At 40.6% G+C, this 104,073-nt stretch carries 95 protein-coding genes, 2 pseudogenes and 1 riboswitch; of the genes and pseudogenes, 66 read left to right on the top strand and 31 right to left on the bottom strand.

Annotation, left to right across the window (positions count from 1 at the left end):
• Positions 1 to 609: 609 nt before the first annotated feature.
• Positions 610 to 1,533, top strand: a complete 924-nt coding sequence (glsB, locus tag B4F91_RS02275) for a glutaminase B (protein WP_004588579.1) — start codon at positions 610 to 612, stop codon at positions 1,531 to 1,533.
• A 34-nt stretch (positions 1,534 to 1,567) separates the two neighbouring features.
• On the opposite strand, the gene B4F91_RS02270 is transcribed toward glsB, so the two are convergent.
• Entirely contained in the window at positions 1,568 to 2,872 is a 1,305-nt protein-coding gene (locus B4F91_RS02270; RefSeq protein ID WP_004588578.1) for an inosine/guanosine kinase, read from the bottom strand.
• A 178-nt stretch (positions 2,873 to 3,050) separates the two neighbouring features.
• On the opposite strand from B4F91_RS02270, the gene tadA reads away from it, so the two are divergent.
• A complete protein-coding gene (gene tadA / locus B4F91_RS02265) occupies positions 3,051 to 3,554 on the top strand; it encodes a tRNA adenosine(34) deaminase TadA (protein ID WP_004588577.1) in 504 nt (167 codons plus the stop codon).
• Here the strand turns inward: tadA and B4F91_RS02260 are convergent.
• Together B4F91_RS02260 and mltF are read right to left on the bottom strand one after the other, a co-directional pair.
• Complete coding sequence (locus tag B4F91_RS02260; protein WP_004588576.1) at positions 3,551 to 3,715, bottom strand: hypothetical protein; 165 nt, start codon at positions 3,713 to 3,715, stop codon at positions 3,551 to 3,553. The two genes, tadA and B4F91_RS02260, sit on opposite strands and share 4 nt — an antisense overlap.
• A 246-nt stretch (positions 3,716 to 3,961) precedes the next feature.
• On the bottom strand, positions 3,962 to 5,470 hold the full coding sequence (gene mltF, locus B4F91_RS02255; protein ID WP_286938663.1) for a membrane-bound lytic murein transglycosylase MltF: 1,509 nt from the start codon (positions 5,468 to 5,470) through the stop codon (positions 3,962 to 3,964).
• Positions 5,471 to 5,681: 211 nt separating this feature from the next.
• Between mltF and purL the strand changes: the two genes are divergently transcribed.
• From purL to B4F91_RS02235, 4 genes are all read left to right on the top strand, one after another.
• A complete protein-coding gene (purL, locus tag B4F91_RS02250) occupies positions 5,682 to 9,572 on the top strand; it encodes a phosphoribosylformylglycinamidine synthase (protein WP_288635352.1) in 3,891 nt (1,296 codons plus the stop codon).
• 133 nt (positions 9,573 to 9,705) lie between these two features.
• Complete coding sequence (locus B4F91_RS02245; RefSeq protein ID WP_288635351.1) at positions 9,706 to 12,186, top strand: YdbH domain-containing protein; 2,481 nt, start codon at positions 9,706 to 9,708, stop codon at positions 12,184 to 12,186.
• On the top strand, positions 12,164 to 12,361 hold the full coding sequence (locus tag B4F91_RS02240; RefSeq protein ID WP_004588572.1) for a YnbE family lipoprotein: 198 nt from the start codon (positions 12,164 to 12,166) through the stop codon (positions 12,359 to 12,361). Before B4F91_RS02245 ends, B4F91_RS02240 begins: the two co-directional genes overlap by 23 nt.
• A 10-nt stretch (positions 12,362 to 12,371) precedes the next feature.
• Positions 12,372 to 12,701: a YdbL family protein gene (locus tag B4F91_RS02235; RefSeq protein ID WP_286937864.1), complete on the top strand. Its 330-nt coding sequence runs from the start codon at positions 12,372 to 12,374 to the stop codon at positions 12,699 to 12,701.
• A gap of 35 nt (positions 12,702 to 12,736) precedes the next feature.
• Here B4F91_RS02235 and B4F91_RS02230 read toward each other — a convergent pair whose 3' ends face one another.
• Complete coding sequence (locus B4F91_RS02230) at positions 12,737 to 13,285, bottom strand: DUF1415 domain-containing protein (RefSeq protein WP_064386926.1); 549 nt, start codon at positions 13,283 to 13,285, stop codon at positions 12,737 to 12,739.
• On the bottom strand, positions 13,282 to 14,565 hold the full coding sequence (gene waaA, locus B4F91_RS02225; protein ID WP_286937861.1) for a lipid IV(A) 3-deoxy-D-manno-octulosonic acid transferase: 1,284 nt from the start codon (positions 14,563 to 14,565) through the stop codon (positions 13,282 to 13,284). The genes B4F91_RS02230 and waaA overlap by 4 nt, the downstream gene beginning before the upstream one ends.
• A gap of 182 nt (positions 14,566 to 14,747) precedes the next feature.
• Between waaA and B4F91_RS02220 the strand changes: the two genes are divergently transcribed.
• Both B4F91_RS02220 and hldE read left to right on the top strand, forming a co-directional pair.
• Complete coding sequence (locus B4F91_RS02220) at positions 14,748 to 15,338, top strand: D-sedoheptulose-7-phosphate isomerase (RefSeq protein WP_004588568.1); 591 nt, start codon at positions 14,748 to 14,750, stop codon at positions 15,336 to 15,338.
• On the top strand, positions 15,338 to 16,777 hold the full coding sequence (gene hldE, locus B4F91_RS02215) for a bifunctional D-glycero-beta-D-manno-heptose-7-phosphate kinase/D-glycero-beta-D-manno-heptose 1-phosphate adenylyltransferase HldE (RefSeq protein ID WP_096042155.1): 1,440 nt from the start codon (positions 15,338 to 15,340) through the stop codon (positions 16,775 to 16,777). Before B4F91_RS02220 ends, hldE begins: the two co-directional genes overlap by 1 nt.
• 97 nt (positions 16,778 to 16,874) lie before the next feature.
• On the opposite strand, the gene B4F91_RS02210 is transcribed toward hldE, so the two are convergent.
• Positions 16,875 to 18,380: a capsule assembly Wzi family protein gene (locus B4F91_RS02210; protein WP_096042154.1), complete on the bottom strand. Its 1,506-nt coding sequence runs from the start codon at positions 18,378 to 18,380 to the stop codon at positions 16,875 to 16,877.
• Between the two features lie 211 nt (positions 18,381 to 18,591).
• Here B4F91_RS02210 and B4F91_RS02205 point away from each other — a divergent pair, with 211 nt between their 5' ends.
• Entirely contained in the window at positions 18,592 to 19,665 is a 1,074-nt protein-coding gene (locus tag B4F91_RS02205) for a hypothetical protein (protein WP_029773564.1), read from the top strand.
• Positions 19,662 to 20,738 carry a glycosyltransferase gene (locus B4F91_RS02200; RefSeq protein WP_096042153.1) on the top strand — a complete coding sequence of 359 codons (1,077 nt, stop codon included), beginning with the start codon at positions 19,662 to 19,664 and terminating at the stop codon, positions 20,736 to 20,738. Before B4F91_RS02205 ends, B4F91_RS02200 begins: the two co-directional genes overlap by 4 nt.
• On the opposite strand, the gene B4F91_RS02195 is transcribed toward B4F91_RS02200, so the two are convergent.
• Positions 20,727 to 21,455, bottom strand: coding sequence for a 3-deoxy-D-manno-octulosonic acid kinase (locus tag B4F91_RS02195; RefSeq protein ID WP_055252916.1), 729 nt, complete (start codon positions 21,453 to 21,455; stop codon positions 20,727 to 20,729). The genes B4F91_RS02200 and B4F91_RS02195 overlap by 12 nt on opposite strands.
• A gap of 124 nt (positions 21,456 to 21,579) precedes the next feature.
• Between B4F91_RS02195 and B4F91_RS02190 the strand changes: the two genes are divergently transcribed.
• The 6 genes from B4F91_RS02190 to glpG all read left to right on the top strand — a co-directional run bounded on the left by B4F91_RS02190 (position 21,580) and on the right by glpG (position 26,841).
• On the top strand, positions 21,580 to 22,641 hold the full coding sequence (locus tag B4F91_RS02190) for a glycosyltransferase family 9 protein (RefSeq protein ID WP_096042580.1): 1,062 nt from the start codon (positions 21,580 to 21,582) through the stop codon (positions 22,639 to 22,641).
• Entirely contained in the window at positions 22,638 to 23,201 is a 564-nt protein-coding gene (gmhB, locus tag B4F91_RS02185; protein WP_055252917.1) for a D-glycero-beta-D-manno-heptose 1,7-bisphosphate 7-phosphatase, read from the top strand. Before B4F91_RS02190 ends, gmhB begins: the two co-directional genes overlap by 4 nt.
• 168 nt (positions 23,202 to 23,369) lie before the next feature.
• A complete protein-coding gene (locus B4F91_RS02180) occupies positions 23,370 to 24,566 on the top strand; it encodes a glycine C-acetyltransferase (RefSeq protein WP_096042151.1) in 1,197 nt (398 codons plus the stop codon).
• A gap of 49 nt (positions 24,567 to 24,615) precedes the next feature.
• Positions 24,616 to 25,641 carry an L-threonine 3-dehydrogenase gene (gene tdh / locus B4F91_RS02175; RefSeq protein WP_004588559.1) on the top strand — a complete coding sequence of 342 codons (1,026 nt, stop codon included), beginning with the start codon at positions 24,616 to 24,618 and terminating at the stop codon, positions 25,639 to 25,641.
• Positions 25,642 to 25,705: 64 nt separating this feature from the next.
• Positions 25,706 to 26,023, top strand: coding sequence for a thiosulfate sulfurtransferase GlpE (glpE, locus tag B4F91_RS02170; RefSeq protein WP_004588558.1), 318 nt, complete (start codon positions 25,706 to 25,708; stop codon positions 26,021 to 26,023).
• Positions 26,020 to 26,841: a rhomboid family intramembrane serine protease GlpG gene (gene glpG / locus B4F91_RS02165; protein WP_096042150.1), complete on the top strand. Its 822-nt coding sequence runs from the start codon at positions 26,020 to 26,022 to the stop codon at positions 26,839 to 26,841. Before glpE ends, glpG begins: the two co-directional genes overlap by 4 nt.
• Positions 26,842 to 26,843: 2 nt before the next feature.
• Here glpG and B4F91_RS02160 read toward each other — a convergent pair whose 3' ends face one another.
• Positions 26,844 to 27,242 (bottom strand): flagellar basal body-associated protein FliL, encoded by a 399-nt coding sequence (locus tag B4F91_RS02160; protein ID WP_024034357.1) that lies wholly within the window; start codon positions 27,240 to 27,242, stop codon positions 26,844 to 26,846.
• Between the two features lie 154 nt (positions 27,243 to 27,396).
• On the opposite strand from B4F91_RS02160, the gene B4F91_RS02155 reads away from it, so the two are divergent.
• Positions 27,397 to 27,936 (top strand): chorismate--pyruvate lyase family protein, encoded by a 540-nt coding sequence (locus B4F91_RS02155; RefSeq protein WP_004588555.1) that lies wholly within the window; start codon positions 27,397 to 27,399, stop codon positions 27,934 to 27,936.
• Positions 27,933 to 28,811 carry a 4-hydroxybenzoate octaprenyltransferase gene (ubiA, locus tag B4F91_RS02150; RefSeq protein ID WP_286937853.1) on the top strand — a complete coding sequence of 293 codons (879 nt, stop codon included), beginning with the start codon at positions 27,933 to 27,935 and terminating at the stop codon, positions 28,809 to 28,811. The genes B4F91_RS02155 and ubiA overlap by 4 nt, the downstream gene beginning before the upstream one ends.
• Positions 28,812 to 28,874: 63 nt before the next feature.
• Here ubiA and B4F91_RS02145 read toward each other — a convergent pair whose 3' ends face one another.
• From B4F91_RS02145 to B4F91_RS02135, 3 genes are all read right to left on the bottom strand, one after another.
• Positions 28,875 to 29,495, bottom strand: coding sequence for a 2OG-Fe(II) oxygenase (locus tag B4F91_RS02145; RefSeq protein WP_055252920.1), 621 nt, complete (start codon positions 29,493 to 29,495; stop codon positions 28,875 to 28,877).
• 245 nt (positions 29,496 to 29,740) lie between these two features.
• Positions 29,741 to 30,625, bottom strand: coding sequence for a LysR family transcriptional regulator (locus B4F91_RS02140; RefSeq protein WP_004588552.1), 885 nt, complete (start codon positions 30,623 to 30,625; stop codon positions 29,741 to 29,743).
• A gap of 446 nt (positions 30,626 to 31,071) precedes the next feature.
• The gene (locus tag B4F91_RS02135) at positions 31,072 to 31,509 is read right to left on the bottom strand and encodes a DUF2721 domain-containing protein (protein ID WP_029773572.1); all 438 of its coding nucleotides are present in this window, start codon (positions 31,507 to 31,509) and stop codon (positions 31,072 to 31,074) included.
• 83 nt (positions 31,510 to 31,592) lie between these two features.
• Here B4F91_RS02135 and B4F91_RS02130 point away from each other — a divergent pair, with 83 nt between their 5' ends.
• From B4F91_RS02130 to tsaD, 3 genes are all read left to right on the top strand, one after another.
• Entirely contained in the window at positions 31,593 to 31,952 is a 360-nt protein-coding gene (locus B4F91_RS02130) for a DUF2007 domain-containing protein (RefSeq protein WP_096042147.1), read from the top strand.
• Entirely contained in the window at positions 31,936 to 32,526 is a 591-nt protein-coding gene (locus tag B4F91_RS02125; RefSeq protein ID WP_286937849.1) for a YjaG family protein, read from the top strand. Before B4F91_RS02130 ends, B4F91_RS02125 begins: the two co-directional genes overlap by 17 nt.
• Positions 32,527 to 32,696: 170 nt before the next feature.
• The gene (tsaD, locus tag B4F91_RS02120; RefSeq protein ID WP_054983164.1) at positions 32,697 to 33,710 is read left to right on the top strand and encodes a tRNA (adenosine(37)-N6)-threonylcarbamoyltransferase complex transferase subunit TsaD; all 1,014 of its coding nucleotides are present in this window, start codon (positions 32,697 to 32,699) and stop codon (positions 33,708 to 33,710) included.
• Positions 33,711 to 33,719: 9 nt separating this feature from the next.
• Here tsaD and plsY read toward each other — a convergent pair whose 3' ends face one another.
• Positions 33,720 to 34,328, bottom strand: coding sequence for a glycerol-3-phosphate 1-O-acyltransferase PlsY (gene plsY, locus B4F91_RS02115; protein ID WP_024034349.1), 609 nt, complete (start codon positions 34,326 to 34,328; stop codon positions 33,720 to 33,722).
• A 230-nt stretch (positions 34,329 to 34,558) separates the two neighbouring features.
• On the opposite strand from plsY, the gene folB reads away from it, so the two are divergent.
• The 8 genes from folB (at position 34,559) to trmB (ending at position 40,719) form a co-directional block, all read left to right on the top strand.
• Positions 34,559 to 34,918, top strand: coding sequence for a dihydroneopterin aldolase (folB, locus tag B4F91_RS02110; protein ID WP_004588546.1), 360 nt, complete (start codon positions 34,559 to 34,561; stop codon positions 34,916 to 34,918).
• Positions 34,919 to 35,407, top strand: coding sequence for a 2-amino-4-hydroxy-6-hydroxymethyldihydropteridine diphosphokinase (folK, locus tag B4F91_RS02105; RefSeq protein ID WP_004588545.1), 489 nt, complete (start codon positions 34,919 to 34,921; stop codon positions 35,405 to 35,407).
• Complete coding sequence (locus tag B4F91_RS02100) at positions 35,404 to 36,204, top strand: undecaprenyl-diphosphate phosphatase (RefSeq protein WP_004588544.1); 801 nt, start codon at positions 35,404 to 35,406, stop codon at positions 36,202 to 36,204. Before folK ends, B4F91_RS02100 begins: the two co-directional genes overlap by 4 nt.
• Before the next feature lie 175 nt (positions 36,205 to 36,379).
• Positions 36,380 to 37,735 (top strand): UDP-N-acetylmuramate:L-alanyl-gamma-D-glutamyl-meso-diaminopimelate ligase, encoded by a 1,356-nt coding sequence (gene mpl, locus B4F91_RS02095; RefSeq protein WP_288635350.1) that lies wholly within the window; start codon positions 36,380 to 36,382, stop codon positions 37,733 to 37,735.
• Position 37,736: 1 nt separating this feature from the next.
• Entirely contained in the window at positions 37,737 to 38,357 is a 621-nt protein-coding gene (locus B4F91_RS02090) for a flavin prenyltransferase UbiX (protein ID WP_286937607.1), read from the top strand.
• Positions 38,357 to 39,286, top strand: a complete 930-nt coding sequence (locus tag B4F91_RS02085) for an ABC transporter ATP-binding protein (RefSeq protein WP_004588541.1) — start codon at positions 38,357 to 38,359, stop codon at positions 39,284 to 39,286. The genes B4F91_RS02090 and B4F91_RS02085 overlap by 1 nt, the downstream gene beginning before the upstream one ends.
• Positions 39,287 to 40,054: an ABC transporter permease gene (locus B4F91_RS02080; RefSeq protein WP_004588540.1), complete on the top strand. Its 768-nt coding sequence runs from the start codon at positions 39,287 to 39,289 to the stop codon at positions 40,052 to 40,054. It abuts the gene before it with no gap.
• On the top strand, positions 40,054 to 40,719 hold the full coding sequence (gene trmB, locus B4F91_RS02075; RefSeq protein ID WP_054983169.1) for a tRNA (guanine(46)-N(7))-methyltransferase TrmB: 666 nt from the start codon (positions 40,054 to 40,056) through the stop codon (positions 40,717 to 40,719). Before B4F91_RS02080 ends, trmB begins: the two co-directional genes overlap by 1 nt.
• On the opposite strand, the pseudogene B4F91_RS02070 reads toward trmB, so the two are convergent.
• A pseudogene (locus tag B4F91_RS02070) lies at positions 40,716 to 42,596 on the bottom strand (EAL domain-containing protein). The gene trmB and the pseudogene B4F91_RS02070 sit on opposite strands and share 4 nt — an antisense overlap.
• Positions 42,597 to 42,872: 276 nt before the next feature.
• Here B4F91_RS02070 and panP point away from each other — a divergent pair.
• Positions 42,873 to 44,501, top strand: coding sequence for a pyridoxal-dependent aspartate 1-decarboxylase PanP (panP, locus tag B4F91_RS02065; protein WP_004588537.1), 1,629 nt, complete (start codon positions 42,873 to 42,875; stop codon positions 44,499 to 44,501).
• A gap of 80 nt (positions 44,502 to 44,581) precedes the next feature.
• Here panP and argE read toward each other — a convergent pair whose 3' ends face one another.
• Positions 44,582 to 45,733 (bottom strand): acetylornithine deacetylase, encoded by a 1,152-nt coding sequence (argE, locus tag B4F91_RS02060; RefSeq protein ID WP_286938752.1) that lies wholly within the window; start codon positions 45,731 to 45,733, stop codon positions 44,582 to 44,584.
• Positions 45,734 to 45,951: 218 nt separating this feature from the next.
• Between argE and argC the strand changes: the two genes are divergently transcribed.
• The 15 genes from argC (at position 45,952) to B4F91_RS01985 (ending at position 57,302) form a co-directional block, all read left to right on the top strand.
• A complete protein-coding gene (gene argC / locus B4F91_RS02055) occupies positions 45,952 to 46,962 on the top strand; it encodes an N-acetyl-gamma-glutamyl-phosphate reductase (RefSeq protein ID WP_286938753.1) in 1,011 nt (336 codons plus the stop codon).
• Positions 46,962 to 47,729 carry an acetylglutamate kinase gene (gene argB / locus B4F91_RS02050; protein WP_286938754.1) on the top strand — a complete coding sequence of 256 codons (768 nt, stop codon included), beginning with the start codon at positions 46,962 to 46,964 and terminating at the stop codon, positions 47,727 to 47,729. Before argC ends, argB begins: the two co-directional genes overlap by 1 nt.
• A gap of 7 nt (positions 47,730 to 47,736) precedes the next feature.
• Positions 47,737 to 48,669, top strand: a complete 933-nt coding sequence (locus B4F91_RS02045) for an ornithine carbamoyltransferase (RefSeq protein ID WP_288635349.1) — start codon at positions 47,737 to 47,739, stop codon at positions 48,667 to 48,669.
• The gene (locus tag B4F91_RS02040) at positions 48,666 to 49,868 is read left to right on the top strand and encodes an argininosuccinate synthase (protein WP_004588532.1); all 1,203 of its coding nucleotides are present in this window, start codon (positions 48,666 to 48,668) and stop codon (positions 49,866 to 49,868) included. Before B4F91_RS02045 ends, B4F91_RS02040 begins: the two co-directional genes overlap by 4 nt.
• A gap of 51 nt (positions 49,869 to 49,919) precedes the next feature.
• Positions 49,920 to 51,785 carry an argininosuccinate lyase gene (argH, locus tag B4F91_RS02035; protein ID WP_096042141.1) on the top strand — a complete coding sequence of 622 codons (1,866 nt, stop codon included), beginning with the start codon at positions 49,920 to 49,922 and terminating at the stop codon, positions 51,783 to 51,785.
• A 315-nt stretch (positions 51,786 to 52,100) separates the two neighbouring features.
• Positions 52,101 to 52,298 carry a hypothetical protein gene (locus B4F91_RS02030; RefSeq protein ID WP_096042140.1) on the top strand — a complete coding sequence of 66 codons (198 nt, stop codon included), beginning with the start codon at positions 52,101 to 52,103 and terminating at the stop codon, positions 52,296 to 52,298.
• Between the two features lie 16 nt (positions 52,299 to 52,314).
• A complete protein-coding gene (locus B4F91_RS02025) occupies positions 52,315 to 52,848 on the top strand; it encodes a hypothetical protein (protein WP_029773587.1) in 534 nt (177 codons plus the stop codon).
• Between the two features lie 5 nt (positions 52,849 to 52,853).
• Positions 52,854 to 53,324, top strand: coding sequence for a hypothetical protein (locus B4F91_RS02020; protein ID WP_096042139.1), 471 nt, complete (start codon positions 52,854 to 52,856; stop codon positions 53,322 to 53,324).
• Positions 53,325 to 53,554: 230 nt separating this feature from the next.
• Positions 53,555 to 53,986 carry a hypothetical protein gene (locus tag B4F91_RS02015; RefSeq protein WP_096042579.1) on the top strand — a complete coding sequence of 144 codons (432 nt, stop codon included), beginning with the start codon at positions 53,555 to 53,557 and terminating at the stop codon, positions 53,984 to 53,986.
• Between the two features lie 204 nt (positions 53,987 to 54,190).
• Entirely contained in the window at positions 54,191 to 54,634 is a 444-nt protein-coding gene (locus B4F91_RS02010) for a hypothetical protein (RefSeq protein ID WP_096042138.1), read from the top strand.
• Positions 54,634 to 55,146, top strand: coding sequence for a hypothetical protein (locus B4F91_RS02005; protein WP_174694613.1), 513 nt, complete (start codon positions 54,634 to 54,636; stop codon positions 55,144 to 55,146). The genes B4F91_RS02010 and B4F91_RS02005 overlap by 1 nt, the downstream gene beginning before the upstream one ends.
• Positions 55,139 to 55,657 (top strand): hypothetical protein, encoded by a 519-nt coding sequence (locus B4F91_RS02000; RefSeq protein WP_096042136.1) that lies wholly within the window; start codon positions 55,139 to 55,141, stop codon positions 55,655 to 55,657. The genes B4F91_RS02005 and B4F91_RS02000 overlap by 8 nt, the downstream gene beginning before the upstream one ends.
• An 88-nt stretch (positions 55,658 to 55,745) precedes the next feature.
• Positions 55,746 to 56,255 (top strand): hypothetical protein, encoded by a 510-nt coding sequence (locus B4F91_RS01995; RefSeq protein WP_096042135.1) that lies wholly within the window; start codon positions 55,746 to 55,748, stop codon positions 56,253 to 56,255.
• Complete coding sequence (locus B4F91_RS01990; RefSeq protein WP_096042134.1) at positions 56,248 to 56,760, top strand: hypothetical protein; 513 nt, start codon at positions 56,248 to 56,250, stop codon at positions 56,758 to 56,760. Before B4F91_RS01995 ends, B4F91_RS01990 begins: the two co-directional genes overlap by 8 nt.
• Positions 56,760 to 57,302: a hypothetical protein gene (locus B4F91_RS01985; RefSeq protein WP_096042133.1), complete on the top strand. Its 543-nt coding sequence runs from the start codon at positions 56,760 to 56,762 to the stop codon at positions 57,300 to 57,302. Before B4F91_RS01990 ends, B4F91_RS01985 begins: the two co-directional genes overlap by 1 nt.
• A 42-nt stretch (positions 57,303 to 57,344) precedes the next feature.
• Here the strand turns inward: B4F91_RS01985 and coaD are convergent, their stop codons facing one another.
• The gene (coaD, locus tag B4F91_RS01980) at positions 57,345 to 57,836 is read right to left on the bottom strand and encodes a pantetheine-phosphate adenylyltransferase (RefSeq protein WP_004588523.1); all 492 of its coding nucleotides are present in this window, start codon (positions 57,834 to 57,836) and stop codon (positions 57,345 to 57,347) included.
• Positions 57,837 to 58,161: 325 nt separating this feature from the next.
• On the opposite strand from coaD, the gene B4F91_RS01975 reads away from it, so the two are divergent.
• Positions 58,162 to 58,815 (top strand): TetR/AcrR family transcriptional regulator, encoded by a 654-nt coding sequence (locus B4F91_RS01975; protein ID WP_004588522.1) that lies wholly within the window; start codon positions 58,162 to 58,164, stop codon positions 58,813 to 58,815.
• A gap of 97 nt (positions 58,816 to 58,912) precedes the next feature.
• A complete protein-coding gene (gene thiI / locus B4F91_RS01970; RefSeq protein WP_096042132.1) occupies positions 58,913 to 60,370 on the top strand; it encodes a tRNA uracil 4-sulfurtransferase ThiI in 1,458 nt (485 codons plus the stop codon).
• Between the two features lie 26 nt (positions 60,371 to 60,396).
• On the opposite strand, the gene B4F91_RS01965 is transcribed toward thiI, so the two are convergent.
• Both B4F91_RS01965 and B4F91_RS01960 read right to left on the bottom strand, forming a co-directional pair.
• Positions 60,397 to 61,299 (bottom strand): ketopantoate reductase family protein, encoded by a 903-nt coding sequence (locus B4F91_RS01965; RefSeq protein WP_138578340.1) that lies wholly within the window; start codon positions 61,297 to 61,299, stop codon positions 60,397 to 60,399.
• Positions 61,292 to 61,645 carry a VanZ family protein gene (locus B4F91_RS01960; protein WP_004588519.1) on the bottom strand — a complete coding sequence of 118 codons (354 nt, stop codon included), beginning with the start codon at positions 61,643 to 61,645 and terminating at the stop codon, positions 61,292 to 61,294. The genes B4F91_RS01965 and B4F91_RS01960 overlap by 8 nt, the downstream gene beginning before the upstream one ends.
• A gap of 150 nt (positions 61,646 to 61,795) precedes the next feature.
• Between B4F91_RS01960 and B4F91_RS01955 the strand changes: the two genes are divergently transcribed.
• The 3 genes from B4F91_RS01955 (at position 61,796) to B4F91_RS01945 (ending at position 65,444) form a co-directional block, all read left to right on the top strand.
• Positions 61,796 to 62,278 carry a YajQ family cyclic di-GMP-binding protein gene (locus B4F91_RS01955; RefSeq protein ID WP_004588518.1) on the top strand — a complete coding sequence of 161 codons (483 nt, stop codon included), beginning with the start codon at positions 61,796 to 61,798 and terminating at the stop codon, positions 62,276 to 62,278.
• Positions 62,279 to 62,545: 267 nt separating this feature from the next.
• Entirely contained in the window at positions 62,546 to 63,328 is a 783-nt protein-coding gene (locus tag B4F91_RS01950; protein ID WP_286938983.1) for an ABC transporter substrate-binding protein, read from the top strand.
• A gap of 67 nt (positions 63,329 to 63,395) precedes the next feature.
• Positions 63,396 to 63,565: riboswitch (cobalamin riboswitch) on the top strand.
• A 49-nt stretch (positions 63,566 to 63,614) separates the two neighbouring features.
• Positions 63,615 to 65,444, top strand: coding sequence for a TonB-dependent receptor domain-containing protein (locus B4F91_RS01945; RefSeq protein ID WP_286938981.1), 1,830 nt, complete (start codon positions 63,615 to 63,617; stop codon positions 65,442 to 65,444).
• Positions 65,445 to 65,689: 245 nt separating this feature from the next.
• Here the strand turns inward: B4F91_RS01945 and msrA are convergent, their stop codons facing one another.
• From msrA to B4F91_RS01930, 3 genes are all read right to left on the bottom strand, one after another.
• Entirely contained in the window at positions 65,690 to 66,226 is a 537-nt protein-coding gene (gene msrA / locus B4F91_RS01940) for a peptide-methionine (S)-S-oxide reductase MsrA (protein ID WP_055252937.1), read from the bottom strand.
• 89 nt (positions 66,227 to 66,315) lie between these two features.
• Positions 66,316 to 69,423, bottom strand: a complete 3,108-nt coding sequence (locus B4F91_RS01935; RefSeq protein WP_286938980.1) for an efflux RND transporter permease subunit — start codon at positions 69,421 to 69,423, stop codon at positions 66,316 to 66,318.
• 3 nt (positions 69,424 to 69,426) lie between these two features.
• Positions 69,427 to 70,479: an efflux RND transporter periplasmic adaptor subunit gene (locus tag B4F91_RS01930; protein ID WP_004587178.1), complete on the bottom strand. Its 1,053-nt coding sequence runs from the start codon at positions 70,477 to 70,479 to the stop codon at positions 69,427 to 69,429.
• 246 nt (positions 70,480 to 70,725) lie between these two features.
• Between B4F91_RS01930 and B4F91_RS01925 the strand changes: the two genes are divergently transcribed.
• The 6 genes from B4F91_RS01925 to B4F91_RS01900 all read left to right on the top strand — a co-directional run bounded on the left by B4F91_RS01925 (position 70,726) and on the right by B4F91_RS01900 (position 76,371).
• Positions 70,726 to 71,430, top strand: coding sequence for a DUF2982 domain-containing protein (locus B4F91_RS01925; protein ID WP_029773870.1), 705 nt, complete (start codon positions 70,726 to 70,728; stop codon positions 71,428 to 71,430).
• A gap of 20 nt (positions 71,431 to 71,450) precedes the next feature.
• Positions 71,451 to 71,783 carry a hypothetical protein gene (locus B4F91_RS01920; protein WP_024034321.1) on the top strand — a complete coding sequence of 111 codons (333 nt, stop codon included), beginning with the start codon at positions 71,451 to 71,453 and terminating at the stop codon, positions 71,781 to 71,783.
• A 217-nt stretch (positions 71,784 to 72,000) separates the two neighbouring features.
• A complete protein-coding gene (locus tag B4F91_RS01915; protein WP_286938977.1) occupies positions 72,001 to 73,656 on the top strand; it encodes a DUF1566 domain-containing protein in 1,656 nt (551 codons plus the stop codon).
• Between the two features lie 9 nt (positions 73,657 to 73,665).
• A complete protein-coding gene (locus B4F91_RS01910; RefSeq protein ID WP_273589274.1) occupies positions 73,666 to 74,184 on the top strand; it encodes a DUF1566 domain-containing protein in 519 nt (172 codons plus the stop codon).
• A 175-nt stretch (positions 74,185 to 74,359) separates the two neighbouring features.
• Entirely contained in the window at positions 74,360 to 75,277 is a 918-nt protein-coding gene (locus tag B4F91_RS01905; RefSeq protein ID WP_024034318.1) for an ExeA family protein, read from the top strand.
• Positions 75,278 to 75,288: 11 nt separating this feature from the next.
• Positions 75,289 to 76,371, top strand: coding sequence for a general secretion pathway protein GspB (locus tag B4F91_RS01900; RefSeq protein ID WP_248462633.1), 1,083 nt, complete (start codon positions 75,289 to 75,291; stop codon positions 76,369 to 76,371).
• A gap of 49 nt (positions 76,372 to 76,420) precedes the next feature.
• Here the strand turns inward: B4F91_RS01900 and B4F91_RS01895 are convergent, their stop codons facing one another.
• A complete protein-coding gene (locus tag B4F91_RS01895; RefSeq protein ID WP_286938975.1) occupies positions 76,421 to 77,614 on the bottom strand; it encodes an HD-GYP domain-containing protein in 1,194 nt (397 codons plus the stop codon).
• A 119-nt stretch (positions 77,615 to 77,733) separates the two neighbouring features.
• Positions 77,734 to 81,537 carry a bifunctional proline dehydrogenase/L-glutamate gamma-semialdehyde dehydrogenase PutA gene (putA, locus tag B4F91_RS01890; protein ID WP_024034315.1) on the bottom strand — a complete coding sequence of 1,268 codons (3,804 nt, stop codon included), beginning with the start codon at positions 81,535 to 81,537 and terminating at the stop codon, positions 77,734 to 77,736.
• A 207-nt stretch (positions 81,538 to 81,744) separates the two neighbouring features.
• On the opposite strand from putA, the gene B4F91_RS01885 reads away from it, so the two are divergent.
• Positions 81,745 to 82,227 carry a winged helix-turn-helix transcriptional regulator gene (locus B4F91_RS01885; RefSeq protein ID WP_004587169.1) on the top strand — a complete coding sequence of 161 codons (483 nt, stop codon included), beginning with the start codon at positions 81,745 to 81,747 and terminating at the stop codon, positions 82,225 to 82,227.
• A gap of 111 nt (positions 82,228 to 82,338) precedes the next feature.
• Here B4F91_RS01885 and B4F91_RS01880 read toward each other — a convergent pair whose 3' ends face one another.
• Positions 82,339 to 82,944, bottom strand: a complete 606-nt coding sequence (locus B4F91_RS01880) for a TIGR04211 family SH3 domain-containing protein (protein WP_054983196.1) — start codon at positions 82,942 to 82,944, stop codon at positions 82,339 to 82,341.
• 215 nt (positions 82,945 to 83,159) lie between these two features.
• Between B4F91_RS01880 and B4F91_RS01875 the strand changes: the two genes are divergently transcribed.
• The 3 genes from B4F91_RS01875 to B4F91_RS01865 all read left to right on the top strand — a co-directional run bounded on the left by B4F91_RS01875 (position 83,160) and on the right by B4F91_RS01865 (position 87,881).
• Positions 83,160 to 84,680, top strand: coding sequence for a CYTH and CHAD domain-containing protein (locus tag B4F91_RS01875; protein WP_004587167.1), 1,521 nt, complete (start codon positions 83,160 to 83,162; stop codon positions 84,678 to 84,680).
• 158 nt (positions 84,681 to 84,838) lie between these two features.
• The gene (locus B4F91_RS01870; RefSeq protein WP_286938973.1) at positions 84,839 to 85,648 is read left to right on the top strand and encodes a phosphate/phosphite/phosphonate ABC transporter substrate-binding protein; all 810 of its coding nucleotides are present in this window, start codon (positions 84,839 to 84,841) and stop codon (positions 85,646 to 85,648) included.
• Complete coding sequence (locus B4F91_RS01865) at positions 85,635 to 87,881, top strand: ATP-binding protein (RefSeq protein ID WP_286938971.1); 2,247 nt, start codon at positions 85,635 to 85,637, stop codon at positions 87,879 to 87,881. Before B4F91_RS01870 ends, B4F91_RS01865 begins: the two co-directional genes overlap by 14 nt.
• A gap of 24 nt (positions 87,882 to 87,905) precedes the next feature.
• Here B4F91_RS01865 and B4F91_RS01860 read toward each other — a convergent pair whose 3' ends face one another.
• Positions 87,906 to 89,423 (bottom strand): S10 family peptidase, encoded by a 1,518-nt coding sequence (locus B4F91_RS01860; RefSeq protein ID WP_248462625.1) that lies wholly within the window; start codon positions 89,421 to 89,423, stop codon positions 87,906 to 87,908.
• A 337-nt stretch (positions 89,424 to 89,760) separates the two neighbouring features.
• On the opposite strand from B4F91_RS01860, the gene B4F91_RS01855 reads away from it, so the two are divergent.
• The 4 genes from B4F91_RS01855 (at position 89,761) to mrcB (ending at position 95,275) form a co-directional block, all read left to right on the top strand.
• Entirely contained in the window at positions 89,761 to 90,981 is a 1,221-nt protein-coding gene (locus B4F91_RS01855) for a GGDEF domain-containing response regulator (RefSeq protein WP_029773860.1), read from the top strand.
• A gap of 221 nt (positions 90,982 to 91,202) precedes the next feature.
• On the top strand, positions 91,203 to 91,541 hold the full coding sequence (locus B4F91_RS01850) for a P-II family nitrogen regulator (protein WP_004587162.1): 339 nt from the start codon (positions 91,203 to 91,205) through the stop codon (positions 91,539 to 91,541).
• 12 nt (positions 91,542 to 91,553) lie between these two features.
• Complete coding sequence (locus B4F91_RS01845) at positions 91,554 to 92,783, top strand: ammonium transporter (protein WP_004587161.1); 1,230 nt, start codon at positions 91,554 to 91,556, stop codon at positions 92,781 to 92,783.
• A 149-nt stretch (positions 92,784 to 92,932) separates the two neighbouring features.
• The gene (gene mrcB / locus B4F91_RS01840; protein WP_004587160.1) at positions 92,933 to 95,275 is read left to right on the top strand and encodes a penicillin-binding protein 1B; all 2,343 of its coding nucleotides are present in this window, start codon (positions 92,933 to 92,935) and stop codon (positions 95,273 to 95,275) included.
• Positions 95,276 to 95,337: 62 nt separating this feature from the next.
• Here mrcB and B4F91_RS01835 read toward each other — a convergent pair whose 3' ends face one another.
• The 5 genes from B4F91_RS01835 to B4F91_RS01815 all read right to left on the bottom strand — a co-directional run bounded on the left by B4F91_RS01835 (position 95,338) and on the right by B4F91_RS01815 (position 101,910).
• Complete coding sequence (locus B4F91_RS01835) at positions 95,338 to 97,179, bottom strand: methyl-accepting chemotaxis protein (RefSeq protein ID WP_288635348.1); 1,842 nt, start codon at positions 97,177 to 97,179, stop codon at positions 95,338 to 95,340.
• Positions 97,180 to 97,336: 157 nt separating this feature from the next.
• A complete protein-coding gene (hemL, locus tag B4F91_RS01830) occupies positions 97,337 to 98,617 on the bottom strand; it encodes a glutamate-1-semialdehyde 2,1-aminomutase (protein WP_004587157.1) in 1,281 nt (426 codons plus the stop codon).
• Between the two features lie 35 nt (positions 98,618 to 98,652).
• Entirely contained in the window at positions 98,653 to 99,669 is a 1,017-nt protein-coding gene (locus tag B4F91_RS01825) for an aspartate carbamoyltransferase (RefSeq protein ID WP_004587156.1), read from the bottom strand.
• Positions 99,670 to 99,785: 116 nt separating this feature from the next.
• Positions 99,786 to 100,220, bottom strand: coding sequence for a CopD family protein (locus B4F91_RS01820; protein WP_055252947.1), 435 nt, complete (start codon positions 100,218 to 100,220; stop codon positions 99,786 to 99,788).
• A gap of 7 nt (positions 100,221 to 100,227) precedes the next feature.
• Positions 100,228 to 101,910, bottom strand: a complete 1,683-nt coding sequence (locus tag B4F91_RS01815; protein WP_055252948.1) for a chloride channel protein — start codon at positions 101,908 to 101,910, stop codon at positions 100,228 to 100,230.
• Positions 101,911 to 102,158: 248 nt separating this feature from the next.
• Between B4F91_RS01815 and erpA the strand changes: the two genes are divergently transcribed.
• Entirely contained in the window at positions 102,159 to 102,497 is a 339-nt protein-coding gene (gene erpA, locus B4F91_RS01810; protein ID WP_002958911.1) for an iron-sulfur cluster insertion protein ErpA, read from the top strand.
• A 48-nt stretch (positions 102,498 to 102,545) separates the two neighbouring features.
• On the opposite strand, the gene B4F91_RS01805 is transcribed toward erpA, so the two are convergent.
• Positions 102,546 to 102,734, bottom strand: coding sequence for a hypothetical protein (locus B4F91_RS01805; RefSeq protein ID WP_004587152.1), 189 nt, complete (start codon positions 102,732 to 102,734; stop codon positions 102,546 to 102,548).
• A gap of 499 nt (positions 102,735 to 103,233) precedes the next feature.
• On the opposite strand from B4F91_RS01805, the gene B4F91_RS01800 reads away from it, so the two are divergent.
• The gene (locus tag B4F91_RS01800) at positions 103,234 to 103,473 is read left to right on the top strand and encodes a helix-turn-helix domain-containing protein (protein ID WP_004587151.1); all 240 of its coding nucleotides are present in this window, start codon (positions 103,234 to 103,236) and stop codon (positions 103,471 to 103,473) included.
• 71 nt (positions 103,474 to 103,544) lie between these two features.
• Here the strand turns inward: B4F91_RS01800 and B4F91_RS01795 are convergent.
• A pseudogene (locus B4F91_RS01795) lies at positions 103,545 to 104,073 on the bottom strand (MFS transporter); the annotation flags it as partial.

The raw sequence follows: 104,073 nt of genomic DNA, 5'->3' as shown, positions 1-104,073 counted from the left end.
ATGTGAAAGTAGGACATTGCCAGGATTCAAATACGAGAAAGCCCGACTCGAAAGAGCCGGGCTTTTTTACGTCTGAAGAAAAGTTAAATACGTACAATTAATACACACTAATCTACTTCTAGAATGTAGGTCGGGCGAGCGTAGCGACTCCCGACGCAATGATAATATTCCATTTGCTATTTGACTCTCCACCGCTGTGGGCACTACGACATTACCAGGATTCAAATTAAAGAAACCCGTTACAGCGATGTAACGGGTTTTTTGCTGTCTGGAGTTTAATAAAAAGCCAAGATCTCATGCTAACTCAGTCTTTGTAATGCCCGCCCTTGTAAATCCTTTGAGCCATAACATTCATATCCTTATAGAAAGCTAAGCCATTATAGGCAAAGTCAAGGCGCACATCGTGCTCAGTGTAATCAGTTTTTATAGCCCCGCAAAATGATTAAGGCTTATTGCGGATTAGTATTGCTTTGATATAGAAAATATCACTTTGAAAATAAACATTAAGTTCATGCTTATCTGCTATTTTATTCATGTAACATAGCTAGGCGTGCAGAAGTTGTGCGTGTTAAAATCAAATTTTTATAAATGCCAAAATAGAGGTGTCAATTGCCCACTGCTGACTACCAAACTGTACTAGATGAAATAGCACACGAAGTGCGCCCTTTGTTATCACAAGGTAAAGTTGCGGATTATATACCTGCACTTGCTGAGGTTTCTAGCGAGCAGTTTTCTATTGCTATTTATACCACTGATGGCGAAACCATTTGTGCGGGTGATTGCTCAAAACGTTTTACTATTCAGTCAGTTTCTAAAGTAATGACGCTTACAATGGCGCTACAGCGCTATGGCGACGAGCTATGGCATCGGGTAGGCAAAGAGCCGTCAGGAACCGCGTTTAATTCTCTTACGCAGTTAGAGTTCGAAAAAGGCGTGCCACGTAATCCTTTCATTAATGCTGGCGCGATTGTGACGTGCGATGCTTTGTACAGTCGATTATCCGCACCTCGCCACTCAATGCTTGAAACGTTTAGGTTACTTGCAGGTAATAGTGCAATAGTGATTGATAAAAAAGTGGCCAATTCTGAGTATGAGTTTAGGCATAGAAATGCAGCAATGGCGCATTTAATGAAGTCGTTTGGTAATTTTGAGAATGACGTCGATGATGTACTTTGGTCTTACTTCAATTTTTGTGCGATTGAGCTTAACTGTATTGAGTTAGCTAGAGCGTATAACTTTTTAGCGAATAAAGGGGTTGATTACAGCTCGGGTAAGCGCGTTTTGAGTAGTCGCCAGAATAAACAATTAAATTCGATTTTATTCACCAGCGGCTTATATGATGCGGCAGGAGACTTTGGCTACAGAGTGGGAATGCCGGGTAAATCGGGTGTGTCTGGCACTATATTAGCGGTATTACCGGGTAAGTTTACAGTGGCAGTATATTCACCAGGGCTTAATGAATTTGGTAACTCGGTGGCGGGGATAGCAGCATTAGAGCTGCTATCTAAAAAGCTCGATATTTCGATTTTCTAAAATACCGCAATATGGAGCACGCACAGCTCCCTATTTATTGATCCCAGTACACTTGCTCTAGGCAGTCTTCGCGCTCTGGCAACCCACGTGATAAACGTGGAGAGTGCTGCACTAATACCTCGTAACTTGCACGGTTAGCGTACTTACTAATTTGTGCAAGAGAAGAGTAGGTAATGGCCTTTTGTTCGTGTTTTGCTGAGTTAGCAACATTTAACTTATGGTAAACGTTTGCTGATAAATCGTGTAACACGGCAGCCAACGCACAATCGCCAGCACCATTGGTGTTTTTGATTGAATCAGGCCCACCCATGAATGGTGCCGTATGGCTATACGCTTTTATCGGGTTTTCGCAATCGGATTTTTTCATTGCACGAGAAAACTCATAGCGATTAAAATCGGCAATGGCACCTGGTAATAGTGGGTACTCGGTTGCACGTTTAAAGCTCTCATCAACGTAACCTGCCATAAATAAGCCTTTTTCGCCAGCGGTACAAATAACTAAGTCTACCCAGTCAAGTGCTTTGTCTGCGGCTAATAACGGGTCTTCAAAGCCAGTAATTGCTAGCCCTTCTTCTTCGTTCATGGCAAGTATATCGACATGCTCGTTTACAAAGTTAGCCCACCAAGTTGGATCTTGCTCAATTAAAAACTTAGTGCCGAGTGTTAAAACTACCGGTACACCTGCATCGTTAGCGTATTTAACTGCTTGCATGGTTGCTTCAGTCATTGTTTCATCACCCTGTGTACGCATTAGGTAGGCGCTGATCACAAGTGCTGATGACTGCTCAATTAAGTGTTTATCGATAGACTCAGGCTTTAAGTGATTCATTAAACCGGCGCTAATTGCGAATGTACGCTCGCCTGTTTCATCAATTAAGGTAAAACAACGGCCAATAGGGCCATCTACAGGTTGTAAATAGTCTAAATCAACGCGGCTTGATGTGTTACATAAAAAGCGGTAGGCATAGCTGCCAATTTTTATGTTTTCACTCATAACACCGAGCAATACTGAACGGTCATCTGCTAGTACAGAGTAGTTATGCATTGTGTTACCAATGGTGCCACCGGCAAATTCGTAATCAACCATGTCGTTTAGTTTTAAACGGTCGTAAAGTGCGTTAGTAATATCGCTATCAATAACTTGCGACATTCCTCGGCGAAGTTGAAACTCGTCTAAAAAAGCCTGATCGACTTTGGCCTCAATATCAACAACGATCTGATCGATACCCGTAATGTAGCTACGTTGTAATCGCTCAGTTGCGTTTAGCTGATTAGTAAGTGGATCTTTAGCTTCCACTGGAAAATAATGTTTATGTCTGCGGCGTCCAGGAAATTTCATTTGCTACCTGTGTTGTGAGCTAAATAAAAAAAGCGTGAGATTATAGCGTAAATCACACTCTATGAGCCACGATAAACCACATTATTTTGTTTTATTTTTGCAATAATTTAATCAATTACGCATTTTAAACAGGCAAGTTGATATAATACCGAAAGAAAATTTATTTAAAGTAAGCACTATGAACGATCTTAAAAGCGATGAGTATTGGATGGAGCAGGCATTAGTTTATGCCAATAAGGCGCAGCAATTGGGCGAAATTCCGGTAGGAGCTGTCCTTGTTAAAGATAACACGCTTATTGCAGCGGGTTATAATCGTTCAATTACTGATAACGACCCCTCTGCGCACGCCGAAATGATTGCAGTGCGTGAAGGAGGGAGAGCTTTAAATAATTACCGTTTAATTGATTGCACTTTGTACGTTACGTTAGAGCCATGCTCTATGTGTGCCGGGCTGTTAGTGCATAGCAGAATAAAGCGCCTCGTGTACGGTGCGCCTGATGCTAAAACAGGCTCGGCTGGGTCGATTATGAACTTATTGCAAGAGCCGAGGCTGAACCATCAGGTAGAGGTGTTAGGTGGGGTGCTTGGTCAAACCTGTGGTAGTACTATTTCGGCGTTTTTTAAACAACGCCGAGAACAAATTAAAGCGGCTAAAAAAGCAGCTCGTCAAATTAGTGACTAGTTAGCCTTATCTGAATCTACTTCTATCATTTGCTGCATCGCAAACATGCGACGACGCCAAATAATTTTTTTATGTAAGTTACGTAGCATAATACGACGTCTGGTGGCTGTTGAATGAATAATATTGCGTTTTAGTTTTTGCGTGCGTCTACGTTTTAGCATGTGTTCTCCTAATGCGTGAGAGTGAGAAAGGCACAAGATATATATTAAAAATCAGGTAAATATACTATAAACACACATTAGTGATCATTTCATGACAAGTAAACAGATTTTTAATTTAGTTACTAGAGTGGTTAGGCCTGAAGGGGAAATTAGCGCCTGTTAAAACGAGGAAAGAATCGTTTAATGCCCACATTTTAATGCTTCACAGGCCTGAATAGCCCATTTAAAAACGTAAATATAAACGCTTTACTGAGACTGCTGCGTGTTATTTTCACCTTGCTTACTTTTTTCTTCAGGTGAAAGCGAAGGGGTAGGTTCGGTTTTATCGTTGTTTATACGCTCTTTGCTTGGTTGAGCTGCTTTTTCAACTTCAGGTGCTTCAGGTTCTGATTCAGGTTCTGGCTCTAGGGCATTATTTTCATCAAGCCATACAAGTGCATCGTAATACCTGCGAATGTTATCAACATATTTTACCGCAACATCGCCACGCGCATAGCCGTAACGGGTTTTACGGTAATAACGTTTTTTGATTAAAAGTGGTAATCGCTTTTTAACATCGGCCCATTTATCAGGGCTCGCCCCTTGTTGTTCGGTAATAATGCGCGCGTCGTTAACGTGCCCCCAACCTACATTATAGGCTGCCAGTGCAAGCCAAGTTCTATCGGGCTGCGGGATTCTATCGGGGATGCGTTTAACGAGCTTAGCTAAGTATTTAGCTCCGCCACGGATGTTTTGCTCTGGCTCTAACCTATTTGTTACGCCCACTTGTTTAGCGGTACTGCGTGTCAGCATCATAATGCCTCTTACACCTGTAGGCGATTTAGCGCGAGGGTTCCACATAGATTCTTGGTAGCTAAGCGCAGCAAGTAAGCGCCAGTCAAGGCTACCTGCATATTGCTCAAACCAAGGCCTGTAAGTGGGGAGTGTTTCTTTTATAGCTTCTATGTATGCAAGCGTATTAACGTAGTTAAACTGGCGTACGTGCCCAAAGTACTTTTCTTCGAGCACATACAGCTGGTTACTTTGTTTTACGTCACCAAAAAAGGGCACTAGCAGTGCATAAAGCGAATCATCTTTTGATTTATTAAGGATCCAAGCTATGGGGTCATTTCGGGTAACTGAAAAGCCAATACTTAAATTTGGGTGGTAACGTCGAAACAGCGAAAGCGTGTGTGAGTCGGCGAGGGTGTAATCTATTTCGCCATCGATAACGGCTTGTAAAAGCTCCTCTTCATCGAGTTCTTCGGTTTCTTGCCAGGTTAAATCTGGGTTACTCTTTTTTATTTTTTGTAAGGTTAAAGAGTGGCTACTTTTGGCTATAACGGTAAAGTTTCCATCAAGGTCGTCAAATTCACGTGGGCGAACTCGACCTTGTTTATAAACCAACTTTTGGCTAATTGTTCTGTAAGTGGGGCCATAGCGGTATTGCTGTGCACGCACTTTGTTGTAGGTAAGTCCTGAGGCTATTAAGTCTAAATCACCACTTTCAAGGCGCTCAAACATATCGGATAAATTAAAAAACGGCACTATTTCTAGTTCAACACCTAGGTAGTCGGCAAAAGCTTGAGATAGCTCGTATTCAAAACCTTGCTCGCCTTGCACGGCTTGGTAGTAATTGCTGGCACTGGCAAGGGTACCTACACGTATTTTGTTTTGTGCTTTAATTTGGGCAAGTTGAGTTTGTTGCTCCTGCATATTACACGCACACAACAATATAACTAAAGTGATGATAATTATTAGCTTTTCTTTCAACATTAACCGCCCCATAAAGCTCATACCCCGTTATACCAAAACTTCACTATGGCGTCACTTAGCGTTTAGCTTTTATTGGTAATTTTGCTGCTGTTTATATAAATAAAAAGTTAATTTTCTGAAAAGCGCAATTTGGAGTTAAAACTCGGTGCTACATAGACTATAATGCCCGCCTAAAATATCGTTCAATCCCTAACCCCGGATGAAATTATCTATGTTGATCCTTCGTGGTGCACCAGCACTTTCAGAGTTCAGAGTTAATAAAATTTTAGCGCGTTGCAAACTATCGCAACTTCCAGTCACCAATGTATATGCCGAGTATGCACATTTTGCCGATTTAACCTCGCCTTTGAGTGTTGATGAGCAAACTAAGCTTGAAAAACTACTTACTTACGGTCCAACTATTGCCGAGCATACCCCAGCTGGCACACTTATTTTAGTTACCCCTCGCCCTGGCACCATTTCACCATGGGCATCTAAAGCAACCGACATAGCGCATAACTGTGGCCTTAAACAGGTTCACCGTGTTGAGCGTGGTATTGCTTATTACGTAGAAGGTGAACTAAGTGCAGAGCAGCTTGCTCAAGTAACGGCGTTATTACACGACCGTATGACTGAGGCAACGCATAGCGAACTTGCTTCTGCAGCGCAGTTATTCCGCAATGATTCGCCTCGCGAAATGTCATCAGTTGACATTTTAGGTGGCGGGCGCGAAGCATTGGCTGCGGCAAACGTTGAACAAGGTTTTGCGCTTGCTGATGACGAGATAGACTACTTAGTAGAAAACTTTAAAAAGTTAGGCCGTAACCCTAACGACATAGAGTTATTTATGTTTGCGCAAGCAAACTCAGAGCATTGCCGTCATAAAATATTTAATGCTGATTGGACAATTGATGGTATTGAGCAGCCTAAATCACTGTTTAAAATGATCAAAAATACATTTGAGCACAATCCTGAAAATGTGCTGTCGGCGTACAAAGATAACGCAGCAGTAATGAAGGGCTCAAAAGCGGGTCGTTTCTTCCCGAATGCGCAAGGTGAATATGCGTATCATCAAGAAGACATAGAAATTTTAATGAAGGTAGAAACCCATAACCACCCAACAGCTATAGCACCATTTTCAGGTGCGGCTACAGGCTCAGGTGGTGAAATTCGCGATGAAGGCGCAACAGGCCGCGGCTCTAAGCCAAAAGCGGGTTTAGTTGGTTTTACTGTTTCTAACTTACGTATTCCGGGTTACGAGCAACCGTGGGAAAGCGACTTTGGCAAACCTAATCGTATCGTAAATGCGCTTGATATTATGATGGACGGCCCTTTAGGTGGCGCGGCATTTAATAATGAGTTTGGACGTCCTAACTTATTAGGTTACTTCCGTACTTACGAAGAAAAAGTAACAAGTCACAATGGTGAAGAGGTGCGTGGTTACCACAAGCCTATTATGCTTGCCGGTGGTTTAGGTAATATTCGTGCTGATCATGTTCAAAAAGGGGATATTCCAGTCGGTGCAAAACTTATTGCACTAGGTGGCCCTGCAATGAACATTGGTTTAGGCGGCGGTGCAGCGTCAAGCATGGCATCGGGCCAATCAAACGAAGATTTAGATTTTGCTTCTGTACAGCGTGAAAACCCAGAAATGGAACGCCGTTGCCAAGAAGTGATCGATAAGTGTTGGCAACTAGGGGATGAAAACCCAATTGCGTTTATACACGATGTAGGCGCCGGTGGTTTATCTAATGCGTTTCCTGAGCTTGTAGATGATGGTGGCCGTGGTGGTAAATTCCAACTACGTGATATTCCTAACGATGAGCCGGGCATGGCCCCACACGAAATTTGGTGTAACGAATCACAAGAACGTTATGTACTGGCTGTTGCTGTTGAAGACTTTGATCGTTTTGAAGCCATTTGTAAGCGCGAACGTGCGCAGTACGCAGTAATAGGTGAAGCCACAGAAGAGCGCCACTTAACTGTTGCCGACAGCCACTTTGATAACAGCCCTGTTGATTTGCCGCTTGATGTATTATTAGGTAAAGCACCTAAAATGCATCGCGATGTAACTTCAAAGCAAGTTACCGGCAAGGCAATTGATGCAGAGTCGATTGATATAGCCGAGGCTGCTCAGCGTTTACTGCGCTTACCTACCATTGCAGAAAAAACATTCTTAATTACCATTGGCGATCGCTCGGTTACCGGTTTAGTAGCACGAGATCAAATGGTGGGCCCTTGGCAAGTACCTGTGGCTAACTGTGCAGTTACCGCAGCAACGTACGACACTTATCACGGTGAAGCTATGTCACTGGGTGAGCGCACGCCGGCAGCACTATTAAATTACGGTGCATCGGCGCGTTTAGCTGTGGCAGAGTCACTAACCAATATTGCCTGTGCAAATATTGGTAGCCTAGAGAACATTAAGCTATCGGCTAACTGGATGGCTGCAGCAGGTCACCCTGGTGAAGATGCCGGCCTTTACGAAGCTGTAAAAGCGGTAGGCGAAGAGCTTTGTCCTGCGCTTGGTTTAACTATCCCTGTAGGTAAGGATTCTATGTCGATGAAAACGACATGGAAAAACGAGGATGATAGTGCTGAGCAATCAGTTACTTCTCCGTTATCTCTTATTATTACTGCCTTTGGCCGTGTTGACGACGTGCGTAAAACAGTGACTCCGCAGTTACGTACTGATAAAGGCGATACATCACTTATTTTAGTTGACTTAGGTGCGGGTAAAAACCGACTGGGCGCATCAAGCCTTGCACAGGTTTACAAGCAGCTTGGTGATGTTACTCCAGATGTTGACAGCCCTGAGTTACTTAAAGGCTTTTACAATGCCATGCAAGCACTTGTCGCTGATAGCAAGCTACTTGCTTATCATGACCGCTCAGACGGTGGTTTATTTACTACTGTAACTGAAATGGCATTTGCTGGGCACAACGGTGTGACAGTTGATTTAGCTGGTTTAACCGGGACAGACCTAGAAGCACTTTATAACGAAGAGCTTGGCGCGGTAATTCAAGTTGCTAACAGCGATTTAGATGCCGTAAATGCTGTATTTGAACAACACGGTGTTGCTGCAATTAGCCACGTGATTGGCTCGCTTAATAGCGACGATAGCATTGTATTTAACCGCGGTGAGCAAACAGTACTTAATCATACTCGTACTGAATTACGTACTATTTGGGCCGAAACAACGTACCAAATGCAAGCACGTCGTGATAACCCTGATTGTGCTAAGCAAGAGTTTGATGCCAAGTTTGATGCAAAAGATCCAGGCTTAAACGTAAAACTTAACTTTGACTTAAACGAAGATATAGCCGCACCGTACATCGCAACGGGCGCTAAGCCGCAAATGGCTATTTTACGTGAGCAAGGCGTTAACTCGCATTTAGAAATGGCTGCTGCGTTTAACCGTGCTGGTTTTGCCGCTGTTGATGTACACATGAGCGATATCCTCGAAGGGCGTTTAACCCTTGAGCAATTTAAAGGCTTAGTGGCATGTGGTGGTTTCTCTTATGGTGACGTATTAGGCGCCGGTGAAGGCTGGGCTAAGTCTATATTGTTTAACGATATGGCACGCGATCAGTTCCACAACTTCTTCCACCGTGAAGACACCTTTAGCTTAGGTGTGTGTAATGGTTGTCAAATGTTATCAACATTGAAAGAGTTAATTCCGGGTACTGAGCATTGGCCACGTTTTGTAACAAATAAGTCAGAGCGTTTTGAAGCACGCTTTAGCTTAGTTGAAATACAAGAAAACCCGTCTGTATTCTTTAATGGAATGGCTGGGTCGCGTATGCCAATTGCTGTATCTCATGGTGAAGGCCATGCAGAATTTGCAAACGATGCTGCCACTAAAGCTGCGCTTGAAAGCGGCACTGTTGCGGTTAAATTTGTAGATAACTACGGTAATCCAACAACGCAATACCCGGCTAACCCAAATGGTTCACCAGAGGGTATTACCGGTATTACCTCTACTGATGGCCGTGCCACTGTAATGATGCCGCACCCTGAGCGTGTGTTCCGCGCTGTTGCTAACTCGTGGCACCCAGATGAGTGGAAAGAGGATAGCCCATGGATGCGTATGTTCCGCAACGCACGTAAAAATGTAGGTTAAAAACGACATATACAAGTTAGATTCATAATCTAGCTGTAAAATAAAAAAGGCTGCACTGTGCAGCCTTTTTTGATTGCGTAGATTTAAAATTACGATAGTTTGTAAGGTATGAATAAAAGCTTATAAGGATAGTATGTTAAAGCGCATTGGTTTAATTATGGGTGCTGTGTTGCTAAGTATAGTTTTGCTTGGCTATGTATTTCGTTTGCCACTATTACAATGGGCTGTAGCGCCTGAGCTTGAAAAAGCAGGTGTTACTTTAAACTGCTTAGATTTTTCGCTTACGAGTAAGTTAAATGTGCACGTACAAAAAGCCTGTCTAAGTTACCAAAATCAAGAGCTTGCTCTTACAGGTATTACTGCTAATACTAAGCATGTTAAAGTTAAACACGCAGTACTTAATGTAAATCCATTTCCTCAAAGTAGTAAAACAAGCACTGCTGCCACAATTTTAGATTTAGCGCTTCCTGAAAAAAGGCCAACAATTACAGTTGAGCATTTAACTATACACAGTGCGCTTTTAAAGCGCCCGCTAATGCTAAATATCACCGAGCCCACGCTTAACCAGTTTGTAGTCAATGGTGATTTAAACGCAAGCGCAACGCTTTACAATAATAAGGTACAAGGGCAGCTTAAAGTTAATGATGGATTATTGAAGCTGCTACTTAAAACAGATAATGAGTTATTAAGTGGACTTAGCTTTAATGCAGCGCAGGCATTTAGCTTTAACGGAGTAGAGGCAAGCCTTACTGGTGATTTACAAGCCCAGTATGACTATAAAATACAAAGCTGCGATATAACAAACAGCTCCAAAGGTGTGCTAAGTGCTACCTATAATTTAAATAGCCAAAACCTTGAGCTTGACCCAAGCAAGCTTAAAAACAATGTAAAACTTAGTAATAACTGCCAATCTCTTATTCCTGAAAGTGCCTACAAGTCATTTGCTGTAAAGCAGCTTCCACTTAATTGGCAATGGGCTTTAGTTAAACCAATTAATTTTGCACATAACAACCTTACCTTACCGTTAATAACGCTCAAAAGCGCAGAGCAAGCCAAGCAAAATATAGATATAACGTTTACAGATACGTTTTTAAATACTGCAGCACCGTTACAAAGTGCACGCACACAGCTAAAAGTACAACTACATACAGATGAAATAGACGCTATAACGCTAAGTACGCAGCTTAAAAACGCTCAATTAAGCGGTAATTACGATATTGCGCTTACCTCTTTGCCTGAATTTTTACCGGCTGAGGCTAACAATATTAAAGCTAAAGGGGACTTTGCAGTTACTCAACTTATTGACTTTAAGCCAGAAGGTAGCGCACGTATTGAGTTAAGCGTTGATAGCGCAGCTGCTTATGGCAGCGCTCTTAACGGCTACACAGGTAACCTTGAAGCAAGTATGAATGAAAAGCTCGATGCAAAAGTAACGCTTAAAAGTAAGCTTAAAAGCGTGCAATACAACGAGTATAAACTCAGTGGTATTAATAACACCCTTAGTGCAAGGGCAAGCTTAGGTGTGGGAGAGTTATTTGCTCACTTAAATGCAAGCACCCAAATAAATACACTGACTAGGCCAAATGTCGATTTAAATACAATAAACGTAACGTCAACTGGGCTGCAAAGTCGCGCGCTTAAAGCGTCTCATCATGTATTTGTAAATGGTGTTGAGCTGGTGGCCAATCACCATGTTTCAAAGGTAGCGCATCCGTTTGAAGTGATTATACCAGAGCAAAGTGTGCTTTCGTTAAATTCAATCGTTAGCCAATTTGAACCGTTAGCTCAGCTAACCCAAGGAAAATTGGGTGGGCGTATAAGTGGTGATGTGAATTTACAAAAAGCAAATTTTACTTTAACGATGACTGATACCAGTGCACTGTATAACGACTACTTAGCTAATCAATTTAGTATGCAGCTAGGTGGGCAGTACGATTCAGGGCAGCTTAATGTTGCCCCTACTACCTTTAATCTTAATGAATTACGTGCAGGCGCTGTAGTTAAAAGTATCACGGGTAATATTAAAGTGATTAATAATAGCGCGCAGGCCATTGATATTGAAGGCGATATTTTTGGTGGTAAATTTTCTTTAGATAAATACACGCTTTTAAAGCAACAGCAAACAGCTAATGTTACGTTTGAAAATGTTGATGCCAGTAAATTAATAACGCTTGACGATAAGTCGGGTATTACCCTAACAGGTAGGCTAAAAGGGTCGTTGCCATTTTATTTTGATGAAACAGGGGTTGTGGTAAAAAATGGCAGCCTAGCCAATCAAGGCCAAGGGAAGCTTATTATTAGTAATAACGAAGCATTTGACGCTGTTATGCGCCAGCAACAAGAGTTACAACCTGTGCTTGGGTTGCTCAAAAACCTTGATATACAAAAACTTAATAGTACAGTAGCGCTTAAAAGTGATGGCTGGTTAAACTTAGGTGTTAACTTACAAGGCTTTAATGAGCCAGAGCAGCAACAAGTTAACTTTAATTATAATCACGAAGAAAACGTGTTTACGTTGCTAAGAGCGCTTAGACTGAGCGACGAAATAACGCAAAAAGTTGAGCAGCAATACTCTAAAAAGGAAACTAATGATGAAAAATTTGTTGAGCATTAAGGCCGTTATTGCACTTGCTGCTATTAGCGCTTTAAGCGCATGTACCCACAGAGTAGAGGTGGCAGCGAAAGAGCCGATAACGATCAATCTAAATGTAAAAGTAGATCACGAAATTCGAGTAAAAGTAGATAAAGAACTCGATAACTTATTCAGTGACGACAGTGAATTATTTTAGGAGCTAAATGATGACTATAAAAAATAAATTAAGTATTGCTACTCTAGTAAGTGCAGTATGTTTGTCGTTTTCGGCGTGGGCTATTAGTCTAGATGATGCTAAAAACCAAGGCTTAGTGGGTGAAGATAGCTCAGGTTACTTAGGGCTTGTGGTACAAAACAGCGAGGCAAAAGCCGTGGTTGAAGAAATTAACGCTAAACGTAAAGCACAGTATTTAAAGCTGGCTAAAAAGAACGATTTATCGCTGGCACAAGTAGAAGCACTCGCAGCAGCTAAAACAATCGAAAAGACCAAAAGTGGCCACTATATTGAAGTGAATGGTAACTGGATTAAAAAGTAATACAGCAGCTAAACATATTACTTAAAACCGAGCGTTTAGGCGCTCGGTTTTTTTATATTTGCTAAAAGTTGCTGCCAAAAGTCGAATCCTTTGCGCCTTGCAAGCTTTATATTGTGCTCTGGTATAGATTCAGGCTCGTTATAGTTATCAAGCGCTTCGCTCATACTCAGTTCGCGAATTAAATGCAGTGTAGGGTAGGGGGCTCGGTTAGTGTAATTTGCCGCATCATCTTCATCGCTGTCGGCAAACACGTAATCGGGATGAAAATTAGCAATTTGGTATTTACCTTCAAACCCTTGTGCTACCAGTAAGGCATTGGCTAAATCGACTAAATCTAAAAAGTCTTCAAAATCGCTAAAGCCGTTATCAAACAGTATTAATGTGGTTTCGCGCTCTGGATTTTGATCAAGCTGCACACACTGCTCTAGCATGTCCATTACAGCGTCATCAATTTTTGTTGCAGGGCTAAGCACATAATGAATACAGTTATTTTCTACTTCTTTACGGGCAAATGGGCAAAAGTTATATTTTACAATAACGGATGATACCCACTCGCGGGTTTGGGCAATTGCTTGATGAGTCATGCTTTTAGCTCTAAATACTGATTTATAATGGTTAATGTTTTTTCAATGGCGCCTTGGTTTTTAACTACACATTGCTGCGCTTTAATACCCAAGCTTTGGCACGCTTTGGTGTTTTGGCTTAAATTAATTAATTGTTTAGCAAGCTCATCGGTATTTTCAACAACGACAGCCCCTTTAAGTTTAATTAGCTCAGGGTAGATATGATCAAAATTATACGTATGTGGGCCTGTAATAACACCAACCGAAAAAGCAGCAGCTTCAAGTGGGTTGTGCCCACCTCGGTGAATTAAACTGCCGCCTATGTAACTTACATTCGCTGCGCCATATAAACACTGTAGTTCGCCCAGTGTATCAGCTAATAGTACCTGCTCGTTTTGATAGTTATTGTTGCTGCGACGACTAAAGCTAAGTGGGCTTTGAGTTATCGTATCGGCTACTTTATCAAATTGCTCTGGGTGGCGCGGTGCTATAACTAAAAGTGCATTAGGGTATTTTTTTAATAGCTGCTGATGGGCGTTTAATATCATTTCGTGTTCAAGCGGGTGAGTGGAGCCTGCCACCCATACAAAACGTTCTTTGGTTTTATATTCGGCTTTAAGATTTGCAACTTTAGTTAGTTGCTCATTGCTTGGCGTAATGTCGAACTTTATTGAGCCTGTAACATGGCTTTTTGAAGGGGGTAAACCAAGTTCAATAAAGCGCTTAGCATCATTTTTATTATGACTTGCAAGCACTGAAATTGAACGCATAATTATATGCGTTAACCCTGCCACCTTTTGATACCCCTGTTGCGATTTTTCGCTTAGGCGAGCATTAAGCACTAATACCGGAATATTCTTTTTATGGCTTATTGCCATTAAATTAGGCCACAGCTCAGTTTCTAAAATACACAGTGCCTGTGGATTTACGCGCTTTAAAAATCGAGCGCTCGAACCTGCAAAGTCTATAGGTAAATAACAACACGCCACGGTATTTTTAAATTGTTCACTAATTTGCGCACGCCCGGTAGGAGTATTGCAGGTAATAAGTATATTAAGCTGCGGGTGTTGTTTTTGCAGAGCTTTAATCAGTGGCGCTGCAGCAAGGACCTCACCTACAGAAGCGCAGTGGAACACAACCGGTTTAGCGCTATTATTAAATAAGTGTTTGCTAATAAAACCAAAGCGCTCTTTAAAGTGCGCGCGGTAGCCTTTATTTTTTTTACCTCTTAGTACATACAAGTAAAATACAATCAGTGGGCTAATTAAAATTAAAGCGAGTGAGTAAAAAATGCGTGCCATACTGAACTTTTATTAAGGTAAGTGGCGCTAGTTTAACGCGAAAGTGATAATTTCTGAACATGTGAAGCACTAAATTATAATTCAGTTCAGCTATATTCCCATAAAATACACACAACTAAATAAAACTATGGAATAATGGATTTAATTTTTTCCTGCCATTTCAGTTCCTAGAGGAATTTTTCATGTCAATTATCGATTCTGTGGCAACAAGCTACGTTGAAAGTTTAAACCGTCATCAAGCCTTATTTGAAACGATGGAGGCTTATCATCAAGAGTCTATGCAATTATTAGAAGCGTGCCACAGTGCATTGCAAGCTGGTGGTAAGGTTATTTGGTTTGGCAACGGCGGAAGTGCTGCCGATGCACAGCATTTAGCTGCCGAATTTGTCGTGCGTTATAAGTTAGAGCGTGGCCCTCTTGCCTCAATGGCGCTGACCACAGATACCTCAATATTAACTGCGCACAGTAACGACTACCACTTTGATACGGTATTTGAACGCCAAGTTCAGGCTTTATGTAAACCAGAAGATTTAGTGATTGGTTTAACAACCTCAGGTACCAGCGCCAATATTAATTTAGCACTGGAAGCAGCTAACAAAATTGGCGCGTTTACGGTTGCCTTAACCGGTCGCGAGGGCGGTAAAGTAAAAGACATTGCTAAGTTGCCCATTATTATAAAAAATGATGAAACAGCTCGTATCCAAGAGGCACATATGTTTATTGGCCACTGGCTATGTGAAGCTATCGATATGGTTGTTGCGGAGCAGCAGTAATGGATTTATCGCTATTAAAAAACTTATCTAAAGCGCGTATTTTAGTTGTGGGCGATGTCATGCTAGACCGATACTGGTACGGCGATACAGGGCGTATTTCGCCTGAGGCCCCAGTACCCGTTGTTAAAGTAAGCAAGTTTGAAGATAAAGCGGGTGGTGCTGCAAATGTTGCAAAAAACATTGCTAGGCTTGATGCCAAAGTGGGCTTACTTGGTTTAATTGGTGAAGATGAAAGCGGGCAAATCTTAGAAACCATTTTAAAGGGTGAAAAAATACATTCACAGCTTGTTAGTGTATGCGATTTGCCCACTATTTCTAAAATGCGTGTAATTAGCCGCCATCAACAACTTGTGCGCCTAGATTTAGAAGAGACCTTTAGCGAGCAGCATAGCCAGTTGTTATTAAACCGTTTAGAGCTGGTGCTTGATGATTACGACTTTGTGGTATTTTCTGATTACAGCAAAGGCTCGCTGAGCTTAATTAAAGAAATGGTTAGCGTTGCTAAAGCGGCGGGTAAAACCGTGCTTATAGATCCTAAATCGCCCGATTTACACTTATACGAAGGCGCAGACTACATTACCCCTAATTTACATGAATTTAATTTGGCTGGGGGGAAAACAGGCTCTGAAGAAATATTAGCACAAAGCGCGCGTGAGCTAATTAGTAAAAATGGTATTAAAGCCATGCTACTTACACGCTCTGAGCAAGGTATGTCATTAATTAACGCCGATGAAAAACACGACTTTGCAGCGCAGCAGCTAGAAGTAAGTGATGTAACTGGCGCAGGCGATACTGTTATAGCTACGCTTGCGGTGATGCTCGGGGCAGGTATGGAGCCTAAAGATTCGGTAGAAATTGCTAATTTAGCCGCAGGCATTGTAGTAAGTAAGTTGGGGGCGGCAACGGTTTCACCAGAAGAGCTTAGCCAAAAGCTTGGCCAATACTTACACACCAATGGCGAGCACTACCAAACTCCGTTTGACGATGTGCTGCAACACATTGAGTTTGCTAAGCAAAATGGCGAAACGATAGTGTTTACCAATGGCTGTTTTGATATTTTACACGCAGGCCACGTACGCTATTTAGCCCAAGCCAAAGCGCGTGGAGATAGACTCGTTGTTGGTTTAAATAATGATGATTCAATTACGCGTTTAAAAGGCCCTGAGCGCCCTATAAATCCACTTGATGAGCGCGCAATGGTATTAAGTGCACTCGCCTCTGTAGATTGGGTAATTCCCTTTGGCAGCGCGGACGAAAACGACACTCCCGCTAAATTAATCGAGCAAATAAGCCCCGATATTTTAGTTAAAGGTGGTGATTACACCGTAGAGCAAATAGCTGGCGCCGATCATGTGCTACGCCATGGTGGCAAAGTAGAAGTGCTGACATTTTTAGATGGTTGTTCAACCTCTAAGGTGATTAGCAAAATAAAGCAGTAATATTTGCTGATTAAATAAAAAGGGTTGAAAACGCAGTTTTCAACCCTTTTTTTGTTATAAATAGCTGGCTTTAAAATGCTATTTTTAAATATACGGTTTAAAAATTATATTCGTACTTAGCAAACGCTGATGTGTCGTTTTCTGCGCCATCGTTGTTTGATGCAAAAGCGCCGAGCGTTAAGCGCCCACCCATAGCCAGCTGCCTGTAGCGTAGCTCAACTTGTTTTGAGTTATAACCGGTTTTGGTAATTGTATTACCTAAATCGGGGTTACTAGGGTAACGGTCGAGATTATCGCTGTTGTAATCCACACTACGTAGTTTTACTTGCCAGTCATCGCCATTTGAAAGCTGACCTAAAAGTGTTAATACCACTGACTGTGCATCATTATCAAAGGTTGAGCCAATAGTGCGGCCGTGGTAACGATAGCCCGATTTATAATCGGAGTGTTCGTAGTAGCAGTTTTCACTGGTTGATTCGGCCGAGCACGATACACCTGTATCTATGTATTCAACGTTAACGAGTACATTTTGATTGTAAATGCGCTGCGTAGTTTGTACGCCAAATAAGTACGCTCTGTCGGCAGGTTTGAATTGCGAGCTGGCATCTTCGCCAATTGTACTTGCGTAGATTGCATAGGGGTGACTAAATAAAGTGTCAGACCAACGCACATCTATGCCAGCAAGCTGATTACCAATTTTAGTCTCTAGTGAGCTATCACAACTTTCATTGCCATCAATACAATTAGTTTGCCCAGTAATAACATCAATAAAATCACCTGCTGAGCTTGGTTGGCCTTCACCGGCCCACTGCGCAGACCAACTTAAAGCAATTTCAAGCTGTTGCATCGGGCGAAAGTTAACACGGCTGCTCCAAAGCAGCGCATCAGGAATAACACGGGTCGATTCTAACTTTGCCATTTGCGCGGTAAAGCTCCATTGCCCAAGCCAACTTAACCAAGGCGTTTCAAACGCTGTGCTTTGTTCACGGGTTACACTTAGTGCCGGCAGTGGCTTTGCATTACCCGACATAATTAAACTGTTATCAACACCTGGGCCCCAAAACTGCTCTACGGCACCGGCTCTAAAAATCCAATTGCCCAAGCGGTAGGCTAAGTAGCTATCGTCAAATGAGGTATCGTTACAATCTTCAAGTGCTTGTTCGTTAGTGGCTATATCATCGGTTGTTTTGCCATCAACTAAGCATTGCTTACCATCGTTACGGTAATTAATGGCTACCTTCGCCGCAAAGTTATCGCCAAGGTAGGCGTAGGCCGCAGAAAGCTCAGATTCTTGTGTGTTGGTTGCCCCAAAGCTGGTGGCTATAATTGGGTCTGATGCGGCAAACGCTGAGAGTTGTACACTGTGCGAGCTGCTGTTTTCTGACTTATAACGATGTTTTACACGAAGCAGTGCATCTTGCAGGCTGGGAGATAAAAGTTCAAGCTTGCTCGATTCTAGCTCGCCAATAAAGCTTTTCCACATTAGCGGGTAGGTGGTTACAGGCGCTAAAATAACACCGGCATCAGCCAGTTGTTGAATGTCGGCACGTAGACTGTAATCGTCTGGCTTTACCCAGGGCTCTGCAGTTACTGATGCGCTCATAGCGCAAAAAAGAGAAGAAAGTAGAAAGATTCTGTTTCGCAAAGTTCAGATCCTTGTGATTAAGATTGCGGCTAAGTTTACCAATATAACATGGCTATTGCAGTAAATAATCTATTTTATGGCGTTAAATTTGTGTATAAAAATGTAACCTAGCTATCGTAAAAACAATGGGATTGATATACTGCTGCGCAAATAGGAAATAGAGAATGCAATGAGCAACAAACGACTTTTATTTATACCCGTATCATCGCCACAAGGAATAGGTGAATACATGCGCTCGTTGCTGCTAGCCCAAAGCCTTGAAAGTGAATGTCTAGATTCACTGACCATCCATTTTGTTTTAAATAAGCACGCGAACTACGCTAAAAACTGCCCATATGATACCACCTTGCTTGAGCGCTCTGCGACTAAAGAGCGCGATAAAGTGTGTGAAGTTATAGCCGATTTTAAACCTGACATTGTAATATTTGATTGTGCAGGGCGCGCTGCTCACATGAAAGCTGCAAAAAAAGTGGGTGCCAAAGTGGTATTTATTTCTCAGCATGCGAAAAAGCGAGCGAAAGGTTTAAAACTTAACCGTATCAACCTAATTGATAGCCATTGGGTGGTACAGCCCGATTACTGCATTGAACCGCTGAGCTGGGCTGAAAAAGCTAAAATAGATATGTTTTCTTTGGCTATGCCTAAAAATGTGGGCCCTTACATAGCGTTTTCATCAGCGTGCGATACCAAACAGGTATTAAAAAAGTATCAGCTTGATGAACAAGGCTACTTTATTGTGAGTGCAGGCTCTGGCGGTCATGTACTAGATAATCAAAACTGTGCAGATGTATTTTTTGCTGCCGCAGAGCAAATTTCATTGCAAACAGGGTTAAAGGCGGTGGTGGTATTTGGCCCTAATTATAATAAAGCGTTGCCAGTATCAAATACGGTTATAAATTTGGATACGTTAGAAAATAGTGAGTTTTTGTCGCTTATGGAGCAAGCTAAATTTGCGTTGTTAAGTGCTGGCGACACGCTATTGCAGGCGGTTGCTGTTAAAACGCCTGCTGTGGCATGTGCTATTTCAAAAGATCAAATACAGCGCCTAGCAAGTTGCGCCACAACTGGCGTGGTAATTAAAGCAAACTTTGAGATTGAAGACATAGTAAATAAAGCCAGCGCTTTACTAATAGAGCCGCATTTTAACCAGCTACTAGAAAAATATTCTTTGCTTGAAAGCGCACATAGCTATGAAGAAATAACGCAAGGGGTTAAAAGCATGCTGATGGTTGCCGATAGATGAATATAGTGATTGTAATAGACTCGTTAGCGGGTGGCGGCGCCGAAAAAGTGATGCTAACCCTTGCTCAGCAGCTAGTAAAAACGCATAGCGTTACTATTTTATCGTTGGCTAATAAATATGAGTACACGATCCCTGCGAATATAAAGGTTGAAAGTTTATTCAGTGATAAAGCCACTAAAGTGGATCGCTTTTGGAAAATAAACAAAAGTGTAGCAAAACTAGAGGCGTGGTTTAATAACAAACAAAAACAAACTGGCCCCATAGATTTAGTACTTAGCAATTTAGATAGAAGCAATAACTTATTGGCTAAAAGCCAGATTAAAAATGTTCACTTTGTTATGCATAACTCTGTTAATGCAGAGCTAGCTAGGCAAAAAAAGCTAGGCCCGTTTTCTTATTACTATCTTAAAAAGTCAAAGCAAAACTTAAACGGAAAATCCTTGGTGTGCGTGTCTAAAGGGGTAGAGCAAGAAATTACCCAAGGGCATTTAATTAGCCCAAGCGCCATCACAACTATTTATAATCCCTTTAATTTAGCAGATATAAAGCGGCTCTCAAATGAGGTTAATACGCGAATTCCACAATCGCCGTATGTTATTCATGTAGGGCGGTTAGCTAAACAAAAGCGCCACGATATTTTATTTGCGGCATTTGCAAAGCTTGATAAAAAATACAAATTAGTCCTTTTATGCAATAAGCCTAGCAAAGCATTTAAGCTTGCAAAAACGTATGGCATTGAGGGACAACTTATAGTGCCAGGGTTTGAACAAAATCCGTATAACTGGATTAAGCAGGCTGAGGCATTAGTATTAAGCTCTGATTTTGAAGGGCTCCCTACAGTGTTAATTGAAGCATTAGCTGTTGGGACGCCTGTAGTAAGTACTAACTGTACGTTTGGACCGAGCGAAATTTTAACAAACAACTTGGCTAAATATTTAGCGCCTGTAGGGCATAGCGATGAGCTAGCGGCTAAAATTGAGCTGGTTTTAAACACTAAGCCTAATGTAGATAATGCCGACATTTTACAAAAGGTAACGGCTGAACAGGTTGCTAAGCAATACCTAGCTTTGTGATGTTAATTGCCCTTTATAAATAGCCAATAAAGTTTGCCAGTCATTACTTTGCCAATAAAAAGCGTTGTTACGTCCTTGCTCTTTTAAAAATGAGCGCTCTAAACGTGCCATATTACTTTGTTGCCATTGCTTGTTAGGTGGTTTTATTTCGCCGCGATCAAAGTCGATAATATAAACCTCGCCCGTTTCATTAAATAAAATATTATTTATATTCAAATCAGCGTGGTACACACCTTTTGAGTGAAATAGCGCAACAGTATTGGCAATGCGCTTGAGCTCATCTTCTGTTAGTGGGCGTTCAATTAAAATATCAAGCAGGCTTTTAGCCCCTTTTACAGCCTCTGTAATTATATCGCCACGATAAATTAAGCCAGCGGTTGTTACCTTGGCGGCAATGGGTTTTGGCACATTTAAGCCAAGCTCAATAAGCCTTATCATTAAGCTGAACTCTTTATACACACGGGTGTTTTTAAGCCCAGGGTAGAGGTACTGATCGCTTAACAACTTGCCAACTAAACCGCCACGCCAATAGTGCCTAAGTACAGCGGTTAAATCATCGTGTTTAAAAAACCAGGCTGTGGCGCGGCCTTTTTTAGCACCGACTATTTTATTTTGCTGTTGCCAATAATCTGCATCAAACCAGTTTAAATCAACCTCGTTAAAATAATCTGGGTGGCTTAAAATAGTGTGCTTACCTTGCGTTAGTGTTTTAAACATAGCTCGTTAAAATAATTCAATAATGCGTGTATATTAACGTGTTTTATAGCGCAGCATAAGTGCTTGCATTAGTGCGAGTATAATTTAAGATCGCAGTCTATTATTTAAAGCCAAAGTGGAACGCGTGACTCAAGTGCCTAATTACTCCTCAATTTGTATTTTAAGACTCTCTGCCATTGGTGATGTGTGTCATGCCGTTAGTGCTGTACAAGCCATTCAAAAAGCACACCCCAATGCAAAAATAACGTGGGTAATGGGTAAAATAGAAGCCATGTTACTTGCCGATTTACCTGGGGTTGAGCTGGTGGTTTTTGATAAAAAACAAGGTAAGGATGCACTTAAAAAGTTAACACATTCTTTTAAAGGGCAGCAGTTTGATGTGCTGCTTAATATGCAAGTCGCATTAAGAGCTGGCTTTGTTGCGCGCTGTATTCCGGCTAAAGTAAAAATAGGCTTTGATTGGGCACGTTCAAAAGAATTACATAGCTTGTTTATAAATAAACGAATAGCCCCACAAAAAGAAGCGCATGTGCTAGAGGGATTTAAAGGCTTTGCGGGCGCCATTGGAGTTAAAGACTATTCACCTACCTGGGATATGCCTTATACCTTAGCGGATGAGAACAAAGCAGATGCATTATTAGGGCCTGCATATTTGGCAAATAAGTTATTGGTAATATCTCCTGCGGCCAGTAAAGCACAGCGAAACTGGTTGCCAGAGCGCTACGCTGCCCTTGCTGATTACGCGCATGAGCAAGGCTTTAACGTGGTACTAACGGGCGGCCCAACTGAGCTTGAGATTAATTTAGCTAATCAAATTATAAAACACAGTCACTGCACTATTTTAAACTTAGTCGGTAAAACAAAACTTAAAGAGCTGCTATGTGTACTTAAGCGCGCTGATTTAGTTTTAGCCCCCGATACCGGCCCTGCACATATGGCGGTAACGGTAGGTACGCCGGTTATTGGTTTATATGCGCATTCTAATCCTGCACGTACAGGGCCTTATTTATATCAAGACTACGTAGTTGAGGTGTATCATCAAAATCTGCTAAAGCAAACGGGTAAAACAGCTCAACAATTGCCTTGGGGTACGCGCGTTAAGGGAGATGACCTTATGAGCCAAATAAGCTTAGACAGTGTTAAAGCTATGTTTGATCATGTGGTACAAAAAGAGTCTATAAAATGAGTGTAACAGAAAAAACCAAAGCACTTTTTTTAGACCGAGATGGCGTGGTAAATATTGATCATGGCTATGTGTATCAAAGTGAAAAATTTGAATTTATAGACGGTGTGTTTAGTACCTGTAAAACATTTTATGATGCAGGTTATAAAATTATCATAGTAACTAATCAATCGGGAATAGGGCGAGGTTACTACACTGAAGATGACTTTTTAGCTTTAACTCAGTGGATGAAAACACAATTTAGTAAGCACAATATTAAAATTACAGATGTGTATTTTTGCCCGCACCATCCCAAAAAAGCGATAGCGCAATATTTAAAACAGTGCCAGTGTAGAAAGCCAGCTCCAGGTATGCTGTTACAAGCTATGCAAGAGCATAATATTGACCCTTCGAGCAGTGTTATGGTGGGTGATAAACTTAGCGATATGCAAGCAGCACAAAAAGCGGCTATTAGCACGCGAGTGCTAGTTCGCTCTGGCCAACAATTTGACGAAACCGCTAAACAATACGCCGATTTAGTGATTGACTCTATTAACGATTTACCAGCACACTACTTGGCATAAAGTGCGTTTATATTTTCGCAACTAAAGTGTTAAGTATTGCTGCCATTACCTGTATTAGCGACGAGCTGCAAACAGTGCATTTTACTTGTTAAACTTTTACAATACACCCCAACATAAACAGTGGCTTTAATGTTGTTGTTTACCCGTTCATTTAATTGGAGACTACAGATGAGAGCATCTGCTTTTTTTAGCCAACTACAAGAGCAAATTGAAGACGTTAAAGCGCAAGGTTTGTATAAAAGTGAGCGTATTATTACCTCGCAGCAACAAGCTCAAATAGAAGTTGCATCTGGCGATAAAGTTATTAATTTTTGTGCTAACAATTACTTAGGCTTAGCAAATAGCCCTGAGCTAATTAAAGCAGCGCAAGGTGGTTTAGATGACCATGGCTTTGGTGTTGCCTCAGTGCGTTTTATTTGTGGCACGCAAGATATTCATAAAACACTTGAGCAAAAAATTAGTGCGTTTTTAGAAACCGAAGATACAATTTTATACTCGTCTTGTTTTGATGCTAACACGGGCCTATTTGAAACTATTTTAGGCGCTGAAGATGCTATTATTTCTGACTCTCTAAATCACGCATCAATTATTGATGGCGTACGCTTATGTAAAGCTAAGCGTTTTCGTTATGCTAATAACGATATGGAGGATCTTGAAAAGCAACTTATTGCAGCTGATGAAGCGGGCGCTAAAACAAAATTAATTGCCACCGATGGCGTGTTTTCGATGGATGGCGTAATTTGTAACCTTGAAGCTGTGTGTGACCTTGCCGATAAGTATGATGCATTAGTGATGGTTGATGACTCACATGCGGTAGGCTTTGTTGGCGAAAACGGTAAAGGCACGCCTGAGTACTGTAATGTGCTTGACCGTGTAGACATTATTACCGGCACGCTAGGTAAAGCGCTGGGCGGTGCATCAGGCGGTTATACATCAGGTAAAAAAGAAATTGTTGAATGGCTACGTCAGCGTTCGCGCCCTTACTTATTCTCAAATTCATTAGCGCCTTCAATTGTAACTGCGTCAATTAAAGTACTCGAAATGCTTGAAAATGGTAGTGAGTTACGCGCTAAACTTTGGTCAAATGCTAAATATTTCCGTGAGCAAATGGAAGCTGCAGGCTTTACGTGTGCGGGTAAAGATCATGCCATTATTCCTGTAATGCTTGGCGATGCTAAAGTTGCTTCATTAATGGCAGACAAGCTACTCGCTGAAGGCATTTATGTAACCGGCTTTTCGTTCCCTGTTGTGCCAAAAGGCCAAGCGCGTATTCGTACACAAATTTCAGCTGCGCACAGTATTGAACAACTAGACACCGCAATTGCTGCCTTTACCCGTATTGGTAAAGAAATGGGCGTTATTTAATTTTTTATAAACCGAAGTATTGCTTCGGTTTTTTAGTTGAGTGTTAACTATGAAAGCCTTATCAAAATTAAAAGCCGAAACCGGCATCTGGATGACCGACGTACCCAAGCCTGAAGTAGGTCATAACGATCTACTTATTAAAATTCGTAAAACCGCGATTTGTGGCACCGACGTTCATATTTATAAATGGGATGAGTGGTCACAAAAAACCATTCCAACCCCTATGGTCGTAGGCCATGAGTACGTGGGTGAAGTGGTTGATATGGGCCAAGAAGTACGTGGCTTTGCAGTAGGTGACCGCGTATCTGGCGAGGGACATATTACGTGTGGGCATTGTCGTAACTGTCGTGCTGGTCGTGTGCATTTGTGCCGAAATACAACGGGTGTAGGCGTTAACCGCGAAGGCGCATTTGCAGAATATTTAGTTATTCCGGCCTTTAATGCGTTTAAAATTCCTGACAATATTTCTGACGAGCTTGCGTCTATTTTTGACCCGTTTGGTAATGCTGTGCACACCGCTTTATCGTTTGATTTAGTGGGCGAAGATGTGCTTATTACAGGGGCAGGACCAATTGGTATTATGGCGGCGGCCGTTGCTAAGCATGTGGGTGCTCGCCATGTTGTGATTACCGATGTTAACGAATACCGTTTGGAGCTTGCGCGTAAAATGGGCGCTACACGTGCCGTAAACGTTGCGAACGATAAGCTTGAAGATGTAATGAATGAGCTAGGTATGACTGAAGGTTTTGATATTGGCCTTGAAATGTCAGGTGTGCCAAGCGCCTTTAATTCTATGTTAAATAACATGAACCATGGTGGAAAAATTGCCATGCTGGGTATTCCGCCATCAGATATGGCCGTAGATTGGAATAAAGTTATATTTAAAGGCTTAGTGATCAAAGGTATATATGGTCGCGAGATGTTCGAAACGTGGTACAAAATGGCAAGCTTGATTCAATCGGGCCTTAATTTAGACCCTATTATTACGCATCAATATTCGGTAGATGACTTCCAAGCTGGCTTTGATATGATGATTTCAGGTCAATCTGGTAAAGTAATTTTAAACTGGGAATAGTTTAAAGTTTGCATACAGAGGCGGCTTTAGCCGCCTTTTTATTATATTTTTAAAAGAGATTTCAATGGCATTTAAACATATATCTATAGCACAAACGCACGAACTGCTTGATAAAGAAGATGTAGTGATCGCAGATATACGCGATCCTAACTCGTACCAAGCAGGGCATATTCCTGGCTCAGAAGCGCTTTCAAATGCCAATATAGCTCAGTTTATGATGGAAAAAGAGTTCGATCAGCCTATTATTATTGTTTGCTACCACGGCATGAGCTCACAAGGTGCGGCTAGTTATTTAGTAGAGCAGGGCTTTGAAGATGTATATAGCATGGATGGTGGCTTTACAGCTTGGGAAGCGGCTTACAGCGAGAAAGTGGAACGATGATTGAGCTAGGTAGTTTAAATAATCCTCGTGCCGCACAGGGCTTTATAGATTATTTAAAAAGCCAAGGCTTAGAAGGGCAACTGCGCAGTGCTGATGGCAGTAATGTTATTATTTGTGTCGCGGGCGAGCACTTTCATCAAGTGCAACCTCTGTGGGCTGAATTTGTACAAAACCCCAATCATGAGCGTTATCAACAAGCCTCTTGGGATGTTGGCAGTACACAATCTGGCTTAACGTATCAGGGACAGTCGCTTAATTTAGTGGCGCGCTTTAAAGCACTAAGCTGGCTAAATCAAACCGTAAGTATTGTAAGCGTTGCTATTTACTTTGCATTTTTATTGGGTGGCTTTGAGCAAATTTATACTGCTTTGCAGTTTAACCCGACCCAACCACTTAACTGGTTAACGCCAGCACTTGTTCATTTTAGCGCAATGCACATTGTATTTAACCTAATTTGGTGGATGTCGTTAGGTGATAATATTGAAAAGCAATGCGGCAAGCTGAGTTTAGTTGGGCTATTTGTGGTTACTGCACTTATTAGTAACTGGGCTCAGTTTTTAATTGTGGGGCCTAACTTTGGCGGCTTAAGTGGTGTTGTGTATGGTTTATTGGGTTTTTGTTGGATCCACAGCTATTTAAATCCTAAGCAGCCTGCGCTAGTAAGCACTGCCATTATTGGCTTTATGTTAATTTGGCTGGTACTTGGTTTTGCTGATGTGTTGTTTGTTGGTATGGCTAATTGGGCGCATTTAGGTGGGCTTTTAAGCGGCATGGCTTATGCCGTAACCGCTAATTTATTTAATGCTAAAAAAGCGTAAGCTTAGTGGTATAAATACTTAGTAAATAATACTTCACGAATAATCTCTTGGCCTGTTTCTTCTTTTAACAGGCTTTTTAATTTTTCGGCACACTTTGCTCTAATTTCTTCACGCCCAGTAAGCGACTTTATTTTTTCTTCAGGTTCTTTAGATAGTATTTCTACTAACGCATCGCGTAAAAGCGGGGTATGGTGCTCTACAATAGCAATATCTGCATTATTGCTAAGCATTAAATCTATAGTCACGCGTACATAGCCCATTTTTTTACTTGAAGCGCCTATGTAATTGGTAATAATGTCTGGCTCAAAACCAAAATAGCCCACTGTCGATTCCGCTTTTGCCGAAAAGCTAAAACAGTTTAGGATCAGTGCTAAAAAACCTGCGTATACTATTTTTTTCATCTTTAGTGTGTTTCCATTTTCTTAATACAAATAGTTTATACTTAATAGCGCCTAATAAACAGCTCCTGCAATTATTTATCGGCAGTAAAACATCACTTTTTCAAATGCTTTGGCAATGTTATCATCGTCTCGGTTTTAATTTTATTGAGCTATTGTGATTACATTTCCGCTTTCTATATCTGCCAATTGGCAATGTGCTTCTTTGGTAAATAACTTATCTGCGTTAGAGCAAGAGTGGCTATTTGAGCCACATTCATTAACCGCTAAATTAAAAAGTAATGCACAAACTTTTAGTGTAAAAGTGCTTAATGAGCAAACTTTTACCCTAAGCGATGCACAGCAACAACTACTTGGCTCAAATACAAATAAAGCACTTAATCGCGAGGTGCTTTTATTGTGTGACAATACACCCATGGTGTATGCCCAAAGTTGGCTGCCCAGTACACAAACGCAAACAACACTGCATAATATGGGCGCGCGCCCTTTAGGTGATGTTATTTTTCAGCACCCTGAACTTACCCGAAGTAATATTGAAGTAGGGCGCTTTGACTCAGAACATGCGCTGCAGTCACTTGTTAAAGAGTTGAATTTAACTACGCACCCTTTATTAGGTCGTCGTAGTGTGTTTTCTATTAATGATTATCACTTTTTAGTGTGCGAAGTATTTTTACCCGGAGCCTATTTGTACTCATGAAATTAGCCCCTTTGCAATTACAGCATAGCCCTTTTTATATTCAGCTCATGCGCATTGACAAACCTATCGGTACATTACTATTACTGTGGCCTACTTATTGGGCTCTATGGCTTGCAAACGCTGGTATGCCAAGCCTAGTTAACTTTATTGTATTTACCTTAGGCGTAATTGTTATGCGCAGTGCTGGCTGCGTTATTAATGATTTTGCAGATAGAAAAATAGACGGCTCAGTTAAGCGTACAGCAGGGCGGCCTTTGGCCACCGGACAAGTAAGTGCAGGTGAAGCACTGAGTTTATTCATATTACTGATAGTCATTGCTTTTGTATTGGTATTGCTACTTAGCTTCAACACTATTTTATTGTCATTTGGGGCGTTGGCACTGGCATTTTGCTACCCGTTTATGAAACGCTATACACATCTTCCGCAGGTAGTCTTAGGCGCTGCATTTGGTTGGGCAATACCTATGGCATATATGGCATCAATAGACTCATTACCGCTGCAGGCGTGGCTGTTATTTGTTGCAAATATTTGTTGGACGGTAGCGTACGACACTATGTATGCCATGGTCGACAGAGATGACGATTTAAAAATAGGGGTTAAATCTACTGCTATTTTATTTGGTAAATACGACCGTCATATTATATTTTTATTAAACGCTAATTTTATAGCGTTGTTGGCGCTTATTGGCTTAATTAACCAGCTAGGCTTGGCGTTTGTTGCAGGTTTATGTACTGCCGCTGGGTTACTTATTTATCAGCAAGTGCTTATTCATAAACGTGCGCGTGATGCATGTTTTAAAGCGTTTTTAAATAATCACTATGTGGGGTTAGCTATTTTTGTTGGCTTGTTCTTGTCATTTGTATTTGCGCGTTAATTTCATCTCAACGTTATAAATTTAACCTCAACATAGCCACTAGTTGTTGTGGCTATGTTGGTTTTATCGTGGTGGGTCAATTACTCCACTTATTGAGGCGTTTTTTCTAAACCAGCCAGCAATAGAGTAGCGCTCATTAATGGCAGGTAATACCTCATGTGCAAAACGCTCGCTTTCAAACATAACGAGTGTCCCCGCGGTGGGTTTGATTATTATCTCTACTTGCTTACTTTTTGGCTTGTAAATAACAAGCTCGCCGCCTTGCTCGGGCGTATTTAAATAAAGGATTGTTGTAAATACGCGGTTAGATCGCCCTTTAAATGCATCAAAATGCTTTTTATAAAAGTCGCCTTGGGTGTATTTAGCGTAGTGGCACTCATAATCAAATAAGCCCATAAAAAACTGCCGATTAAGTGTGGTTTTTATACTTTCCATTGTTGCTTGATAAGTTAGCTGTGCTTGTGAGCTGCCATCAAACCAATAGGTTTTATCTTTACGAATGGTTTTATCTATTTGTAAGTCATTTAAACGGCCAATACCTGCAGCGCTAAAATGCGGGTTAATACGGTGGCAATCGGTGATTAAACTCTCTACTAGCTCGCTAATAAGTGCGTTAGGAATAACAACATAACCATGGGTTTCTATTGCATCTAAATAAACATCAGAACTAAAAAGTGTGTTCATTTATGTCTGTTGATTAAAAAAGGTGCGACAGTGTAGCCTAAAAAAATTTAATAGCTAGTGGTTTTTGCTCCGCTATTTAAGCAAATAAAAACCTAACGCGTAAGCATAAAAACTAAAAGGGCTTTTTAGGTTAAGCTGCTGTGCTGCAGGTTTTGGTAACAAGAAGAGTAAATCAGTAAGGGCTATCTAAATTGGTTGCCCTTAAAAGGTTTAAGGGCAATGCGGTATGCTATTTTTATATTGGCTTAAGTAATAGTCGTAGATGCTTTTTTGATAAGAGATAATAAATGGTCAATGTGTTCGCCAACTGCTGCTTGTTGGCTTGTTTGTATAACAAGTTGTTCGTGACTTAAGTCTTTATTTGTTTTTAGCTGTACAAGCTCTGTGTGCTCTGCAAGAGTGCTCGCGTGTTCAATACTTGCAATAGCAAAGTGATCTGATTTAACCAGCCCTGACATTACTTGCTCAATGCTGCCTACCTTAATGCTAGCCGATTTATTGAGCATATCGATGGCTTCGTTAAGCATGCTTTGTACTTGTTTAGACTGAGAAAAACAGCCGTACATAGGGTAGCTATCTAAATCGTGTTTGCTGATATCGCTTTTATTTGCTAACGGATGGTGTTTAGAAACAAACAATACCAATTGGTCTGGCAGGTGTATGTCGCTGCCGATGCTGTTAATTGCCTGCGAATAAACACTAATATCAATCTCGCCCTCTTGTAGTTTGCGTGCAAGTTCGTGCTGCTCTTGCAATTGCATTTCTATTTTAACATGGGGGTATTGTGCTAAAAATTGCCCGCATGAGATAGGTACTACACTGCTGGCTTTGTTGGTATAGCCAATGACTAACTTTTCGTCAGTATTGCCGTTAACCGATTGAGAAATTCGTTTTTTTGTATGCTCAAGTTCGGCAAGGGTGTTTTTGGCGTAATCAAGGAATAGCTCGCCTTCGGGTGTTAACTTTACTGAACGTGTTGAGCGTTTCACCAGTTCGTACCCCATTTCGTCTTCTAGGGTTTGAATGCTGCGCGTTAGCGCTGATGTACTAATTTGAGTTTGTTCGGCTGCTTGTCTGAAGTGGCGTAACACACCAAGCGCTACAAATTGTTCTAACTGTTCAAATCTCACTTTATAGTCCCTTTTTATAAGTAAGTCGCGTGTGCCGCGAACATCAATAATATTAGATTCGAGCTTTCAAAAAGCGAAGCCTAATATGTAACTGTGTTTGCAAATTTATGACATATTTGCCTCAGCATATCCCTCTTTTAGTATTATTTAAAGAGAAGACGCATTTAAAAGTATTACCAATTAGGCTTATTTATAGTGATTTATTACTCTATTTAAAACTAAGCTATGTTAGCAAGTGAGACTAAATACAATGACTTAGGCGCTTTGATGCTTTTAAAAGTAATACTTTAGACATAATTTAGCATTAATTAATAAAAAAGTATGCCAGAAAAAAGGCTATAGGAAAATCCTACGTAGTGATTTGTAATGAAGTGAGGCATAAACGCTTATAGTTTTAGGTTATGCCTTCGCTTTATTCTTGTTTAAGAATTTAGAAAAATAAGCCGCTAAGGCTTACTACTTTTGTTAGTAAAGTTTTTAGTAATGCGGTTACTTAGGGGTTTGTCTTCAATACTTTGTAGCTCTATTTCTATGGCATCGCACGAAATATGAATTTCAAATAACGATGTTAATAACGAAAGGCTTAAGCACGCTAAGCTCACCCCAAACAAAATAATGCCTGTGGTGTTAAATTCTATAAATAAGGCAAACATTGATAGCGTACACAATAAAAAAGAGGCCACCCCATACACTTGCATGGTACGTATTAGCTTAATGCGCTTTCTTAAGTTTGTTATTTGAGCCACAACAACGGGGCGAATAGACTCACCTTCTCGTGAATTTAATTCTCGGATTAATTGCGCTAGTACTAAAAAGCGGTTTGTGTAAGCAAGCAGCAACAGTGAGATTGCTGGAAAAAGTAAACCTGGGGTAGTAAGTGTCATTGTTTTATCCTAAAAAGTTACCTGCTATACACTTTAGTAGAGTATCGTAGGATATTGTAAACACAAAATAATTGAGGTGATAATTGCAAAATATTAATACTCATAATACTCAGCAAGCTTTTCAGTGGGTAACGCTCTACAAAGCTGATAACACATTAGAGGCAAATATAATCAAAGGGCTGTTATTAAGTGCGGGAGTTGAGTGCCAAATTCAAGGTGAAATGCTTCAAGGCGCCTTAGGCGAAATCCCCTTTGAACAAACCCAAGTAAGTGTGCAGGTTTATTCGATAAAAGAGCGCCACGCGCGCGAAATATTGGTAAACTACCAACAAGTAAAACAATCCGCTCCAGATTGGGTATGCCCTAACTGTAATGAGCATAATGGATCAACATTTGATTTTTGTTGGTCATGTGAGACGTTAAGAAATGACAAAAGCGAATAACTTTCAACGTATTAGAGAGCTAAACTACTTACAAAAAGCGGTGTTAGCAAGTGCTTTAATTGAGCGTATGTTACCTAATTATGGTTTATTTAGTGAAGCCACCGGTTTTGGTGATGAAGCCTTATTACGCAGTGCGTTAAATGTTTGCTGGGAAAAAATATTACTACCAAAAAGTAAAATAGATCTCGAAAAACAAGTAGAAAAAATTGAGCCAAATGTACCTGAGCTTGCCGACTTTGATATGTTTGGCACTTACCCCGCAATAGATGCTGCAACGTCGCTTTTGAGCCTAATGCACGGTTTGATGGGGCAAGACGAGCAAGAATTTATAAGTGTTAGTAAAATATCTCAAGCAACAGTGGCGCGTTTTATTGAATACCAAATGACGGTTGAAGGTGAAGTAGCCGACAATAAAGCCGTACGAAAACACCCATTAATGCAATACGAAATTGAAGTGTTGAGTGAGCTAATCGACTTTGTAGAAAATATGGGCCGCGTGACTTCAGAAAACGTTAAGGCTCTTAAAAAGCAGGCCGTTGCAGATGGGCAAACCAATATTGGTTTAGCGTTATAGTTGTAATTATTAACTGTGGTTAATTAATCGCTCTCTAGCAATTTTTAGCGTTTATTACGTTGAACTTAGTAAAAACCTTAGCTAGAGAATGATAAAATAGTTTTAAATATGTGTGTAAATCTCTTAACCACAATGCAGGTTAAGCAGTAAATAAAGGCAGGAGAAGTAAAGTGCGAATTTTAGGCATTGAGTCATCGTGTGATGAAACCGGTATTGCAATTTACGATGATGAAAAAGGCTTATTGGCTCACCAGTTATACAGCCAAGTAAAAGTGCATGCAGATTATGGCGGTGTTGTACCTGAGCTTGCATCGCGCGATCACGTTCGTAAAACCCTGCCACTTATTGACGCTGCGTTTGCTCAAGCCGGTTGTGGCCCTGAAGATTTAGATGGCATTGCATACACCGCAGGCCCTGGATTAGTGGGCGCGTTATTGGTAGGTACCTCTATTGGCCGCTCTTTAGCCTATGGTTGGGATATTCCAGCTGTTGCCGTGCATCATATGGAAGGGCATTTACTTGCTCCTATGCTTGAAGAAAACGTGCCTGAGTTTCCCTTTATTGCTTTGCTAGTGTCGGGCGGCCATACCATGATGGTAAAAGTAGCCGGTATAGGCCAGTACGAAGTATTGGGTGAATCTGTTGATGATGCCGCAGGTGAAGCATTTGATAAAACAGCTAAACTGTTAGGGCTTGATTACCCAGGCGGCCCTCGACTAGCTAAAATGGCTGAGCAAGGTGTTGCAAAACGGTTTGTTTTTCCACGCCCTATGACGGATAAGCCAGGCCTTGATTTTAGCTTTAGTGGCTTAAAAACAGCAGCTTCTATAGCGATTCGCGAAAATGATGATGACGCACAAACCAAAGCAGATATCGCCCATGCGTTTCAAACAGCAGTGATTGATACATTGGTTATTAAGTGTAAGCGTGCTCTTAAACAAACCGGGATAAAACGTTTAGTGATTGCCGGCGGAGTAAGTGCAAATACACAGCTGCGCTTACAGCTTGAGCGTGTTATGCAAGGAATGAAAGGACAGGTTTACTACCCACGTACTGAGTTTTGTACTGATAATGGCGCAATGATTGCCTACGCTGGTATGCAGCGCTTAAAAGCAGGCCAATTTGCCACACTCGACATGAAAACTAAACCGCGTTGGCCAATAGACAGCTTAGAAGCCATTTAGCATCAATAATTATTGATTTTTTTCATTAGTGGGCGCTTTTTTAGCGCCCACTTTTGGTTCTTCACCTTTAAAAAGGCGAATAATATTAGTGCGATGACGAAATATAATTAGTACAGTAATAAAGGTTACCGGTAGGGTGTAAAGCGGTTTAATTAACCACGTATACAGTGGAGCAAGCGACACCGTGACCAAAGCGCCTAATGAAGAAAAGCGCGTAATAGCAACCACAATAATCCAGGTACTTATTAACAGACCCGCCAACGATAAACCAATCGGCAATAAAGAGCCAAATGCAGTAGCTACCGCTTTTCCGCCTTTAAAGCTAAAAAATAGTGGGTACATATGCCCTAAGCACGCGGCAACGGCGACCAAACCAAGCGCTAAAGGCGTTAGGTCTAAAAAATAAGCCCCCCATACGGGGATAGTGCCTTTTAAAATATCAAACACTAATACTAAGCACGCAGGAAAGGCTCCACCTAAACGATACACATTGGTGGCACCTGGGTTATTTGAACCGCTGCTGCGAGGGTCTGGCAGTTTGAATAGCCGAGACACTAATATAGCCGATGAAATCGACCCTAATAAGTAGGCTAAAACAAACAGTAAAATGGCTAACACAAAGTCCCTTATTTTTTAATTGCTATACCCATCGATAGCACTTTTACGCTATTATTGGCGGCACAATTTATCGTGAAAATTATTAACTGCTGTATTTTGCAGTTAATCTAGCTATTTGGCTATTGTAGAAGTAATTTTTACATATTTAAACACTGCTTAAAGCATATACAGTATTAATTTTATCAATGCATTGTATGCTTAGAGAGTGTTTATAGTTATTTGGAGTATCAATGGATAAGGTTTTTATATCTCAACTACACGTCGACACAATTATCGGAGTGTACGACTTTGAAAAAGAAAGTAAACAAAGCCTTTATTTTGATATTGAAATGCTCAGCGATATAAAGCCTGCAGCAGCAAATGATGACATTAATTTAGCACTCGATTATGCAAAAGTAAGCGAGCGAGTGATTGAGCACACTACGGCTAAGCCGGTTGAGTTACTTGAAACCTTAGTAGAGCAACTAGCAACTATTATATTAACCGAATTTAATACACCACAAGTAACAATTAGAGTGAGCAAACCGGCCGCTGTAGCGCAAGCAAACACCGTAGGTGTAGAAATTACACGCACAAAGGCTATGAGCTAAATGGCGCAAATTTATATCAGCTTAGGCTCAAATATAAATAAAGCGCATTATATTCGCTGTGCGCTTGATGCACTTGAGCAACACTTTACAGATATTGTGCATTCATCTGTTTTTGAAAGTGAAGCAGTAGGGTTTAAAGGTAATAACTTTTATAACTCGGTGGTGGCTGCTACCACATCAATGCCGCTTGAGCGTGTATGTAAGTTATTAAAACAAATAGAGCGAGATAACGGGCGTAAAGCGGATGATAAAAAATTTAGCCCCCGTACATTAGATTTAGATCTGCTCTTTTACGATGACGTTGTTTGCGATTCGCCTGCACAATTACCTCGCGATGAAATTACCAAAAACGCTTTTGTACTTCAGCCTCTTTGTGAAGTCGCGCCCAATTTTTATCACCCCGTTGCTAAGCAAACCATTGCTGCGCTATGGAGTGCGTATAACAACCCTCAACAAAAACTATGGAAGGTGGAGTTTTCTAACCCATGAGTATTTTAGAAATAATTATTTTAGCCCTGATACAAGGATTTACTGAGTTTTTACCTATTTCGAGCTCAGCTCACTTAATTTTACCTTCGCAAATTTTGGGATGGGAAGACCAAGGCCTTGCTTTTGATGTGGCTGTGCATGTTGGTACGTTAATAGCGGTTGTTATTTATTTTCGTAAAGAAGTGGCTGATATTCTTAGCGCCTGGTTTAAATCGTTTGGCGCCCAAGGCACCACCGACGACAGTAAACTTGGCTGGTGGATTATATTGGGCACTGTACCTGCTGCGTTATTAGGCTTATTGCTAAAAGACGTTGTTGAGCTGTACCTGCGCAGTGCCTGGGTTATAGCAGCTACGACTATTATTTTTGGTTTATTACTTTGGTACGCCGATGCCAAAGGTAAGCAAATGAAAACAATTTATCAGCTTAACTGGAAAACAGCGCTGCTTATTGGCTTTGCTCAAGCGGTGGCTATGATCCCAGGTACCTCTCGCTCTGGCATTACCATGACAGCAGGTTTATTGCTGGGCATGAACAAACAAAGCGCAGCGCGTTTTTCGTTTTTACTCGCTATACCTATTATTTCTATGATGGGCCTTTACTACACGATAGAGCTGGCTTTAGGCGATCATGTGGTTGATTGGAGCACATTAATTTTAGGTGTAGTCCTTTCGTTTTTATCGGCGTACGCCTGTATTTTCATGTTTTTAAAAGTGATAGAACGAATGGGCATGCTGCCGTTTGTAATTTACAGACTTTTACTTGGCGTTGGCTTAATTGTATTTTTAACGCTGTAATTTAGCTTATTACCAGCAAGCCCTCTTACTTAGGTAAGAGGGCTTTTTTATTTTATTAACGCTGTTTTAGCATCAGTGAATTGACGATACGCGCATAGTCACGAAGCCTAAAATTTGGCATTATAGCGCCATTAAACTTCACAGACGTGCGAAGTACGAAAGGATTTAAAAAGTTATGCATATTCATATATTAGGCATTTGCGGCACCTTTATGGGCGGTATAGCGGCCATTGCTAAATCGCTTGGCCATAAAGTGACGGGCTCTGATCAAAATGTTTACCCGCCGATGAGCACTCAACTTGAGCAGCTGGGCATTGAGCTAACCCAAGGTTACGACGTAAAACAGTTAGAGCCAAAGCCAGATATGGTGGTTATTGGTAATGCCATGAGCCGAGGTAACCCCTGTGTAGAGTATGTGTTAGATAAGGGCTTGCCGTATACATCGGGGCCAGAGTGGCTTAAACATAACCTATTGCAAAATGCTTGGGTGCTTGCGGTGGCAGGCACGCATGGCAAAACCACCACAGCAAGTATGCTGGCGTGGATTTTAGAGTATGCAGGTTTAAAACCCGGGTTTTTAATTGGTGGCATAGTTCAAAACTTTGGTGTGTCAGCGAAAGTGGGCGAAACCCCGTTTTTTGTAATAGAAGCGGATGAATACGATACCGCTTTTTTTGATAAGCGCAGCAAGTTTGTGCATTACTTACCACGTACGCTCATTTTAAATAACCTTGAGTTTGACCACGCCGATATTTTTGACGATCTAAACGCAATAAAAAAACAATTTCATCACTTAATGCGTACATTACCTCATACTGGCAAGGTAATTTGGCCAAAAGACGATGTCGCACTTGATGATGTTATTAAGCAAGGGCTCTGGAGCGAAAGTGAAACCCTAAATGGTGATTGGCACTATGACTTGTTAAGCGCTGATGGCAGTCAATTTAATGTGCTTTTAAACAATGAGCTTCAAGGTACGGTTAATTGGCAAGCAATAGGCGAGCATAATGTTAAAAATGCGATTATGGCTATCGCGGCAGCGCGCCACGTAGGTATAGCCGTTGAGCATAGCATTGCAGCGCTTGAAGAGTTTATTAGCCCTAAACGGCGTATGGAGCTTAAAGCCGACATAAATAACATTAAAGTGTACGACGATTTTGCGCACCACCCAACAGCCATTAAAACCACGCTTGCGGGGTTACGTGCAAAAGTGAGTGATGAAAAAATTATTGCTATTTTAGAGCCTCGCTCAAACACCATGAAGATGGGTGTACATCAACATACGCTACTTGCTTCGTTAAGTGATGCCGATGACGTGCTGTTATTTGAGCCCGATAACCTAAATTGGTCTCTTAAATCGCAAGCCGATAATGCCGGTATGCAGTGTTTTAATAGTACGCAAATGATTATTGACACTGTGCTTGAAAATATCATGCCAAATCAGCACATATTAATTATGAGCAATGGCGGTTTTAATGGCTTACATCAACACTTAGTTGATGGTTTAGCTAAAAAATACAGCGGAGAATAATGTGCAGTTTAAAGATAAAATTACACTGGCGTTGAGTGGTGCTTCAGGCGCGCCTTACGGTTTAAGATTGCTTGAAGCATTACTCGCGCAGCAATTTCAAGTGTATGTACTTATATCAAGTGCTGCGCGCGTGGTGCTTGATACAGAGTCAAACATTAAACTCTCAGCTAATGAAGATAAAGCAACCGAGCAGTTAAGCGCTTTATTTAATGCCAAGCCAGAGCAGTTAAAAGTATTTGGTAAAGATAACTGGTTTAGCCCTGTAGCTTCAGGCTCTGCGGCGCCTAAAAAAATGGTAGTATGCCCGTGCAGTGCAGGGTCTGTGTCTGCTATTGCGCTCGGAGCATCAGATAACCTACTCGAGCGTGCAGCCGATGTGGTTATTAAAGAGCGAGGGCAATTAATTTTAGTGCCACGCGAAACGCCCTTTAGCGAAATTCACCTTGAGAATATGTTAAAGCTTGCGCGTTTAGGGGTCACTATTATGCCCGCTGCGCCTGGTTTTTATCACAAGCCACAACGTATTGAAGACTTAGTTGATTTTATGGTGGCGCGAATTTTAGATCATCTAAACATTGAACATAACCTAACTAAACGTTGGGGTTATGGTGAGGGTAAATAATGAATAAGCAAAATGTTGCTTTAAATATAGAAGGCCTGACCAAGGTTTATAAAAACGGTGTAGAGGCCGTGAAAGGTGTTGATTTACAAGTTTTTGAAGGCGACTTTTTTGCCTTACTTGGCCCAAATGGCGCCGGTAAGTCGACCACTATTGGTGTTATATCGTCCTTGGTAAATAAAACACAAGGTAAGGTGGAAGTGTTTGGTCACAACATCGATACTGACCTTGAAGCTGCTAAAGCGCATTTAGGCCTTGTGCCACAAGAGTTTAACTTTAGTCAGTTTGAAACGCTTGGCCAAATATTGGTAAATCAAGCAGGCTACTACGGTGTTACCCGCGCAGAAGCGCATAAGCGTGCCGATAAATATTTAACTCAGCTTGGCTTATTAGAAAAAAAAGACAAGCAAGCACGTACGCTTTCTGGGGGTATGAAACGCCGTTTAATGATTGCCCGCGCATTAATGCATGAGCCAAAGCTACTAATATTAGATGAACCCACTGCAGGGGTTGATATAGAGCTGCGCCGCTCAATGTGGGATTTTTTACGCCAAATTAATGAGCAAGGCGTAACGATTATTTTAACCACGCATTACCTTGAAGAAGCTGAGCTTTTATGTAAAAACATCGCCATTATTGATACTGGACGTATTGTTGAAAACACCACTATAAAAGCGTTACTAGCTAAGCTTGATAAAGAAACCTTTGTGCTCGATTTAAAACAGCCAGCACAGCCAGTTACCCTTGAGGGGTACTCGTTTAGCATGCCTGATGAGCACACCATAGAAGTTGAAGTGGCTAAATCTCAAGGGTTAAATGCAGTTTTCAGCGCGCTAACCGAGCAAGGTAACACTGTTTTGAGTATGCGTAATAAAGCAAACAGATTAGAAGAGTTATTTGTAGGATTACTAGAGCAAGGGCGGGGCGAATAAATGTTTAAATATGGCGTAGCCTTAAAGAGTTTATGGATTAAAGAGTGTATTCGTTTTTTACGTATTTGGGTGCAAACCTTAGTACCGCCGGCGATTACGATGAGTTTATACTTTGTTATTTTTGGTAATTTAATTGGCTCACGTATTGGTGAAATGGGTGGTTTTAGCTACATGGAATTTATTGTTCCGGGGCTAATAATGATGTCGGTTATTACCAACTCATATTCTAATGTTGCTTCTAGTTTTTATTCAACCAAGTTTCAAAAAAGCATTGAAGAGCTATTGGTTGCGCCTGTGCCTAATTACATAATTGTACTTGGTTATATGGGCGGCGGTATGACCCGCGGCATGATGGTGGGCTTTATTGTTACCTGTGTATCGCTGTTGTTTGTGGATATTCAAATACACAATATATTTGTAATTATGGCGACGGTAATTTTAACCTCAGCGGTGTTTGCACTAGGTGGTTTAATTAACGCTATTTACGCCAATAGTTTTGACGATATTAGTATTATCCCAACCTTTATTTTAACGCCACTAACATACTTAGGAGGCGTATTTTATTCAATTACGCTACTGCCAGAGTTTTGGCAAAATGTATCGCAAATAAACCCAATTATTTATATGGTTAATGCGTTTCGTTATGGCTTTTTAGGCGTGTCGGATGTTGATTTAAGTGTCGCGCTTGGCGTTATATTAGTATTTATTACGGTGCTATTTACTTTAGCGCTAACGTTAATTAAAAAAGGTGTGGGGCTTAGACATTAATGAGCGATGCAAATTCACGCAGTATTGTATCTAATCAGGCGGGTATACACGAAAAGCTTGATGAAATCGTTAACAAGCATTTAAACGCAGAGTTTAAAAAGCCTATTGCTGAGCACACTCAACAAGCGTTTGATGAAGTCAATGAGCAGGTTCAAGCTTTTAATGGACCGCTTATTATAGACTCATGTTGTGGGGTAGGGGAGAGCTCGGCTAATTTAGCTAAGCGTCACCCAGATGCATTAATTATTGGTATTGATAAATCGTCACATCGCTTAGATAAGCACGATGTTGAATATAAACAAACAGACAGCGGCCAGTACATTTTGGTACAAGCTGACTTAAACGACTTTTGGCGTTTAGCTGTGGCTGCTAATTGGCAGCCTACTCATCATTATTTGCTTTATCCTAACCCATGGCCTAAATCTAAGCATATCCAACGTAGGTGGCACGGCGCGGCTATTTTTCCGTTTATTGTTAAGCTAGGCGGTCGCTTAGAGGTGCGCAGTAATTGGGATATTTATGTAAAAGAGTTTGCCAGAGCGCTTGAGCTAACGGGACACCCGTGTGAGGTGACGCTGTATGAGTCAAACGAAGCGATTACTCCGTTTGAGCGTAAATACTGGGCCAGCGGCCAACAAAGCCATCGTTTAGTGATAGACCTTTAAACGGCCACTTCCTCTTGGCTTGATGAGTTAACATGTGGTGCTGGGTAAGCAAAGTAATTGCCTTGCATCAGCGCCACATCTACATTTTTAAGCGCATTTTCAATACTTACATTTTCTACCGACTCTGCCATGAGCGTTAAACCAAGTTGCTTTGCAGCATGAACTGTATGCTCAATAAATAAGGCTATATTTTCATCACTTACTGCTTGTTTTACTAATGCGCCGTCGAGTTTTATACCGTTTACTTCAAGCTTTAGCGCATTCGAAATATTTGAATAACCACTACCAAAACCAGTAATAATGACATTCACCCCTTTGGTTTTTACCATAGAAATAAACGTTTTAACCTCTAAAAAATTAGTAATAGCGTGTGACTCTAAAAGGCCAAGCGTTATGTTTTCTGGGTGCGGGTAGCGCTTGAGCTCGTTAGCAATGTATTCACTCAAACTAGGGTCGAGTATATCTTTATCGCTGATATTTAAGCTCCAGCAAATATCCGTTTTTCTAAACCGCTCTATACATTGGCTAAATAGCGTGCGCGTTAGTAGTCCGCCCATTCTTGAGCGGCTCACTACATTTAAAAATGAGTCGGGTTTTAAAATTTCGCCATTTTTAGTCACCATTCTGGCTAAGCATTCGTAATGTACAACTTCATTATTGGTGGTGTTAAACATAGCTTGAAAATAAGGCACTATGCGGTTGTTATCAAATGCTTCTTGAACCTCTTTGGCAAGGCTTACATTGTATTGATACTGGTTTTTTACATCGCTCATTACTTTTGAGTAGCTAACAACCTTACCGCGGCCGTGTTTAGCCTGAAGCGTTGCAATGTGCGCGTTTTCAATCAGTAGTGATTTATTACAACTGGCGATACCTGCGCAGTAAGTTATATAAATAAATGGGTTTGTTAATACCGGGCTGTTTGCGTTATACGACTCAACTAAATCGCTCAGTTCGCTGCTTTTAAAGCTTTTAGGGGTAAGCACGGCAATTTTATTGGTAGCAAGGCGATACACCTTACAGCTTTGCGGGCTGCGGCTTTGATAATGGCTGAGCAAGTTTTTCATTACGTTGTCGCCAACTTGAGTGCCATAAAAGCTATTAATATCTTCAATTTCGTTCACCCAAATAATGGCAAGCTGCATGTGGTGTGAATTACTCTTTTTGATAAAGTACTCAAGCGCAATATGATTGGCAAAGCCCGTACTGGCATCTGTTGCTAGGGTGCGCTTTAACAAATATATATAAATAGCTGCAACCAGTACCGCAATAAAAAAGAAAAAACACGCCGTTATTATGGCTTTAGTGACGCTGTATTGAAGCTTTTTATTTAAATCATCTAAGGTTATGTCGGCACCCGTAATGTAGGTAGTACCATATTTATCTACAAAGGGAATAAAAACAGTTTTAAAATCACCCCATTGGTCGCTAGATTGTTCAAAAACAGGCTCGGTAGAATAAAACGCGCCCCTGTTAATGTCGGTGGCCTCTGGGTATAAATCAAGAAATTGCGTAACACGTGCGTTTTCTTGATCGTCTTTAGTGTAGCTGGATGAGGTAAAGTAAACTTTGTTATCGCGCATGATCATCGAATAAACGTAAGCTATATCAAGCGCTTACGCAAGCTCTGAGAGTTGTTTGCTTTTAGTTTGGTAAACCGAAAAACCAATATCGTAACCTTGGCTAATTCTATCGTGGTAACTTTGCCCTAAAATATGTTTTACGCTGGTGGCGGCATTTAGAAGGCGCTCATCGACAGCGTGCATTATTTCGCTACGCGCTGAGCTATAGGTGTAATAAACATAGACTAATAAACTGACCAAAAACAATGTAAAGCCAGCTATAAACCACTTCCCTTTTAATTTCCCTGTGAGCATACTTGTCCCTTATTGTTACACATATTAAGTATACGCATAAATGCAATTTGCCCAAAACTAAAATGTGACTTTTTAATAAAATCCTATTATTGAAATTTTTTTACAATATTTGTCATCCGTTTAGTCGCTTTTATGGCTTAAAGGGAGACATTTTACTTATATTGCAGTAAAGTTAGCGCAATTTTTAAAAGAAGCACGCTGCTTATAATAGCGCCATAGTTTGGCATTTTTAACTGTTAAACGCGTGTTTTAGCTACACACACACTAGGTATAAAGATGGATCAAAAGCGTTGTGCCGTCGCCTCTAAAGAAAGCCTTAAGCGTATATTTACTGTACCTGAAGCGCCAGACTCAACTTTAAGCAAAATTGAGCTTGAAATTTCGAGTAATTTAGCAGGGTTTTTAAACGAAAATATAGCGGCAATTGAAAAACCATTACACGAAATTGAAAAAGATTTTCAGGCTGCGGTGATCCCAGAAAACCCAACGTTTGTATCTGCTTACGCCCAAGATATTATGGAGCAGCTAGTTGCCCATTCGGTACACACGGCTGCGCCTAGCTTTATTGGGCATATGACATCGGCTCTTCCGCATTTTTTACTACCGCTTTCAAAATTGATGGTGGGGCTTAATCAAAACCTAGTAAAAATAGAAACCTCAAAAGCATTTACGCCCCTAGAGCGCCAAGTGCTAGGCATGATGCATCATTTAGCTTACTCGCAAGATGAGTCGTTTTATTCTAAATGGATGCACAGTGCTAAAACATCACTCGGTGCTTTTTGTTCCGGTGGTACAGTTGCAAACATAACGGCACTGTGGATTGCGCGTAACCGCTTATTAAAACCCGACGGCAGCTTTAAAGGCATTGCCGCTCAAGGGCTCGTTGCCGGTATGCTGCATTATGGCTACAAAGGGCTGGCCGTTTTAGTGTCGGAGCGAGGGCATTACTCTTTAGGTAAATCAATTGACTTACTAGGCATCGGCCGTGAAAATTTAATTGGTGTAAAAACCTGCGAAAATAACAAGGTTGATGTGAATGCCATGCGCGAAAAAGCCTTAGAGCTTGAATCGCAAGGCATAAAAGTTATGGCAATTGTAGGGGTTGCTGGTACAACCGAGACCGGTAATATCGACCCTCTTGATGATATGGCCGATTTAGCTCAGCAAATAAACTGCCATTTTCACGTTGATGCAGCGTGGGGTGGGGCAACGCTTTTATCGCAAACGCATCGCCCATTATTAAAAGGAATTGAGCGCGCAGATTCAATTACTATTGATGCACACAAACAAATGTATGTGCCAATGGGCGCAGGCTTGGTGTTATTTAAAGACCCAACTGCTACGGATGCAATAGAGCACCATGCAGAGTACATATTACGTAAAGGTTCAAAAGATTTAGGAAGCCATACACTTGAAGGCAGCCGCCCAGGTATGGCTATGTTAGTACATGCTTGCTTACGCGTTATTGGCCGCAAAGGCTATGAAATGCTTATTGATCGTAGTATCAAAAAAGCACATTACTTTGCTGATTTAATTAAAGCCGATGAAGACTTTGAGCTGATTTCAGAGCCTGAGCTGTGTTTGCTTACATACCGCTATGTGCCTAAACAAATTAAACAAGCCATAGCTCAAGCGGATGCCGCAACACGGTTAGAAATTTTCGCGTCGCTCAATCGTTTTACTGCTAGTATGCAAAAACGCCAGCGTGAATCGGGTCGTTCGTTTGTATCGCGTACTCGCTTAACACCCTCAAAGTACGATAATCAGCCAACAGTGGTATTTAGAGTGGTATTGGCTAATCCGCTAACATCGGGTGTTATATTAAAAGAGATTTTAGCTGAGCAAAAAGAGCTTGCTAAAACAGACCCTGTATTTAAAAAGTACTTAAGTAAGTATATGCAGTAACGCCTAGGTATAAGCTAAAACAAAGGCGCCAATGGGCGCCTTTGTTATTTTTGCTGTGAGTTTTTAATACAGTCTTCTTTTTAAGCGTTAAAGCAGTTTGCCCTAATAATGTCAGTTATAATTTTTTGCGATGGGTTTATTTTCTCCATTGCTAAAAATTCATCAGGTTGGTGGGCTTGATTAATTGAGCCAGGCCCCATGACTATTGTTTCACAGCCAAGTTGCTGAATAAACGGAGCCTCTGTGCAATAATTTACTGCAACGGCTTTTTCCCCTGCAATTTTTTCTGCCATTTTAACGAGTGCGCTATCAGTGCTGCCACTAAAAGCTGGAATGGGCTCGTGTAAATCAATTACGCTCACTGCGCTTGGGTATTGCGCGTTTATATCGCTGGTGGCATCAATAAGTAAGGCTTGTAAGTCTTTAATGCTTAACCCTGGGAGCGGGCGCATGTCTATATGCATTTCGCAGCAGCCACAAATTCGATTTGCGTTGTCGCCACCATGAATATTACCTAAATTTAAGGTAGGGTAAGGTATTTCAAAATGTTCAACTGAATATTTATTCTTTAACTGCTCTTTTAAGATCAGCAACTTTGTAATCACTTTATGCATGACTTCGATGGCGTTAAGACCACGTTCGGGATCGGAACTATGACCTGAGCGGCCAATCACTCTTATAGCCGTGCTCATATGTCCTTTGTGAGTAAATACAGGAGTCATATCAGTAGGTTCACCAATAATACAACGCGCAGGTTTTAAATTAGGATGCTTACAAATTTGCTGCGCTCCCGCCATGGTGGTTTCTTCATCGGCAGTGGCAAGTATTAAAATAGGTTGTGTTTGCTGTTTTATATCAAGCTCACTAATAGCTTGTAATACAAAAGCAAAAAAGCCTTTCATATCAATACTACCTAACCCATATAAGTTATTGTTATGTTCAGTGAGTTTAAACGGGTCGTGGTTCCAGCGGCTATCGTCAAACGGTACGGTGTCTGTATGGCCTGCAAGCATTAAGCCGCCATCGCCTTCCCCCCGCTTAGCAAGTAGGTTGTATCGGCCTTTTCCACCTTCTAACTCTATAATTTCGCAAGTAAAACCTAAACTTTCGCACCAACGTGCTAGCAACTCTATTACCCCTTTATTACTCATACAAAGCTCATCTTCTATTGCACTAATAGAGGGGGCAGCAATGAGTTGTTGGTACATAGAGAGAAATGACGGCAAAGACATAAAAAAATCCAAAATAATTATTCAATTTAATTGCATAACAATATAAAAGTATTTATGATGAATATCAATTCACTTTTTAAGCATAAATATATTAAGTATAGCCATGAAGATAATGCGACGATAATCAACAATTCATTGAGAAAAGTATTAGCTAGCATCTAAGCTAGTGTAAGCGAACACCACACCTATTTAGTAGTAAATTTATAAACGAGTAAAAAATGAATGTAGCGATTATTGGCGCAAGCGGTTATAGCGGCGCAGAATTAGCAAGCTTAGTTGCTAAGCACCCTAATTTAACGTTATCGGGCTGTTATGTCTCTGAGGGAAGTTTAGATAAACATAAATTATTAAGTGATTTATACCCAGAGCATAGAAATCTTCTTGATATTCCTCTATTACCACTGAGCGAATCAGCGTTTGATGACATTAATTCGAGTGCCGATTACATCTGCTTATGTACTGATCACAAAGTAAGTGTTGATTTAGCCCCGCAGTTTTTAGCAATGGGTAAAAAAGTATTTGACCTATCAGGTGGTTACCGCCTTGCTAACAACGACGATTATGTTACTTACTATGGTTTTGAGCACCAACATCCTGAGTTATTAAACGAAGCAGCCTACGGGTTAGCAGAGTGGAATAGCAGTGCAATTGCCAATGCAAATCTTGTGGCAGTAGCCGGCTGTTACCCAACCGCTGCGCTTAATGCGTTAAAGCCGTTGCAACAGGCAGGCTTGTTGAGTGATGAAAAAGTGATTATTAATGCTGTTTCAGGTGTTACTGGCGCAGGGCGCAAAGCCAGCGTAGGTACTCACTTTTGTGAAGTATCGCTTGCCCCGTATGGTTTATTTAACCATCGTCATGGGCCTGAAATTGAACAACACCTTGGCCACAAGGTGTTATTTACACCGCACTTAGGTAACTTTCCGCGTGGAATTTTAGAAACTATTTATGTACAGCTTAAGCCAGGCGTTACCAAGGAAAACGTATCTGATGCTTATCAAGTACTTAATAACGAGCCGTTGATTCGTTTGTTAGCTGATAAAGTGCCATCTATTAAAAGTGTGGTAAAACAACCGTATGTAGATATTGGTTGGCAGCAGCAAGGTACTCAACTGATTGTTATGGCAGCGATAGATAATCTATTAAAAGGCGCTGCGGGCCAAGCCTTGCAATGTATTAACTTATCAATGAATTTAGATCACACCACTGGCTTAAAAGGAGCCTTTTAATGAGCACTAAAACGTGGGTAATTAAATTAGGTGGTGCTGTACTTAATACAGAAAACGCGGCAAAAGCTTTGTTTGACGTATTAAGCGCTGATCAAAATAATCAGTTTGTTATTGTTCATGGTGGTGGCTCGTTAGTTGACACTTGGCTAAAACAAGCAGGCTTTGCTAGTGCAAAGCACCAAGGACTGCGTATTAGCCCAAGTGAGCAAATGCCTTACATAGTGGGGGCGCTGGCTGGCTGTGCAAATAAGCAGCTGGTAAGCCAAGCTATTAATGCAGGCCATAAACCTGTTGGCCTTTGTTTGTATGAAGCCGGAGTTATGGCGTCTCAAAAGTTAAAAGCGCTTGGGCAAGTAGGTAAGTGCGAAAGTAATGATGATTCAATTGTTAACGATTTACTTAAGCTTGGTCGGTTACCTATCGTGAGCTCTATTGGGTTTGATGAGCAAGGTAACTGGTATAACGTTAATGCTGATGAAGCTGCCGCAGCGATTGCTAGCAACTTAAATGCAGAACTTATTTTTATGACAGATGTAGAAGCGGTACTTGATGCAAACAAGCAGCCGTTACATCAACTTGACACAAAACACATTGATACTTTAATTGATGAAGGGGTAATTTTGGGCGGAATGGAGGTCAAAGTTAAGACCAGCCTGCACGCTGCCCAACATTTACGACGCGGTGTGTATATTTCCAGCTGGCAAAAGCCAGAAAACTTAACTGCTTTGCTACAAGGCGAGCATGTCGGAACAAAGATTACACCATAGGGTTACCATGTTAGAGAATTTTTTAACGGGTCTAGAATTAGACCAACAAGGCGCACTTAATTTATTAAAATTAGCGCGTGATTTAAAAGCAAATCCAGAGAAATACAGCCAAGTATTAGCGGGCAAGTCTGTTGTTACGTTATTCGAAAAACAAAGCTTACGTACGCGTTTATCGTTTGATATTGGTATTAACCGTTTAGGCGGCCACGCTGTGTATTTAGATCAGCAAAACGGCGCTATGGGTGCACGTGAATCTGTAAAAGACTTTGCACTTAATATTTCTACGTGGGCTGATGGAATTGTAGCGCGCGTAAACCAGCACAGCACCTTAGCCACCTTAGGTGAATACTCTAGTGTACCTGTAGTGAATAGCTTGTGTGATTTATATCACCCGTGCCAGGCATTGGCTGATTTTTTAACGCTACAAGAAGTACACGGCGATGTAAGCGAGCTAAAAGTGGCTTACTTAGGTGAAGGTAACAACGTTACTCATTCACTTATGTTATTAGCGGCAACGCTAGGAACTGATTTTGTTGCTGTTACACCAAAAGGCAGCTCGCCTGATTCGCAAATTCTTAAAAAGGCTGAGCAAATTGCTGCAATGAACGGCGCATCAGTAATGGTAAGCGACCGTGTAGAAGCCGCTGTAGGCGCTAATGTTGTATATGCAGATACGTGGGTGTCTATGGGCGATGATACGCCTCTTGAGCAAGTTAAAGAAAAATACATGCCTTATCAGCTAAACCAAGCATTGCTAGAACAAACAGGTGCGACTACGGTATTACATTGCCAACCGGCACACCGTGAGTTTGAAATTACCTCTGAGGTAATGGATGGCCCAGCATCAAAAATTATTCAACAAGCAGAAAATCGCATGCATGCGCAAAATGCTCTGCTAGTTACATTACTAAATCCAAATTTTGTTAAGGAACACCTATGAGTTCAATTAAAAAAGTCGTTTTAGCCTATTCAGGTGGTCTTGATACTTCAGCTATCGTGCCATGGTTAAAAGAAAACTACGGTTGTGAAGTAATTGCCTTTGTTGCCGATGTAGGCCAAGGCGCTGAAGAGCTTGAAGGCGTTGAAGAAAAAGCCATCGCATCAGGCGCATCTGAGTGTTACGTAGTTGACTTAAAAGATGAAATGGTAAGTGAGTACATTTACCCAACGCTTAAAACGGGTTCTATTTACGAAGGTACTTATTTATTAGGTACGTCTATGGCGCGTCCTATTATTGCTAAAGCGCAAGTTGAAATTGCACGTAAAGTAGGTGCCGATGCACTTTCGCATGGTTGTACTGGTAAAGGTAATGACCAAGTACGTTTTGAATCATGTTTTGCAGCGCTTGCACCCGATTTAAAAGTAATTGCACCATGGCGTGAGTGGGATTTATCAAGCCGTGAATCATTATTAGATTACTTGGCTGAGCGTGATATTCCGTGTTCTGCTTCAGCAACAAAAATTTACAGCCGTGATGCTAACGCATGGCATATTTCGCACGAAGGCGGCGAGCTTGAAGATCCATGGTGTGAGCCTAGTGACCAAGTTTGGACCTGGACTAATTCACCAGAGCAAGCACCCGATAAAGCTGAGCATGTAACGCTTACGGTTATTGAGGGTGAAGTGGTTGCCGTAAATGGCGAGCAGCTTAAACCTTATGACTGTTTAGTTAAATTAAACGACATTGCTGCGCCACATGGTGTTGGCCGTGTAGATATTGTAGAAAACCGTTTAGTAGGCATGAAATCGCGCGGCTGTTACGAAACACCAGGCGGTACCGTTATTATGGCGGCACTGCAAGCTATTGACGAGCTAGTACTTGATAAATCAAGCCGTAAGTGGAAAGAAGTACTGGGCGGTGAATTTTCGCATTTAGTCTATGACGGTCGTTGGTTTACACCACTAAAAGACTCTATTTTAGCCGGTGCAGAAGCGCTTTCTACACTTGCTACAGGTGAAGTTGTACTTAAGCTTTACAAAGGCCAAGTGACAGCTGTTCAGAAAAAATCACCTAATAGCTTATACAGCGAAGACTTTGCTACATTTGGTGAAGACGACGTATATGACCAGTCACATGCTGAAGGCTTTATTCGTTTATTCTCGCTTTCGAGCAGAATTTCAGCAATGGCTAAAAAGTAAATTATTTATAGCCCCTTGTATAAGGGGCATTACAGGGTTTGGAGAGATTTCATGGCATTATGGGGCGGACGTTTTTCTACGGGTCCAGATGAGGCGTTTAAACAATTTAACGACTCACTTCCGTTCGATTATCAGTTAGCAGAGCAAGATATTATTGGCTCTGTGGCATGGGCAGGTGCGCTTGAGCAAGTAAATGTACTTACAAGCGATGAGCACACCAAATTGGTTGCAGCACTAAATGAACTGCTTGAAGAAGTAAAAGCAGATCCACAAGCAGTGGCAACCTCAGGTGCAGAAGACATTCACTCGCACGTAGAAGCTGCACTAATCGAAAAAGTAGGTGATTTAGCTAAAAAGCTACACACAGGCCGAAGCCGTAATGACCAAGTAGCCACTGACTTTAGATTATGGTGCCGTGATACTGCCGATCATTTGCTTGGTGCTATTGCCGGATTAAAAGCTGAATTTGTTGCCCTTGCAGAGCGTGAACTAGGCACTATTTTGCCGGGTTACACTCACTTGCAACGCGCTCAACCTGTGTTATTTAGTCATTGGTGTATGGCTTATGTAGAAATGCTAGAGCGAGATGAAAGCCGCTTGCAAGATGCCAAAGCGCGTTTTAATTTTTGCCCTCTAGGCAGTGGCGCACTAGCAGGTACTGCCTACCCAATTGATCGCCAAGCTTTGGCGCAAGGCTTGGGCTTTACTGGCGCAACTAAAAACAGCCTTGATGGCGTATCTGACCGTGATTTTGTAGTAGAGCTTTTAAGCTGTGCCTCTATTTCGATGATTCACTTATCACGTATGGCTGAAGATCTAATATTTTATAATTCTGGTGAAGCCGGATTTATAGAGCTTGCGGATAATGTTACCTCTGGCTCATCGCTAATGCCGCAGAAAAAGAACCCTGATGCACTAGAGCTTATTCGTGGTAAAACGGGCCGTGTATTTGGCGCGTTTAGTGCCATGATGATGACCTTAAAAGCACTCCCTCTTGCGTACAATAAAGATATGCAAGAAGACAAAGAAGGCCTTTTTGACGCCATGCCAACTTGGCTTGCCTGTATTCACATGGCGCAAGCGTGTATTAAAGGCGTAAAGGTAAACGGTGATAAAACGCTTGCAGCAGCAAAAGGCGGCCATGCTAATGCGACAGAGCTTGCAGACTACTTAGTAGCTAAAGGTGTGCCATTTAGAGAAGGCCACCACATTGTGGGTGTACTTGTGCAGCTTGCTATAAGCGAAGGTAAAACCTTAGAGGAGCTTTCGCTTGAGCAGTACAAATCAGTTAATGACGTGTTTGAAGATGACGTTTACCCAGTACTTGAAATAGATGCCTGTATTAAAGCACGTCAAGCGCTTGGCGGTACATCTATTGAACAAGTTACCAAAGCGGTTAAAGAAGCCAAAAAAAAACAGCAAATAACGGTTCGTGATGCAAATTTAGATGATGTTGAAGATATTGCTAGGCTGATACAGCACTGGGCAACTGTAGGTGAAAACTTGCCGCGTGCTAAAAGCGACATGGTGCATTCAATTAACGAATTTGCAGTAACGGAAATAGACGGCAAAGTGTCGGGATGTGCATCGTTATACATTTACGATACGGGGCTTGCTGAAATACGCTCTTTAGGCATTGATCCACAAAGCGCGGTAACTGGGCAGGGTAGGCAGCTTGTAGAGCAGTTATTAGCAAAAGCCAAAAAATTGGCGCTTAATCGCGTTATTGTACTAACCCGTGTGCCGGATTTTTTTGAACAGCAACGTTTTACTTTTTGTAGTAAAGAATCGTTACCAGAGAAGGTAATGAAAGATTGCGAACTTTGCCTTCGTAAAGAAAACTGTGACGAAGTAGCAATGGAATATATTTTAAAGCCAAGTACACGTGCGGAGATCCCGTGTAAATACGTGGCTTAAATTCCCTGGATATAAAAAACGTACGGTTACCCCTGTGCGTTTTTTTATGTGTATAATAAGCTGGTCAGATGAGTTTGGGGTGGTGTGCGAGTTTTCACTTTAGCTATAAGGGTTAACTTAAGGCTTAGTGTGAATATAATACCTTGTTAGCATGTATTATGGGTATGTCAAAAAATCTTGGCACGCTGGTTGCTTTGTATAAGTCAGATAGCAAAATAGCTATCACTGCTTAAAACAGGTAATGCAATTACCTATATGATGGTGTGATTAAAAGTTGCGCCAAATAATATTAAAACTTATACAAGGATCAATCACATGCAAGTTTCAGCTAATAGCCAATTACAAATGCAAGCATACAATAAAACACAACAATTACAGCCTGCAGCGGAACAAATTGCTAGCCCTAAAACCCTACAATCTGATACAGTAAGCTTCTCTCAAGAGGCGATGGCAGCTAGTATGGGAACTGAACGACAAGCTTCAATTTTACCAGGTGCTCCTAAACCAAAATAATAACTAAAGGTTCTTGATGTTTTTAACTGAGTTTTTTGGTCATTTTTCTTTGTCAGCTTTTACAATGTGGGCTTTTATGATGGCCTTTTTGTTTAACGTTTTTGTTTATTCTATTGGTAATAAGAGAAATACTACCCTTTTACTCAGTTCATTAATCATGTTTATTTCATACTCATCGTATGAGTACTTTTTAGATTGGTTGTCTATTTATGAATTAACTTATTTAGATTTAGCAATATACGATGGTTGCACTATAGCTGCACTTTTCATAGCGAAACATTTTATTAAAACAAGCTCTAGTTCATTGCTTTATTTAATTTTTGGATTGTCTACGAATCTTAGTTTAGCTTTATGTATGCAACTAGACACCTTTATTTTACGTAATAGTGAACCATGGTTTTTTTGGGATTTTTATACTTTCTCGGTGATTACTATCGATTTATTGATGGCTGTTTCTTTGATTGTAGATAGAGACTTTTTAGGCCTACACAAATTAAAAAGTAAGCTATGTGGTTTGTTTAAATCGACAAAGCCTCAGCCCACGACCTAGATTAAATGTATTTATCTGAAGCCCTAATGGATTATGTAGCGGCTTTCTCCCAATGGGGCTTTTTAATGGCCTTCCTCTACTGTCTAGTCTCCAGCATAAACAAAGAAAATAAGTCACCAGTTTACCTATCTGCGCTAATGCTCTGCTCATATATTTTTGGCAGCTATATAAAATTGTTAGATAACCTATATCTTAATTGGGCGTTCTTCGATTTTATTACAATTGTAGCGTTGCTCTCTTTGCAGTACTTCAATGTTTTTAAACGTAACAAAGCTTTCCTGTTCCTCGTTCTGGCTTTAACTGCTAATGCCGTACTTACATTGCTTTTGTATTATGACTTATATGTTCTATATAACTTTGAGCCATGGTGGTATTGGAGTGTTTATTCTATCGGCGTAAACGTAATTGATGTTTTAATGATGCTTTCACTAGTGGTTAACCAGCTAAAGAGTAATCGGCTTATTGAAAAGTTATAAGTGTGGATGAACTTTAATAACGTGAGGTTTGCTGCATTTGTGGGGCTATTTATTGAGTTTTAGTTGCCAGGCGAGGGCTGTGGTACTGACGAGGGTCAGATGAATTATGTTAAAATTACTTATTTTTTGCCTAACTACATAGTGTTTCAAACAACATGGCTATTATTGATGTAATCTCTAACTTCGATTTCGCTTATATATTAAGCGCTATTGTGCAGTGGGGGTTTCTCATGGCCTTTTTATACTCATTAGTATCTTCAATAAATAACCCCTTTAAAGGCTTTGTTGTACTTTCGAGTATTATGGCGATAGGTTATTTGCCTTGGATATTTACAAACTTTCAAACGGTTACTTATTTAGATTTTGCCCTTTTAGATATCGCTATTTTAGTTGCTGTGTATGTAACTCAGCGTTATTTTATTAAAGAGAAAACGACAGCTTATGTCTACTTAATCATCGGCCTTAGCGTTAACACCTTTTTAGCCCTATGCATGTATCTAGATACCAATATTCTATATAATTACACCTACTGGTGGTTTTGGCGCTTTTATTCATCGGCTGTTATGCTTTCTGATTTGTGTATGATCGCCGTACTAATTATCAATAGAGACTTTTTAGGCTTAATTAAGCTTAAAAGGTGGCTTTTGCAGCTAGCATTTTAAAGACGAAGTATCGATACGTTTATGGCGATGAAAGTTATAGTTTGGATAAGTAAAATACTAAGCTAGGTGCTCAGTTAATGGTGTTGTTTATTATTTTTGAGGTGCTTATTATTAGCGTTTACTTTTAAGATGGATATCATCTCTTTTTTATTAGATGTGAGAATTGCCCATATAATCGGTGTGGTATTGCAATGGGGGTTCCTCATGGCATTTTTATATTCTTTAGTCTCATCTATCAATTCACGCTTTAAAGCGTTAGTTATACTTTCATCGATTATGGCTATTTCGTATTTTCCAGGTGTTTTGTTCAATTACCAAACCATTACTTACCTTGATCTCGCTATTTTAGATGCTATCACCATTGTGGTTTTAATTATTGCTCAATACTTTTATATTAAAGAGAAAACGGTTGCATTTATGTATCTTATGCTTGGGCTGAGTATCAACATGTGCTTTGCTCTAGGTATGTATTTAGACTCTTATATTTTACATAATTACACCTATTGGTGGTTTTGGGGGTTGTATTCATCAGTGGTGGCGATTTCTGATCTGAGTATGATTTTAGTGCTGTTTATCAATAGAGATTTTTTAAAAATTATTTATTTAAAAAACCTTATTTACTCGTTATTTGCTAAGAAACCGCAATAGTGAATAATGTTCTAATCCCTCCTGAAGTGTCAGTTTATATCGGTGCGTTAGTGCAGTGGGGGTTTTTAATGGCCTTTTTATATTCACTAACAACTAGCATTAACAATCCATCAAAACAGGCATTATGGCTATCTTTAGTTATGGTAGTTTCTTACTGCTTAAGTACAGTTATAGATATTTACAACATTAGTTACATAGAACTGTTTTGCTATGATGTAGGCACTTTATTTTTTATTTTATTTCTGCGGTATTTCCTACCTGAAAAGCGCATATCTACTTACTTATTATTTGGCTTGAGCATCAATTCGTTATTATTTTTAGCTATGCACATAGATGTGTTTGTACGTGGTAATTACGAACCGTGGTGGTTTTGGTCTGTTTATACAGTTGTTATTAATATGATGGATATCATCATGGTTAGTATTTTTTTCGTTAAAAAGGATTTTTTAATGTTAGTGCATGCTACTGATAAGTTGGTGAACGGTGTTATGAGATTGAAGCAAAGTGGCTGATGTTCTTTGGGGACTGGTCGATTTAGGATACAACGTAGGTATTTTGTTTACGTGGTTTTTTCTTATTGCCTTTTTGTATAACTTATCGGCAAGTATTAATAAGCCAGATAAGAGCAGGGCACAACTTTCATTTATTATGATGGTATCCTACATAGCTAGTTTGTTTATGGATCCAATTATAGAAACACCGCACTTAAATTATTTTTATTATGATGCTGTAACTATCTTGGTTTTACTTCTGTGGCGTAATTTCACCAAACAAACTATACCTACGCCCTTTTATTATTTAATTGTAGGGCTGAGCTTTAATGCCTGTTTATTTTTAGGTATGCATTACGACATTGTTATACAAGGTACACTTTACTATTGGTGGTTTTGGGCGGTATATATTTTTGGGATGTATTTTAGCGATTTCACAATGGCAATTGTACTAATTATAAACAGAGATATTTTAGGTTTACTTCGGCTTAGGAGATATTTGAGATTATTTATAGAAAGGCTGAAGGAGTGAGTTAATTTAATTATTGTTTTATGGTATTTGCTACGCCTCAAAAGTGTAGATAGCGGTACAATTTTTACTTTTCAGGCGTTAAGGTTTCATGATTGATTTAATATTAAATACCAATATAACCTTCTATATAGGTGCATTTGTACAGTGGGGCTTTTTAATGGCTTTTTTGTACTCACTGGTCAGCTCAATAAATAACGCTGATAAGAGCAAAGTTTGGTTAACATCAATCATGGCACTTTCATATTCATCTAGCTTATTTATTGATATGGACTCGATAACCTACTTTGACTTTTTCTTATTTGATACTGCAACACTAGCCTCAATTGCTTTATGTGGTTTTTTTATAAAAAGTTGCACCTTGTACATTTATTTACTTATTGGGTTAAGTATTAATACTTCTTTATTTTTTGCGATGTACATAGACAACGATATTATGCATCACTATGAGTACTGGTGGTTTTGGGATATTTACTTTGTAGGTGTTAATTTTAGCGATTTACTAATGATTACAGTAAGCCTTTTAAATAAAGATATTTTAGGTTTAGTAAAGCTAAGTAATTATTTAACTACAAAGTTGAAGCGTTTCCGATATGCATAACCTGTTATGGGCGATGGCTGATCTTTATGATTACATAACCATTTTAATTACATGGCTGTTTGTTTTTGCATTTTTATATTGCTTATCTACAAGCATAAATAAGTCAGATAAAAGTTTAGCCCAAATATCATTTATTATGATGGCTTCATATACATCAAGTATGGTTATGGACCCGCAAACAGCCACACCTCACTTAAAACTGTTTTTATTTGATGCAGTTACCATAATCGCTTTGATGATATGGATGATTTTTTTATCGAAAGCTAAACCGATCGCTTTTTATTATTTAATCGTGGGGCTTAGTTTTAATGCGTTTGTATTTTACGGTATGCATTACGATAGTATCGTTGTTGGGAATATAGAGTATTGGTGGTTTTGGGGGCTTTATGGTATTGGGCAGCTTACAAGTGACTTAGTAATGGCATTGGTTTTATTTATAAATAAAGATATTTTAGGGTTAATAAAAGTCAAAAAATATCTCGTTAAAAAAATGGGTGCTTATTAATGCTCCAACATGTATTTATGGCATTGAGCACAGTAAATGACTACCTAAGTATTTTTATTACATGGGCTTTTGTAGTTCCATTTCTTTATAATTTTGCTTGTACAATAAACTGCCGCAATAAGCATATTATGTACATTTCTTTGGTGATAATGCTCTCTTATACGCTCAGCCTATTTATGTTCAAAGCATCATTTATCCTTACAGGCTCAATATATTTAGATTTAGTAATTGCAGATTTACTTACCATTTTCACGCTTGCTTGCCTCTCCTATAATTATAAACATGCTAACGCCACAGCCTATTATTATCTTCTTTGTGGTTTAACGTTTAATGCAACATTACACATGGCTATGCATTACGATTATGTGGTGTTGGTTAGTTATGACTATTGGTGGTTATGGGGGGTCTACGGGGTTGGCCAGTTTTCGAGTGACTTAATAATGGCAATAGTATTAATTATAAACAAAGATATTTTAGGCTTGGTAAAGCTTAAACGCGCTTTATTTAACCGCAATGAATTACAAGTTATGGCTAAAAAGTAGTTAGGTATATTAGCGCACCAAAGTGCGCTAATTGTGTTTTTTTTAGCTTGCGTCGCAGCCTAACTTTTGTTTTAAAGCATCCACTACAAGTGGGCTTACAAATTCGCTCACATCGCCATTATGGCGCGCAACTTCTTTTACCAAGGTTGATGATATAAACGAGTTGCGCTCAGAAGGTGTTAAAAACACGCTTTCTAAATCTGGATTTAGGCGGCGGTTCATATTTGCGAGCTGAAATTCGTAATCAAAATCAGATACCGCTCTAATACCGCGAATAAGCACATCAGCTTTATGATCAAAAGCCAAATCGGCTAGTAAGCCTGAAAAGCCAATCACTTTTACATTACTCAAATGCCCTAAAATAGTGTTGGCTAAATCAACTCGCTCATCGAGGCTAAAGCACGGCTTTTTAGAAGGGTTATGAGCAATAGCAACAATAACCGTGCTAAACATTTTAGCTGCGCGCTGAATTAGGTCGGTGTGGCCGTTGGTTAACGGGTCGAATGTACCAGGATAGATTGCCGTAACGTTCATAGATTTCACTAACTATTATTTTTTAAGTAGTCTATCAGTGTTTGTTCTACAAATCAGCCTAGGAGATCAGGTTGAGCTTTTATGTTTGATATTTAATCAGTAAAAGTGCTTTAAATGAGTTACCATTTTTTAAAGTGTAATTACGCTGCTTAGGCTTTGCGTTAGCTAACAGCACTACATTATTGCAAATGTCTGCGTGGAGCATAATCAGACTTCGTTTTTAAAATAGTAAATTATGATGGTATTTAAACCAGCCCGATTTGTTTATACTGCAAGGCTGATATTTAGTGTAATGTAGTTTATAAGTTAATTTGAGTCGTCGCATATGAATACTAAGGATAAAATAATACACACCAGTATTTCGTTATTTAATGAACATGGTGAGCGTGCAATATCAACCAATCATATTGCATCACATTTAGGGATGAGCCCGGGTAATCTTTACTATCATTTTAAAAATAAAGAAGACATTATCCGTCATATTTTTGCGCTTTACAGCGAGCATTTACATACTCATTTTAAACCTATTGAAGCAAACGATGATGCGTTTGATCATTTAACTGCTTATTTAGATTCATTATTTGAGCTAATGTGGCGCTATCATTTTTTTTACGACAACTTAGGCGACATCCTCTCAAGGGATGAAAGTTTAAAGCAAGCCTACATTGGTTTTCAGTCAACTTTATTAGAGCAGGTTCGCCAAGTTATTTTAGGCCTTCGCGATAACGAAATGATTGCCATAGAAGAGCAAGATGCGCTCGAACTTGCCCATACTCTTAAACTAACCGTTAGTTTTTGGACTCCGTATATTAAAGCGCGTAGGCTCAGTGGTAATTTAGCCGAGCAAGATATTTATCATGGCATTTTAAAAGTATTAGCATTATTTAGGGCTTATAGCACCGAAAAAAGCATACTTAAAATGAATCAGTTACGTGAAAAATACACCCAACTTGCAGAGCAAGCGCCAGCTCTTGCCTAACTGCTGTTAGTTGGTTAGTTCCTAGACGCAAAAATTTTTGCTATAATCGCGCGCCCAATGCCTGGGAGCGCGAATTCCCGCAGTCTAAGAGTGAACTATGCTTAAATTTATCGTCAAACTACATCCTGAAATTGCCATTAAAAGCCGTTCGGTACGTAAACGCTTTACTAAAGTGTTAGAAAATAACATTAAAATTGTATTGCGCCGTGTTGACGAAAAAGTACAAGTAAGAAACAACTGGGATAATATTTCTGTTGTAACTAAGCTTGATGATGCACAAACACGCCTAGACTTTATCGATAGCTTGCAGCGCATTCCTGGTATTGTGCAATTTATTGAAGTGACCGAAACTGACTTCACAACGCTTGACGATATCTATAAAAAAACCATAGACCTAGTAGGGCATACCATCGTTGGTAAAACGTTTTGTGTACGCGCAAAGCGTATTGGTCAACACGACTTTACTTCTACGGATTTAGAGCGTTACGTGGGTGGTGGTTTAAACCAGCACGTTGAAGGCGCTCGCGTTAAGTTAAGCCGCCCAGAAGTAACTATTCGCTTAGAAGTAAAGGACGATAAAGCCTACATAGTTACGCAAACTCACCTAGGTATGGCAGGCTTTCCACTGCCAACACAAGAAGACGTGCTTTCATTAATGTCAGGCGGCTTTGACTCAGGTGTAGCAAGTTACCAGATGATCCGTAAAGGCGCTCGCACGCACTTTTTATTCTTTAATTTAGGTGGCGCAGCACACGAAATTGGTGTTAAACAAGCCAGCTACTACTTATGGAAAAAATTTAGCTCTACTCATAAAGTTAAATTTATCACGGTTGATTTTGAACCGGTTGTAGCCGAAATTTTAGAGAACGTTGAAAACAGCCAAATGGGTGTTGTGCTAAAACGCATGATGATGCGTGCTGGCAGCAAAGTAGCCGAAAAATTAAATATTCAAGCCTTGGTAACTGGTGAGAGTATAGGTCAGGTTTCTAGCCAAACCTTAGCTAATTTAAGTGTGATTGACCGCGTAACAGAAACCCTGATTTTGCGCCCACTTATTCAGCACGACAAACAAGAAATTATTAATATTGCCCGTAAAATTGGCACCGCAGAAATGGCCGAAACCATGCCTGAGTACTGTGGCGTAATATCTAAAAAGCCAACGGTTAAAGCTAAACTTGACGTTATTAAAGCCGAAGAAGAAAAGTTCGACTTTGATGTGCTTAATACTGTTGTTGAAAACGCTCGTATTATGGATGTGCGTGATATAGACGTAGAAGCTAAGCAAGAACTTAAAGAAGCTGAGTCGGTAGTTGATTTACCAGCGGGTGCAGTGGTTGTTGATATTCGCTCACCAGAGGAAGAGGATGCAGCGCCGCTTGAGATTGACGGTATAGATGTAGTGCATTTACCGTTTTTCCGCTTAGCGACTAAATTTGGTGATCTGCCAAAAGATAAGGATTACTACCTGTATTGTGAAAGAGGGGTTATGAGCCAGTTACAGGCACTTATTCTTCATGAAGCAGGCTTTACGGGTGTAAAAGTTTACCGCCCGTAAAGGCTAACCGTAATTTAGAGCGTGGTTTATACCACGCTTTTTTTTGCCTTAATTTTAGCAAGTAGAGCATCGTTTAGCGGGGTACTGATATTTAATCGCTTACCTTGTTGGCTAATATAGCCACAAATGGCGTCTATTTCGGTTTGTCGGTTATGCGCTACGTCTTGATGCATTGAAGAGTAGTTTTCAGCGGTTAGCATCATTACGTTGTAAGCGTTGTTAAGCGCATCGGCCAGCTTAATATCAAGCTTTAAAGCATGGGCTATTTGGCATGCCTCAGTTAATAAATTAAAGATAATGCTATTAAAATAAGGGGCACGTAACTGACCATTTTTAATATCATACAGTGCGCTTAATGGGTTAATGGCAATATTTACTAATAGTTTTTCAAAACGTAGCTGCTCAATATTAGTACTGTAGCTTAGCTGCGGCACGTTTTGCAATTGCTCACACATTGCTTGGCGATAGCTGTGCGCGCAAGGGTTGCAGGCACCTAATACGCTTTTACCTTCACCGGTGTGCTGTACTATAAAGTCGTTTGTTTTAAAGCCAGCCATGCTGGTGGTTAAAAAGTACAACGCTTGTTGCTTATCGAGTTGCTCATTGAGTGTTTCAACATTACCCATACCGTTGTGCGATACAATAAGTACACTACTTGGCGATAAAAAGGGTTTAATTTGCGTAAAGGCCGATTGCACCTGAAAAGCCTTTACTGCAAAAATAACAATATCAAACGCGGGCTGTTCATTAATTTGCTTAAGTGTAATGAATCGTGCATTAATTTTTTGCGAAGGCTGTTTTGCTTTGCAATAAAAGCGTGTATTTGCAGTGGCTTTGCGTGTTAACACATGAACAGTGTGAGCTTTAGATAAAAAATGGCTTAGCAATAAACCAATAGCGCCGTCGCCAATAATAAGAATATTAGCCATAAGGGTTCTTTTTTCGAGGAGTAAAAATGGTTCTTAGTAAAAAGTACGTGGCCGCACCGGCAAAATCAGCAACAAAATCACCTAACGAGGCCTGCCTGTAGGGAAGCGCATCTTGCATTATTTCTATTGCTGCACCGTAGCCCGCAAGCAAGAGTACTTGCGTGTACAGCGGTAACTTAAAGGCTTTATCCATAATGATGGCAAGTATAAAAAATATCCCAAAGTGGGCAACTTTATCAACATGTGGAAATAAGTTCGTAACGCCGCCTTTTATTTCTTTGGCAAATAAGAGGGTAAACACCACAATACTAATCAAAAAAACTGCTTGGTAAACACGCCTTGTCACGATAAATCCTAAAACCGCTTAAAAAAGAGGCTGCAGTATATCAAACTAAATTAGTATCGCACCTGAACAACTGGCAGAAAAATGTAAAGATTTATAATTTTAGCGTTATAATCGGCGCATAAATTTAGATTTAATAGTTAGGAGAACCCAATGCCTTCATTTGATATCGTATCAGAAGTAGAAATGAACGAAGCTAAAAATGCAGTAGATAACGCCAACCGTGAGCTAGAAACGCGCTTTGACTTTAGAGGTGTTGACGCATCAATTGAGCTAAACGACAAAACAATTAAACTAAAAGCTGAAGCTGACTCACAAGTTATGCAATTGTTTGATATTTTAGCAGGTAAAATTTCTAAGCGTGGTATGGACGTAGCAAGCTTGGAACTACAAGACATCACTCGTGCTGGTAAAAACGTGTTTCGTAATGTTGCACTTAAGCAAGGCATTGAGAAAGACATGGCTAAAAAAGTAGTTAAAGCCATTAAAGACTCAAAAGTAAAAGTACAAGCTGCTATTCAAGGTGAAGAGGTACGTGTAACGGGTAAAAAGCGTGACGATTTACAAGCCGCTATGCAAGTCGTTCGCACTGCAGATTTAGGTCAGCCTTTCCAGTTTAAAAACTTTCGCGATTAATAAGCTAAGTGTCTTTAGTATTTTAAAGTGAGAATTTAAGTGTGTGGTTATTAAATATATTAGCCACACATTTTACCCCGCCCTAATTACAGCCTTTATTTACCTGCAAGCCTAAACTCCTTTTACCTGTGTAAAATTAGTCCACTGTTATTCCATACTCTTTTAACGTTATTTAAATGCATTATTAAACCTGCTTATCACGCAGTTGTGTATATTAGGCTATTCTTAATATCAATATTACTTAATAGCGACTGTTAAAGGCTTTAAATGCTTAAGTTTCTTGTTTTTATAATTATTATTGCGAGCAGTAAGTTTAGCTTTGCCAAGCCAATAAATGTAGATGTGTTGGTAGAGGACGGTTACTTTCCAATTATTATTAATGCCGAAAAAGAGCAAGGGTTAGCGCCTGAGTTTGTAAAAATACTCAATGACTCTCAAAGCGAATATAAATTTACTCTTAACTCTTTGCCTGTAAAAAGGCTCAAAAAGTGGGTCGAATGGGGGGAATTCGACATGTTATTTTTAATGGCTATGCAATGGGTGCCTGAGGTAGCAAGAAGTGCCTTAAAGGAAACGAGCTTTTATGTTATTGCTAAAAATGAGTTCTATACGCTGGCACAAAACGCCCAAAAGCAAAGCTATTTCGATGACTTACATGCTTTAACAAAAGCGGGGGTATTGGGGTATTCCTATCGTTTTGCTGATTTTATAACCGATGCACAATATTTAAGTGATGAACACCAAGTTAGTTTAACAATCGATGAGTTTAACGTTGTTAAAATGCTGCTATTAAAGCGTGCCGATGTTGGGGTGTTAAATAACATAGCTTATCAATACTTTAAAAAGAACAACATTTTTAATATGAACCTGCTTTATAAGAGTAATATCCCAGATGCTATATACGATACTCATTTTTTAGTTAATCCTGCGCGCAGTAAAATTACGGTAAAACAAATGGATAAGCTTTTAAATTCGTCTGAAATAAAACCTAAAATCACAGCGCTTTTAAGTTCATACGGCGTAAGATCCAGCTTTACTGAAAATAAATAATATAACCTTTAGCTATATAGACGTCCGTTGACATTTGTAAACAAACTGCTCACAATAACCGCCTATTTTCAAGGTGCTTGCTGGTTGCTAAATACAGGGTTTAAAGTATTAAAACTAACAGCGAGATAATCGGGAAGTTGGTGCGCCTTTATGACAAAAGCAATCCCAACACTGCCCCCGCAACGGTAAAGTATTAACGCATTTATGTGTTTACTGAGTCCGGAGACCGGCCTTGAAGTAATCTTACTTACTTAAATCTTTGCGGTGGGCAAAGATAGGGAACATCATGCTAAATAAAACAACTCTTGGCGTTGCTATCTCGGCTGCGCTGTCTTTTTCTGTATCTGCTGCACAAAGCCCAATTGAAAAAATCACTGTTACCGCTAATAAATTTGAACAATCAATAAATAATGTATTAGCGAGCGTTAATGTAATTGAACGCGCCGAAATAGATGCAAGCAATGTACGCGATTTACCGACCTTACTAAGCACACAGGTGGGTTTTCAAATTAATCCTAATGGTGGTTTTGGCCAAACGTCGGGCGTATCTTTACGTGGTACAGGTTCTGGCGATACGTTAATTTTAATTGATGGTGTACGCACGGGCTCAGCCACGCTAGGACAAAAAGCATTAAGTAACGTGCCGCTAAATAGTATTGAGCGAATCGAGATCATAAAAGGCTCGCGTGCAGCTGTGTATGGCTCAGATGCATTAGCTGGGGTTATTAATATAATAACGCGTGAAGCGAGCAATGTATCACTTGATGCCACATTTGGCTCTAACGCTTATCAAAACTATCAGCTTGCAGGTTCAGTAAAATCAGATGAAGTGGTTAGCGCATTTAATGCAGGCTTTGAAAAAACCGATGGTTTTGATGCATTACAAGGTATAGCGCCCGATGACGACAGCTATGAAAATAAAAACGTAGGCTTTAAAGTAAACTATGCAGATGCACATTACGGTAACTTTAAGCTACTAGGCCAGTACAGCGAAGGCTACGCGGACTACGATAGCAGCTTTAGCCCGGCTACGAGCACGGTTGAAAGAGGGGACTTTAAAAACTATCAACTGTCGGCGCAGTGGAGCAAAAACTACACTAACCAATCTCATGCTATAGATGTTGCTTTTGCAACCGATGATTCTGACAGCACATATGTGGACTTTTTTACCGGCGGGCCATTAACCAGTACATTTATTACTAAGCGCTCGCAAGTAGATTACAGCGGCCAATACCGCTTAACAAATGCGCTTAATATTAGCGGCGGCGTTAATTGGTATAACGATGATGTATCGCACAGCTCGCAAGCATTTGATGAGGATAGCCGCGATGTATTAGCAGTGTTTGTTGGGGCTTATTACGACACCGACACTGTGCTTGCCAATTTAACTCTTCGCCAAGACGACGATGAACAGTTTGGTGATGAAACAACCTATACTGCGGCGGCTGGTTATCATTTATCTGAAAATTCAACATTTAGAATTAGTCAAAGCACAGGTTTTAAAGCGCCAACATTTAACGATTTATACTACCCAAATTTTGGTAATCCGGATCTCCAACCTGAAAAGTCAATAAACCGCGAGCTTGGTGTAAATGTTAATTTTGACAGTGCACAAGTCGATTTTGCAATTTTTAGAAACGATATCGAAGATAAAATTGATTACGATGAAAACTTTGCGTTAGCTAATATAAACGAAGCTCGCTATGAAGGGGTTGAGTTTAGCCTTACACAGCAAATTTTAGGTTTTGATAGCCACTTTAATTTTGCATATTTAAGTGCCGAAAACAAAGAAACCGGCGATGAGCTAAGCAATGTTGCCAAGCGCACTGTTAATTGGGAGCTCGCAAAGCAATTTGGTGATTTTGATGCTCGCATTGATATGCAATACCGCAGTGATCGCGAGGGGGCAGTAACGCGCCTAGGATCGTATACACTTTGGAACCTAGCGGGTAACTATCATGTAAACGATAATATTGAGCTGTCGCTGCGTGTAGAGAACCTATTTGACAGAGATTACAATGTGGTTGACTCAAGAGCTGACTTTATAAGCGGTGAAGTATATTACTACAACACCCCAGAGCGCCGCTTTTTTGTAGGTGCAAGCTATCAGTTTTAATAGCGTTTTTTAATATACAAAAGCCCGATTTATATCGGGCTTTTTAATGTGTATTTATACCAATTCGCATTAATACTTAATCATTTTCAGGGGCTAAATGTGTCGCTATCTGCGTTAAAAAATTCTCATTTAGAACAACTAAATAGCGGATTTTTTGCCTTGCTATCAACACGTTTATCCATCCTCAAAATAGATCACTTAATTATGCGGATTGGTATTAGAATTATTTTAACAACGCAAATTAGCTAGTCAGCTAAAAACTCTTTAAATACAGTTTCAAACTTGTGTAACTTAGGCGCAATTAAAATACTACAGTAACCCTGCTGTGGGTTTTCGTTGTAGTAATCTTGATGATAATGCTCTGCTGGGTAATATGTGGTCGCAGGGCTAACCTCTGTCACTATTGGCTCGCTAATATGGTTTTGTAACTGGGCTATCATCTCATTGGTTTGACTTAATTGCGCATCGTTGTGGTAATAAACAACACTTCTATACTGTGTGCCAATATCGTTACCTTGGCGATTTAATTGCGTGGCATCGTGTAACGTAAAAAACATGCTAAGCAGTGTTTCAAAACTCACTACAGCGCTGTCAAATTCCAGTTGCACAACCTCAGCATGGCCTGTTGTACCAGAGCAGACTGATTTATACGTGGGGTTGTCGGTATGGCCGCCGGTGTAACCTGAGCTTACGTTTAGTACACCTTTTACTCGTCTGAATGCAGCGTCTATACACCAAAAACAGCCTCCACCAAATGTTGCTAGTTGTGTTGATGTGCTCATAAGTTGTCCTAATTATGTATGTTACAGTATTAAGGCGAGCATAAATTGAATACGCCGTAACAGCAAGTTACGGCGCAGTGTAAGCTCAGTTAAATTTCTTCGCTGTCTTTGAGCGGGTGAGAGTCGGCTTGCTTATTTAATTTTTGCTGTAAAAATTCTGGCGACTGTGTGTTGCGGGCTAGGGCATAATACGCTGCAGGCACAACATAAAGTGTTAGCAATGTTGATACAATAACCCCTGTAAATACCACCACACCAATTACCATGCGGCTCTCTGCGCCTGGGCCTGATGCCAATACTAAAGGCACTGCGCTCATTACCGTAGTCAGAGAGGTCATTATTATTGGGCGCAGGCGCTGAGTGGCCGCTTGCAAAATAGCCTCGCTAAATTCTACGCCTTTATCGCGCAGTTGGTTGGTAAATTCGACTATTAAAATACCATTTTTAGCGCTTAAACCTATCAGCATTACAATACCAATTTGGCTATAAATATTAAGCGTTAAGCCGGTTACCCATAGGCCAAACATGGCGCCCATTAGGCCAAGTGGTACTGTTAGCATAATGACAAACGGGTGCATAAAGCTTTCAAATTGGGCAGCTAAAACTAAAAAGGTTACAGTTAGGGCAAGCACAAATACATAGGTCATGGCCGATGCGCCTTCGTAATATAATTGTGATTCACCTTTATAATCTACAGCGCCGTCAATGTCGTTTTCCTCAGCGGCTACTTTGTTTAAAAAGTTAAGTGCTTGTTCAAGTGTATAACCGTCCGCAAGATTAGCGCTTAGTGTAATGGCGCGCATTCGGTTATAACGGTTTAAGCGCGATGCTGTGGCCTCTTCTTTTAAGCTTATAAGGCTATCTAGTGGGACCAGTTCACCACTGCGTGATTTAAGGTAAATATTTGAAATGTCAGTAGGGTTTGTAAAGTCTTGTTTAGTGCCTTTTAAAATTACATCGTATTCTTCACCACGGTCAATAAAGGTGGTAACACGGCGCTGCCCTAGCATGGTTTCTAGCGTGGTGCCTACATCTGATACTGACACACCTAAATCGGCGGCTTTGTTTTTATCTATGCTGACTAAAAATTGTGGAAAGGTTTCTTTATAGTCGTGATCGATTCTTACCAAGCCTGGATTTTTTTCTGCGCGCTCTATAATGCGGTCGCGCCAATCAGCAAGTTGCTCGTAATCGTTACCTTGTAGTACAAACTCAATGGGGCGAGAGGAGCCGCCACCGCCAATACCACGGCGCATAATAGCAAAGGCACGTACATCTGTTACTTCGGTCATTTTGGCGCTTATTTCGTCCATAACTTCCCAGGTAGAGCGCTTGCGCTTATCCCAATCGGCCATACCAACGATAGCAACACCGCCACTGCCGCCCCAGCCCGGTACGCGCACTAAAACACGGCTTAATTCGCCAGCTTCTGAGTAAGGAAGCAGGCGCTCTTCTATTTTGGCCATGTTGGCAGCGTTATTTTCATAACTTGCGCCTTCAGGGCCGCTCATCATAATAAAAAAGGTACCGCGGTCTTCTTTTGGCGTAAGCTCAGAGGGCACTTGTAAAAACAACGAGTAGCTAACAAAACCAGCAAGTACTAGGCTTATCATTAAGCCCCATTTTTTGGTCATATTTGAGGTAAGCGATTGGCGGTAACTGTTTTCAACTTTGCTAAAAACACGGTCCATCCATTGGCTAAATTTACTTTCTTTTTCTGACGCTTTTAAAACTTTAGAGCACAGCGCAGGCGAGAGCGTAAGGGCAGTAATACTAGAGAAAAACACCGCGGCACTTACAGCCATTGCAAACTCTGTAAACAAAGCGCCAATTCGCCCATCCATAAATACTAAAGGCACAAACACCGAAATAAGCACAAGCGTTGTCGCAATAATTGCAAAGCCTACTTCGCGGGCGCCTCTAAAGGCCGCTAATAAAGGTGGTTCGCCAAGCTCAATACGACGGTGAATATTTTCAAGCATTACAATGGCGTCATCTACGACCAAACCAATCGCTAATACCAGCGCAAGTAAGGTTAATAAGTTGATTGAATAACCCATGGCAAGTAAAAACATAAAGCTGCCAACAAGTGCTACAGGCACAGTAACGGCGGGGATAAGCGTAGCGCGAATATTACCTAAAAAGATAAATATTATTAACACCACTAACCCCATAGAAATGGCAAGCGTGCTATATACTTCGTTGATTGACTCTTTAATAAAAATAGACGAATCGTAGCTGTCTTGAATAGTGGTGCCCTCTGGCAAATTACGTTTTATTTTTTCAAGTTCACTGCGGGCGTTGTCTACCACTGTTAAGGTGTTTGCTTTAGCTTGCTTTACTATGCCAAGGCCAATCATGTTACGGCCGTTACCACGGAACAGGCTTTCATCGTCGGCGGCTTCTAAATGTACATCGGCAACTTCACCTAAACGCACAAGGTAGCCGTCTTCACCGCGTTTAATAACTAAGTTTTGAAAATCACGTTGGTCTTTATAGCTACGCGCTGTACGTACGGTAAAATCGCGGTCGATAGATTCAATTTCACCTGCTGGTAGCTCTACGTTTTCACTGCGTAGGGTGTTTTCGATATCACTTGAAGTGATCCCACGAGCAGCCATGGCTTGGCGGTTTAGCCAAATTTTCATGGCGTATTGGCGCTCACCACCAATACGTACATTTGAAACGCCATCTACAACGGCTAATCGGTCGACAATAAAGCGCTGTGCATAATCGCTCAATTGCAGCGAGTTCATGGTTTCGCTGTTAAGTACAAACCAAGCAATAGGGCTCTCGTCGCTGTTTGACTTAGATACCTCTGGTGGGCGCACTTGTTCTGGTAGGTTATCTAGTGCGCGGGCAACTCGCTCTCGTACATCGTTTGAGGCTGCGTCAATATCACGGCTTATATCAAACTCAATAACGATATTAGAGCGCCCATTTCTGCTTGAAGAATTAATACTTTTAATGCCTTCAATGCCCGATATCCGGTTTTCTAATATTTGCGTTATTTTTGTCTCGACTATTTCTGCCGAAGCACCAGTGTAGTCAGTACTAATACTAACAATAGGGGTTTCAATATCTGGGTATTCTCTAAGTGGTAGCATCGAAAAAGCCACCAAGCCAAATGTTAGCAGTAGTAAGTTAATTACTATGGCAAAAACAGGGCGTTTAACACTCGTATCTGTAATTTTCACCGATTAACCCTCAACACTTACTTTACTACCAGGGCGAATTTTAATAATGCCTTCGGTAATCACTTGCTCGCCATCGCTAAGGCCTTCATCAATCGCTACCCAGCCGTTATTTCTGCCAGCAACATGCACTTCTACCTTGTTGGCAATACCCTCTTTTACTTGGTATACAAAATGTTTATCTTGCAGTGGGATCACGGCTTTTTCTGGCACCATAAGCGCCTGATTACTACTAAGCTCCAAAGCGGTGTTTAAAAGCATCCCTGGGCGTAATAACCCGGATTTATTAGCAAAGCTTGCGGTTACTTCTACACTGCGAGTAATCGAGTCGATACGAGAACTAATATGGGTCACTTTGCCGGTAAAAGTGCGCCCTGGGTAGGCATCGTTTTGAGTATGTACTTTCATGCCTAGGTTAAGTTGAGATAAATATTTTTCAGGGACTTTAAAGTCAACTTTTATAATACTAATATCATCAAGCGTTGTAATAATTGTATCGCTACTTACATAAGCACCAACCGACACTTCTCGTTTGCCTAATAAGCCAGAAAACGGTGCGGTAATTAGCATTTCATCAAGTTTGGTTTTAGCGCTTTCTAGTTGAGCTTGCGTGGCATCTACGCGAGAAAGCTGCTCTTCTAATAATGATTTAGCGGTAGATTGCGTACGAGAAAGCTCAGTAAGGCGGCTTAACTGACGTTTTTCTTCTTTTAAGTTAATGCCTAACTCTTTTACAGCGTATTGTTCTTGCTGATTTTGCAGCTGCACAAGGCGTTGGCCTTTACTTACTAAGTCGCCATCTTCAAAATATATGTGTGTAACATAATCGCTTTGTGCGCTTTTTATATAAATTGCTTGGTTTGCGCGTGCACTGCCTATGGCTTCAATCATAACGATGTTTTCTTGAGACGATACCGTATGAGCCATTACCTGTGTGGGTGTATCACTTGAATTAGATTGTTCACCATGGCTAGATGGCAAATATAAGTACACACTTAAAATAACAAGAAGCGTAATTAAAAATGGAAAAAGAGCTTTACCTGACTGTTTTGAATACATCGTTTTCATACCTGAAAATAAATTGTAAGTATTGTACGAAATAAGACCGTGAAAAGGCGGTTATGTGTCTCATAAATTTGTGCGTTAGGCGTAAAAATTTATGAGACTAATTACTTGTTCCCATTTAACACTAAAATTATGATAAAACGATGAAGCAACCACCGCAGTGTAAAACCTGTTTAACAATGAGAAAAATAATACTTTGGGGTATTGTTATGTTTTTATTTTATATGGCTTTTTACCAATATGGGTAAGCCAAGTTCAATAATAAAATACAGGGCGCAAGGGGCGCGCAATGGCATTGAAGTACTTACTGTAGGCAGCGTAGGTTTAGTATTTATTATGCTGTTTAATTTACTGCGCCCGGGTGAAATTAGCTTAATAGAAATTTTTTTAGTAAGCATGTGCATAGCTGCTATTTTTATTGGTTTTTTAAAAACACAGGAACCTTATTACAGTTTAGTGCTTAGTGAGTCCTTACTTGTGTATCAGCATAAGTATGGCCAGTGGCAGTTACATGTTAGTAACTTACACCACAGCGGTATTCCTAAGGTGGCTGACGGCCTTGAATACCTTGAATTAAACGCAGTAGGTTTAAAACTCAATGATATGGACGAATTTTTAAGCGCTATACACCCACGCATTGCCGGAAAACTACTGATAGAGCAGCGTAATTTATTTATGCAAGCTGTTCAAAAACATTGCAAAAATGGCAATTGCCCATCAGAATGGTTAATAGAAGAGACACAATACACCTCACCTAAAGGATTTAGCTATACTGGACTTATAGCTATGTTTGCTAACAGAGCCAAGCACCTTGAGTTGTTAACGGGATATAATTTACTGTTACCCGCAAGTGTATTAGAGACAGACATTTGGTCGTTCAGTGCCGATTTAAATAAATGGAAACGCGCACCTGAACGGTTTATAGCATCGCAAGTTGGACACTAAATGCGATAGTAGGAAAAATAATGAGCCAAGAAAGATCTTTTATAAAGAGTGGTCGCAATACCATCATCCATAAAGATAAAAAGCTTGATCTAGTCATTGTAAATGCAGAGCAGCACCCACGTATAAAGGTAACTCAAAATGGTTTGGAGCCATTTAAAGAGGACCTACCTAAAAACCGGCGTGATGCCAAAGAGCGTTACCTTGAAATTGTTAATGTAAGTAGCGCTGATATTTTTGGTGAAGAAAAACAGCTGTTGTTTATTCAGGCGCTTGATGGGCGTGAATACAAAGTAGATTACTCAAAAATAGGCACTAAGCTGTTTGTGCGTATTCATCAAGATACGTATATGTAATACCAATCCACAATAATACTTAATCATTTTGTGAGGCTAAACGTGTTAAAAAGTTCTCATTTAGAACAACTGACTAGCGAATTTTTCGCCTAGCTACCAACACGTTTTCCAGCCTCAAAATGGAGCACTTAATTAAGCGAATTGGTATAACTCTAAATGGCACCTTTATTGCTAGTGATTACACTATAGTAATTATTTGACATTATAGGTGCGTTTTATGAAAGCGTTTGCTTTTACTCCCCTTATATCTTGTTTTTTATTGGCTGCCTGTGGCGGTGGAGGTGGCGGTAGTGATGACTCTGCTGTTGAAACCTCGGTTAATGCCGGAACCGATCTTCAGGTTGTAGAAAAAACAGAGTTTACAATCACCGCACAAGGCTCACCAGCCGATGGTACCTTTACTTGGCAGCGCGTTAGCGGCCCATCTGTGGACGGCTTCCCGCTTGAAGGTGCAGAGCAAACAATTACTGCGCCCGATGTTAAAGCCGACAGTGAACTTGTTCTATCTGTAAGCTATCAAACAGATAACGGCAGCTTAGTTAGTGACAACGTGAGCATATTTATTACCTCAAGTAATCAATTACCGCTTGCTGTTGTTAGTCAAACAGCCCCAGAAACACTGCCTTCAACCTATAACGACACCGTAACGTTAAGTGCTGAAGAGTCGAGCGACCCTGATGAAAATGGCCAAATTAATAGCTATCAGTGGCAATTAATTTCAGGCCCTGATTTAGATGTAACCGACTTTGACAACTCTACGGTAAGTTTTAGCCACCCGCTGCTTGAATCAAATACAAATTTAATATGGCAATTAAGCGTTACCGACGACGAGGGCGGCGAGGCAAGTACTGAATACAGTATGACATTAAATAAAACAGACGAGCTGGTTGTGGCCAATGCCGGAGATGACCAAAACGTTGAAGAATTTGAGGAAGTGACCTTAGATGCAAGTGAAAGTGACACCCTAACAGATACGTTTTCGTGTAGCTGGCAACAATTAACAGGCAATGCCGAAACGCTGGCAAATACTAGCCAATGTACCACGACATTTTTTGCCTCCGACGTTGATTTAGATACCACATTGAGCTTTGAAGTCACTGTTACTGATTCTAAAGGGCGCACTGACACCGATACCGTATTTATTGACGTATCACCAAAAGCATTAGGGTTAATTAACGACAGTGGCCTAGGCGAGTGTTATAACAATACCCAGCGTATCAATTGCCAAAGTAGTGACTTTCCGGGTCAAGATGCAGAGCTTGGCCGAGACAGCTTTGCCAACCAACTCGATAAAGCAGGCCAAGGTAACCTTGCGTTTGACTACACTAAGCTAAATCAGTTTGCTGATGAAGTAGCGGATGATAGTGACGACTTTACTTGTATACGCGACAACGTAACGGGGCTTGTGTGGGAAGTGAAAAGTGTAGAGTCAGGTACATTACCTAATACCACCTTACGCGATGGCCAAAATCATTACTTTTGGGATTTAGGCACGACAACCTTTACCGATACCAGTACCGCTAATACCACCTGTCCAGATGATACAAGCTGTGGTGTGCAAACCTATATAAATGAAGTGAACGACTTAGATTTTTGCGGCGGTACCAATTGGCGCTTACCAACTTACACTGAGCTGTTGAGCTTAATAGATTATGGCAAGCAGGGCGAAAACGTATTAATTGATGAAGCGTTTTTTCCAAATATGCCAGAAGCAGGCGCTATAGATGATGTGAATTTACCGTACTGGACATCACAAACTGCAGCCGATGGTACCAGCTTATCGCAAGCGTACATTATCGATATGAGCAACGGGAATGACTTAGCCTACCCGAAAGAAAAATACGCGTATGTACGTTTAGTCAGAAGCCGATAGGAGAAAATCATGAAAACATGCTTACTATTTTCAATGGCTGTATTTAGCGCAAGCTTTCAACTAGCCGCAGCGCAAACGTGTTACGACGGGGCGGATACAACAACACCAACCACTCGCTTCACCCTTAATGAGGATGGCACAGTGTTAGATACAGAAACAGGCCTAATGTGGCAACGTTGTAGCTACGGACAAGTTTACGATAGCGACACTGAAACATGTACAGGCTCTTCTCCGTCACTTAATTGGCAAGAAGCACTCAGAGGTGCAGAAAACGACACCACTGCCGATTACGACGATTGGCAGGTTCCTAATATTAAAGAGCTTGCCAGTATTTTAGAGCACAGCTGCACCGAGCCAAGTATTAACGAAGAGGTGTTTTTAGGCACTAAATTGCAAAACTACTGGAGTAATACCTCAGGGGTAAGCACGATGAGCTCAGCATGGGTTTACCAGTTTGATAGCGGGCTTAATAGCTTACATGCTAAAACCAGTGACGTGTATTTACGTTTAGTGCGTTACGAAAACTAAGTAAAATAAAATAGCCAAGCACTTAACTTTAATACAAAAGCGCCGCTAAATTTAGCGGCGCTTTTTTGTTTTACATAAATTTACGTTATTTCAATAATAAAGCGCATACAACGTTGTTACTTTGTCGTTTTTTTTGCCATTATAGGCCGAGTTTTAATGACGAAGGAACATTGCGGTGTATTTAAGCTACTTTGGCTTGAGCGAAAAGCCATTTTCGATCTCGCCCAACCCCCATTATTTATTTTTAAGCGAACGCCACAAAGAGGCACTTGCCCATTTAACCTATGGTTTAGGCGAAGATGGCGGGTTTGTATTGCTAACCGGCGAAGTGGGAACAGGCAAAACCACCATTACCCGCAGTATGTTAGAGCAACTGCCAGAGAACACTCAAGTTGCAATGATCCATAATCCGGCGCTGTCGGAGCTTGAGCTTTTGGCCAGTATTTGTGATGAGCTAAACATTACTTACGATGCCCAAAATGCCACCCTTAAAAGTTTAACCGACATTATTAAGCAGCACCTAGAGGCTAATAACAAAGCGGGCGGGCACACAATTTTAATTATTGATGAAGCGCAGCTCCTTGCCCCCGATGTGCTTGAGCAATTACGACTATTAACCAACATAGAAACTGATCATAAAAAACTGTTACAAATAGTCTTAGTGGGTCAACCAGAGCTTCAGGCATTATTAAAACGTACTGAGCTTAGGCAGTTAGCGCAGCGAATTACAGCACGGTATCACTTATTACCGCTCACCCAAGGGCAAACAGTTGCGTATATAAAGCATCGTTTACATATTGCCGGGTGTGATAAAGGCGTGTTTTCGCTCGATGCTATGCAAGCTGTACATCAGTTAACTGGCGGCATTCCACGCTTAATGAATTTAGTCTGTGAGCGCGCGTTAGTCGGGGCTTTTTCTAAGCAGCAGCTTATTGTTGATAGTGATATTATAAAACAATCAGCCCAAGAATCACTGCCTATGGATTTTGTGGCTGCGCAGAATAATGCGCCTAAATCCACTGGCCGTGTTTATTATTACTTAGCATTTGCTGCTTTGTTTGCAGTAGGTGTTGGCATGTCGTTTATTATATAGTTAGGTAATTTATGTCTTATTTATTAGATGCATTAAAGCAATCTCAACAAGCAGATATGAGCGCCGAGCAATATGATTTGCAGTCAGCGCAGTTAAAACAGCAGCAAGCACTTACGCGCTATAAAAAAATGGTGTGGCTACTTGGTGGCGCAATTGCAGCATTTATTGCCATAGCGGGTGGCTTTACAGCGGGTAAGTGGTTTCAAAGCAGCGCACTATTAAAAACAAGCCAGCCGGTTGACGTTGTTAGCACTGATAGCAAAAAACAAAAACAAGCAGTAACAGATGAGCCAACTACAGCGCAAAATAAAGCCGAAAAGCCTGTAACATCACCGTCTTCAGAGGCTGAAAAAAATAGTAATAAAGCAACGATTGAAGGGCAGTTGGTGTATGTACAAACACCTACCGGGGTACAAAAAATGTTGCTTACCCCACAAGGGCAGTATATCCCTATTAATGATAATCCGGCGCAGCAGCAACCAGGTTACAATGTGCAAACCCCTATAAATGCTAACGGGTATAATCAAAATGCGTTTAATCAGCAAACTTACAATGCACAGCTACCTAATACGCAAAGCTATAATCCACTTGCTTATAATGCACACGGCCAAAACACGCAATTTATGCAGCCGCAAGCACAAAATACAAGCTCAGCAGGTTTAGATATGAGCAAGTACAAAGTGCTTGGAAAACCACTGAATGGTGAAAATACCCCAAGCACGCAAGCGCCGCAAAGTAGTCCGGAGCTTGATGCTGTACCGAGTAAATTAAAAGATGCCTTTGCACAAGCGATAAAAGACTCGGAGCAAGAACAAGATTACGAAGTAACCCAGGCCTCACGCAGTTCATCTCGAGTTAAACCGGTTGAGCTATTACCAGATGGCTTACAAGCCATGCTGCCAAGCATTAAATACCAAGCACATATATACTCTTCAAGTGCAGATAAACGCTGGATAAAGCTTAATGGCAGAGAGCTACACGAAGGGGAGAGCATTGGGGCACTAACAGTGCGCGAAATTACCCCAGAGCAGAGTGTACTTGATTTTGATGGTTATGAATTCAGTATTAAAGCTTTGCAGGATTGGCCGCAATAAAGCGCAGCTAATAAAGTAAAGCCGCAAAACTGCGGCTTTACTTTTTAACTCAAGGTAAAATAGCGTTTTTGTAAAAGCGCTCTAAATCAATGTTGTAGTCGGTCGGCTTAACAGTTGATTCGAGCTTGTCAGCTGTTTTTTTATTTGCCAAGTTTATATCTTGCATTTCCGTGTAGCGACCGTGTTTAGCACTATAAAATGTTTTAACCACCGGCTTTAAAGGTGTTTCAGGGTTACTCTGTGTAACCAAGCCTACTTTTTGGCTAGATAAGCGCACTAAGGTGCCTACTGGGTGAATGCCAATACATTGGATAAATTTAGTAAGTAGCTCACCATCAAAGCTATCAGGGCAACCGTCTTTTAAAATTTTAAACGCTTTTATAGGCTCCATACCTGCTTTATATACCCGCTCTGCCGTAAGTGCATCATATACATCTACAATTGACGCCATACGTACGTATTGGCTTATCTCATCGCCTTTTTTGGCAAACGGGTAGCCTTTCCCATCTAAGCGCTCATGGTGTAGGCCGGCAATATCTACAGCAATCCCCGTTAATCCTGCTTCTTCCAAAATTTGCTTAGAATACAGAGCATGGTTTTGCATAATTTTAAATTCGTCTTCACTAAAGCGGCCCGGTTTATTGAGCACTTTGTCAGGAATTTTAATTTTTCCTATGTCATGCAACAAAGCACCCGTAGTGAGCTCTACAATAATGTCGCGCTCTATGCCTAAGTGCTTTGCAAAAATACCCATTAAAATAGAAACGTTGATAGAGTGCTCTAATAAGTAAGCATCTTTTTGACGCATTTGCGTTAAGCAGGCTAGGGCATCTTGGTTTCTAAAAATAGAGTCCATAAAGCCACTGGCAAGCTCTTTAAAAGGCGCTATGTCTATATCTCTACCCGCTTTTATGTCGCCAAAGGCCTTTTGTTGAAGTGTTTTAGCTTCGTCGTAGAGCTTTTTAGCTTTGCCCATTTCTTGTTCGCTACTATGAACTTTAAGCCAAGGGTCGCGTTTTTTAATCTCTGCCTTAGGCGCAGGGGCTTGGGTGTCGGGCTCGGGTGTAGTTAATGTTTTATCTGGATCTATCTCTATTTCTAAAATGCCCGCTTTTTTGAGCTTATCGATACTCGCCTGAGTCTTAACCCAGCCTTGGTTTTTAATTTTAATGCGCCCAGTTTGTTTTGTAACACTTTGAACAAACATGCCAGGCTGTAATTGCGAAATAGAGATAACTTTCAATTTTTTTACTTCTGTAATGGGTCTTTGTTTAAATTAGCATCATTATACGTTGCAGGGTAAAAAAAAAGGCACTTTTAAGTGCCTTTTTTTACATTTTTAGTTAATTAGTACTAGATGGGCTATTCGTCATCTTCTACTAGGGTCATCAGTGAAGTATTACCACCAGATGCGGTAGTATCTATACTGATCGTTTTTTCAGTAATTAAGCGCTTAATCAACGTATCGTAATACTCTGAAGTAATTACTGGCAAAATAGCGCCTTTACGCTGTGCAAGTTGTTGGCTGAAGTAACCTAAACGAGACGAACGTGCAGCAACCACCGCACCCGCTAAGTGAGGGTGAGCCAAAATAGCTTGTAGTTGATTAGGTTTTGCAACCTGGAACACTCCCTCAGCAACGCCTGTGGCAATAAACTTATCTTTAAAGGCTACCGCTTCATCGTAAAATAGCTCTGATGCTACCGTAATTACTGTATTACCTGCAGCAAGTGCTGTGATGATTGAAAGCGCCCAAAAGTTAAATGACGTGCTTTTATCTGCATAACATACTACGCAACCACGTGCTTCAAGGTGCAAGGTGTTTGATTCACCAGTAGGCCCAGGCAAAGTAGTAAACTTACGCATGTGTTTTTCTAATCGGTTAAGTTGTGCACGCGCTTCTGAAAGCGTTAATGCCAAATCGTCCGCTAGGTCATCAATAATTTCGACCGTTGCTACTTTAGCAAGCAACTGACGAACAGCCGATACACGGTCATTTAACGGTGTTGCACGCCAAATTTTCTCATCGCGCATTGAGTTAGCCATTAGCTTTTCAACTTGCTCGTTTGCACCGCTGTAATGGTGTAAATCAAGCTCATCTGGCGTTAGGTTAGTCATTTGCACGTTATCAGGTGATGCTTTCTCTTTTACTAAGCGCTGCAGGTAGTTAGGGCCACCGGCTTTAGGGCCAGTACCAGATAAACCACGGCCACCAAACGGTTGCACACCGACAATGGCACCAATCATGTTGCGGTTTACATATACGTTACCCGCACGCGACATTTTAGCTAGGTACTCACAACGCTCTTCAATACGTGAGTGAACACCCATTGTTAAGCCATAACCTGTGTTGTTTATTTGGTCAATCACGTTGTCGATATCATTCGCTTTAAAGCGAACAATGTGCACACATGGACCAAATACTTCACGTTTAAGTACTGATAAATCTTCGATTTCGTATAAACGAGGGGCAAAAAAGTAGGCGCCATTTTCGGTGTTATCAGGGATCTTACACTCGTAATGAAGTGTTGCATTACCTTTTAAGTATTCAACATGATCATTTAGCGTTTTAAGGGCTTTTTCATCAATTACTGGGCCTACATCGGTAGAAAGTAATGACGGGTCGCCAATATGCAGCTCGGCGAGTGCGCCTTTAAGCATTTCTATAATGCCATCGGCTACATCTTCTTGTATAAATAATACACGCAGTGCTGAACAGCGCTGGCCTGCACTTTGGAAACCTGAGCTTATTACATCATCAACAACTTGCTCTGGCAGCGCTGTTGAATCGACAATCATACAGTTTTGGCCACCGGTTTCTGCAATTAACGGTACTTGAATATCGTTACGCGCAGCCAGTGTTTGTGAAATAAGTGTGCCTGTTTCTGTAGAACCGGTAAACATAACAGCCTGAATGCGCTCATCAGGTACAATTGTTTTACCTACCTCAGAACCACGGGCAATCACCGGCTGTACTACATGCTCTGGTAAGCCAACCGAAAGCATTAACTCAATAGCGCGAAGTGCGATTAAGCTTGTTTGCTCTGCAGGTTTTGCAATAACAGTATTACCAGTCACAATGGCAGCGGCCACCTGACCTAAGAAAATAGCAAGCGGGAAGTTCCACGGGCTAATACATAAAATTACACCGCGTGCTTCAAAGCGCTCATCGCTTGCAAGTTCTTCTGCGCGTGCCGCGTAGTAACGACAAAAATCAACGGCTTCACGTACTTCGTCAATACCATCTTGCGCAATTTTACCGGCTTCTTTAATACATATAGCTACGAGTTCGTCGTGGTGACGCTCTAAAATATCAGCCACGCGGCGTAATAAATTAGCACGCTCTTTTACAGATGTTTGTGACCATGACTCAAATGCCGCTTCTGCATTGGCCAAAATGTCTTTCATCTCATCGCCAGATTGCAGTTTAACGTGGCCGATGATTTCGTTGTGATTAGCTGGGTTTTTAACCGCTAATGCGCCTTCAGGTACTTGGCTTTGATCAATTAAGTGCTCGTTAAACCAGCTTTCAAGGTTTTCTTTGAATGGCGTAATTACATTAATATCGGTTAAGTCCATGCCTTTAGAGTTAGCACGTTCGTCGCCGTATAAGTCGATTGGCATTTTAATTTGCGTATTGTACTTATTACGTAAACCTTGCAGTGTTTCTACTGGATCAGGTAATAGCGACTCAACTGGTTTAGTGGTATCTACAATGGCGTTTACAAACGATGAGTTAGCGCCATTTTCAAGTAAACGACGTACTAAGTAGGCAAGTAGGTCTTCGTGCTGGCCAACGGGTGCATAAACACGGCATTGAATTTTTTCTTCATTTACGATTTGGTCAAATAAAGATTCGCCCATACCGTGTAAACGCTGGAATTCAAATCCGGTGTTATCGCCTTTAGCAACTTCTAAAATAGTGGCTGCCGTGTAAGCGTTGTGTGTTGCAAATTGCGGGTACAGTACATCGCGTGCTTCTAGCATTCTAATAGCACAGGCTTTGTAAGATACATCGGTAGTTGCTTTACGCGTAAATACTGGGTAGTGCTCTAAACCATCTTGTTGCGTGGTTTTAATTTCTGTATCCCAGTAGGCACCTTTTACAAGGCGAACCATCATTTTACGGCCTACACGAGTAGCAAGTTCAGTTACCCATTCAATAACAAAAATAGCGCGCTTTTGGTATGCTTGTACGGCTAAACCAAAACCTTGCCAGTTACCTAAATCTTCATCGCTAAATACCGCTTCTATAACATCTAACGAAATATCTAAGCGGTCAGCTTCTTCTGCATCAACTGTAAAGCCAATGTCGTATTTTTTAGCAGCAAGCGCGAGCTCTTTTAGTTTAGGCACAATTTCGGCCATTACGCGGTCTTTATGCGTGAACTCATAACGTGGATGAATAGCAGAAAGTTTAACTGAAATACCAGGGCTTTTAACTGGGCCACGGCCATTTGCCGCTTTACCAATTGCATGGATTGCGTTCATGTAGCTGTCGAAGTAACGCTTGGCATCTTTCATTGTGCGCGCGCCTTCGCCTAGCATGTCGTATGAGTATACGTAGCCTTTTTGCTCTTTTTCAGCAGCGCGTTCAATGGCTTCGTCAATGGTGCGACCCATAACGAACTGCTTACCCATAATTTTCATGGCAAAGTTTACAGATTTGCGAATCACAGGCTCGCCTAAACGACCTATGGTCTTTTTAAGCATGCCAAATTGCTGTTCTTTGGTTTTATCTGTGTAGTTAACCATTTTACCGGTTACTAATAATCCCCACGAAGAAGCATTAACGAATAAAGAATCGCTGCTTCCTAAATGAGAACTCCAATCACCTTTAGCAAGCTTGTCACGAATTAACGTATCTTGCGTGGCTTTGTCTGGTACGCGAAGTAGGGCTTCGGCCAAACACATTAACACTACACCTTCCTCACTAGAGAGTGAGAATTCATTTAAAAGTGCGTCTACACCGCTTTGACCGTCTTGATCTTTTCGAATGTTTAAAACAATCTGGCGAGCTCTTTCCCATGCACGGCTTCGTGCTTTAACACCCACTTCTGCAAGTGGTAAAATATGATCAATAACAGCATTTTCATCAATGCGGTAAAAATCACGAATTTTCTGTCTTGTAGGACAGGTTGTTGTCAAATCGCCATTGAATAACATAAGCAACCCTTAGGAATGTTAATATGTAAATAGTAGAACAAAATTTATGTGCTTGGGCTGTTGAGCTAAAGCAACTTTGCTACCAATAAATTACCAGTGATGTAATGCGTGCATTCTAATTAAATTTCAGCAGAATATGCTGGTTAAATTTCACGATTTACGATAATTTACAGGGCATATTTTCAACTTATCCGTATAAAATTCTGTATGACAAGTCCAAATAGATTACGCCTGCTTGATCGTATCGATTTAGCAATATTAGACGTTCTTCAAAAGAACGGCAGAATTTCTAATGTTAACCTAGCAAAACAGGTTAATTTAAGTCCTAGTCCATGCCTTGACCGTGTAAAACGTTTAGAGCAAGAAGGCTATATAGAAGGGTACTTTGCAAAGCTTAGCGAACAAAAGCTGAATCAGAGCTTAGTAGCGCATGTGCAAGTATCGCTGGTGACATCTAACACGGCTGTTTTTAAAGTATTTAAAGAGCATATACTTAAAATTGAGCAAGTTGTAGAGTGCGATATGGTAGCGGGAGGGTACGACTACCTGCTAAAAATTAGGGTCTCGGATATGGATGAGTATCGACAGGTGCTAGGAGATTTGGTCGATATTCCGGGAGTAGGTACTCACCATACTTACATGGTAATAGAAAAAATTAAGCAGGATCCTGGTTTACGTTTGGATGTTTAAAAACCAAATGCTTATTGCAATACATTACACACACATTAAAAAAGCACCTAAGGGTGCTTTTTTAATGATTAGCCAGCGGCTTTAAACTTAGTTAATTAAAGTTTAGGTTAATTAAGCCCACCCTTCGTAGCGCTTACGGCGCGAAAGTACAACGGTAAGTATAATACCTAAAAACAAACCTATAAAAGCAATAGCGCCACCATAAGTAAGTAGTTGGCGTTTTTCTTTTGCAGTGGCTGCTTGTTTTTGAGCGCGTTCTTGCTCAAGCGTTGTTTGCAGCTCAGTAATTTGTTGATTAAGCAATTTGTTTTGATTAGTTAAGCTTTGATTATGTTCTTGTAACTGAGGTAGCTCAATTTGTGCTTGGCGTAGTTTGTTTTGCACTGTGCTCATTTCGCTACTGAGTGTTTGATACTGCTGATGAAGCCCTGGCGTTTGCGATATAAATTTAGACTCAACCCAACCTTCACGGTCTTTATCGTCTTTTATTTTTATAAAGCCGTTTTCTTCTTTTGATAGCACGGTTAATTTAGTACCCGCATCTACAGAGCCAAGTAAGCGGTAGTTTTTACCTGCGCCAGAGCGCATAAAGGTATATAGATTATCGATTATATAAGCTGAATTTGCATCTGATGAATTGGCTGTTTGAGCTTCTTGTGCTTGGCTTATAAACGAGGTGGCTGTTAAAAGTAGCCCTAGTAAACAGTGTTTTAGCATTTATCTACCTTGTTAGTCTATCCGTGTCCGTTGTGGTTGTGATTGAGATTTTCACATAAGTAGTGAGATAGTATGGATTAAACGCGTTAATAGCAAGGTTGATATTGTAACCCAGTGCGGGCATTGCTCAGCCAAAAAGGTTAAAAAATTTGCAAAATGAGGTGGCTTTGTTTATTTTGAGCACTTATTTATTTTAAAGGTAATCCTCAACCCTAATGGATACTGAGATAGAACTGAAGTTTTTGGTATCAGATGCCGTTGTTCCACTGATCCCCTCGCTAATCACACAATTTGCTAAAACGGTTATTAATAAACCTTCACGTAGTTTGCAAAATGCCTATTACGATACCCCAAGTAGAGAGCTTAGAGCCCTTGATATAGGTTTTAGAACCCGCTGTGCCGACAGTAAATGCGAACAAACAATAAAGCTTGCTGGCGAAGTTGTGGGTGGGCTACACCAACGTCCTGAATACAACTTACCCATTGAATCAAGCCGTCCTGATTTATTAGCATTTAATAATGCTATTTGGCCTCATGGTATGCAAGTGAATGCTATTAGCAATAATTTATATCCTATTTTTAGCACTAACTTTATTCGTCGTACTTGGTTAATAGAAACCCCAAATGGCGCAAAAATTGAAGTCGTGCTAGATAAAGGCGAAATAGCAGCATCGGGTAAGGTTGATATTATTAGCGAGCTAGAAATAGAGCTTGTTGAGGGCAACAGAGACGAGCTATTTGCTTTGGCAGATAAACTTGTTAGCCAAAACTGTATTCGTTTAGGGCTTTATTCAAAAGCAGCTAGAGGCTACCGACTAGCCGATGAAACACCGCTTAAACCAAGTAAGTCTATTGGGTTTGTAAAATTAAAAAAACAAGCAACTCAAGAGCAAGCACTAATAGAGGCCATGAACTTTGGTATTCGTTTTGTGCAAAAGCATGAGCAGTGTTACTTTGACAAGCCAAGTTTAAAAACGCTCAAACGTGTGACTGATGGCATTAGTTTAATTAGGCATAATTTTTGGTTGTTTGACGATATTGTAAGTAAAGACAGTACTGAGCAATTAAGAACAGAGTTAAAGTGGCTGTTAAGTGAATTAGCTTGGGTTGAAAATGCAATTCAGCTAAAAACTTATACATCTAAACGCCATGCATTTTATAAAAAAATAAATGCAGCGCCTGCATTAGCGCAAGTTATTAACGATTTAAAAGAGCTACAGCCAAGCATTGATGATATTAATGCTTTGTTTCAAAGCGCGCGATACAATCGTTTATTGCTGTCGTTGACTACTTGGTTGGTAGATAAACAATGGCGTAAGTTTTGGGGGCAAACTCAGCTACAAGCGGCAGAGCAGCCAGTAGCTAAAATTGCAAAACGTTTATTTAATAAAGATTGGCAAAATTTAGATAAGCTACTTCCTAAAGAGCAAACGCTTACAGCACAAGATTATTTAAGCTTACGCACCCAATTAGAAAACAGCTTATTAAGCGGTAATTGCTTAGGGTCATTGTTTGACAAAGAAGAGCGCTTAGAATTTAGACTACCGTGGCTGGATATTTCTCATGGTATGTACGAGCTCAGCACGCTGGAATATTTAAAGCAGCTTTGCGGTGGGCAAGAAGACGAGCAATTGGCTAAAATTCAACAGTGGCTAGATCAAAAGTCAGATTACTTAGTCAGTGCAATGGAGCAAAGCCGTTTAGCGTCTTTTGATATAGAGCCGTACTGGCAGTAATATATTTAAGCAGGTGTGTATGGGCACCTGCTTTAATCTTTTTGTTGAAACTTTCTTAAACCTCCTAAATAACCTCTTAATTTCTACGTAATAAAAATGGTGCGTTAGTCACTCGTTAACTATGCTTATAGTCATAAACCTACAACGGTAAGACTAATATGAAGTGTAGTGTTGTTTTGCTTTTTTTATTCAATAGTATGGGTGTCTATGCTCAAACCTTTACTTTTGGTGTAGTTCCGCAATATGAGCCACAAAAACTCACTGCAATATGGCAGCCCTTTCTTAATAAAGTAACCGAAAAAACAGGCGTGCAACTAAAGCTTGTTACCGTGGAATCAATCCCGGTTTTTGAGCAAGGGTTTGCAGATGGCGATTACGATTTTGCTTATATGAACCCATGGCATAGTGTGATTGCTTACGACAAGCAAGGCTATTTACCTATAGTGAAAGATGCCGCGCGCCATTTGCAAGGCGTATTAGTGGTCAATAAAAACAGTAATATTGAATCCGTTAAGCAGCTTGAAGGCGCCGAAATTGCTTTTCCGGCGCCTAATGCATTAGGCGCTTCTTTATTAATGCGGGCGGAGCTTGCCCTATTATATGGCTTAATAATAAAGCCTGTGTATGTACAAACGCACTCATCTGTTTATTTAAACGTGGCGCTTAACGCAACACCTGCCGGCGGCGGGGTGATGGGCACATTAAAGCAACAGCCTCAAAATTTGCAGCAAAAGCTAAAAGTTATTTACAAAACGCGGAAAGTTAGCCGCCACCCCATTGTGGTTCACCCTAGAGTAAATAATCAGGTACAAGCGCAAGTTCAACAAGCAATTATAGAAATAGGGAGCGACCCTAAACAAAAACACTTATTAGCGGGTATTCCTATAATTAACCCAAGTAAAGCAAGCATTGACGATTATAAACAATTAACGCAATGGGGTTTACGCTCGTTTTATGTTGAAAATTAACTGGTGGCGCAGCCTAAGGGTTCAAAGCTTTATTGCGGTAATGGCATTTGGCTTTTTATTAATATGCTTATTTATTTTTTACGCTTTGCCAGAGCAAGCTAGGTGGGTAAACGATGGCCTTTCTAGCGCAGCGCAGCGCTCTTTACAGCAACTATCTACATCAATAAAAACCCCTTTATTAACGCGTCAATACGCACAGCTTTATGAGCAAATAGACGCGCAACTTAATACAAACCCTAATTGGAAAGCAACTAGGGTAGTAGAGCCGACTACAGGTAATCAGTTATACCCTTTAGATGAGTGGCAGCTGTTAGCGCAGCAGGGCAATGTTACGTTAAATGAGCACATTACTTTTTTAGATAAACCTTTGGCTGAAATAACGTTAGTCGTTAATTTTGAAGACGAAATAAACGAAGCGGCCAAGCTACATTACACGTTAATTTATATTCAGTTTTTTATACTTGTGGTGTTTTTTATTGGCTTAGCTTGGTTGGTCGATTATAGAATTACCAGCCCTTTACGGGCGCTCGAAGTCGCCTTTTCTAAACTGGCTAAAGGGAACTTTGATTGCCACGTTAGTGTTCAGCAAAAAAATGAGATTGGCAGCGTCATAAATGCATTTAATAAAATGGCCGGTGAGGTTGCTACTAATCATCAAAAAGTAAACGCACTGAGAATTCAAGCCGAGTCGGCCAGTAAGGCTAAGTCTGACTTTATGGCGAGTATGAGCCATGAGCTTAGAACGCCGTTAAATGCTATTTTAGGGTTAGCGCAGCTTTATCAATATGACAGTAAAGCAACCGAGGTACACAAAGACAATGCACAAAGTATTTACCAAGCTGGGGAGCATTTACTTTTACTAATAAACGACGTGCTAGATTTAACTTCTATTGAGTCGGGGAATATGCAGTTTAACTTTGAATATGCCCCCGTGAAAGACATGCTACAGCATAGTATTGAAATGGTGAGCGAACTTGCCAGAGTTGAGCTTGTTACTATAAATACTCACAATATTGACTCCCTTGAAGGTATTTACTTATATGTAGATAAGCGCCGTTTTAAACAGGTACTGCTTAATTTACTTTCCAACGCAATAAAATATAACAAAGTGCGAGGTAAAATAGATATACGTTGCGAGATTGCTGATTCCAGCCGCTGTAATATTGATATTGAAGATACAGGGTGCGGTTTTTCAGAAGATGATATTTTAAGGCTTTTTAAACCCTTTGATAGACTAGGGGCAGAGACCAGTAAAACGCATGGTACGGGCATAGGTTTAGTTATTACTAAAGAGCTTGTAGAGCGTATGCAAGGGCAGCTACAAGTAAATAGCCAAATAAATAAAGGCGCGTGTTTTACCATTAGCTTTAATGGTTTTAAAGAAAGCGCTTTAACCACTATACAAGCTGATGGGCCGATAAGTCACCCCAGCAGTGAGCCCGCAGACTCCGCCACAGGCAAACTCCCAGTATTAAATGTGCTGGTGGCAGAAGATCAACTGACTAATCAGCAGGTTTTAAAGCAGCAACTGACCATGCTTGGCGTTAACTCAACGTTTGCAAATAATGGCGAACAGGCCTGGCAAATGCTCCAAGATAAGTCCTTCGATATGCTACTTACCGATATTCAAATGCCGTTGCTAAATGGCCTTGAATTGGCTAAAAAAATCCGAAAAAATACACAGTTCAATGAGCTCATAATTATTGCTGTTACGGCCAACATAATGGAAAAAAACATTCAAGATTGTTACAGCGCTGGGATGAACGGTTTTTTAACTAAACCGATAGAGCTTGAAAGCCTAAAAGCACTGTTGATGAAACACTCGCAAGGCATTGTTCCTTCGCATACACAGCCGCTGCAAATCACAGCGCAAGCAAGCTCTATGTACAGTCAATTAGATATGCCTTTATTGTTTTCGATGTTAGGAAAAGATACGCATGTACATTGTTTAGTATTTCAGGCGTTTTTACAGACCGCTTATGAGCAAGTTAAATTAATTGAAGCATATACACATAGTTTAAATTATGCCGATTTATCTTTTCAGGCGCATGGTTTAAAGTCATCTGCTAAATCGGTTGCAGCGTTAAAGTTAAGTGATACCTGCCAGCAGATAGAAAGCTTAGCCGCGCAAAATAAGGTCGATGAAGCGTTATTATTTGCACTACAAACAGGATTTAATGAAGTGGTTACACAGTTAAAAGTGTACTGTAATAAACATGAGGCACCTTCTTAATGCCTCATGTAATGGCCCTTTTAATTAATATTTAGCGGCCTGCCCTTTAGCGGGTAGGGAGCTTAAAATGAAGTCGCGTAAGTCGTTATTTGAAAGCTTAAGATCTTCATGTCGTAGGTACATCATATGGCCGCTGCGGTACCCTTTAAAGCTTAACCTGTCTTTCATTTTTCCACTAGGGTCAAGCTGCCATAACGTGTATTTAGCATCAAAGTAATTTGTTGCACCATCGTAGTAACCCGCTTGAATCATGACGTTTAAATACGGGTTTTGCGCCATCGCTAAACGTAAGTTTTCGCCGGTATTATTTTTACTGCGATCCCATGGGTGAACATTGCCAAATAAGTTGTATTTAACATCCGTTTTATAGTTGAGCTCTTCACGCAGGTAATAGTTAATTGCAGGCGTAAATGAGTGCAGCCAAGAGGTAAGCTCAGCCCAGTAATCAGGTGATTCGCCAGCATCGCGTTTATCAATACCTAAATAGCGCGAATCTAGACGTCCGACAGTTTGTCCGCGCTCACGTAAAAGTTCTTTCCAAAAAAATCGAGTGGGGATATCTAAGTTGTTTTGCGCTACAAACTGCTCTGAAAGGCCAGCATATTCGGCCATTTTCTTTATTATTTGGCGTTTTTTATCGGCATCGATAAAGCCACCTTTAGCGAGGGCAGGAATAAGCTCATTAATAGTGAACTGTTCTACCTCGGGTAAAAGTTCATTGAGATCTTTTTCTTGCAAGTTTTTATTCAGTGCTTTGTGATACCACGCAGTTGCAGCAAAATAAGGTAAGCGATTAGCCGCTTTTATAGGGCCGTCGCGTTTTATACCAATATCGGTCGGCGATACTAAAACCACCCCATTAATGTACATCCATTGACTGTTTTGTAGTTCATGGGCAAGGCCTGATACACGAGTAGTGCCGTAGCTTTCTCCAATTAAAAACTTAGGTGAGCGCCAGCGCTCGTTTCGGTTAACAAAGGTATTTAGCCATTCAGCTAAGTATTTTATGTCGGCATTGACACCAAAAAAGTGCTCTTTTTGTTGCTCTTTCGAAAGCATTTCACCTTTAGCGTTTTCTACTACGCGTGAATAACCTGTATTTACCGGATTTACATAAACAATATCTGCTACATCTAACACAGAGTAGGGGTTATCTTTTACGCCATAAGGCTGAATGGGGTAGCCTTCGTCATCAATTTTTAATACGCGTGGGCCAGTATAGGCTAAGTGCATCCATACAGATGCAGAGCCTGGGCCGCCATTAAACGATATCAGTAATGGGCGAGCTGCGGTGTTATCGACTTTATCTCGTGTGTAATAGGTATATTGTAATGTGGCAATGGTATCGCCATTATCATTCCACACCGGCTGAGTGCCTGTTTTAACGGTGTAGCTAAAGCGTTCACCATTAATTTTTGCTTTATGCTTAGTGACTACGTGGCTATCAATGTCTATTTTTCGTTGGTTTTCTGCTGTTGCAGTACTGCTAAGCAATACGATGGCAAGCGCTAAGGTGTAACGAGTTAATTGGACAAGCTTCATTGTCGTTCCTTATTTTTGTTTAGATGCTATTTAAAATAAAAAACACACAAATAACAAAAGTATTGAGATTAATGGTCGATAATACTGGTTAAGTCTAAACTTATACACGGCGTGTTTGTTTATTTAGGGTTAATTTATCCTAGCGTGTTTAGCTTAGCTAAAAAATCAAGTATATTTGGTCGACTTTGTATTTGAATTAAATACAAGCCTTGCGCTTACATTAATGGACCTAGCCTACTTACTGGCTACATAAACAGAACTTTACTGGATGTTTTTCATAGCTTGTCGCTTCAGTGCAAGTTTAAGTACGTAAAATAACAAGATTAAAGAGAAGTTTATGCAAAGAGTATTAGTGGTTGAAGACAGTAAAGTAGTGCAGCAGGTGCTACGCCACTTAACGGCTCAATATTTAGATGTCGCTGTCGATTTCGCATGGTCATTAAATGAATGCCAAGACTATATTGAGAAACATAAATACTCGCTGGCTTTAGTTGATTTAACTTTGCCTGATGCACCTAATGGCGAGGTCGCTAAATTTACACTTTCACACGCTATTCCTACTGTGGTACTTACCTCAAAAATTGATGAATATAAGCGCCAACAAATGCTAGAGCTTGGTGTTATTGATTACGTAATTAAAGACAATCGCGATTCATACCATTACGCTATCAAGTTAGTGGCTCAGCTTCTGAGAAATCAAGGCTGTAAGGCCTTGGTTGCTGATGATTCGGTGTTAAGCCGCTCCTTAATGAAGCAAATGCTAGAAAAGCAATTATTTGATGTAACCGATGCGCAAGATGGTCAGCAAGCACTCGAAATAATAAAAAGTAACCCTAATATAAAATTGCTCATGACCGATTATGCGATGCCATTAATGGATGGCTTTGAACTGGTTAAAGCGGTGCGTAATTTTAGAGGGCGCGATGATTTGGCCATTATCGGGCTTTCGGGTGCAGGTAAACATGGGTTATCGGCTCGGTTTATTAAATACGGTGCCAACGACTTTTTAACAAAGCCATTTATGAATGAAGAGTTTCATTGTCGTGTTATGCAAACAATGGAGCAGTTGTCACTGATTGCGGATATTAAAGAAAGTGCTTACAGAGACTATTTAACGGGTATGTATAACCGCCGTTATTTTTACCAATATGCAGAGCAACTATTAAAAAAACAACAGCAAAACACGCTTGCATTACTCGATATAGATTTTTTCAAAAATATTAATGATACCTTAGGCCACGAAGCGGGCGATCAGGCACTAAAGCAGGTAGCTACGTTAATTAAAACTACGTTTTCTAAGTTTACCGTTGCGCGGGTGGGCGGCGAAGAGTTTGCCATTATATTAGATGATATAGACACGGCGCGTGGGCGAGAGTACTTAGAAGGCTTTAGAAAAAAACTCGCTAAACATGAATTTTTAATCGATGAAAAACCGTTTTCTATCACCATTAGTATTGGTGTTGCTGATTTTCAAAACACTGATTTAACTCAGGCCATGCGCATCGCAGATGCGGCCCTTTACGAAGCCAAAAACAATGGCCGAAACTGTGTTGTGTAAATATAAAAAATAACACTAATTACAAGCTAGTAGGGCGTCACTTTTGGAGATGCACCAATGTAGCTAAGTTGTTAAAAAAGCGCACCTTGATGGTGCGTTTTTTTTGTTTTAAATTTACTATTTATACTTATCTCTTTGATATTAAATGTTTTTTAATAGTGGCACAAAGGTTGGATTATGTAAGCCAACAGGATAACAATAAAGCGTCCGAGGGGGCCACTATGAAAATGATTAGTGCAATCATAAAACCATTTAAATTAGATGATGTGCGTGAAGCGCTCGCTGATTTAGGTATTGAAGGGATGACCGTAGTTGATGTTAAAGGTTTTGGACGTCAACGAGGCCATACAGAGCTGTATCGTGGAGCAGAGTATCAGGTAGATTTTATTCCTAAGATCAAACTTGAAATTGCTACTCGTACTGAAAATTGCCAACGCGTAGTTGAAGCAATTACCAAAATTGCATCAACAGGCAAAATTGGTGACGGTAAAATTTTCGTGTACGACTTAGATCAAATTGTGCGTATTCGTACGGGCGAACTTGATGAAGAAGCAATTTAAGGGGGCTGATTAATGGAAAACACAATTGTAGAACTCAAATTTTCACTCGACACCTTTTATTTTCTGGTGTCAGGTATATTAGTAATGTGGATGGCAGCAGGCTTTGCCATGTTAGAAGCGGGTTTAGTGCGCTCTAAAAACACCACTGAAATTTTAACTAAAAACGTGGCGCTGTATTCTATCGCATGTACCATGTTTTTATTGGTTGGCTACAACATCATGTATGTAGACAACGCTGAAGGCGGCATCATCCCTTCAATTGGCGCATTAATTGGCACGCAAGCGGCCGATGCTGACCACTCTTTAGAATCTGACTTTTTCTTCCAAGTAGTATTTGTTGCAACGGCTATGTCGATTGTATCGGGTGCTGTTGCTGAACGTATGAAGTTATTTGCTTTCTTAGCATTTGCAGTTGTTTTAACTGGCTTTATTTACCCAATGGAAGGTTACTGGACATGGGGCGGCGGTTTCTTATCAGAAATGGGTTTTGTAGATTTTGCAGGCTCTGCCATTGTTCACGGTGCTGGTGCTGCAGCTGCTTTAGCAGGTGTTATTTTACTTGGCGCTCGTAAAGGTAAATACGGTAAAAACGGTGAAATTTACCCAATTCCAGGCTCTAACCTACCACTTGCTACATTAGGTACGTTTATTTTATGGATGGGTTGGTTTGGTTTTAACGGTGGTTCGCAATTACTTCTTTCAGACAAAGAAAATGCAACCGCTGTAGGTCAAATTTTACTTAACACCAATGCCGCAGCGGCAATGGGTGCAATTGCTGCACTGTTTGTATGTAAAGTGTTGTGGGGTAAAGCTGATTTAACTATGGTACTAAACGGCGCATTAGCAGGCTTAGTTGTTATTACAGCAGACCCACTTTCACCATCTCCATTAATGGCGTGTTTACTAGGTATTTTAGGTGGCTCACTGGTTGTATTTAGCATTGTAGCTCTAGATAAAGCGAAGATTGATGACCCAGTAGGTGCTATCTCTGTTCACGGTGTATGTGGCGCGCTAGGTATTATGTTAGTGCCTGTATCTAACGGCGATGCAAACTTTGTAACACAGCTTATTGGCTTAGTGACTATTTTAGCCTTTGTTTTTGTAGCTTCATTTATTGTGTGGGCTATTTTAAAGCAAACTATGGGTATTCGCGTAACCGAAGAAGAAGAGCTAAGCGGTATGGACCAACACGATTGTGGTGTTGATGCTTACCCTGAGTTTGTATCTGTTCGCAGTAACTAATATTAAATAGATTAATCATTGTGTTCACAAAGCCCTACCTTGGTAGGGCTTTTTTTCGTTTCAGGGAAGGTTAACTTTTCAGGTGTTAGGCTATACCCAATATGCTAAGCTCACACTCGTGAATAAACCTTGGAATAAATTACACTTAAATGGCTGACAACAAAAAAACACCCAGTAGTAAAACCACTCCTAAGCGTGCACCTAAAGCAACCAGCTCGCCACGTAAAGCTAAATCAAAAACGACTAAAAAAACGTCAAACACTGTTGTTAAACGCACATTTATGCGAAAAACATGGTCTGTTTTTTGGAAATTGAGCTTAGCTGTTTTTATTGCTATGGCCATGTATCTTATTTATTTAGATTCAAAAACAACACGTATATTTGAAGGTAATAAATGGCAGTTACCTGCCCAAGTATACGCACGCTCAATGGAGTTTTACCCAGGGCAGTTTTTATCTAGCCAAGAGGTTGTGTGGGAGCTTGAGCGCCTAAATTATTCATCAGTTAATAGGCTAAGCCGCACGGGGCAGTTTGTAAAAACAGCCGATAGCATAAAAATTTACCGACGCGACTTTGAGTTTTATGATGGCCTTGAAGAATCGCACATTATTGAGCTGCGTTTTGCGGGGCAAAAGGTAGCAACCATTAAAGATAAATTTGGCAGGCGGCTAAACAGTGCTCGCCTAGAGCCTGTGCAAATAGCCCGTATTGGAAATGATTCAAAGCAAGATAGAGAGTTTGTACCGCTTGATAAGTTTCCGCCTATGTTGAAAGACACGTTATTAGTGGTAGAAGATAGGGATTTTTATCAGCACCATGGTGTGTCGGTATTTTCTATTTTGCGCGCGCTATATTCAAACATTAAAGCAGGGCGTACCGTGCAAGGTGGTAGCACCTTAACGCAGCAGCTTGCAAAAAATATATACCTAACGCGTGAGCGTTCTTTAGTGCGTAAAATAAATGAAGCATTTATTGCGCTTATTCTAGATTACCGTTATTCAAAAGATCAGATTTTAGAAGCTTATTTGAATGAAGTTTACCTAGGTCAGTCTTATAACCAAGGCGTGCATGGCATGGGCTTGGCCTCTGAGTTTTATTTTTCAAAGCCTGTTGATGAGCTGGAATATGACCAAATAGCGCTGCTGGTAGCGATGGTCAAAGGGCCTTCGTATTACAATCCTCGACGCTATAAAGAGCGCACTATGGAGCGTCGCGACCTAGTACTGCGCTTAATGGTTGAAAACAAGCTACTAACTACAAAAGAATACCGTGCATCACTTAAACGCCCAATTGATATAGCGCCTATGAAAGCAAGTTTACAAAAGTCATACCCTGGCTTTTTAGAACTTGTAAACCGTGAGCTTAAGCAGTTATTACCCGATCAAAAAACACTAGATGCCGGCGTGCGTGTATTTACTTACTTTGATTTGCAAAAACAAACGGCGATGGAAGAGTCCATTCAAAAAAGTTTACCGTATCTAGAAAAACGCCCTAACACCGATAAACTCGAAGCAGCCATGATCTCAGTTAATGTAGAAAAAGGCGGTGTGTCGGCTTTAGTGTCGGGGCGCGATGTTCGCTACTCAGGTTTTAACCGAGTGCTCGATACTAAACGAAATATTGGCTCTTTAGTTAAACCCGCGGTGTACTTAACAGCCCTGCAGTTACCACATTATAACTTAGCCACATTACTTGATGACTCCCCTGTGCAGGTAACAAATGAGCAGGGTAAAGTGTGGCAACCTGAGAACTTTGATCACCAATACCGAGGCGCATTGCCACTTTATAAAGCCTTCAGTAACAGTATTAATATTCCTGCGGTAAATTTAGGCCTAGATGTAGGTGTTGATAAAGTAGCAAATACGCTCAAAGGATTAGGCGCAAAAGGTAATATAGATGAATACCCCTCGCTGCTACTTGGTGCTGTAGAAATGTCGAGCTTTGAGGTTGCCCAGCTTTATACCACTATCGCAGCAGATGGCGAGTATAGAGAGCTTACCTCTGTATCTGCGCTAACAGACTCGGTAGGTAACGTTTTGTATAAGCATAAAGTTAAGTCTGAGCCGCGCTTTGCAAAAGACGCAGTATATATGACTAAATATGCCATGAAGCGAGTGACAAAAGACGGCACCGCTAAGCGTTTAAATTTACACTTTCCATCAATTCAGCTTGCCGGTAAAACAGGCACTAGTAATGATTTACGTGATAGCTGGTTTGCAGGGTTTGATCAAAACACAGTGACCGTTGCATGGCTTGGTAGAGACGATAATAGAAGCACCGGTTTAACAGGGAGTGTGGGCGCGTTAGAAGCTTATATTCGTTACTTAAAACCGCTCAACCCTGAAGCAATAGCTGATACACGCCCGCCATCAATAAGATGGGCTTTCGTTAATGAAAGAACGGGTTTACAAGCACCGCCCGGATGCGGAAAAGTCATTCAGTTACCACTAAGAGCCAGTGAGTTTGAACCTAGGCCGCAGTGTATACGCTAATAAAATAAAACCTTAATAATAAAACCGCTAACTCAGCGGTTTTATTATATTTAGCTTACCTATCAAGATTTAAAAAATTGCATTGATTTAGTTAAGTTATCAGATAGCTGACTAAGTTGCTGTGCGTCTTGCAGTGTAGATTGTGCAGAGAGAAGAGTGTGATCTGCTAAGTTACTGACTTCTTGTGCATCAGTTAATGCTTGGGTGGTTGCGTTAGATTGCTCTTTAACCCGCAGTGCTATCTCTTCGCCTTGGTGTTTTATATCGCCCATGCTTTGCTCTGCATTTTGTAAAATATCGTTTGTTTCGGTGGCGGCTTTTACCGATTGTTCCATCTTCTGGACACTTGAGCGCATTTTTTGTTGTGTATCGTCAGAAGCTTGTTGGAGAGAGCTAATAATTTGGTGAATTTCTTGCGTTTGAGTTTGTGTACGCTGGGCGAGGGTTCTTACTTCATCGGCTACCACGGCAAAACCACGGCCATGTTCACCGGCTCGTGCTGCCTCAATGGCGGCATTAAGTGCAAGTAAGTTAGTTTGATCGGCTATTTCGCTAATACCTTTACTTACTTTACTAATTTCTTGGCTATCTTGAGCTAGTCTATCTAAGGCTTGTTGGCTTTCGGTAAATTCAACCTGAAGGTCTTGCATGTATTTGGCAAGTTCCATGGTGTTGTTAGAGCCTTGCTTTACATGCTGCGCGGCATCTTGTGCTGTTAACACCGCTTGATTAGCAGAGTCTTCAACACTTAGCGCACTTTGCTCCATATTACTTAGTGCATCATGAATAGCGTTTACCCGCATTTGCTGTTTTTCAACATCGTTACTCGTTTGGCTGCTTGCCTGTGAAAGCGATTTAGTGGCGCCGCATAGCTCCACAGTACTTGCTTTTACATTCTCTAAAAGTTTTGAAAAGGCATTAAGAAGTGCGTTATATCGCGCTGCAATAATATCCATTTCATCATTAGTACTTGAGTTGATAACCGCATTTAAGTCGCCACTTGCTGCTCTTTGCGCAGCTTCGGCAAAGCGATTAATGGTATCGACCACAGCAAAGTAAAAACCTATCATCAAGTAAAACGCAAAGAGTAAACTTATTACAGATGCTGCTAATACTGTGTTTCTGATCCACTGCTGTGTTTGAAGTTTATTTTCAATAAGGGTTTCAAGGGTAGGGATGCTTTTATCAATTAGTTGGCTAATACGACTTAGCACTTGGCTGGTAAGCCCTGCAAATTCGTTTTGTGTAAGCTGTATATCATCTGGTTCAAGCAGCTTTTTATCAATGGCTGTTTTAAAAGCGGCTATGGCGTTATGTAAATTAGTGAGAGAGGGCGTGAGTGCTTTATTTACAGATGCATCGGCCGTGGTGGCAATTGTAAGTATTTTATCGAGTTGCTGCTGGTACAAAGGGAGCGACTTACTTAAGTTTGAAAGCGCAATAAAAGTCTCTGGTGTAAAACGCTGGTTAGTAAGAACAGTATTAGCGCTTTGCGCTGTCGCATTTATCTGCATGATAAGCGCAGGTATAGGCGTAACTAATGCGCGATTAACATAAGCACTCGCAAGTTGGTTATCTAAGGCTAAATTAGACTGTATTGAAACCAGCTCAAGTACGTCATTTATTTGCTCATCTTTTACATTAAAACCACGTGCTTTAGCTACTTTTACATTTTTATAGGTTTCACCCTGCATTTGATTTGCAAGAATGTCTCTGTAGCTCAGTAATCCTTGTTTTTGCATTTGAGAGACGCTTATACTCTCGCTTAATAAAGAGACTAAAAAAAACAAACTAAGCGCAAGGGGTAATAATAAAATACCAAAAACTAAACCAATTTTAGTTTTATATTTTAAGTTGCCCATTAATGATATAGCAGGTGCTGCTAAGTGCCTTAAGCTCGTCATACGTTTCTCTTGTGGGGTAAAAGTGAGTCTAAAAAGTGAGACCGTATAAAGGCTAAAAACCATTCAATTATCAATACGCACAAATAAAAAAAGCCCGTAAGGGCTTTTTTTAACTACAGAGTTAATAACGCACATTATTAACACATGTATTGGATGCTTATAGCTTAGCGAAGGCGCGCTCTGCAGCTTCAATAGTTGCTTGTACTTCTTGCTCTGTGTGCGCAGCACACACAAACCCTGCTTCAAATGCAGACGGTGCTAGGTATACGCCTTCTTCCAGCATTAAGTGGAAAAAGCGTTTAAAACGTTCTAAATCACATTCTGTAGCTTGTTTATAAGTGGTTACTTTTTCTGCTTCAGTGAAGAAAAAGCCATACATACCGCCAGCGTAGTTAGTGGTTAAAGGAATGCCTGCTTTTTTAGCGCCTGCTTCAAAACCTTCACAAATAGCTTTAGAAATAGCTTCTAACTTATCGTGCAAACCTGGTTCACTTAATAGCTCAAGCGATTTTAAACCCGCAGCCATTGCAATAGGGTTACCAGAAAGTGTACCGGCTTGGTAAACCGGACCTACTGGCGCAATGTAATCCATAATTTCGGTTTTGCCGCCAAAGGCACCAACAGGCATGCCGCCGCCAATGACTTTACCTAAACATGTTAAGTCAGGTTTGATGTTGTAATACGCCTGAGCGCCACCTAAAGCAACACGAAAGCCGGTCATTACTTCGTCAAAAATAAGCACTGATTTGTACTCATCACATACTGCACGCAAGCCTTCTAAAAAGCCTTCTACAGGAGGAATACAGTTCATGTTACCCGCTACTGGCTCAACGATAATACAGGCAATGTCGTCTGCGTATTTTTCAAATACAGCTTTTACTTCATCAAGGTTATTAAACGATACGGTAAGCGTGTGCTTTGCAAAATCCTCAGGGATACCAGGTGAATTTGGCACACCCATGGTTAATGCGCCAGAGCCTGCTTTTACTAATAATGAGTCGGCATGGCCGTGGTAACAACCTTCAAACTTAAGGATTTTATCACGCCCTGTATAGCCACGTGCTAAGCGAATGGCGCTCATTGTTGCTTCGGTACCCGAGCTTACCATACGTACTTTTTCGATTGAGGGTACAAGCGCTTTTACTTTTTCGGCCATTAAAATTTCGGCTTCAGTGGGCGCCCCATAACTTAAACCGTTTTCTACCGCTTCGTGAACAGCTTGCTTTATAGCTGGGTGGTTATGGCCCATGATCATCGGACCCCACGAACCTACGTAATCAATATAACGGTTGCCATCAGCGTCAAAGGTAAAGGCACCCTCGGCTTTGGTAATAAATAGTGGCGTACCACCTACACCGTTAAATGCACGTACAGGTGAATTTACGCCACCAGGAATTGAAGTTTGTGCACGATTAAATAAATCTTGGCTAATTGTCATGAAAAATCCTATTAGTTGTCGCTTGGTAAAAGTGTTTAGCTGTCGCGTTTGCGGCTAAACCAAGGTACGTCTACTTCATATTGCTCGACTTTGTTTTCTACGCCGAGGGTTAAAGCAAACAGTGCCATACGAATTAACACGCCATTTTGTACTTGGCGGAATATAGCTAAATTGTCGTTACTGTTTAAGTCGTTATCAAGCTCATTAGCTTCTAAACGGCTATCGCGTGGTAGCGGGTGCATAAGCACGGAGTTTGGCTTACAGTGCGCGTTATAAATTGATTGGCTAATTCTAAAGCCGCCACGGTATTTATTGGCTTCTTCTTGTGAAGGGAAGCGCTCTTCTTGAATACGTGTTTGGTACACAATATCGGCTGCTAAGTTCCCTTCCATTTTGTTGACTAATTGTATTTTATGGCCTGCATTTTCTACCGCATCTAAAATACTCGTTGGCATTTGCAGGCCGTCGGGCGCCACCATCGAAAATTTTACGTTTTTGTAATGGCACAATAATTTAGATAGTGAATGTACTGTGCGGCCATATTTTAAATCGCCAACTAAGGCGATATGCATGCCATCAATGTTTTGATCAAATCGGTTGAGTTCACGTTCAATAGTAAGCAAGTCAAGTAGTGCTTGAGTAGGGTGCTCGTTTGGGCCATCACCGCCGTTAATTACCGGTACGGTACAACCGTCTGCAAATTCGCTTACCGAGCCTGCATCAGGATGGCGCATAGCGACAGCATCAGCGTACGCTGAAATAACGCGCGCAGTGTCGTAAAGCGATTCGCCTTTAGCAAGGGCTGAGCTTTGCATGCCGGTTGTTTCGCGCACGCCACCGCCTAATAAATTAAAGGCAGTACCAAAGCTTACACGCGTACGCGTGCTTGGTTCAAAAAACAAATTAGCTAAAATAGCGCCTTCCAGCACTGTTGTTTGCTTTTGTTTTTTAGCATAAGGCTCCATTTTTTTCGCTACTGCAAAAATACGCTCAATGCAGTCTCTGTCGAGTTGATTTACCGACAGTATATGTTCACCTTGGAAACTTAACATGGGGTTGTTCCTAATCAATCAAAGGGGCGCGATAATCCATTAAAATGGGGCACGCAATCGCGCGTGTTATAGCAAGTATTGTAAATTGCAGCGCAGTTTAACATGCGCTACACAGCTTATAAATTAGGTTTTATTACCGCAAGCGCTACAATCATTAGCAGCGCAATAACTGGGAGCTCATTAAAAATACGATAAAAACGGTCCGTTTTGGTATTTCTGTCGTGTTTAAAGTCGCTCAGTAATTTAAAGCAGTAGCCGTGGTATAGATATAAAATAATGACCAGTACCAGTTTGTAGTGCAGCCACATGCTATATCTAAACCACTCACGGCCATATTCTACAATAGTGAGTACACCAAAAACGGCCGTTAAAATAGCAAACGGTGTAACAAAAAAGAGTAGCCGACGCTCCATTACTTTAAGCATTGAGTTACAGGCTTTTTCTTCGCTCATTGCGTGGTATACAAATAACCGAGGTAAATAAAAAATACCGGCAAACCAAGCAATCATAAAAAAAATGTGCAGTGTTTTATAAATTAGTAAAGCGCTCATAAGAATCCTAAAGTAGGCTGTTACGAATAGTTAAAATATTATTTATTTGATCCCAGCGTAATAGCCCCATTATTTGCTGATCATCTAGCAAGTTGTATACATACAGGGCGCCGCTGCGTTTATCTTTTAAAATATCAAAGGCATCAGCTAAGGTCGACTGGCTGCTAATGCCTTGTAAGCTAATGTAGTTTATATTTATGTTTTCGCCCGACATCAGGGTAAGGTCGTACTCTGCTAAGCGATAGCCGTTTTCTTCATCGTAAACTATTAAAGGGGTTTGGCTATCCATGGCGTCTAAGGTGTTTTTAATTTGCTCTTTATCGTCTGAATAAAGCAGTTTAAAGTCCTCATCCATATCATCCATTATGCCCACTTTTTGTAGCGCCTCCGTTGCGGGCGATACATGATAGGGTAGCCCCTGAAAATCAAGCTGTTGCAAAAATATAGACCGATTGCCAAATACTTGCAGCGCCGTTACATAGGCGGTTGTTATCACTAACATGGCCGGTACAATAATCTCTGGCGAGGACGTAAGCTCCATCACAGTTGTTAATGCTGCTAACGGCGCATGTAATGTAGCTGCGAGTAATCCTGCCATTCCTAATACGCCGTATGTGCCTGCAATGTCAGCACCTGGGCTTATAAATTGGGCAAAAAAGGCCATTAAAGTACCTGTTAATACACCTAGCCCAATAACGGGGCCTATTAAGCCACCCGGTATTCCTAGGCCAATGGCAAACAGGGTCGCCAGCAGTTTAGCTATTAAAATAGTGGTAAGTAGCTGCGCGTTTTCAGGCGATTCAACCGCAATAGTAATCGCACTCATACCCGAACCCATTGCTTGGGGAACTGCATAGGCAATAATACTCGCAATACAACCTGCAATGAGTAAACGAGGAAACATACTTAAAGGTTTAAATGTTTTTATGATCAGCATTAAATTTTGATTAAAGCTATAGGCAATTGCCCCTAGGGCCATGCCACATAAAATTAAATATGGGTAATGCCAACCACTCAATGGCGTAATGCTAATAAGTGCAAGCTCTGAGCCTTCACCAAACACAAATTGGGTTGCTAATGCACCAGTTAGTGCGGCAAGCATAATTGGTACAAAAATATGCACTTTGTACTCACGTAGCACCACTTCCATTACAAAAATAACCGCAGCCAGTGGGGTATTAAACGAGGCCGCAATACCAGCGGCGACACCACAGCCACTTAATGTGCGCATGGCGTTATGTGGTAAATGAAGCTTATCGGCTAATATACTTGCGCCAGTGGCGCCCATATGAACAGATGGCCCTTCGCGGCCCACCGAAAAACCACTAATAAGTGCCAGTGCACCACCAACAAATTGATTTACGGTGTTGTAAAGCGGCATTTGCCCGTAGTGGCGTTTAATACGATGAATAACAAAAGGAATGCCTAATCGGTAGTGCTTAAAGCCAGTAAATGCAGCAAATGTAGCAATCAGTAGCGCAGCAATTAACGGCATTAAAACCCGTTCAAGAGTGGGGATAGTAGTAAAATTATCGGGAGTGTCTAAAAATAAGCTTTGAAAAAACAGAATCGTTAAGCGAAATAAAATAATAAAAAATGCAGCAATTAAACCAGCACTTACGCCTAATAAGCATAATTGCACAGAGGTTTTTGGTTTTGCTAATCGACGCCTGAGTTGCTCAAGCCACATGCTGTATTCTCCGCCACATTTTTTCAGCGAGCAGTTTAACAAAAGTGTGCAGGTAAGTCCTTGTGATTTTGCAATTTTAAACACTTATATTAACAAATATTACAGCAATCACTGAAAACACATTTTGCTATCGTATCGGCTAAAGCAATAGTTAAAAGCCTAAGATAGCGCAAGAGATGTTTGACTATACTTGATTAAAACACTCGGGTATTAGATAATCACGCCATTGCGATATTGAGGGTTTTAAAATGTCTGAAGAATTACCAATAAAGTTCAGCGATGCAGCTGCTGTTCGTGTTAAACAGTTAATCGACGAAGAAGAAAATCCAGATTTAAAACTGCGTGTTTACGTAACAGGTGGTGGTTGTTCTGGTTTTCAATATGGTTTTACTTTTGATGAAAAAGCAAATCCTGGCGATTTAGAAATAGTTAAAAATGGTGTAACCCTGGTTATTGACCCAATGAGTATTCAGTACTTAGTTGATGGCGAAGTGGATTACACAGAAGGGTTAGAAGGCGCACGCTTTTTTGTATCTAATCCTAATGCAACGACTACCTGTGGGTGTGGTGCAAGTTTTAGCGTTTAAGTAATTTACGCTTAGCTAATAAAGCCGCTTTAGCGGCTTTTTTAATGCCTAAAATTCAATTGGGCTGTAATGGGTAAACTGCATTATTAATACAAAAAAGCCTAATACAAAAGCAGAAAAGGCAAGTATGTATAAAAAGCCTTTTTTACCTTGTTTAATGGGTACTCCGTAGTGACGTAAAAACAAAAACCATAAAAAGCATAGTAAAATAGGCAACAAAAATAAGACTCTAAACATACTTCCTCTTTAGTCCCTCAGTTAGGGAAAAACGTTATTTATGGGAACTTTTTTACCCTTACTGTTGTTTAAACATCAATACAGCAAGGTTATTTGCACGTTAATTTGTAACAAAGTGCTTTTATCTTACAATTAATTTTTTAGGAAAAAACTTAATATTTTTGGTACGTTAACTTAAATATTCAGCATAAGTAAAGGTTAGTGGTTGGGTAAATTTATGCAAACTATGTAATTAATTATTTAACCGAACTGTTAATAGTATATAATGTATCCAAGAGTGAGACGGGCAAAATTTCACTCTTAATAAAAATAAACCTATATCCTATTTTTGCGGGTTAGCACTGAATAGATTGGTAGGTTGAATAAGTAGCAATACCTTTGCTTATTTAAGCAATAGCTTGCTATTGAATAATGTAGTGGGTATCTGCTTATATGCCTCCAATCATTGTGTGACTACTGCTTTGACGGGTATGTCATATCATCTAGTAGGAGATGTAAAATGATGGGCAAGACTGTTTCTTCTGAAGAAAACGAAAAGCTAACTAAATGGCTTAAAACAAAACGCCATGAAAAGGGTCATACAATGCGTAGCCTGGCACAAGTGCTAGGAACACCTCACTCATTTATCGGTAAGATTGAAAATCAAGAACGCCGCTTAGATGTTATTGAGTTTGTACGTTACTGTAATGCACTTGAAGTTGATCCGCATGAAGCGCTAGGCTTAATTAAAGCGGATTAATATTGTTTTGCTTAGGGTGTTATAAGGGGCACTTGAACGGCCTAAGCAAATCACGTTAATGCAGGGATGCATTACATATTTTTATGGTAATTTTGCTCTAACTGATAGAGCTTATGCCTAATCAAATATAAAAACACCAGCGAAGGTATTACCATTAATGCCGTTAACACAAAAAATAATGCCCAATTTCCCATTAGCCAATCATCAATAACTACACCACTGTAACTTGAAAGCAATGTACGCCCTAAATTCCCAAGTGAAGCCAGTAATGCATAATGTGTTGCACTAAATGCTCGGTCACATAACATCGATATAAATGCCACCATAGCCACTAACGACCAAGCCTGAGTAAAGCCATCAATTACAATAGCAAAAGCGTATAAGCCTAAATTAGGGCCAACCAGCGCAATAGCCGAAAATGCTAAATTAGACCCCGCCATAGCAACGCCACTTATAAATAACCCTTTTACAATGCCGTACTTTTGATTGAACAAGCTGCCCACAAAGGTAAAAGCAATGGTGAGTACTGCAGTGCCTACTTTTGAAAAAGTAGCTATGTCGCTGTTGCTAAAGCCTATTTCTTTATAAAAAACAATCGAC

The sequence above is a fragment of the Pseudoalteromonas sp. UBA6610 genome (genome assembly GCF_002433295.1).
Lineage (GTDB): Bacteria > Pseudomonadota > Gammaproteobacteria > Enterobacterales > Alteromonadaceae > Pseudoalteromonas > Pseudoalteromonas atlantica.
This window is presented reverse-complemented; position numbering and strand designations above follow the sequence as displayed.

Bases quoted from the DNA above. Each gene is read 5' to 3' on its own strand.
- B4F91_RS02270 (WP_004588578.1), bottom strand. From the start codon at position 2,872: ATGAAATTTCCTGGACGCCGCAGACATAAACATTATTTTCCAGTGGAA.
- tadA (WP_004588577.1), top strand. From the start codon at position 3,051: ATGAACGATCTTAAAAGCGATGAGTATTGGATGGAGCAGGCATTAGTT.
- B4F91_RS02260 (WP_004588576.1), bottom strand. From the start codon at position 3,715: ATGCTAAAACGTAGACGCACGCAAAAACTAAAACGCAATATTATTCAT.
- mltF (WP_286938663.1), bottom strand. From the start codon at position 5,470: ATGTTGAAAGAAAAGCTAATAATTATCATCACTTTAGTTATATTGTTG.
- purL (WP_288635352.1), top strand. From the start codon at position 5,682: ATGTTGATCCTTCGTGGTGCACCAGCACTTTCAGAGTTCAGAGTTAAT.
- B4F91_RS02245 (WP_288635351.1), top strand. From the start codon at position 9,706: ATGTTAAAGCGCATTGGTTTAATTATGGGTGCTGTGTTGCTAAGTATA.
- B4F91_RS02240 (WP_004588572.1), top strand. From the start codon at position 12,164: ATGAAAAATTTGTTGAGCATTAAGGCCGTTATTGCACTTGCTGCTATT.
- B4F91_RS02235 (WP_286937864.1), top strand. From the start codon at position 12,372: ATGACTATAAAAAATAAATTAAGTATTGCTACTCTAGTAAGTGCAGTA.
- B4F91_RS02230 (WP_064386926.1), bottom strand. From the start codon at position 13,285: ATGACTCATCAAGCAATTGCCCAAACCCGCGAGTGGGTATCATCCGTT.
- waaA (WP_286937861.1), bottom strand. From the start codon at position 14,565: ATGGCACGCATTTTTTACTCACTCGCTTTAATTTTAATTAGCCCACTG.
- B4F91_RS02220 (WP_004588568.1), top strand. From the start codon at position 14,748: ATGTCAATTATCGATTCTGTGGCAACAAGCTACGTTGAAAGTTTAAAC.
- hldE (WP_096042155.1), top strand. From the start codon at position 15,338: ATGGATTTATCGCTATTAAAAAACTTATCTAAAGCGCGTATTTTAGTT.
- B4F91_RS02210 (WP_096042154.1), bottom strand. From the start codon at position 18,380: ATGAGCGCATCAGTAACTGCAGAGCCCTGGGTAAAGCCAGACGATTAC.
- B4F91_RS02205 (WP_029773564.1), top strand. From the start codon at position 18,592: ATGAGCAACAAACGACTTTTATTTATACCCGTATCATCGCCACAAGGA.
- B4F91_RS02200 (WP_096042153.1), top strand. From the start codon at position 19,662: ATGAATATAGTGATTGTAATAGACTCGTTAGCGGGTGGCGGCGCCGAA.
- B4F91_RS02195 (WP_055252916.1), bottom strand. From the start codon at position 21,455: ATGTTTAAAACACTAACGCAAGGTAAGCACACTATTTTAAGCCACCCA.
- gmhB (WP_055252917.1), top strand. From the start codon at position 22,638: ATGAGTGTAACAGAAAAAACCAAAGCACTTTTTTTAGACCGAGATGGC.
- B4F91_RS02180 (WP_096042151.1), top strand. From the start codon at position 23,370: ATGAGAGCATCTGCTTTTTTTAGCCAACTACAAGAGCAAATTGAAGAC.
- tdh (WP_004588559.1), top strand. From the start codon at position 24,616: ATGAAAGCCTTATCAAAATTAAAAGCCGAAACCGGCATCTGGATGACC.
- glpE (WP_004588558.1), top strand. From the start codon at position 25,706: ATGGCATTTAAACATATATCTATAGCACAAACGCACGAACTGCTTGAT.
- glpG (WP_096042150.1), top strand. From the start codon at position 26,020: ATGATTGAGCTAGGTAGTTTAAATAATCCTCGTGCCGCACAGGGCTTT.
- B4F91_RS02160 (WP_024034357.1), bottom strand. From the start codon at position 27,242: ATGAAAAAAATAGTATACGCAGGTTTTTTAGCACTGATCCTAAACTGT.
- ubiA (WP_286937853.1), top strand. From the start codon at position 27,933: ATGAAATTAGCCCCTTTGCAATTACAGCATAGCCCTTTTTATATTCAG.
- B4F91_RS02145 (WP_055252920.1), bottom strand. From the start codon at position 29,495: ATGAACACACTTTTTAGTTCTGATGTTTATTTAGATGCAATAGAAACC.
- B4F91_RS02135 (WP_029773572.1), bottom strand. From the start codon at position 31,509: ATGACACTTACTACCCCAGGTTTACTTTTTCCAGCAATCTCACTGTTG.
- B4F91_RS02125 (WP_286937849.1), top strand. From the start codon at position 31,936: ATGACAAAAGCGAATAACTTTCAACGTATTAGAGAGCTAAACTACTTA.
- folB (WP_004588546.1), top strand. From the start codon at position 34,559: ATGGATAAGGTTTTTATATCTCAACTACACGTCGACACAATTATCGGA.
- folK (WP_004588545.1), top strand. From the start codon at position 34,919: ATGGCGCAAATTTATATCAGCTTAGGCTCAAATATAAATAAAGCGCAT.
- B4F91_RS02100 (WP_004588544.1), top strand. From the start codon at position 35,404: ATGAGTATTTTAGAAATAATTATTTTAGCCCTGATACAAGGATTTACT.
- mpl (WP_288635350.1), top strand. From the start codon at position 36,380: ATGCATATTCATATATTAGGCATTTGCGGCACCTTTATGGGCGGTATA.
- B4F91_RS02085 (WP_004588541.1), top strand. From the start codon at position 38,357: ATGAATAAGCAAAATGTTGCTTTAAATATAGAAGGCCTGACCAAGGTT.
- B4F91_RS02080 (WP_004588540.1), top strand. From the start codon at position 39,287: ATGTTTAAATATGGCGTAGCCTTAAAGAGTTTATGGATTAAAGAGTGT.
- trmB (WP_054983169.1), top strand. From the start codon at position 40,054: ATGAGCGATGCAAATTCACGCAGTATTGTATCTAATCAGGCGGGTATA.
- panP (WP_004588537.1), top strand. From the start codon at position 42,873: ATGGATCAAAAGCGTTGTGCCGTCGCCTCTAAAGAAAGCCTTAAGCGT.
- argE (WP_286938752.1), bottom strand. From the start codon at position 45,733: ATGTCTTTGCCGTCATTTCTCTCTATGTACCAACAACTCATTGCTGCC.
- argC (WP_286938753.1), top strand. From the start codon at position 45,952: ATGAATGTAGCGATTATTGGCGCAAGCGGTTATAGCGGCGCAGAATTA.
- argB (WP_286938754.1), top strand. From the start codon at position 46,962: ATGAGCACTAAAACGTGGGTAATTAAATTAGGTGGTGCTGTACTTAAT.
- B4F91_RS02045 (WP_288635349.1), top strand. From the start codon at position 47,737: ATGTTAGAGAATTTTTTAACGGGTCTAGAATTAGACCAACAAGGCGCA.
- B4F91_RS02040 (WP_004588532.1), top strand. From the start codon at position 48,666: ATGAGTTCAATTAAAAAAGTCGTTTTAGCCTATTCAGGTGGTCTTGAT.
- argH (WP_096042141.1), top strand. From the start codon at position 49,920: ATGGCATTATGGGGCGGACGTTTTTCTACGGGTCCAGATGAGGCGTTT.
- B4F91_RS02030 (WP_096042140.1), top strand. From the start codon at position 52,101: ATGCAAGTTTCAGCTAATAGCCAATTACAAATGCAAGCATACAATAAA.
- B4F91_RS02025 (WP_029773587.1), top strand. From the start codon at position 52,315: ATGTTTTTAACTGAGTTTTTTGGTCATTTTTCTTTGTCAGCTTTTACA.
- B4F91_RS02020 (WP_096042139.1), top strand. From the start codon at position 52,854: ATGTATTTATCTGAAGCCCTAATGGATTATGTAGCGGCTTTCTCCCAA.
- B4F91_RS02015 (WP_096042579.1), top strand. From the start codon at position 53,555: ATGGCCTTTTTATACTCATTAGTATCTTCAATAAATAACCCCTTTAAA.
- B4F91_RS02010 (WP_096042138.1), top strand. From the start codon at position 54,191: ATGGCATTTTTATATTCTTTAGTCTCATCTATCAATTCACGCTTTAAA.
- B4F91_RS01995 (WP_096042135.1), top strand. From the start codon at position 55,746: ATGATTGATTTAATATTAAATACCAATATAACCTTCTATATAGGTGCA.
- B4F91_RS01990 (WP_096042134.1), top strand. From the start codon at position 56,248: ATGCATAACCTGTTATGGGCGATGGCTGATCTTTATGATTACATAACC.
- B4F91_RS01985 (WP_096042133.1), top strand. From the start codon at position 56,760: ATGCTCCAACATGTATTTATGGCATTGAGCACAGTAAATGACTACCTA.
- coaD (WP_004588523.1), bottom strand. From the start codon at position 57,836: ATGAACGTTACGGCAATCTATCCTGGTACATTCGACCCGTTAACCAAC.
- B4F91_RS01975 (WP_004588522.1), top strand. From the start codon at position 58,162: ATGAATACTAAGGATAAAATAATACACACCAGTATTTCGTTATTTAAT.
- thiI (WP_096042132.1), top strand. From the start codon at position 58,913: ATGCTTAAATTTATCGTCAAACTACATCCTGAAATTGCCATTAAAAGC.
- B4F91_RS01965 (WP_138578340.1), bottom strand. From the start codon at position 61,299: ATGGCTAATATTCTTATTATTGGCGACGGCGCTATTGGTTTATTGCTA.
- B4F91_RS01955 (WP_004588518.1), top strand. From the start codon at position 61,796: ATGCCTTCATTTGATATCGTATCAGAAGTAGAAATGAACGAAGCTAAA.
- B4F91_RS01950 (WP_286938983.1), top strand. From the start codon at position 62,546: ATGCTTAAGTTTCTTGTTTTTATAATTATTATTGCGAGCAGTAAGTTT.
- B4F91_RS01945 (WP_286938981.1), top strand. From the start codon at position 63,615: ATGCTAAATAAAACAACTCTTGGCGTTGCTATCTCGGCTGCGCTGTCT.
- msrA (WP_055252937.1), bottom strand. From the start codon at position 66,226: ATGAGCACATCAACACAACTAGCAACATTTGGTGGAGGCTGTTTTTGG.
- B4F91_RS01930 (WP_004587178.1), bottom strand. From the start codon at position 70,479: ATGTATTCAAAACAGTCAGGTAAAGCTCTTTTTCCATTTTTAATTACG.
- B4F91_RS01925 (WP_029773870.1), top strand. From the start codon at position 70,726: ATGGGTAAGCCAAGTTCAATAATAAAATACAGGGCGCAAGGGGCGCGC.
- B4F91_RS01920 (WP_024034321.1), top strand. From the start codon at position 71,451: ATGAGCCAAGAAAGATCTTTTATAAAGAGTGGTCGCAATACCATCATC.
- B4F91_RS01915 (WP_286938977.1), top strand. From the start codon at position 72,001: ATGAAAGCGTTTGCTTTTACTCCCCTTATATCTTGTTTTTTATTGGCT.
- B4F91_RS01910 (WP_273589274.1), top strand. From the start codon at position 73,666: ATGAAAACATGCTTACTATTTTCAATGGCTGTATTTAGCGCAAGCTTT.
- B4F91_RS01900 (WP_248462633.1), top strand. From the start codon at position 75,289: ATGTCTTATTTATTAGATGCATTAAAGCAATCTCAACAAGCAGATATG.
- putA (WP_024034315.1), bottom strand. From the start codon at position 81,537: ATGTTATTCAATGGCGATTTGACAACAACCTGTCCTACAAGACAGAAA.
- B4F91_RS01885 (WP_004587169.1), top strand. From the start codon at position 81,745: ATGACAAGTCCAAATAGATTACGCCTGCTTGATCGTATCGATTTAGCA.
- B4F91_RS01880 (WP_054983196.1), bottom strand. From the start codon at position 82,944: ATGCTAAAACACTGTTTACTAGGGCTACTTTTAACAGCCACCTCGTTT.
- B4F91_RS01875 (WP_004587167.1), top strand. From the start codon at position 83,160: ATGGATACTGAGATAGAACTGAAGTTTTTGGTATCAGATGCCGTTGTT.
- B4F91_RS01870 (WP_286938973.1), top strand. From the start codon at position 84,839: ATGAAGTGTAGTGTTGTTTTGCTTTTTTTATTCAATAGTATGGGTGTC.
- B4F91_RS01865 (WP_286938971.1), top strand. From the start codon at position 85,635: ATGTTGAAAATTAACTGGTGGCGCAGCCTAAGGGTTCAAAGCTTTATT.
- B4F91_RS01860 (WP_248462625.1), bottom strand. From the start codon at position 89,423: ATGAAGCTTGTCCAATTAACTCGTTACACCTTAGCGCTTGCCATCGTA.
- B4F91_RS01855 (WP_029773860.1), top strand. From the start codon at position 89,761: ATGCAAAGAGTATTAGTGGTTGAAGACAGTAAAGTAGTGCAGCAGGTG.
- B4F91_RS01850 (WP_004587162.1), top strand. From the start codon at position 91,203: ATGAAAATGATTAGTGCAATCATAAAACCATTTAAATTAGATGATGTG.
- B4F91_RS01845 (WP_004587161.1), top strand. From the start codon at position 91,554: ATGGAAAACACAATTGTAGAACTCAAATTTTCACTCGACACCTTTTAT.
- mrcB (WP_004587160.1), top strand. From the start codon at position 92,933: ATGGCTGACAACAAAAAAACACCCAGTAGTAAAACCACTCCTAAGCGT.
- B4F91_RS01835 (WP_288635348.1), bottom strand. From the start codon at position 97,179: ATGACGAGCTTAAGGCACTTAGCAGCACCTGCTATATCATTAATGGGC.
- hemL (WP_004587157.1), bottom strand. From the start codon at position 98,617: ATGACAATTAGCCAAGATTTATTTAATCGTGCACAAACTTCAATTCCT.
- B4F91_RS01825 (WP_004587156.1), bottom strand. From the start codon at position 99,669: ATGTTAAGTTTCCAAGGTGAACATATACTGTCGGTAAATCAACTCGAC.
- B4F91_RS01820 (WP_055252947.1), bottom strand. From the start codon at position 100,220: ATGAGCGCTTTACTAATTTATAAAACACTGCACATTTTTTTTATGATT.
- B4F91_RS01815 (WP_055252948.1), bottom strand. From the start codon at position 101,910: ATGTGGCTTGAGCAACTCAGGCGTCGATTAGCAAAACCAAAAACCTCT.
- erpA (WP_002958911.1), top strand. From the start codon at position 102,159: ATGTCTGAAGAATTACCAATAAAGTTCAGCGATGCAGCTGCTGTTCGT.
- B4F91_RS01805 (WP_004587152.1), bottom strand. From the start codon at position 102,734: ATGTTTAGAGTCTTATTTTTGTTGCCTATTTTACTATGCTTTTTATGG.
- B4F91_RS01800 (WP_004587151.1), top strand. From the start codon at position 103,234: ATGATGGGCAAGACTGTTTCTTCTGAAGAAAACGAAAAGCTAACTAAA.